At 71.2% G+C, this 90256-nt stretch carries 78 protein-coding genes; 35 read left to right on the forward strand and 43 right to left on the reverse strand.

What is annotated here, in order from left to right; genetic code table 11:
* Window positions 1–378: 378 nt before the first annotated feature.
* Entirely contained in the window at window positions 379–1386 is a 1008-nt protein-coding gene (locus ACFUPX_RS24090; protein ID WP_383326168.1) for a stage II sporulation protein M, read from the reverse strand.
* 89 nt (window positions 1387–1475) lie between these two features.
* On the opposite strand from ACFUPX_RS24090, the gene ACFUPX_RS24095 reads away from it, so the two are divergent.
* On the forward strand, window positions 1476–2441 hold the full coding sequence (locus tag ACFUPX_RS24095; protein WP_383326171.1) for an RDD family protein: 966 nt from the start codon (window positions 1476–1478) through the stop codon (window positions 2439–2441).
* Window positions 2442–2448: 7 nt separating this feature from the next.
* Here the strand turns inward: ACFUPX_RS24095 and ACFUPX_RS24100 are convergent, their stop codons facing one another.
* Window positions 2449–3063, reverse strand: coding sequence for a hypothetical protein (locus tag ACFUPX_RS24100; protein ID WP_383326174.1), 615 nt, complete (start codon window positions 3061–3063; stop codon window positions 2449–2451).
* Between the two features lie 447 nt (window positions 3064–3510).
* Window positions 3511–4968: an adenosylhomocysteinase gene (gene ahcY / locus ACFUPX_RS24105; RefSeq protein ID WP_383326177.1), complete on the reverse strand. Its 1458-nt coding sequence runs from the start codon at window positions 4966–4968 to the stop codon at window positions 3511–3513.
* Between the two features lie 391 nt (window positions 4969–5359).
* Between ahcY and ACFUPX_RS24110 the strand changes: the two genes are divergently transcribed.
* Window positions 5360–7447 (forward strand): fructose-specific PTS transporter subunit EIIC, encoded by a 2088-nt coding sequence (locus ACFUPX_RS24110; RefSeq protein ID WP_383326180.1) that lies wholly within the window; start codon window positions 5360–5362, stop codon window positions 7445–7447.
* A gap of 97 nt (window positions 7448–7544) precedes the next feature.
* On the opposite strand, the gene ACFUPX_RS24115 is transcribed toward ACFUPX_RS24110, so the two are convergent.
* From ACFUPX_RS24115 to ACFUPX_RS24145, 7 genes are all read right to left on the reverse strand, one after another.
* Window positions 7545–8504 carry a cation diffusion facilitator family transporter gene (locus tag ACFUPX_RS24115; protein WP_383326183.1) on the reverse strand — a complete coding sequence of 320 codons (960 nt, stop codon included), beginning with the start codon at window positions 8502–8504 and terminating at the stop codon, window positions 7545–7547.
* 126 nt (window positions 8505–8630) lie between these two features.
* Window positions 8631–9806: a mannose-6-phosphate isomerase, class I gene (gene manA, locus ACFUPX_RS24120; protein ID WP_383326187.1), complete on the reverse strand. Its 1176-nt coding sequence runs from the start codon at window positions 9804–9806 to the stop codon at window positions 8631–8633.
* Window positions 9807–9938: 132 nt separating this feature from the next.
* A complete protein-coding gene (locus ACFUPX_RS24125; RefSeq protein WP_383326190.1) occupies window positions 9939–11144 on the reverse strand; it encodes an SIS domain-containing protein in 1206 nt (401 codons plus the stop codon).
* Between the two features lie 130 nt (window positions 11145–11274).
* Entirely contained in the window at window positions 11275–11451 is a 177-nt protein-coding gene (locus tag ACFUPX_RS24130) for a Trm112 family protein (protein ID WP_361832750.1), read from the reverse strand.
* A 280-nt stretch (window positions 11452–11731) separates the two neighbouring features.
* Window positions 11732–13096: a phosphomannomutase/phosphoglucomutase gene (locus tag ACFUPX_RS24135; protein ID WP_383326194.1), complete on the reverse strand. Its 1365-nt coding sequence runs from the start codon at window positions 13094–13096 to the stop codon at window positions 11732–11734.
* 155 nt (window positions 13097–13251) lie between these two features.
* The gene (locus ACFUPX_RS24140) at window positions 13252–14868 is read right to left on the reverse strand and encodes an L-lactate permease (RefSeq protein WP_383326197.1); all 1617 of its coding nucleotides are present in this window, start codon (window positions 14866–14868) and stop codon (window positions 13252–13254) included.
* A 199-nt stretch (window positions 14869–15067) separates the two neighbouring features.
* Window positions 15068–15445: a DUF3499 domain-containing protein gene (locus ACFUPX_RS24145; RefSeq protein ID WP_383326200.1), complete on the reverse strand. Its 378-nt coding sequence runs from the start codon at window positions 15443–15445 to the stop codon at window positions 15068–15070.
* Between the two features lie 354 nt (window positions 15446–15799).
* Here ACFUPX_RS24145 and ACFUPX_RS24150 point away from each other — a divergent pair, with 354 nt between their 5' ends.
* Window positions 15800–16261, forward strand: coding sequence for a metallopeptidase family protein (locus tag ACFUPX_RS24150; protein WP_383326359.1), 462 nt, complete (start codon window positions 15800–15802; stop codon window positions 16259–16261).
* Window positions 16262–16263: 2 nt separating this feature from the next.
* On the opposite strand, the gene ACFUPX_RS24155 is transcribed toward ACFUPX_RS24150, so the two are convergent.
* From ACFUPX_RS24155 to ACFUPX_RS24165, 3 genes are all read right to left on the reverse strand, one after another.
* On the reverse strand, window positions 16264–17763 hold the full coding sequence (locus ACFUPX_RS24155; protein ID WP_383326202.1) for a DUF5719 family protein: 1500 nt from the start codon (window positions 17761–17763) through the stop codon (window positions 16264–16266).
* The gene (locus ACFUPX_RS24160) at window positions 17760–21425 is read right to left on the reverse strand and encodes a glycosyltransferase family 2 protein (RefSeq protein ID WP_383326205.1); all 3666 of its coding nucleotides are present in this window, start codon (window positions 21423–21425) and stop codon (window positions 17760–17762) included. The genes ACFUPX_RS24155 and ACFUPX_RS24160 overlap by 4 nt, the downstream gene beginning before the upstream one ends.
* Before the next feature lie 215 nt (window positions 21426–21640).
* Entirely contained in the window at window positions 21641–21904 is a 264-nt protein-coding gene (locus ACFUPX_RS24165; RefSeq protein WP_016642094.1) for a WhiB family transcriptional regulator, read from the reverse strand.
* A gap of 638 nt (window positions 21905–22542) precedes the next feature.
* Here ACFUPX_RS24165 and ACFUPX_RS24170 point away from each other — a divergent pair.
* From ACFUPX_RS24170 to ACFUPX_RS24180, 3 genes are read left to right on the forward strand one after another with little or no spacing between them, the layout of a single operon-like run.
* Window positions 22543–23058, forward strand: coding sequence for a cysteine dioxygenase (locus ACFUPX_RS24170; protein ID WP_383326209.1), 516 nt, complete (start codon window positions 22543–22545; stop codon window positions 23056–23058).
* A 34-nt stretch (window positions 23059–23092) separates the two neighbouring features.
* Window positions 23093–24049, forward strand: coding sequence for a 2-phospho-L-lactate transferase (cofD, locus tag ACFUPX_RS24175; protein ID WP_383326212.1), 957 nt, complete (start codon window positions 23093–23095; stop codon window positions 24047–24049).
* Window positions 24050–24057: 8 nt separating this feature from the next.
* Window positions 24058–25407 (forward strand): coenzyme F420-0:L-glutamate ligase, encoded by a 1350-nt coding sequence (locus ACFUPX_RS24180; protein ID WP_383326362.1) that lies wholly within the window; start codon window positions 24058–24060, stop codon window positions 25405–25407.
* Window positions 25408–25650: 243 nt separating this feature from the next.
* Here the strand turns inward: ACFUPX_RS24180 and ACFUPX_RS24185 are convergent, their stop codons facing one another.
* The 3 genes from ACFUPX_RS24185 to ACFUPX_RS24195 form a co-directional block, all read right to left on the reverse strand.
* On the reverse strand, window positions 25651–26661 hold the full coding sequence (locus ACFUPX_RS24185; RefSeq protein ID WP_383326215.1) for a DNA-3-methyladenine glycosylase family protein: 1011 nt from the start codon (window positions 26659–26661) through the stop codon (window positions 25651–25653).
* 102 nt (window positions 26662–26763) lie between these two features.
* Window positions 26764–27846 carry a sugar phosphate nucleotidyltransferase gene (locus ACFUPX_RS24190; protein WP_383326218.1) on the reverse strand — a complete coding sequence of 361 codons (1083 nt, stop codon included), beginning with the start codon at window positions 27844–27846 and terminating at the stop codon, window positions 26764–26766.
* 176 nt (window positions 27847–28022) lie between these two features.
* Window positions 28023–29438, reverse strand: coding sequence for an N-acetylmuramoyl-L-alanine amidase (locus ACFUPX_RS24195; protein ID WP_383326221.1), 1416 nt, complete (start codon window positions 29436–29438; stop codon window positions 28023–28025).
* Window positions 29439–29576: 138 nt separating this feature from the next.
* Between ACFUPX_RS24195 and ACFUPX_RS24200 the strand changes: the two genes are divergently transcribed.
* From ACFUPX_RS24200 to ACFUPX_RS24215, 4 genes are all read left to right on the forward strand, one after another.
* A complete protein-coding gene (locus ACFUPX_RS24200; protein ID WP_383326224.1) occupies window positions 29577–30332 on the forward strand; it encodes a TIGR03089 family protein in 756 nt (251 codons plus the stop codon).
* A 184-nt stretch (window positions 30333–30516) separates the two neighbouring features.
* Complete coding sequence (locus tag ACFUPX_RS24205) at window positions 30517–31812, forward strand: LCP family protein (RefSeq protein ID WP_383326227.1); 1296 nt, start codon at window positions 30517–30519, stop codon at window positions 31810–31812.
* Window positions 31813–32039: 227 nt separating this feature from the next.
* Complete coding sequence (locus ACFUPX_RS24210; RefSeq protein WP_383326230.1) at window positions 32040–33770, forward strand: LCP family protein; 1731 nt, start codon at window positions 32040–32042, stop codon at window positions 33768–33770.
* A gap of 148 nt (window positions 33771–33918) precedes the next feature.
* Complete coding sequence (locus ACFUPX_RS24215) at window positions 33919–35496, forward strand: LCP family protein (protein ID WP_383326365.1); 1578 nt, start codon at window positions 33919–33921, stop codon at window positions 35494–35496.
* Between the two features lie 42 nt (window positions 35497–35538).
* Here ACFUPX_RS24215 and ACFUPX_RS24220 read toward each other — a convergent pair whose 3' ends face one another.
* On the reverse strand, window positions 35539–36579 hold the full coding sequence (locus ACFUPX_RS24220; protein ID WP_383326233.1) for a glycosyltransferase family 2 protein: 1041 nt from the start codon (window positions 36577–36579) through the stop codon (window positions 35539–35541).
* Between the two features lie 297 nt (window positions 36580–36876).
* Between ACFUPX_RS24220 and ACFUPX_RS24225 the strand changes: the two genes are divergently transcribed.
* Window positions 36877–38235: an LCP family protein gene (locus ACFUPX_RS24225; protein ID WP_383326368.1), complete on the forward strand. Its 1359-nt coding sequence runs from the start codon at window positions 36877–36879 to the stop codon at window positions 38233–38235.
* An 18-nt stretch (window positions 38236–38253) separates the two neighbouring features.
* Here ACFUPX_RS24225 and ACFUPX_RS24230 read toward each other — a convergent pair whose 3' ends face one another.
* Window positions 38254–38802, reverse strand: coding sequence for an acyl-CoA thioesterase (locus ACFUPX_RS24230; RefSeq protein ID WP_383326236.1), 549 nt, complete (start codon window positions 38800–38802; stop codon window positions 38254–38256).
* 129 nt (window positions 38803–38931) lie between these two features.
* Between ACFUPX_RS24230 and ACFUPX_RS24235 the strand changes: the two genes are divergently transcribed.
* Window positions 38932–40272, forward strand: coding sequence for an LCP family protein (locus tag ACFUPX_RS24235; RefSeq protein ID WP_383326238.1), 1341 nt, complete (start codon window positions 38932–38934; stop codon window positions 40270–40272).
* Between the two features lie 164 nt (window positions 40273–40436).
* Window positions 40437–41564, forward strand: coding sequence for a dipeptidase (locus ACFUPX_RS24240; protein ID WP_383326241.1), 1128 nt, complete (start codon window positions 40437–40439; stop codon window positions 41562–41564).
* A 4-nt stretch (window positions 41565–41568) separates the two neighbouring features.
* Here ACFUPX_RS24240 and ACFUPX_RS24245 read toward each other — a convergent pair whose 3' ends face one another.
* Both ACFUPX_RS24245 and ACFUPX_RS24250 read right to left on the reverse strand, forming a co-directional pair.
* Window positions 41569–42000, reverse strand: coding sequence for a VOC family protein (locus ACFUPX_RS24245; RefSeq protein ID WP_383326244.1), 432 nt, complete (start codon window positions 41998–42000; stop codon window positions 41569–41571).
* Window positions 42001–42019: 19 nt separating this feature from the next.
* Window positions 42020–42385 (reverse strand): VOC family protein, encoded by a 366-nt coding sequence (locus tag ACFUPX_RS24250; protein ID WP_383326247.1) that lies wholly within the window; start codon window positions 42383–42385, stop codon window positions 42020–42022.
* A gap of 95 nt (window positions 42386–42480) precedes the next feature.
* Here ACFUPX_RS24250 and ACFUPX_RS24255 point away from each other — a divergent pair, with 95 nt between their 5' ends.
* Window positions 42481–43002: a CGNR zinc finger domain-containing protein gene (locus tag ACFUPX_RS24255; RefSeq protein ID WP_383326250.1), complete on the forward strand. Its 522-nt coding sequence runs from the start codon at window positions 42481–42483 to the stop codon at window positions 43000–43002.
* On the opposite strand, the gene ACFUPX_RS24260 is transcribed toward ACFUPX_RS24255, so the two are convergent.
* The gene (locus tag ACFUPX_RS24260; RefSeq protein WP_383326253.1) at window positions 42999–44342 is read right to left on the reverse strand and encodes a UDP-glucose dehydrogenase family protein; all 1344 of its coding nucleotides are present in this window, start codon (window positions 44340–44342) and stop codon (window positions 42999–43001) included. The two genes, ACFUPX_RS24255 and ACFUPX_RS24260, sit on opposite strands and share 4 nt — an antisense overlap.
* A gap of 189 nt (window positions 44343–44531) precedes the next feature.
* On the opposite strand from ACFUPX_RS24260, the gene ACFUPX_RS24265 reads away from it, so the two are divergent.
* Window positions 44532–45689, forward strand: coding sequence for an acyl-CoA dehydrogenase (locus tag ACFUPX_RS24265; protein ID WP_383326256.1), 1158 nt, complete (start codon window positions 44532–44534; stop codon window positions 45687–45689).
* Window positions 45690–45786: 97 nt separating this feature from the next.
* Here ACFUPX_RS24265 and ACFUPX_RS24270 read toward each other — a convergent pair whose 3' ends face one another.
* Complete coding sequence (locus ACFUPX_RS24270) at window positions 45787–46236, reverse strand: MarR family winged helix-turn-helix transcriptional regulator (protein ID WP_383326259.1); 450 nt, start codon at window positions 46234–46236, stop codon at window positions 45787–45789.
* 99 nt (window positions 46237–46335) lie between these two features.
* On the opposite strand from ACFUPX_RS24270, the gene ACFUPX_RS24275 reads away from it, so the two are divergent.
* Window positions 46336–46893, forward strand: a complete 558-nt coding sequence (locus ACFUPX_RS24275; protein WP_383326262.1) for a quercetin 2,3-dioxygenase — start codon at window positions 46336–46338, stop codon at window positions 46891–46893.
* On the forward strand, window positions 46890–47771 hold the full coding sequence (locus ACFUPX_RS24280; RefSeq protein WP_383326265.1) for an alpha/beta hydrolase fold domain-containing protein: 882 nt from the start codon (window positions 46890–46892) through the stop codon (window positions 47769–47771). Before ACFUPX_RS24275 ends, ACFUPX_RS24280 begins: the two co-directional genes overlap by 4 nt.
* 83 nt (window positions 47772–47854) lie before the next feature.
* Here ACFUPX_RS24280 and ACFUPX_RS24285 read toward each other — a convergent pair whose 3' ends face one another.
* The 3 genes from ACFUPX_RS24285 to ACFUPX_RS24295 are packed head-to-tail and all read right to left on the reverse strand — an operon-like array spanning window position 47855 to window position 50749.
* Entirely contained in the window at window positions 47855–49039 is a 1185-nt protein-coding gene (locus tag ACFUPX_RS24285) for a dipeptidase (RefSeq protein ID WP_383326268.1), read from the reverse strand.
* 4 nt (window positions 49040–49043) lie between these two features.
* The gene (gene purE / locus ACFUPX_RS24290) at window positions 49044–49595 is read right to left on the reverse strand and encodes a 5-(carboxyamino)imidazole ribonucleotide mutase (RefSeq protein ID WP_383326271.1); all 552 of its coding nucleotides are present in this window, start codon (window positions 49593–49595) and stop codon (window positions 49044–49046) included.
* The gene (locus ACFUPX_RS24295; protein ID WP_383326274.1) at window positions 49592–50749 is read right to left on the reverse strand and encodes a 5-(carboxyamino)imidazole ribonucleotide synthase; all 1158 of its coding nucleotides are present in this window, start codon (window positions 50747–50749) and stop codon (window positions 49592–49594) included. Before ACFUPX_RS24295 ends, purE begins: the two co-directional genes overlap by 4 nt.
* A 218-nt stretch (window positions 50750–50967) precedes the next feature.
* Here ACFUPX_RS24295 and ACFUPX_RS24300 point away from each other — a divergent pair, with 218 nt between their 5' ends.
* Window positions 50968–51498, forward strand: a complete 531-nt coding sequence (locus tag ACFUPX_RS24300) for a GtrA family protein (RefSeq protein WP_383326277.1) — start codon at window positions 50968–50970, stop codon at window positions 51496–51498.
* Window positions 51499–51510: 12 nt separating this feature from the next.
* On the opposite strand, the gene ACFUPX_RS24305 is transcribed toward ACFUPX_RS24300, so the two are convergent.
* Together ACFUPX_RS24305 and ACFUPX_RS24310 are read right to left on the reverse strand one after the other, a co-directional pair.
* Window positions 51511–52788 carry an ATP-binding protein gene (locus ACFUPX_RS24305; RefSeq protein ID WP_383326280.1) on the reverse strand — a complete coding sequence of 426 codons (1278 nt, stop codon included), beginning with the start codon at window positions 52786–52788 and terminating at the stop codon, window positions 51511–51513.
* A 214-nt stretch (window positions 52789–53002) separates the two neighbouring features.
* The gene (locus tag ACFUPX_RS24310; protein ID WP_190083462.1) at window positions 53003–53680 is read right to left on the reverse strand and encodes a response regulator transcription factor; all 678 of its coding nucleotides are present in this window, start codon (window positions 53678–53680) and stop codon (window positions 53003–53005) included.
* Between the two features lie 474 nt (window positions 53681–54154).
* Between ACFUPX_RS24310 and ACFUPX_RS24315 the strand changes: the two genes are divergently transcribed.
* Both ACFUPX_RS24315 and ACFUPX_RS24320 read left to right on the forward strand, forming a co-directional pair.
* Entirely contained in the window at window positions 54155–55651 is a 1497-nt protein-coding gene (locus ACFUPX_RS24315; RefSeq protein WP_383326284.1) for a peptide MFS transporter, read from the forward strand.
* A gap of 175 nt (window positions 55652–55826) precedes the next feature.
* Window positions 55827–56660: an alpha/beta hydrolase gene (locus ACFUPX_RS24320; RefSeq protein ID WP_383326287.1), complete on the forward strand. Its 834-nt coding sequence runs from the start codon at window positions 55827–55829 to the stop codon at window positions 56658–56660.
* Between the two features lie 176 nt (window positions 56661–56836).
* On the opposite strand, the gene ACFUPX_RS24325 is transcribed toward ACFUPX_RS24320, so the two are convergent.
* From ACFUPX_RS24325 to ACFUPX_RS24350, 6 genes are all read right to left on the reverse strand, one after another.
* The gene (locus ACFUPX_RS24325) at window positions 56837–58168 is read right to left on the reverse strand and encodes a hypothetical protein (RefSeq protein WP_383326371.1); all 1332 of its coding nucleotides are present in this window, start codon (window positions 58166–58168) and stop codon (window positions 56837–56839) included.
* Window positions 58168–59313 carry a hypothetical protein gene (locus ACFUPX_RS24330; RefSeq protein ID WP_383326374.1) on the reverse strand — a complete coding sequence of 382 codons (1146 nt, stop codon included), beginning with the start codon at window positions 59311–59313 and terminating at the stop codon, window positions 58168–58170. The genes ACFUPX_RS24325 and ACFUPX_RS24330 overlap by 1 nt, the downstream gene beginning before the upstream one ends.
* A gap of 65 nt (window positions 59314–59378) precedes the next feature.
* The gene (locus ACFUPX_RS24335) at window positions 59379–60359 is read right to left on the reverse strand and encodes a hypothetical protein (RefSeq protein ID WP_383326290.1); all 981 of its coding nucleotides are present in this window, start codon (window positions 60357–60359) and stop codon (window positions 59379–59381) included.
* Between the two features lie 105 nt (window positions 60360–60464).
* The gene (locus ACFUPX_RS24340) at window positions 60465–61202 is read right to left on the reverse strand and encodes an LPXTG cell wall anchor domain-containing protein (protein ID WP_383326292.1); all 738 of its coding nucleotides are present in this window, start codon (window positions 61200–61202) and stop codon (window positions 60465–60467) included.
* 214 nt (window positions 61203–61416) lie between these two features.
* Window positions 61417–61935, reverse strand: coding sequence for an ATP-binding protein (locus ACFUPX_RS24345; RefSeq protein WP_383326295.1), 519 nt, complete (start codon window positions 61933–61935; stop codon window positions 61417–61419).
* Window positions 61936–62212: 277 nt separating this feature from the next.
* Window positions 62213–62581 (reverse strand): STAS domain-containing protein, encoded by a 369-nt coding sequence (locus ACFUPX_RS24350; protein ID WP_383326298.1) that lies wholly within the window; start codon window positions 62579–62581, stop codon window positions 62213–62215.
* Window positions 62582–62831: 250 nt separating this feature from the next.
* Between ACFUPX_RS24350 and ACFUPX_RS24355 the strand changes: the two genes are divergently transcribed.
* Entirely contained in the window at window positions 62832–63791 is a 960-nt protein-coding gene (locus ACFUPX_RS24355) for an RNA polymerase sigma factor SigF (RefSeq protein ID WP_383326377.1), read from the forward strand.
* A gap of 127 nt (window positions 63792–63918) precedes the next feature.
* On the opposite strand, the gene ACFUPX_RS24360 is transcribed toward ACFUPX_RS24355, so the two are convergent.
* A complete protein-coding gene (locus tag ACFUPX_RS24360; RefSeq protein ID WP_383326380.1) occupies window positions 63919–64611 on the reverse strand; it encodes an aspartate/glutamate racemase family protein in 693 nt (230 codons plus the stop codon).
* A gap of 5 nt (window positions 64612–64616) precedes the next feature.
* A complete protein-coding gene (locus tag ACFUPX_RS24365; protein WP_383326302.1) occupies window positions 64617–65321 on the reverse strand; it encodes a TetR/AcrR family transcriptional regulator in 705 nt (234 codons plus the stop codon).
* Window positions 65322–65402: 81 nt separating this feature from the next.
* On the opposite strand from ACFUPX_RS24365, the gene ACFUPX_RS24370 reads away from it, so the two are divergent.
* Window positions 65403–66353: a zinc-binding dehydrogenase gene (locus tag ACFUPX_RS24370; RefSeq protein WP_383326305.1), complete on the forward strand. Its 951-nt coding sequence runs from the start codon at window positions 65403–65405 to the stop codon at window positions 66351–66353.
* 197 nt (window positions 66354–66550) lie between these two features.
* On the opposite strand, the gene hutI is transcribed toward ACFUPX_RS24370, so the two are convergent.
* The 4 genes from hutI to hutU form a co-directional block, all read right to left on the reverse strand.
* Entirely contained in the window at window positions 66551–67723 is a 1173-nt protein-coding gene (gene hutI, locus ACFUPX_RS24375; protein WP_383326308.1) for an imidazolonepropionase, read from the reverse strand.
* 169 nt (window positions 67724–67892) lie between these two features.
* Window positions 67893–69260 (reverse strand): formimidoylglutamate deiminase, encoded by a 1368-nt coding sequence (locus ACFUPX_RS24380; RefSeq protein ID WP_383326311.1) that lies wholly within the window; start codon window positions 69258–69260, stop codon window positions 67893–67895.
* Window positions 69257–70459: an allantoate amidohydrolase gene (locus ACFUPX_RS24385; RefSeq protein ID WP_383326383.1), complete on the reverse strand. Its 1203-nt coding sequence runs from the start codon at window positions 70457–70459 to the stop codon at window positions 69257–69259. Before ACFUPX_RS24385 ends, ACFUPX_RS24380 begins: the two co-directional genes overlap by 4 nt.
* Before the next feature lie 17 nt (window positions 70460–70476).
* Entirely contained in the window at window positions 70477–72141 is a 1665-nt protein-coding gene (hutU, locus tag ACFUPX_RS24390; protein WP_383326314.1) for a urocanate hydratase, read from the reverse strand.
* A 146-nt stretch (window positions 72142–72287) separates the two neighbouring features.
* Between hutU and ACFUPX_RS24395 the strand changes: the two genes are divergently transcribed.
* Together ACFUPX_RS24395 and ACFUPX_RS24400 are read left to right on the forward strand one after the other, a co-directional pair.
* Window positions 72288–73697 (forward strand): diaminopimelate decarboxylase, encoded by a 1410-nt coding sequence (locus ACFUPX_RS24395; protein ID WP_383326317.1) that lies wholly within the window; start codon window positions 72288–72290, stop codon window positions 73695–73697.
* 79 nt (window positions 73698–73776) lie between these two features.
* Entirely contained in the window at window positions 73777–75147 is a 1371-nt protein-coding gene (locus ACFUPX_RS24400) for an APC family permease (RefSeq protein WP_383326320.1), read from the forward strand.
* A 30-nt stretch (window positions 75148–75177) separates the two neighbouring features.
* On the opposite strand, the gene ACFUPX_RS24405 is transcribed toward ACFUPX_RS24400, so the two are convergent.
* Together ACFUPX_RS24405 and ACFUPX_RS24410 are read right to left on the reverse strand one after the other, a co-directional pair.
* Entirely contained in the window at window positions 75178–76011 is an 834-nt protein-coding gene (locus ACFUPX_RS24405) for a MurR/RpiR family transcriptional regulator (RefSeq protein WP_383326323.1), read from the reverse strand.
* The gene (locus tag ACFUPX_RS24410) at window positions 76008–77579 is read right to left on the reverse strand and encodes an aromatic amino acid ammonia-lyase (RefSeq protein ID WP_383326326.1); all 1572 of its coding nucleotides are present in this window, start codon (window positions 77577–77579) and stop codon (window positions 76008–76010) included. Before ACFUPX_RS24410 ends, ACFUPX_RS24405 begins: the two co-directional genes overlap by 4 nt.
* 152 nt (window positions 77580–77731) lie before the next feature.
* On the opposite strand from ACFUPX_RS24410, the gene ACFUPX_RS24415 reads away from it, so the two are divergent.
* The 7 genes from ACFUPX_RS24415 (at window position 77732) to ACFUPX_RS24445 (ending at window position 83775) form a co-directional block, all read left to right on the forward strand.
* Window positions 77732–78853: an ABC transporter ATP-binding protein gene (locus ACFUPX_RS24415; protein WP_383326328.1), complete on the forward strand. Its 1122-nt coding sequence runs from the start codon at window positions 77732–77734 to the stop codon at window positions 78851–78853.
* Window positions 78850–79497 carry an ABC transporter permease gene (locus ACFUPX_RS24420; protein WP_383326331.1) on the forward strand — a complete coding sequence of 216 codons (648 nt, stop codon included), beginning with the start codon at window positions 78850–78852 and terminating at the stop codon, window positions 79495–79497. Before ACFUPX_RS24415 ends, ACFUPX_RS24420 begins: the two co-directional genes overlap by 4 nt.
* 1 nt (window position 79498) lies before the next feature.
* Window positions 79499–80170 carry an ABC transporter permease gene (locus ACFUPX_RS24425; protein ID WP_383326334.1) on the forward strand — a complete coding sequence of 224 codons (672 nt, stop codon included), beginning with the start codon at window positions 79499–79501 and terminating at the stop codon, window positions 80168–80170.
* Between the two features lie 20 nt (window positions 80171–80190).
* Entirely contained in the window at window positions 80191–81126 is a 936-nt protein-coding gene (locus ACFUPX_RS24430) for an ABC transporter substrate-binding protein (RefSeq protein WP_383326386.1), read from the forward strand.
* 73 nt (window positions 81127–81199) lie between these two features.
* Window positions 81200–82612: a purine-cytosine permease family protein gene (locus ACFUPX_RS24435; protein WP_383326337.1), complete on the forward strand. Its 1413-nt coding sequence runs from the start codon at window positions 81200–81202 to the stop codon at window positions 82610–82612.
* An 11-nt stretch (window positions 82613–82623) separates the two neighbouring features.
* Entirely contained in the window at window positions 82624–83046 is a 423-nt protein-coding gene (locus ACFUPX_RS24440; protein ID WP_383326340.1) for a hypothetical protein, read from the forward strand.
* Between the two features lie 129 nt (window positions 83047–83175).
* On the forward strand, window positions 83176–83775 hold the full coding sequence (locus tag ACFUPX_RS24445; RefSeq protein WP_383326343.1) for a short chain dehydrogenase: 600 nt from the start codon (window positions 83176–83178) through the stop codon (window positions 83773–83775).
* 290 nt (window positions 83776–84065) lie between these two features.
* On the opposite strand, the gene ACFUPX_RS24450 is transcribed toward ACFUPX_RS24445, so the two are convergent.
* Window positions 84066–85457, reverse strand: a complete 1392-nt coding sequence (locus ACFUPX_RS24450; protein WP_383326346.1) for a cystathionine beta-synthase — start codon at window positions 85455–85457, stop codon at window positions 84066–84068.
* A gap of 155 nt (window positions 85458–85612) precedes the next feature.
* Here ACFUPX_RS24450 and ACFUPX_RS24455 point away from each other — a divergent pair, with 155 nt between their 5' ends.
* The 3 genes from ACFUPX_RS24455 to ACFUPX_RS24465 all read left to right on the forward strand — a co-directional run bounded on the left by ACFUPX_RS24455 (window position 85613) and on the right by ACFUPX_RS24465 (window position 89504).
* On the forward strand, window positions 85613–86638 hold the full coding sequence (locus ACFUPX_RS24455) for an SGNH/GDSL hydrolase family protein (RefSeq protein WP_383326349.1): 1026 nt from the start codon (window positions 85613–85615) through the stop codon (window positions 86636–86638).
* A 553-nt stretch (window positions 86639–87191) separates the two neighbouring features.
* Entirely contained in the window at window positions 87192–88412 is a 1221-nt protein-coding gene (locus ACFUPX_RS24460; protein ID WP_383326352.1) for an acetyl-CoA C-acetyltransferase, read from the forward strand.
* Between the two features lie 243 nt (window positions 88413–88655).
* On the forward strand, window positions 88656–89504 hold the full coding sequence (locus tag ACFUPX_RS24465; RefSeq protein WP_383326389.1) for a hypothetical protein: 849 nt from the start codon (window positions 88656–88658) through the stop codon (window positions 89502–89504).
* 34 nt (window positions 89505–89538) lie between these two features.
* On the opposite strand, the gene ACFUPX_RS24470 is transcribed toward ACFUPX_RS24465, so the two are convergent.
* A complete protein-coding gene (locus ACFUPX_RS24470) occupies window positions 89539–89850 on the reverse strand; it encodes a hypothetical protein (protein WP_383326355.1) in 312 nt (103 codons plus the stop codon).
* Window positions 89851–89952: 102 nt separating this feature from the next.
* Between ACFUPX_RS24470 and ACFUPX_RS24475 the strand changes: the two genes are divergently transcribed.
* Window positions 89953–90183 (forward strand): DUF4287 domain-containing protein, encoded by a 231-nt coding sequence (locus ACFUPX_RS24475; RefSeq protein WP_160505450.1) that lies wholly within the window; start codon window positions 89953–89955, stop codon window positions 90181–90183.
* The last annotated feature ends 73 nt before the right edge of the window (window positions 90184–90256 follow it).

Below are 90256 nucleotides of genomic sequence, written 5' to 3' on the forward strand. Positions count from 1 at the left end.
CCGGGCGCTTCCCTTCGGTGTTTCATTTTGTCTTGCTGTGTTTCGTTCTTGCGTTTCCGACTCTATCAGACTCTTTCGTGTCCGATTTTCCTCGGCGCCTTTCAGGTTTCCGCTCCGACCTTTCGGCTTTCGCGTTTCCCTTTCCGGCGAGTCCGACTTTATCAGAAGTTTTCGGCCGGTCTTACCGGCCTGGTGTTTCTGATTTATCGGGAGTGGCTTCTTGGCTTATGAGAATCAAGAAGCAGGCAGATATTAACTGCCGCCACTGGACTTGTCCAGCTCTAGGCAACTGTTCGAATCTACCTCCCCCGTCCTGCCGTGTCAACGGTTTTCTTGGGGCGTCGAGGACACTAGCAGGTCAGCGGGGGCCGACGCACATCACGCTGCTGTGGGGACGGTGGCGCTGCGTTCCGTGGGGTCAACGTCCCCTGTGGCACCGGCTCGTGCCGCTCTGCCGCCCAGGACATAGACGTACACGAGGAAGGCCAGTTCAGCCGCGATCCCGATGCCGATGCGGGCCCAGGTCGGCAGGCCGGAGGGGGTGACGAAGCCTTCGATGGCGCCCGAGATGAACAGGACCAGGGCCAGGCCCACCGCCATGCCGAGGGCTGCTCTGCCCTCCTCGGCGAGGGCCGTTCGGCGTGAGCGCGGGCCCGGGTCGATGACGGTCCAGCCGAGGCGCAGGCCCGTGCCGGCGGCTACGAAGACCGCGGTCAGTTCCAGGAGGCCGTGGGGGAGGACCAGGCCGAGGAAGGTGTCGAGGCGGCCTGCCGAGGACATCAGGCCGATGCCCACGCCCAGGTTCAGCATGTTCTGGAAGAGGATCCAGACGACCGGGAAGCAGAGGAAGGCGCCCAGGACCAGGCACATGGCCGCTGCTTGGGCGTTGTTCGTCCACACCTGGGCGGCGAACGACGCCGCTGGGTGGCTCGAGTAGTACGTCTCGTACTGGCCGCCGGGGCGGGTGAGCTCGCGCAGTTCGCTCGGGGCCGCGATGGAGGACTGGACCTCGGGGTGCGTGGCTATCCACCAGCCGATGATCGCCGCGAGGACCGTCGACAGGAGGGCCGTGGGGACCCACCAGTGGCGGGAGCGGTAGACCGCTGCCGGGAAACCGTGGGTCAGGAAGTGCGTGGCGTCGCGCCAGGAAGCGCGGCGGGTGCCTGTCACGGCACTACGCGCGCGTGCCACGAGGTGGGTGAGGCGGCCGGTGAGCTGCGGGTCCGGGGCGCTGGACTGGATCAGCGAGAGGTGGGTGGCCGTGCGTTGGTAGAGGGCGACGAGTTCGTCGGTCTCGGCTCCGTTGAGGCGGCGCTGGCGGCGCAGCAGGGCGTCGAGTCGGTCCCACTCTGCTCGGTGGGCGGACACGAAGACGTCGAGGTCCATCAGGTGGCTGCTCCTCGTACTACGGCGTGATGCTGCCTCAGCTTGGCAGACTGGCCGTTCCGAGGGCAGCGCAGGGAAGGGCGGCTGGCGTGAGTGAGCTTGTTACGGGCGAGGCGGTGGCGCTCGAACTGCGCCCGGCGAAACTGCCGAGCCGTGGGCTCGCCGTACTGATCGACTTGTTGGTGGCCTGGGCGGTCTACCTGGGGGTGACCGTCGGAATCGTGGCCTCTACGTCCTCTTTGGACGACGCGGCGGCCGCGGCGGTCGCCGTCGCCAGCTTCGTACTGATCCTGATCGGTGTGCCGATCGCGGTGGAGACGCTCAGTCATGGGCGGTCGCTGGGGAAGATGGCGTGCGGGCTGCGGGTGGTGCGGGACGACGGGGGGCCGATCCGTTTTCGGCACGCGTTGGTGCGGGGCGCCGTGGGGGTCGTCGAGATTCTGCTGACGTTCGGGGTCGTCGCGTGCATCGCCTCGCTGGTGTCCGCGCGGGGGCGGCGGCTGGGGGACGTGTTCGCGGGGACGCTCGTCGTCCGGGAGCGGGTGCCCACCGCGCGGGCGGCCTTCATTCCTCCGCCGCCGCCTTGGCTGGCGGGACGGTTCGCCGAGCTCGATCTGTCGGGTGTGCCCGAGGGGCTGTGGCTGGCGATCAGGCAGTACCTGACGCGCATGGGGCAGCTGGACCCGCAGGTGGGCTGGGCGATGGCGGAGCGGCTTGCGGGGGATCTCGCGGAACGTACGGGGGCGCCGGCTCCGCAGGGCGTTCCACCCGCCGCGTACCTGGCCGCGGTCGTGCAGGAACGGCAGGCGCGGGACGCTCGGCGGGCGTTCGGCGGGAACGGCGGCGGCGGGGGCGGTGGCCAGGGGCCGGTCGGTCCCGGGTACTCGGTGCCGCCGGGGTACGCGGCGCCTGCGCCTGGAGCCCCTGTGCCGGGGGCCACTGCGCCTGAGGGGTATCGGGGCGATGTCGTGCCGCCGGGGCCCGAGCCGGTGTACCCGGGGCAGGAGGGTGCCGAGGCCTCGCCTCCCCGCACCGGGTTCGTGCCGCCCGCGTAAGGCTGGGTCAGGCGAACGCCGAGGGCGGGGATTCGAGGTTCTCGAGCTCGATGCCGGGGGCGGAGAGCACGACGTCGCCGGTGATGTGGATGGCGTGCTGCTCGCCGGTGTCCAGGGCTGTGACCTGGTATTCGTCCACGACGAGCGGGCCGTTGTCAGTGGCGTGTGCTTCGCTTTTGAGCAAGGCCCAGGACTGGTCGAGGGTGCGAGGGGCGAGGACCGGGTCGGTGAAGGCGACGAGGCGGACGCGGGTCGCGGGGGAAGCGGGGGCGAGGCGCAGCAGGCGGGTGGTCGCGATGAGGAAAGCGGGGGATGTGCCGGTGAAGGCGTGGGCGGGGGCGTTGTCTTCAGCGGCGTGGGCGCCGGTGGGGTCGGTGCGTACCCAGGTGACGCCGTCGATCGCGGCGGCGCGGATCTGCCAGTCCCGCGAGTGGAGTTCGAGGCGGATGGGGCGGCCGAGTTCGTCGAGGGCGAGGTCGACGGAGCCGGTGGGCTCGCCTGAGGGCGCGGTCCGCTGAGAGACGTAGCGCCAGCCGGAGGGGCCGGGGGCGCAGTGGAAGTGTTCCTCACCGAGGGGGGTGTGGTCGTGCGGGTCGTGAAGCGAATAGTGGCCGCGGGGCATGGGGCTCGGTCCTTGTCGGGGGCGGGTTCTCGTCCGAGGGCTGGGGGGGGCTGGCGTCGGCGGTAGAGCAAGGGCGGGGCAGGGGCGGGCTGTCTGCTCGGCTCGGGTCGGCCCGGCTCGGGTCGGCCCGGCTCGGCCCGGCCCGGCTCGGCCCGGCCCGGCTCGGCTCGGCTCGGGTCGGCCCGGCCCGGCTCGGCCCGGCTCGGGTCGGCCCGGCTCGGGTCGGGTCGGCCCGGGTCGGGTCGGCCCGGGTCGGGTCGGGTCGGGTCGGGTCGGGTCGGGTCGGGTCGGGTCGGAGCCCAAGGTAGGGCAGACGTGGATCTGGACAGGGCCTGGTGGCCGGCGGGCGGGTGCCTCACGGGCGCAGGCCCCCGCCCGGGTGGGCGAGGGCCTGCGGTCGAGCGTGTGCCGGGAGAGGGACGGTGAGTCCCTTGCGGCGGGGCTCGGTCAGTAGCGGTAGTGGTCCGGCTTGTACGGGCCCTCTACCTCGACGCCGATGTAGGAGGCCTGCTCCGGGCGCAGGGTCGTGAGCTTGACGCCCAGCGCGTCCAGGTGGAGGCGGGCGACCTTCTCGTCCAGGTGCTTGGGGAGCACGTAGACGTCGGTCGGGTACTCCTCCTGCTTGGTGAACAGCTCGATCTGGGCCAGCGTCTGGTCCGCGAAGGAGTTGGACATCACGAAGGACGGGTGACCGGTCGCGTTGCCCAGGTTCAGCAGGCGGCCCTCGGACAGCACGATGAGGACCTTGCCGTCGGGGAACGTCCAGGTGTGGACCTGCGGCTTGACCTCGTCCTTGACGATGCCGGGGATCTTGGCGAGGCCGGCCATGTCGATCTCGTTGTCGAAGTGGCCGATGTTGCCGACGATCGCCTGGTGCTTCATCTTGGCCATGTCCGAGGCCATGATGATGTCCTTGTTGCCCGTCGTCGTGACGAAGATGTCGATCTTGTCGACGACCTCGTCGAGCGTCGAGACCTGGAAGCCGTCCATCGCCGCCTGAAGGGCGCAGATGGGGTCGACCTCGGTGATGATCACCCGGGCGCCCTGGCCGCGCAGGGACTCCGCGCAACCCTTGCCGACATCGCCGTAGCCGCAGACCAGGGCGGTCTTGCCGCCGATCAGGACGTCCGTGGCGCGGTTGATGCCGTCGATCAGGGAGTGGCGGCAGCCGTACTTGTTGTCGAACTTCGACTTCGTCACGGCGTCGTTCACGTTGATCGCCGGGAAGAGCAGGGCGCCGTCACGGTGCATCTCGTAGAGGCGGTGGACGCCCGTCGTGGTCTCCTCCGTCACGCCGCGGATCTCCGAGGCGAGCTGGGTCCACTTCTGCGAGCCGTCAGTGATCGTGCGGTTCAGGAGCTGCAGGATCACCCGGTGCTCGTCCGACTCGGCGGTGTCCTCGGACGGAACCTTGCCGTCCTTCTCGTACTCGACGCCCTTGTGCACCAGGAGGGTGGCGTCGCCGCCGTCGTCCAGGATCATGTTCGGGCCGCCGGTGGGGGTGTTCGGCCAGGTCAGCGCCTGCTCCGTGCACCACCAGTACTCCTCGAGGGTCTCGCCCTTCCAGGCGAAGACCGGGATGCCCTGCGGGTCGTCCGGGGTGCCGTTCGGGCCCACGGCGATGGCGGCGGCCGCGTGGTCCTGGGTCGAGAAGATGTTGCAGGAGACCCAGCGGACCTCGGCGCCCAGGGCGACCAGGGTCTCGATGAGGACGGCGGTCTGCACGGTCATGTGCAGCGAGCCCATGATGCGGGCGCCGGCCAGCGGCTGGGTGGCGGCGAACTCCTTGCGGATCGACATCAGGCCGGGCATCTCGTGCTCGGCGAGGGTGATCTCCTTGCGGCCGAACGCGGCCAGGGAGAGATCGGCGACCTTGAAGTCCTGGCCGTTGGTGAGAGTCGTCATGGGCGAGCTGCTCCTCGTGGGGTTGATCGAGGGTGGGTGGGCATGGCTGGCTGACCTGCGACGACGGCACAGAGGTGCACCGGCGCGCAGCAGCGCAGTCCGTCGGAGGCCCTCTCTCCCTCGGCCAGCGCCCGTGCAGGCACCGCCCGACCGCCATCAGCAGCGACGTCTGGCTCGGTCACAAAGCTACACCGATTGGCCCAGCGAGCCCCAGCCCGCCTCCCCGGGCGTCGGATCGGGCGGGGCAGCCGTACGCGGGGCTGTGGGGAGGGCGTCAGACCTGCTCATTCGGGACCTTTGCGCTTTTGAACCTGCGCTCATGTGTTGCAGGATGCCTTGAGATCGGGAACATTTGCGCGATCTTGTGTGACGAAGGCGTTAGGAGATCCACGTGACCCATCCGGCCGATCCCCCCATAGGCGGGAGCGACGGCGAGCAGAAGAAGCTCAAGCTGCTCGCCGTGACCGCCTGTCCGACCGGTATCGCTCACACGTACATGGCTGCGGAGAAGCTCTCGCAGGCCGCGGAGAGCCTCGGCATCGATATGAAGGTGGAGACGCAGGGCTCCATCGGGGCCGAGAATGTCTTGACTGACAACGATGTCAGGGATGCCGACGGCATCATCATCGCCGCCGACAAGGACGTCGACCGCGGCCGTTTCGTGGGCAAGCGCGTGCTGTCCGTCGGCGTGTCCGAGGGCATCAGCCATCCCGAGCGGCTGATCGAGCAGGTGCGGAGCGCGCCCGTGCACGGCGGAGGCGGGGGCGGCGGATCCGCCGAGCCGCTCTCCAGCGGTGGCGGGGGCGGCAAGGAGCGGAGTCTCGCGTACAAGGCGCTGATGAACGGCGTCTCGTACATGATTCCGTTCGTCGTGGTGGGTGGGCTGCTGATCGCGATCTCGCTGTCGCTCGGCGGCCACACGGACCCCAAGGGCGGGCTCGTCATCCCCGACGACTCGTTCTGGATGCACGTCAACCAGATCGGTGTCATCGGCTTCACGCTGATGGTGCCGATCCTCTCCGGCTATATCGCGTATGCCATCGGCGACCGGCCCGCACTCGTGCCCGGCATGATCGGCGGTTGGATCGCCAACACCGGCGAGCTGTACGACTCCAAGGCGGGCGCGGGCTTCATCGGGGCCATCGTGACCGGCTTCCTCGCCGGTTATCTGGTGCTGTGGATCAAGAAGGTCAAGGTCCCGAAGTTCGCCCAGCCGATCATGCCGATCATCGTGATCCCCATCGTCGCGACCACGGCACTCGGACTCTTCTTCATCTACGTCATCGGCAAGCCGATCTCGTGGGTCTTCGAGCATCTGACCGACTGGCTCAGCGGCATGACCGGGACCAGCGCGATCCTGCTCGGCGCGATTCTCGGGCTCATGATCGCGTTCGACATGGGCGGTCCGGTCAACAAGACGGCGTTCCTGTTCGGCGCGGGGCTCATCGCGACCGGCAACCAGACCGTCATGGGCATGTGCGCCGCGGCCATCCCGGTCATGCCGCTCGGCCAGGGACTCGCGACGCTGATCCGCAAGCGGCTCTACAGCGAGCAGGAACGGGAGACCGGTCTCGCCGCCTTGTTCATGGGCTTCTTCGGCATCTCGGAGGGAGCGATCCCCTTCGCGGCCGCGCGGCCCGCGCAGGTCATCCCCGCGAACATGCTCGGTGGCGCGGTGGCCGGTGCGATCGCCGGTCAGGCGGGTGTCGAGGACGCGGTGCCGCACGGCGGGCCGATCGTGGCGGTCCTGGGCGCCATCGGCGGCGTACCGATGTTCTTCATCGCTGTCGCCATCGGCGCCGTCGTCACCGCACTCACCACCGTCACGCTGGTCGACCTCAGTGAGCGCAAGCGGCGCGGGGCGCCGATCGTCGGCGGTCCCGGCGGTCCCGAGCCGGTGCTCGCGGGGGTGGGCGCCGGAGCTGTCGCCTCCGGGGCCTCAGCGGCCCCGCAGAAGGCGCCCGCGGCGGCTGCCGCACCGGCGGCGGCCCCCTCCCCCGCCGTCGAGGACGCGGCCGGGGACGAAGTCCTCTCCGGCTACCTCACCGAGCAGACCGTGAAGGTCCAGCTGGACTCCGCCGACAAGGACACCGCGATCCGCGAGATGGCGAACCTCCTCGCCTCCACCGGCAAGGTGAACGACGTCGAGGAGCTGGTGCAGACCGCTCTGCGCCGCGAGGCCCAGGGCACCACGGGGCTCGGCGAGGAGATCGCCATCCCGCATGCCAAGACCGATGCGGTGACCTCGCCCGTCGTCGGGTTCGCGCGGTCGGCCGAGGGCATCGAGTGGGGTGCGCTCGACGGTACGAAGGCCAAGCTGATCTTCATGATCTCCGTGCCGGAGGCCGCCGCGGGCGACGAGCATCTGCGGATCCTCGCGCTGCTCTCGCGCAAGCTGATGGACACCGGCTTCCGGGAGCGCCTTGAGGCGGCGCCCGACGAGGCCGCGATCCTCGACGTGCTGCGCGAGGTTCGCTAGCCGTCTCGGCAGCCGCCTGTACGCCGATGGGCCCCGCACCTGCACGGTGCGGGGCCCATCGGCGTACGGACTCAGAAGATCGGTCGTATCCAGAAGGTCAGTGGCCGCCCGGGGTCTTCGCCGGGTTCGTGCCCTCGGCGGCGGCCGTCTCGCTGTAGATGTCCGGCTCCAGGTAGATCACGCGGGCGATCGGGACCGCCGCGCGGATGCGCTCCTCGGCGGTGTTGATCGCGGAGGCCACCTCGGCGGCCGTCTCGTCGTGACGCACGGCGATCTTGGCGGCGACGAGAAGCTCCTCGGGGCCGAGGTGCAGCGTGCGCATGTGGATGACGCGGGTGACCGTGTCGCCGTCGACCAGGGCCTTCTCGATCTTCTCGACCTCTTCCGTGCCCGCGGCCTCACCCAGGAGCAGGGACTTGGTCTCCGCGGCGAGGATGATCGCGATCAGGATGAGCAGGATGCCGATGCAGAGGGTGCCGATGCCGTCCCAGACGCCGTCGCCCGTGCCGAGCGCGAGGCCGACGCCGATCAGGGCCAGGATCAGGCCGACGAGCGCGCCCAGGTCCTCCAGGAGCACGACGGGCAGCTCGGGGGCCTTCGCGCGGCGGACGAACTGCGTCCAGGTGAGGTTGCCGCGCGTGTGGTTGGACTCCTTGATGGCCGTACGGAAGGAGAAGCTCTCGGCGATGATCGCGAACACCAGGACGCCGACCGGCCAGTACCAGTGCTCGATCTCGTGCGGGTGCTTGATCTTCTCGTAGCCCTCGTAGATCGCGAACATGCCGCCGACCGAGAAGAGCACGATGGAGACCAGGAAGGCGTAGATGTAGCGCTCGCGCCCGTACCCGAAGGGGTGTTGCGGGGTCGCCTCGCGCTGTGCCTTCTTGCCGCCGACGAGCAGCAGGCCCTGGTTGCCCGAGTCCGCGAGCGAGTGCACGCTCTCGGCGAGCATCGACGACGAGCCACTGAAGATGAACGCGACGAACTTCGCCACCGCGATCGCGAGGTTCGCGGCGAGTGCCGCGACAATCGCCTTTGTTCCGCCTGACGCGCTCATGTGTGCCCGTTGTCCCTTCGCCTGCGTACGTTCATGGCCTGCCGCCGGCATCGCTGCCGAACCGGGCGCCGCTTTGCCCGCCCTTTGCGGTGGGTCATTGTTGCAGCACGGGGCGCCGGTGGTGCGTCAGGCCATCACAGTGGCACGGAAGACCGTGCCGACTCCGGACAGTTCGGTCTTTTCGCCTGCGGGGACGAACACGGACTGTCCGGGCGCGAGTTCCTCGGTGCCGCCCGCGCCGACGGCACCGCCCACGCGGACCGCGCCCGCGACGCAGAGCAGGATCTGCGGGGTGGCGGCCGTGAGGTCGTGCGCCGCGGCGCTGCCCTCGGGCAGGACGAAGCGGGAGAGGCGGAACTCGTCGATCGGGGTGTCGTAGACCTCTTCGCCGTCGGGCGACGCCTCCGGGCGCAGGACTCCGGGGTCGGTCGCCTCGAAGCGGACGATGCGCAGGAGTTCGGGCACGTCGACGTGCTTGGGGGTCAGGCCGCAGCGCAGCACGTTGTCCGAGTTCGCCATGATCTCGACGCCGAGGCCGTCCAGGTAGGCGTGCGGGACTCCCGCGCCGAGGAACAGGGCCTCGCCGGGCTGGAGCCGGACGTGGTTGAGGAGCATCGCCGCGATGACACCGGGGTCGCCGGGGTAGTGGTGCGCGATGCCCGCGTACGGGGCGTAGGCGCCGCCAAGGCGTCCGGCGGCTTCGGTCACCTCGGTGACGGTCGCTGCCATCTCCTCGGGGTCGGCGGTCAGGACGGCCGTCAGGACCTCGCGCAGCGCGGCCTCCTGGGGCTTGGCGTGCAGCAGATCGACGTACGGCTTCAAGGAGTCGACGCCGAGTCCGGCAAGGAGGTCCGCCGCCTCGACCGGGTCGCGGAAGCCGCAGAGGCCGTCGAACTCCGTGAGCGCGCAGATCAGTTCGGGCTTGTGGTTTGCGTCCTTGTAGTTGCGGTTCGGGGCGTCGACTGGGATGCCGCGGCTCTCCTCGTCCTCGTACCCCTCCCTCGCCTGCTCCAGGTCGGGGTGGACCTGGAGGGAGAGCGGGGCGCCCGCGGCGAGGAGCTTGAGGAGGAAGGGCAGGCGCGGGCCGAACTTGGCGACCGCGGCCCTGCCGAGCTCGTGCCCCGGGTCCTCGTCGATCACCTTGTCGAGCGGGCCGCGCGCGGTGCGCGAGGGCGCGCCGGGGTGGGCGCCCATCCACATCTCGGCCTGCGGTTCACCGGTCGGCTCGACGCCGAGGAGCTCCGCGATGGCGGTGGTGGAACCCCAGGCGTAGGGGCGGATGGTGTTGGTGAGGCGGTCCACGGAGGGGTTCTCCCTTACGTACGTACGTGCGTGCGCGGGTGCGCGAGTGCTCGGGGCGCTGGTGCTCGGGTGCGCTGGTGCTCGGGGCGCTGGTGCTCGGGTGCGGGGTCTCAGATCACGACCGGGCCGTGGTCATGATCGGTCCCTCGGGGCGAGCGCCAGGTAAACGGCGGCGAAATCCGTGACGGCGATCAGCTCCGCGAGGGCCTCGAGCTCGTCGCCGTCCTCCGGTTCGAGCTCGCTGATCGCGATGTCGTGGCCGTGGGCGAGTTCGCGGGCCGTGGGCGCCGCGCTGAGCCCTCCGGCGTCCACCGGGCGGTCCCGGAGCAGGACGACGCGGGCGCGCAGCTGCTGGGGCTCCTCGACGCGGTCGCGGAAGAAGTCGTCGCCGCCGTCGCCGCCGCCGCTCGGGGCGAGGTTCCCGGCGAGCAGGGCGCCGTGCGCGGGCAGCGACTCGGGCAGCTCGCCCGCGACCGCCGGGTGCCCGGCGAGCTCGGCGAGCGTGGCGGCGAACCTGCGGCCGACGGGGCCCGCGAGCCTGCCCTCGGTCCAGATCACCGGGAGGGCGTCGGCGAGCTCGGCGGCGAGTGTCTTGGCGGGGTTGCTGTACGTGGCGATGACCGGCCCGCAGCGCTCCGCGACGTGGTCGAGGCGGTCGGCGATCTTCTCCAGGGTCTCGGCCGGTGCGGTGATCAGGCCGGTGCGGTCCAGGAGGATGAGCAGGGGGGTGAGCAGGGCCCAGAGGGTGGCGGGGGCGGAAGCGGCGGCCTCGTCGCTCACGCGCCGCGCCTCGTAGGTGCCCGACGCGCGCTCTCCGTCGTGCGGGGTTTCGTACTCCCCGTACGGAGAGGTGGCCATCGCGACCGTGAGGCCGTGCGAGCCCTCCACGCCCTCGGCCAGCGGGGAACGGGCGGGGGCTACGGCGACGACCGTGCTGCCGCGGCGGTAGGCCTGTTCCGCGAGGAGTTCGAGGCCTGGTTCCGTGCCGTCCGGGGTGGCGATGAGCAGCAGGTCCAGGGGGCCCGCCCAGCCCGGGAGCACCCAGCGCAGGGCGCCCGCCGCGGGGGCCACGCCGGTGGGGGCGAGGCGGATCACGGGGCAGCCCGTTCCGGCGAGGGTGCCGAGCAGGTCGGCCACGCAGGTGGCGGCGGTGCCGGGGCCCGCGATCAGGATGGCGCGGGGGCGGCCGTCCGGCTTGAGCTGCGTGAGCCCTGCCTCCGCGGCGTGCCGTACCGCGGTGCGGACGCGGGCGCCTGCCTCCGCCGCGCCGCGGAGCAGGCCGCGGCGGTCGGCTACGGCGAGGGCCTCGGGGGCGTCGAGGAGCGATTCGTCGAGCATGGGGTCGGGCCTCCGATTCGCCGGACGACGGGGACGCGTGGCGCCGCCGGTCGCACTTCTTGTCGTTACGCCGGGCCTTGCTGGGCGCTGCGCGGGGCCGCGGGTGCCTTGCGCGGAGCCTGCGGGTGCCTTACGCGGGGCGGCGGGCCTCGTCCACGAGGAGTACGGGGATGCCGTCGCGGACGGGGTAGGCGAGGCCGCAGTCCTTGGCGTCCGCCGTGCAGACAAGCTCCGTGTCCGCCTCCTTGAGGGGGGCGTGGCAGGCGGGGCAGGCGAGGATCTCCAGGAGGCCGGCTTCGAGCGGCATGGGGTGGGTCCCTTCGAGGGGGTGGGGTAAGGAATGTCGCCTGGTCAGCCTACCGCTGGCCCCTGGGCCTTGGGTGTGTGTACCGGCGGGGCTTCGCCCCGGGCCCCGTGGGTGGGACGCGGCGTCGCTTTTTGGCTGCGGGCCGGTGGGTGTTTGCGCCCACCCGTTCCGCCGTGCGGAACGCCTGCCCACGAACGGGGCGTCCTGACGGGGCGTCCTGACAGGGCGTCCTGGGGGCGGCGGCTTGGGCGGTTGTCGCCCGTGCCGCCGCCGGGTTTGGTCAGGCCCTGATGATGGCCAGGGCCTCGTCGCGGGCCTTGACCATCGTTGCCTCGTCCCGTGCTTCCACGTTCAGGCGCAGCAAGGGCTCCGTGTTGGAGGCCCGGACGTTGAACCACCAGTCCGCGGCCGTCACCGTGAGCCCGTCCAGGGTGTCGATGGTGACGCCCTCCTGGGATGTGTACGTCGCCTTGATCGCCGCGAGGCGGGACTCCTGGTCGTCGACCGTGGAGTTGATCTCGCCGGAGGCCGCATAGCGGTCGTACTGCGCGACGAGGGCCGAGAGCGGACCGTCCTGGCCGCCGAGCGCCGCCAGGACGTGGAGCGCGGCCAGCATGCCCGTGTCCGCGTTCCAGAAGTCACGGAAGTAGTAGTGCGCCGAGTGCTCACCGCCGAAGATGGCGCCCGTCTTGGCCATCTCCTCCTTGATGAACGAGTGGCCCACGCGGGTGCGGACCGGCGTGCCGCCGTTCTCCCGCACCACCTCGGGCACCGACCACGAGGTGATGAGGTTGTGGATGACCGTGCCCTTGCCGCCGTTGCGCGCGAGCTCGCGCGAGGCGACCAGAGCGGTGATCGCCGACGGGGAGACCGGGGCGCCGTCCTGGTCGACGACGAAGCAGCGGTCCGCGTCCCCGTCGAAGGCGATGCCGAGGTCGGCGCCCTCCTCGCGCACCCGCTCCTGGAGGTCCACGATGTTCTTCGGGTCGAGGGGGTTGGCCTCGTGGTTCGGGAACGTGCCGTCCAGCTCGAAGTACATCGGCACCAGCGTCAGCGGCAGCCCGTCGAAGACCGTGGGGACGGTGTGCCCGCCCATGCCGTTGCCCGCGTCCACGACGACCTTCAGCGGGCGGATGGACGTCAGGTCCACCAGGCCGCGCAGATGCGCCGCGTAGTCCTTGAGGGTGTCCCGCTCGGTGAGCGTGCCGGCAGTGGCGGCCGGCTCCGGGGCGCCGGACCGGGACCAGCCCTCCACCAGGGCGCGGATCTCGGCGAGACCGGTGTCCTGGCCGACCGGGGCGGCGCCCGCACGGCACATCTTGATTCCGTTGTACTGCGCGGGATTGTGCGAAGCCGTGAACATCGCACCCGGCAGGTTCAGCGCACCCGACGCGTAATAGAGCTGGTCCGTCGAGCAGAGGCCGATCTCCGTGACGTCGACACCGAGCGCGGCGGCCCCGCGCGCGAAGGCCCGCGAGAGGCCCGGCGACGACGGCCGCATGTCGTGGCCGGTGACGATCGCGTCCGCCCCCGTCACCCTCGCGAAGGCCGCACCGAACAGCTCGGCGAGCGACTCGTCCCACTGATCCGGGACCACCCCGCGCACGTCGTACGCCTTCACGATCTGGGACAGATCAGCAGTCACGGCCAACCCTCTCTGCAGGTTCTGCGAGTTCAGCGGATTCGAAGAGCACTCGTCACGCCTCGTCACGCACTCGTCGGTCACCCCAAACTACCCGCAACGACTGACAACCAGCTGTGAGCATCGTCAAGTCGTCGCAGGTCGACGTCAGGTTCTCGTCACGGCAGCATCCAGCCGAGCACCACCGTGCTCTGCCCCACCACGATCAGGCACATCACCAGCAACAGGCCGAGGCTCCAGGGCAGCACCTTGCGCAGCAGATCGCCCTCCTTGCCCGCGAGGCCGACCGCCGCGCAGGCGATCGTCAGGTTCTGCGGGGAGATCATCTTGCCGAGCACACCGCCCGAACTGTTGGCAGCCGCGAGCAGTTCGGGCGAGAGCCCGGACTGCTGAGCCGCCGTCACCTGGAGCGCGCCGAACAGCGCGTTGGCCGAGGTGTCCGAGCCGGAGACCGCGACGCCGAACCAGCCGAGCACCGGCGAGAGGAAGGCGAGCCCCGCGCCCGCCGCCGCCACGAAGTGGCCGATGGTGGCGGCCTGCCCGGACAGGTTCATCACGTACGCGAGGGCGAGCACGGACGTCACGGTGAGGATCGCGAACCGCAGTTCGTGCACGGTCGAGAGCCATTCACGCACCGCCACGCGCGCGTGCACCCCGATGATGGCCGCCGTGCCCACACCGGCGAGCAGTACGAGCGTCCCGCCCGTCGCGACGAGCGGCAGCGAGAAGAGGTTGCCGCCGACCGGATCCCCGTCGGGGCCCGCGACGTTCAGGAAGGGCCAGTCGAAGGTCTGCGTCGCCTTGGCCAGCAGGTCCTTCACCGGCGGGATCTGGGCCACCGAGAAGATGGCGACGATGAGCGCGTAGGGGGCGTAGGCGCGCAGGATCTCGGGGCGCGGGTCGTCCTGGTCGAGGTCTTCGCTGCGTACGCCGGTGAGGACCGCCACGCGTACGGGCTCCGCGGCGGGTTTGCGTGCGCTGGGCACCGCCATGAGGGCGGCGGCGCCCGCCAACGCCGCCCCGATGTCGGCCAGCTGGGCGGAGACGTAGTTGGACGCGGCGAACTGCGCGGCGGCGAAGGCGAATCCGCACACCAGGGCGGGCACCCAGGTCTCGCGCAGGCCGCGCCGCCCGTCCACCAGGCCGACCAGGAGCAGGGGCACGACCAGGGCGAGCAGCGGTGTCTGGCGGCCGACGACCGTGGCGACGGTGTCCAGCGGGAGCCCGGTGACCTGCGCGAGCGTCACCACGGGGGTGCCCATGGCGCCGAAGGCGACGGGCGCGGTGTTGGCCACGAGGGCGACGACCGCGGCCTTCACGGGGTCGAAGCCGAGCGCCACCAGCATCACGGCGGAGATCGCGACGGGTGCCCCGAAGCCGGCGAGCGCCTCAAGGAGGGCGCCGAAGCAGAAGGCCACGACGAGTGCCTGGATGCGCGGATCGTCCGAGAGCCGGCCGAAGGAGCGGCGCAGGATGTCGAAGTGCCGGGTGCGCACCGTCATCCGGTACACCCACAGGGCGTTGACGACGATCCACAGGATGGGGAAGAGCCCGAAGAGTGCGCCCTGCGCGGCGCCGGACGCGGTCTGGCCGAGCGGCATCCCGTACGCGAGGAAGGCGACCAGGGCGGCGACACCGAGGCCGATGAGGCCCGCGTGGTGGGCCTTCATGCGGACGGCGCCGAGCAGGACGAGGACGGTGAGGAGGGGCAGGGTCGCGATGAGGGCGGACAGGCCGAGCGAATCGGCCACGGGCTCCAGCTGCTGCACGTACACGGACGGCTCCCCGGTTTCCGTGATGCGGAAGGTGATCTCTCACAAGTGGGGGAATGGTCGTGTCGACGGCATGCGCACGTCAATGGGTCGCGCGCGAGAAGCTGTTCAGCAATCAACGACAGGGGTCTACGGAGACGCCAGAGCTCTACGGAGAGGGGCGTTACGGATGGCCGGACCGAGGTGCCGTACTGAGGGGCGCTCAGGAATCCGGTGAGCGCAGCACCCGCAGATGGCCGCGGCGCGCGACCTCCATCGGATCCGCCCTGCGCGGGCCCGAGCCGCCCGCCTCCGCCGCGCGCTCCTGCGGGCGGGCCGCCTCGCGCACCGCGTTGGCGAGCGCTTCGAGGTCGTCGCCGCTGGGGCGGGCCGGACCGGAGGCGTCGGCGAGGCGGACGACCTCCCAGCCACGGGGCGCGGTGAGGCGCTCGGAGTGCTGGGCACACAGGTCGTAGCAGTGGGGTTCGGCGTAGGTGGCGAGGGGGCCGAGGACCGCGGTCGAGTCGGCGTAGACGTACGTCAGCGTCGCGACGGCGGGACGGCCGCAAGCGGTGCGCGAACAGCGACGTACAGGGCTCACGATGTTGGACGGTACCGCACTCTTGAGCGGGCCGCGACGACTCTCCGGGAGGTCACCCCACCGTGTCGTGCTGTGATCCCCGCCACGGCCCGCTCGTGCGGCGCCTCGCTGACCTGCGGTGACGCAAGGGGCCTGGGTGACCAGTGGTGTTGAATCCGGTCACCACTTGGCGCAAATCCCGTCATTCATCGCGAGATCGGCGGTCCCGGAGAGATACGGAATCGGGCCCGAGCCTGGCCGGAACGGTCATCGGGCGACAGGCCGCGCGCGCTGCGGAAGAGTCGCGGGGGCCGCACCGAAGGCGGCCCGAAGCTGTGCGGAAACGGCGATCTCGAGGACTACTCTTCGTCAGTGATGGACGACCCCGTACAGCCCCGCACCGCAGACCCGAGGCCCCGCCGCCGCGACCGCCACGGCCGGGGCATGCGCGGACCCGTGGCGCCGCCCCAGGTGCCGCTGTCCGCCAGCCGCGCCGAGGTCTTCACCGACCTGGTGCAGGACTCCGTGGAGCGTCTCGAGCGGCGGTGGCCCCAGCTCAGCGAGATCGAGTTCCTGGTGCTCGAGGTCCCCGCGCTCGGCCGGGGCGGCGGCGCGGGCGAGGACGACTGGAGCGACGACGTCGTGCCGCTCGGGGGCATCATCGAGGCCTCCGAGGGGCGGCCGGCCCGGGTGGTCGTCTACCGGCGCCCGGTGGAGATCCGGACCAAGGGGCGCGACGAGCGGGCCGCGCTCGTCCACGAAGTGGTGGTCGAGCAGGTCGCCGAGCTCCTCGGCCTCTCCCCCGAGTCGGTGGACCCGCGCTACGGCGAGGACTGAACCTACTTCTGCAGCACCTTCAGGTCTTGCTCCGCCTTCGGCACCGACACCGTGCCCCTGTCGTCCGGCAGGGTCTGGACGGTGAACATCGGGACGCCGTCCTCCGGGTCCTCCAGCATGCGCGAGGCGTAGACGTCGGCCCCCGACACCGGTTCCACCGTGAGTGCGTACGTGCCCTTGAGGCCGCTCGGGACGGGAGCCTTGACCCCCAGCGTTGTGCCGCCCTTGACCGTGTACGTCTTGCTCGTCGGCGAGCCGCCCTGGGAGCCCGCAGAGGCCGTGACCCGCACCTTCCCGGTGCCGCCGGGGGCGACGAGGGACAGCGTGGAGCCCTTGGCCCGGTTGTCGGCCACCGTCGCGCGCGTGCCGATCGTGTTCGTGGCGGGGATGAACGCCGTCTCCTGGTCGGCGCCCTTGCCCCGGGTGACGCGCAGGGCGGCCACCACCGGTGCCGCGTCCTCGGTCGGCGTCAGGACCAGTGAGCCCGCCTCGCCCTTGGTGACGTCACCGAGGTCGACCGCGGTCGTCATGCCGGACTTCACGTGCAGGTTCGCGTGCCCCGCCGGGCTGATCGAGCCGCTGGGCGCGGCCAGTCGCACCTTCAGGTCGGCGTCGTCCGCGCCGGGCGCGAAGGCGACCAGACGCACCGACGTGGCGTCCTTGGGGATGCCGGGCAGGACCAGGCGGGTCGCGGGGTCGGCGGAGGCGGGCAGCCAGTCGCCGCCGAGCTTGTCGTCCGACGACTGCACGGCGGCCGCGACCCGGCCGCTGCGCGCGGTCACGTGCATCGTCAGGTTGGTCTGCTCCTTGGGCGACAGGGTGGACAGCAGGACCGGGACGCTGGAGTGCGGCTGGACCTGGATCGCCTCCCCCACCTCGGTCTTGAGGGCGCCGTCCTTGCCGTACAGCTCGATGTCGACGACGGCCGCCGAGTCGTCCGGGTTGGTCAGGTGGACGTAGTCGCTGCGGCCCTTGGCGGTGCTCGCGCCCGGGAACCAGAAGTCCGTGTCGGGCGCCGTGCAGTTGGCGCCCTGGAGGCCGCGGCCACTGCCCACCGAGTACTTGGTGGTCTGCTGGACCGTCCAGCCCGGGGCCAGCTTGCCGTCGGCGGTGCCCAGGAGCGCGGGCGACTCCCCGCCGGACTCCTCGCCGGTGACGGGCTTGCCCGGTGCCTTCTGGGTCAGGAAGGGCTTGACGGCCTTCTTCTTGTCCTTGCCGCCGTGCTTGGGAGCGTCCGTCAACTCCTGCGTCGCGGGCAGCAGTTCCGCCTTGCCCGCATCGCCGGAGCCCTTGCCCTCGGGCGTGAACGCCGTGTACGAGGTCTCGGCGAGGTCGGACGAACTGGGCACCGGGCAGAGCAGGCTGGTGCGCTCGACGGGCAGCCGCGCGGCTGCCTTCGCGCCGTCGTCGCCGCTGCCGTCGGGCGCGTTGACCACGGCGAATCCGGTGACGGCGGCGAGGGCGGCCACCGCGGCGATCAGGGACTGGGTGGTGCGGTTCACTGCTGGCTCCCGTCGGGGCGCTCACTGTCGGTGCCGTGCGGCGGCTGCGGGGGCTGGGGCGGCATCGGAGGCTGCTGCTGGCCGTACGTGGCGTCGAACGACTGCCCGTACTGCTCGCCGCCGCCCTGCGTGCCCCCGTAGGCGTACGGGTCGTACTGACCGCCCTGGTAGGGGTCTTGGTACGCGCCCTGGTCGTAGCCGCCCGCGGGGTACTGCGCTTCCTGGTACTGCTGCTCGCCTTGGTACGTGCCGTAGTCGGCGCCCGTGTGGGCGGGGGCCTGCCACTCGTCGTACGACTGCTGCTGGGGCACCGCGGCGAAGGCCTCCTCCTGCGGAGGAGGCGGAGGCGTACCGGCGTCGTCCTGCCCGGCGGCCTCCTGCGCGGCGTCCTGCTCGGCCTGGGCGGCGCGCAGCCTGCGTGCCCTGCGTCCCTCGCCCTCGACGGGCTGCGCCGGGATGACGGGCTCGTCGGGGAGGTCGTCGTCCACGTGCCGGCGCCGTCCGGGAAGGGCCATGACCACCAGGACGACGGCGAGCGCGCCCTGGGCCCACAGCCAGCCCGTGTGGCTCGCGGGCGTGTCGTGGACGACGTCCAGGCGGCCTCCGGTGGCGGGCAGGGCGAAGCCCTGCGCCCAGCCGTCCAGCGTGGTCCCGGTCAGGGGCTTGCCGTCCAGGGTCGCCGTCCAGCCGTCGTCGGCCGCGTCGGCCAGGCGCAGGGTGCGGCCCTCGTCGCCTGCCGGGATGTTCGTGTGCAGCTCGACGGGGCCCGCGGCGACGGGCAGGGGATCGCCGGACTCGGGCACGATCGCGGCGCGCGAGACCTGGCGGTCCACGCGCCACAGGGCACTGCCGTCCTCCTGGCTGAGCCGGGTGAGGCCGGGCGTGGAGTCCAGGGTGCGGCTCATCTGGCGGGGGGCGCCGTCGCGTACGAGTACGTAGCGGACGGCGAAGCCGCCTAGCTGGTCGGCCTGATCGGCGCCGGAGCCCGCGAGGAGCCTGGCGGCGATCTTGTCGAGGTGTTGGTTCGAGCCGCCCGCGTCGGCGAGCTCGGCGTCACCGAGGCGGGCGCCGGAGCCGCGGACGAGCGTGTACGCCACCTGGGCGGGCGAGTCGCTGTCCAGGACGAGCGTGCGGGCCTGGTCCTGCGTGCCGCTCTCCTCGGCGACGAACGCGGGCACCTGCACCGGGTCGCGCCGCTCCAGGGGGCCGTCGGCGCCGCGGATCATCCACCCGGCGGCGACGAGCAGCGGCCCGGCGGCCGCCGCGAAGGCGATGAGGACGGCGACCGGCTGACGCCAGCCGAAGCTCTGCTCGGCGACACGCGTGCGTGCGCCGTCGGCGCCGAGCGCGGCGGCGGCAAGGAGCGCGATGCCGTAGCCGAGGGTGGCGGGACCCGCCCACGCCGAGCCGTTCGAGAGCACCGCGAAGACCAGGGAGACCAGCGCGGCGATCCAGGCGGTGCGGACGGCGAGCTGCCGCTCGGTGCGCAGGAGCGCGGCGAGGGCGGCCAGCACGATGCCGATGAGCAGCAGCCCGTCTACGGTCCCGGGGCCGCCGGGGCTGCCCCCGAGCAGGTCGAACCCGGTCGCGGAGCCCGCGCCGAACTCCAGGCCCGCCTCACCGAAGAAGCCGAAGGGCAGCAGCGCGAGCGACCAGGGGGCGAGGATCAGGAGCGGGGTGCCGAGCGCGGCGATGAAGCGCGGCCCGTACGCCGTGATGTCGCCCCTGCGCACCACGAGGAGCGCGAGGCCGAGCACCAGGGCGATCGGCCACATGATCGGCGTGAAGGCGGTGGTGAGCGTCAGGAGCAGGGCGAACGCCCACGAGGCGCGCCAGCTCCCGCGGTTGCCCTCCGAGGAGGTCAGTCCGCTGGCGGCGATGCCCGCGCGCGCCATGAGCGGCAGCAGGATCGCCAGGACGGCGGTGCCGATGCGTCCGCCCGCGAGCGCGCCCGTGGCGGCCGGCAGGAAGGCGTACGCGACGGAAGCCCAGGCGCGCAGCAGCCGCGACTCGACCAGCGGCCGCGACGCGAAGTAGGCGGCGAACCCCGCCAGCGGAACCGAGCCGACCAGCAAGACCGTGACGGCGAGTCCGGTGGATCCGAACAGCAGGGTGCTGAGCCCCGCGACGAGCGCCAGGTAGGGCGGCGCCGACTGTGTGCCGCCGGTGCCGACCGGGTGCCAGGCGTCGAGATAGCGCGCCCAGAGGGCCGAGGAGTCACCGGGGGCGGGAAGCAGCGCGCCGCCCGCGAGGGCGCCGCCGCCGAGGAGTTCGCGGCAGGCGATGAGCGAGACGAAGAGCAGCACCACGAAGAGCATCGGCCCCGGCTTGCGGGCCAGGCGCTTCAACCGGGCGAACTGCTCGACCTGGAGGAAGTCGGCGTCGTCTCCGCCGGGGCCGGATTCGACGGTTCCGTGCCGTCCCGCGCCGGTGACGGCCTCGGGGTCGGAGCGGCCGACGACATTGCCCGCGACCTGTTCGACGGTGGCGCGCACGGTGGCACCGGGCGGCGGGAAGAGCGGGCGCATCTCGGCGGGTTCGAGCGCCGACTTGCCGCGCTGCTTGCGGGCGGCGGCGATCCGACCCGGCCGCAGCAGCGTCCCGAGGAGACCGGCGACCTCGTCGACGGCCTGGCCCGGCACCTTGCCGACCAGATAGGCGACCGTGCGCAGCAGGGTGCCCACCACGAGCCGGAAGAGCACCCAGGGCAGCACGGCCGTACGCGCGTTGACGAGCAGGGTGTAGGCGGCGCCCGCCTTGTCCACGCGGTGCGGCGACGTCGACGTACGCCCGACGCAGTCGACGGTGCGGCGCTCGCGCGAGGAGGCCTCGGCGTGCCGTACGACGGCTTCGGGGGCGACGAGGACGCGGTGGCCCGCGTTCTGCGCGCGCCAGCACAGGTCGACGTCGTCCCGCATGAGCGGGAGCCGTCGGTCGAACCCGCCGAGTTCGTCGAAGACGTCACGCCGGATCAGCATGCCCGCGGTGGACACGGACAGGACGGGCCGTACGTGGTCGTGCTGGCCCTGGTCCTGTTCGCGGCGGTCGATGCCGGTCCAGCGGCGGCCGCTGTTGGCGATGGAGACGCCGACCTCGAGAAGCTGACGGCGGTCGTACCAGCCGCGGAGCTTGGGGCCGACGATCGCGACGTCCTTGCCGACCTCGCGTTCGTTCTCCACGACGCGCAGCAGCTCGGCGAGGGCGCCGGGTTCGGGCGCGCAGTCGTCGTGCAGCAGCCACAGCCACTGCTCGGGCTCGCCGTGCGGCAGGTCCGGGAGGTCGTAGGCGTCGTCGCGCCAGGACCGGCTGACCGGGTCCCAGCCGCTGGGGCGCTTCAGATAGGGCAGTTCTTCCGGGGTCAGCACGCCGGCGGTGCGGTTCGCCTCGTCGACGGCCGTGCCGAAGCCGGAGCGCCGGGCCAGGTGCAGGACGCGGTCGGGGCCGAGTGCCTCGGTGACCAGGCGTGCGGAGTCGTCCGCGCTGCCGGTGTCCGCGGCCACGGCGTTCTGCACCGGGCGGTCCTGGCCGAGCAGGCCGGCGAGGGCGTCGGGCAGCCAGCGGGCGCCGTCGTGGGAGACGATCACGGCGGTCACGACGTGCCGCGGGAACTCAGGGGCGGCAGCGTCGTGGTGGGAGGCTGCCGAATGGCTGTGCACGGACATCGAGGTACGGGCCCCGGTTCGATGGACTGCGGTGGACGCCTGCGCTTCATGGGGGCGCCGGGGCGTCTCGGACGGGGCCCCACACTAACGGCTGGCATCACAACAGCCCGCCGCCTGTGGATAACCCACGGGCGACGGGCTGTTCCTTACGTAGGGGTGTGTGCCGTTTGGTCGGGCGGTTGTTCGGGCGGACGGTCGGAGGAACCAGCTCGCGTTCAGACGGCGGCCTTCTTCAAACGGCGGCGTTCGCGCTCCGAAAGGCCGCCCCAGATACCGAATCGCTCGTCGTTCGCCAGTGCGTACTCAAGGCATTCCGAACGAACCTCACAGGCGAGGCAGACCTTCTTGGCCTCTCGCGTGGAGCCGCCCTTCTCCGGGAAGAAGGACTCGGGATCGGTCTGGGCGCACAGCGCGCGCTCCTGCCAGCCGAGTTCCTCGTCCGCGTCCTCGACCAGCAGTTCCTGAACCAGCTCGGTCATGTGCGCCCCTCGTCTGTCTGTGCGTCCCCGTGGTGCTTGCCGTTACCGATTTCGGCTGAACGACACGAGTGAAATTACAAGTGTGCCGATCCGGGCCAGTCAAGCCGAGATCTGCTATTGGGTCCCTTATTCACCCTGCGGAACCAAGCTAATGCGGAAAGTGTTCAAATCGGCATAAACCACGTCACCTGCCGGTGGCCCATCCCGAGGCGCTCCGCGACCGCCCTCATCAGGGAAGGACGTCACGGAGATCGATCCCGTTGCGGCCTGTGCACCGAAGCGAAGAGGATCACATTCGGGTCACGGGATCACGCCGGGGTTTACGCGCCGGTTGAAGCGCGATGTGTCCCGTGTGCCCACTGCACAAACCTTTCACCTGAGAGAATAACCGGATGAGGTGAAACATATCCCACATACCGGACATAGAGTTGACAGAGAAGGTGTGAGCCGCTGTTCTAGTGGGCATGCTCGCAAAATTGGCACTCTCGACGACCCGCACCAGCGGGCTCCTCGGTGCTGTCCACGCGCGCTGTCGCTGTTCCTGCTCCAGCTGTTGAGCCATACCGCTTCCAGCCGTTGAGCCCGCTCCACCCCTCCCTCGCGACACCCCAGCACTCACGTTGAGGAACCACCGCACCATGAACAGCGACAGCGACCTCCAGATCGCCGGCGACATCCTCGAAGTCCCCCACCTCCTGCAGCCCGCCCGCGAGCACCCGGCCACCGTGGCCGAGTTCGTCGGCCTGGCCCGCACCATCGCGGCCGACCGCGCGCAGTGGGCCCACCTCGTCGAGTACGACGCGACGAGCCGGTGGTACCACCGGCTGCGCACGGGTCCCGGCTACGAGGTCTGGCTGCTCTCCTGGGTGCCGGGACAGGGCAGCGGATCGCACGACCACGGCCTCTCCTCCGGCGTACTCACGGTCCTGGAGGGTGAACTGACGGAGCGTACGGAGCGCGGGCAGCGCGCGCTCGGCGCCGGCGCCCAGCGCGTGTTCGCGCCCGGGTACGTCCACGAGGTCGTCAACGACTCCCTGGAACCGGCCGTCAGCCTGCACGTCTACTACCCCGGCCTGACCGACATGCCGATGCACGCGGCCCAGTGCGGCGTGCGTGCCACCGCTCCGGCGGCCGGAGATGTCGTAACCGCCTGACGCACTGTCGTACCTGCCTGACATGCTTGGGCCCATGCGCATTGTGGTCCTGGCCGGCGGTATCGGCGGCGCCCGTTTCCTCCGCGGGCTCAAGAAAGCCGCGCCTGACGCGGACATCACGGTCATCGGCAACACCGGTGACGACATCCACCTGTTCGGGCTCAAGGTCTGCCCCGACCTCGACACCGTGATGTACACCCTCGGCGGCGGCATCAACGAAGAGCAGGGCTGGGGGCGTACGGACGAGACGTTCAAGGTCAAGGAAGAACTCGCGGCGTACGGGGTCGGCCCCGAGTGGTTCGGCCTCGGCGACCGGGACTTCGCCACCCACATCGTGCGGACGCAGATGCTGGCCGCCGGATTCCCGCTCAGCGCGGTGACGGAAGCGCTCTGCGAGCGGTGGCAGCCCGGCGTGCGGCTCATCCCGATGTCGGACGACCGCGTGGAGACGCATGTCGCCGTCACGGTCGACGGCGAGCAGAAGGCCGTGCACTTCCAGGAGTACTGGGTGCGGCTGCGGGCGTCCGTGGACGCGCACGCCGTCGTGCCGGTCGGCGCGGACCAGGCCAAGCCCGCGCCCGGCGTCCTGGAGGCGATCGCCGACGCGGACGTCGTGCTCTTCCCGCCGTCCAACCCCGTGGTGAGCGTCGGGACGATCCTCGCCGTGCCGGGGATCCGCGAGGCCATCGCGGACGCGGGCGTGCCCGTCGTCGGCCTCTCCCCCATCGTCGGGGACGCCCCCGTGCGGGGCATGGCCGACAAGGTGCTCGCCGCGGTGGGCGTGGAGACGACGGCCGCCGCGGTCGCCGAGCACTACGGGAGCGGGCTGCTCGACGGCTGGCTCGTCGACACCGTGGACGCGGGGGTCGTGGAGCGGATCGAGTCGGCCGGGATCCAGTGCCGGGCGATTCCGCTGATGATGAGCGACATGGACGCGACCGCCGAGATGGCGCGTGCGGCGCTCGCCCTCGCGGAGGAGGTGCGGGCGTGAGTTCCTCCGTGGGCTCCTCCGGGGCCGGGGCTTCCGAGGCCGGGTTTTCCGGGGGCGGGCCGTCGTTCCGGGTGTGGGCCGTTCCCGGGCTGCCCGAGGTGCGCCGAGGGGACGATCTCGCCAAGCTGATCGCCGCCGCGGAGCCGGGGCTCGCCGACGGTGACGTACTCCTTGTCACCTCGAAGATCGTCAGCAAGGCCGAGGGCCGGATCGTCGAGGCGAGCGACCGCGAGGCGGCGATCGACGCGGAGACCGTGCGGGTCGTGGCGCGGCGCGGGACCCTGCGCATCGTCGAGAACCGGCAGGGCCTCGTCATGGCCGCCGCCGGAGTCGACGCCTCCAACACTCCCGCCGGCACGGTGCTGTTGCTGCCCGAGGACGCCGACGCCTCGGCGCGTGCGGTGCGGGACGGGCTGCGGGACGCGCTGGGCGTGGACGTGGGGATCGTGATCACGGACACCTTCGGGCGGCCCTGGCGCACCGGGCTGACCGATGTCGCCATCGGGGCGGCGGGCGTGCGGGTCCTCGACGACCTGCGGGGCGGCGTCGACGCGTACGGCAATCCGCTGAGCGCGACGGTCGTCGCCACCGCGGACGAGCTGGCCGCCGCCGGTGACCTGGTCAAGGGCAAGGCGGGCGGGCTGCCGGTCGCGGTGGTCCGCGGGCTTTCGCACGTCGTCGGGGAGAGCGACGCGGCCGGTGCGGGGGCCCGGGTCATGGTGCGCGACTCTCGTGACGACATGTTCCGGCTCGGTACGTCCGAGGCCGTGCGCGAGGCGGTGACGCAGCGGCGGACCGTGCGGGAGTTCACGGACGAGGCGGTGGATCCCGGGGCCGTGCGGCGGGCCGTGGCGGCGGCGGTGACCGCGCCCGCGCCGCATCACACGACGCCGTGGCGGTTCGTCCTGCTGGAGTCGCGGGAGTCGCGGGTGCGGCTGCTCGACGCGATGCGGGACGCGTGGGTCGCGGACCTGGAGCGGGACGGGAAGTCCGCGGAGTCCGTCGCGAAGCGGGTGCGGCGGGGGGATGTGCTGCGCAAGGCGCCCTACCTGGTGGTGCCTTGTCTGGTGATGGACGGCTCTCATACGTACGGGGATGCTCGGCGGGACGCGGCCGAGCGGGAGATGTTCGTCGTCGCGGCGGGCGCCGGGGTGCAGAATTTCCTGGTCGCGCTTGCCGGGGAGCGGCTTGGCTCCGCCTGGGTCTCTTCGACGATGTTCTGCCGGGATGTCGTACGGGACGTTCTGGGGCTGCCGGATTCCTGGGACCCGATGGGGGCGGTTGCCGTCGGGCACGCGGCGGGTGAGCCTGCGGCTCGGGCTCCGCGGGATGTGGGGGACTTCGTCGAGGTTCGTTGAGGTTGCTCGCCCCGGGGTGCGGGGCGGGGCGGCCGGCCTGCCTGGGACGGGGTGGCTGTGGGTTCTGGGGTCGGCTGCGGGGCTGTGGGGGCTTGTCGCGCAGTTCCCCGCGCCCCTTATAGGGCCGGTTCTTCGGCTGCGGGTTCGATGTGGTTGCTCGCGCCGTTCCTCGCGCCCCTTATAAGGCCGGTTCGTCAGCTGCGGGTTCGTTGTAGTTCCTCGTGTCCCTCGTAGGGCCGGAGGTCAGAGCTTTGCGATGTCTGTTTTGGGCATTTTTGGGGTTCTGCGGGACGGGGTGCGGCCGCTCAGGAGGATCAGGCGGGCGGCTCGGTGGCGTTGGCCCTCGTAGGGGGCCAGGAGGCGGAGCATCTCCTCGTCGTCGGCCGTGCGGTCGCCCGCAAGCGCGTGGCCGACGATCCCGGGCAGGTGGAGGTCGCCCACCGTGACCGCGTCCGGGGCGCCGTTGCTCCGCTGGATGGTCTCCGCCGACGTCCAGGGGCCGATGCCCGGGATCAGTTCCAGGCGGGCCTGCGCTTCGGGCGGGGCCATCGTCGCCGCCTCCTCCATGCGCGCGGCCACGCGTGCCGTACGCAGGATCGTCGACGCGCGCTTGTCGTCCACGCCCGCCTTGTGCCACTCCCAGGACGGGATCAGCGTCCAGGTCCTCGGGTCCGGCATCACGTGCATACGGAGCTGGGCGGGGACCGGGCCCGGGGCCGGTTCGCCGTACTTGCGGACCAGTAGGCGCCAGGCGCGGTACGCCTCGTCCGTCGTGACCTTCTGTTCCAGGATCGACGGGATCAGGGACTCCAGGACCAGGCCCGTGCGGATCAGGCGCAGGCCGGGGCGGCGGTGCGCCGTTACCGCGAGCAGGCGGTGGCGGGGGGTGAAGTCCTCGGGGGTGTCCGAGGCGCCCAGGAGCTGCGGAAGCTGGTCAAGGAGCCAGTCGGCTCCCTCGCCCCAGGCCTCGGCCTCCACCGTGTCGCCGCGCTGGGCCACTCTGAGCGTGCCGGGGCCCTGGGGGGTGCGGCTCGCCCGCCAGGCCGAGCCGTCGGGGGTCACGCGGAACGTGGGGTCCGCGGGGCCTCTTCGCAGAGGGCCCAGGGTCAGGCCCAGGTTCAGGGGGTGGGGCGGGGTCCAGGTGCGGATCGCTGCCGCTGTGGCCTGGCGGGGCATGCCCTGGGGGATCGCCGTTTCGCCGCCGCGCACTGTGGTGCGGGTGGGGGTGGTGCGGGGGGCGAAACGGGATGACATCTGTACGAGGGTAGGGGCTTTCTCTGTCCCCTACCCCGCCCCTTCCCGAAAACCCGCTCCGGCGCAGGGGCCTTGCCTCGCGTCGAAAACCTGCGAAGCCCTCTACTGGTCCGAGGAGAAACGCACCGACCCCGCCGGCAGCTCCGCCCCGCACCACACCCGTACGCCGTCCCGCAGTTCGTTGTCGGCGCCGACCATCGCTCCGTCGCCGATCACCGCGCCCGCCAGGATCGTGCGGGCGCCCACCCTCGCGTCCGCGCCGATCAGGGAGTCCGTGATCACCGCGTTCGGTTCGACGACCGCGCCCGCGAGGATCGTGCTGCCGTCCACCCGGGCGCCCTCGCCGATCACCGCGTGCTCGCCGACCACCGTGCCGCCGGTGAGCTTCGCGTCCGGGGCGACCGTGGCGGTCGGCAGGATCAGGCGGTCGCCGCAGCGGCCGGGGATCGCGGGGGACGGTGCGCGGCCCAGGACCAGGTCGGCGGAGCCGCGTACGAAGGCCTGGGGCGTGCCCAGGTCGAGCCAGTACGTCGAGTCGACCATGCCCTGGAGGTGGGCTCCGGAGGCCAGCAGATCGGGGAACGTCTCGCGTTCGACCGAGACGGGACGGCCCACGGGGATGGTGTCGATGACCGAGCGGCGGAACACGTACGCGCCCGCGTTGATCTGGTCGGTGACGATCTCCTCGGGGGTCTGCGGCTTCTCCAGGAAGGCCTGCACCCTGCCGGTGCCGTCGGTCGGCACGAGGCCGAAGGCGCGGGGGTCGGTGACCTTCGTGAGGTGCAGGGAGACGTCCGCCCCCGACTCCTCGTGCGTCGTGACCAGGGCCGGGATGTCCAGGCCCGTGAGGATGTCGCCGTTGAAGATCAGGACCGGCTCGTCGGGTCCCGAGCGCAGGCGCGAGGCCACGTTGCGGATCGCGCCGCCCGTGCCCAGGGGCTCGGTCTCCGTGACGTACTCGATGTGGAGGCCGAGGGCCGAGCCGTCCCCGAAGTGCGGCTCGAAGACCTCGGCGAGGTACGAGGTCGCCAGGACGATGTGGTCCACGCCTGCCGCGCGGGCCCGCGCCAGCTGGTGGGTGAGGAACGGGACGCCCGCCGCCGGAACCATCGGTTTGGGGGTGTGCACCGTGAGCGGACGCAGCCGGGTTCCCTTGCCGCCGACCAGGAGGATCGCTTCTGTCACCTGTCGTCTCTGCTTCCTGCTGGGGCCGGCCGAACTTGAGTCGCGGCCGGCCAGTGTATGCAGATGGCTTTGCAGATCGTGCAGTGCGCCGTGCGGGTCGTGCGGTGTGCGCTGTGGTACCGGCCGAGCACCGGTCGCGTACCTGTCGAGTGCCGGTGGTGCGGTGCGGTCCGGCCTCAGCGGCCCTGGAAACGGGCCGAGGACGACCGGGCCTTGCCCAGCTTCTTGTACAGGCGACTCCCGGGGCATTCCGTGGCGAATCCGTCACGGTGCCCGGAGATCACATGGAGCCGGACGTTCTTGCCCTTCTTGTACAGATTGCCACCCCCTGACTTCAGATATGTCTTTCCTCGCGGGTTCGCGCCGTACAGGCCGAGCTTCCAGGCGGTCAGCCGGGCGATGGCGTTCACGGCGGCCGCGGGCGGGTTGGAGTAGCCGAAGCTGCCGAGGACGGCGATGCCCATGCTGTTGGTGTTGAAACCGAGAGTGTGGGCCCCGAGGACGGGCTTGGCCACACCTCCGGCACGCCCTTCGTAGATGTTTCCGCACTTGTCGACCGCGAAGTTGTAGCCGAAGTCCCGCCAGCCGCTGCTCTTGACGTGGAAGCGGTAGATGCCGCGCAGGACCGAGCTCGCCTGTGAGCAGCGGTAGTTGTTGCCGGTCGCGCTGTGGTGCACGAAGGCGGCCTTCACGGTCTTCGTGTACCCGAACTGCTTCTCGCGGAGCTTCTCGTCCGCGCCCCAGCCCTTGCGCGTGACGATGCGCGGCCGGGGTCCCACATAGGGCCTCGCCTTCCCCACGGCGTCCTGTGGACCGCCGCGGGCCGCGATCAGGTCGTCCTGCGTCTCCTTCCTGCTGAGCGCGGGGATGGCGGTGGCGCCCATCGGGGCGAGGTCCGCGTTGACCGCGGAGGACGCGGCGGTCTCTGCGGTCAGGACCGTGGAGGGGGTGCCCTTGGGGCCCTTGGGCTGGGAGCCCTGCGGGGGCGGCTCGGCGCCGGGGTCGACGAGTTCGAGGCGCAGACCCGCCGGAAGGGCCTGCTCCGTGGGAGAGCCGAGGGGAGAACGGACGGAGGAACCGGCGGGAGAGCCCGCGGCCGGGCGGGGCTTCGACGCCTCTGCCCGTACGCGGATCTCGACGCCGTCCGAGCCGCCGACCCACAGCGGCGCCGTGGAGCCGCGGACCCGGCCGGAGGCGCGCTCCAAGGCGTCGAGGTCGGCGGCGTGCTCGTGGTTGTGGGTCTCCACGGGCTGCCATCCGGACCAGGTACCGGTGCCGCTGGCACGCGTACGGACCTGGACGCTGCCGTGCAGTTCGTCGTCCGGGTCGTCCCAGACGACGCCCACGAGGGAGAAGGGCCGGACCTCCCGCTGGAGCAGCCCCTGTTCGCGGGACGCGCCGCCGGAGCGGTCGGAGTCGATGGGGGCGAGCGGGAGTGACTGCGTACTGCCCGGCACCGATTCCGCGGAGCGCCCCGCCGGTGGCTCCGCGGCCGGGGTCGCGGCGCGGGCGCCGGACGACGGCAGGGTGAGGGGAAGGGCCAGGGCGGCCGCGCACGTGACGCCGATCGAGGAAGCTAGAAGTCCACGCATACAACCGATGGTCCGCATAGCCGAAGATATCTGTCCATTGGGGAATTGACGGACCGTCGGCTCATGTCCGCCGAACCGGTGGCCCGCACTCCCCCGCCACGCCCGGGACCCGCGGGGCCCCCGCGTACCCTTGCGCCCGTGAACGCCACCGACCGCACCCCTGCCGACCTGCTGCGATCCGCGCTCGCCGCGGACCCGGGCCGCCCGCTCATCACCTTCTACGACGACGCCACGGGCGAGCGCGTCGAATTGTCCGTGGCCACCTTCGCCAATTGGGTGGCCAAGACCGCCAATCTGCTCCAGGGCGATCTCGCCGCCGAGCCCGGCGACCGGCTCGCGCTGCTGCTTCCCGCGCACTGGCAGACGGCGGTCTGGCTGCTCGCCTGTTCGTCCGTCGGGGTCGTCGCCGACGTGGGCGGCGACCCGGCCCGCGCCGACCTCGTCGTCAGCGGCCCCGACTCCCTCGACGCGGCGCGGGCCTGCTCCGGCGAGCGGGTCGCCCTCGCGCTCCGGCCGCTGGGCGGACGCTTCCCGCAGGCCCCCGAAGGCTTCGCGGACTACGCCGTCGAGGTGCCGGGCCAGGGCGACCGTTTCGCTCCGTACGCCCCCGTGGGCCCGGACGAGGCCGCCCTCGCCGTCGGCGGCGCCGGTGAGCTGACGGGTGCGGAGCTGGTGGAGCGGGCCCGCGCCGACGCCGGTGCGCTGGGGCTCGCGCCGGGCTCCCGGCTGCTCTCCGGTCTGTCGTACGACAGCTGGGAGGGCCTGAGCTCCGGTCTGTACGCCCCGCTGGCGGCCGGCGGCTCCGTGGTGCTCTGCCGCCACCTCGACCGGCTCGGCGACGAGAGCCTGGCGAAGCGGATCGAGGACGAGCGGGTCACCGCCACCGCCAAGTAGCCCGCGCTCCGGCACGCCACCCCTTCCGCCCCTCGCCCGTCCGTCCCCTCCCCCACGGCCCCACGGCCCCGCGTCCCCCGTTCGGCCCACGGGAGGCCCTGGCCCGCAGGCCCCCGGCGTCACGTCGGTCCATGGTCGTAAGACGCACCATGCACCGACGTCGCGATGAGGGGTGGCCGTACACGTGTCCGACACCGCAGGCATGCCCGCCGGACCGGACCGCCCGGATCCTGACGGCGCCCCGCCTGAGCCGCCGGCCACGTACGCACCCGGCGCGGGTTCGAGCCCCACGGGTGAGGGCGTCGCCCGGCGCAGGCGGCGCTGGCTGCGCTGGACGGCCATGGGGGTGGCCGGGCTCGTGCTGGTGGCCGGGGGCGCGGGGTGGGCCGTCTACAACAAGCTCGACGGCAACATCACCAAGGACACCGACGCCGCGACGGAGCTCGCGCGCTACGACAAGGAGCGCCCGACGGCGCTGGTGCACGGCGCGCAGAACATCCTCCTGATCGGCTCCGACACCCGCTCCGGGCGGGGCAACAAGAAGTACGGCCGCGACCCGGGCACCCAGCGCTCGGACACCACGATCCTGCTGCACCTCGCGGCCGACCGGCGCAGCGCCACCGCGGTGTCGATCCCGCGGGACGTGATGGTGGACATCCCCAGCTGCCGCAAGGGCGACGGTTCGCGGACGACCTCCCAGTTCGCCCAGTTCAACTGGGCCTACGAGTTCGGCGGGACGGCCTGCACCATCCGTACGGTCGAGAAGATGACGAAGATCCGCGTCGACCACCACATGATCGTGGACTTCGCCGGGTTCAAGGACATGGTCGACGCGGTGGACGGCGTACAGGTCTGCCTCAAGAAGCCGATCAACGACAAGGCCGCGCGCCTGAAGCTCCCGGCCGGCCGGCACACCCTCAACGGCGAGCAGGCGCTCGGCTACGTGCGCGCCCGCAAGAGCATCGGCAACGGCAGCGACACCGACCGGATGGACCGCCAGCAGCAGTTCCTCGCGGCACTCGTCAACAAGGTGCAGAGCAATGACGTCCTGCTCAATCCGGCGAAGCTCTATCCCGTTCTCGACGCGGCCACTTCTTCTCTCACGACGGACCCCGCACTGGCGAGTTTGCGTGGTTTGTACGAACTGGTGCGCGGTATGCGCAACATCCCCACAGAACAGGTGCAGTTCCTCACCGTGCCCCGGCGGTCCTATGTCTACGACGCCAATCGGGATGAACTCGTCGAGCCCGCAGCGGACGAACTCTTCACGCGACTCCGAACGGACGCACCCCTTCAAGTGACGCGCAAGGAGCCCGAAGCCGCCCCGGTCGAGGAGCAGGCGGAGGGTTACGACGAGTCCGAGGAGTACGAGAACCACGACGATTCCGAGAGCGACGAGAAGCCGGACGACCCTTCTCATACGCCGAGTCCCGCCCCCACATTCCGGGGCAACACGGCTGCCGGAACGACCTGCGAGTAAAGCCATCCCCAAGCGCAAGACCGCCCGCACAAAGAAATAGGGCGTATTGCCCAGTTGTAGGGGAGTGGAATGTGTCACCGGCGTCGTTCGACGCTGAACCGGCCGGATAGTGTGAGCGATCCGGTGCGCAGGGCCCTTCTCGGCCGCGCACCGCTGAACGACTGACCGAGCGCCTTTCTTGAGGGGGGAATGGCGCCGCGTGGCCCCGACGGAGGACGCAGACAACCGTGGACGCGCAAGGCCGTGGGCGGGCGGAGAACATCGACCCCGCAGACCAGTGGGTACTCAACCCGGACACCGGCGATTACGAACTGCGACTGAGCCCTTCCGGAGGGCAGTCGGCAGTGCCTGGACCCCGCAGATCTCCGCGGGCCACGCCACGTCAGGGAACGCGCGGCCAAGGCGGCCGACGCGACGAGCGCCGTGACGAACAGCGCGACGTGCCGCCGCAGCGCAGACGCCGGGCTCCGCAGCCGGAGTCCGCGGGCGGGCGGCGCAAGCAGAAGCCGAAGAAGGCCAAGGGCAAGAAGATCCTGATGTGGACGGGCGGCTCGCTCGCCCTGCTCCTGGTCGCGACGGGTGTCGGCGGGTACCTCTACTACCAACACCTCAACGACAACATCAACTCGATCGCCGACGACGGCGCGAGCACCGGCGGCTTCAGCAAGGACCGCGCCATCAACATCCTGGTGATGGGCACGGACAAGCGCAGCGGCAAGGGCAACGAGAAGTACGGCGACAAGGGGAGCGTCGGCCACGCCGACACGACGATCCTGCTGCACGTCTCCAAGGACCGCACGAACGCCACCGCGTTGAGCATCCCGCGCGACATGATCACGGACATTCCTGACTGCCCCACCACGATGGAGGACGGCAGCAAGAAGACGATCGGCGGCACGCAGAGCGCCCGCTTCAACGAGAGCCTCGGTCAGGGCGACCGCACGCCCAGCTGCACCATGCGTACGGTCACGAAGATCACCGGAATAGTGCCCGACCACTTCATGGTGGCCGACTTCAACGCGGTCAAGACGCTCTCCAGCGCGGTCGGCGGCGTGGACGTCTGCCTGGCCAAAGACATCGACGACCCGGACTCGCACCTGGATCTGCCCGCGGGCAAGCACACCATCGAGGGCGAGGAGGCGCTGGCGTTCGTCCGCACGCGCCACTCCGTGGGCACCGGCGGCGACTTGAGCCGCATCGAGCTGCAACAGCAGTTCCTCAGCTCGCTGATGCGCAAGCTCAAGTCGAACGACACGCTGACCAGCCCGTCGAAGATGATAAAGCTGGCCGAAGCGGGCACGAAGGCGCTCACGGTCGACTCCAAGATCGCGGACATCATGAAACTCCGTGACCTGGGCATGGAGCTCGGCAAGCTCGACATGAAGAACCTCAGCTTCGCGACCGTGCCCGTGATCGACAACCCGGCGGAGAAGGTCCACACGACCGTCGTCGTGAACGAGGCCAAGGCCGACCCGCTGTTCGCCATGATGCGCGCCGACGAGTCGCTGACCGCGGTGAAGAAGAAGGAGAAGGCGGAGAAGAAGGAGGTCGCCGCCCGGCTCAAGGGCAGCAAGTCCGCCGCCTCCGAGGTACGGGTGAACATCTACAACGGCAGCGGGAAGACCGGCGCCGCTCAGGCAACTCTCACGTACTTGCAGAACACTGAGGGCATGTCCAAGGCCAGCCAGCTCGGCAACGCGCCGTCCGACCTCAAGAAGACGACGCTGGAGTACGCACCCGACCAGGCCGACCAGGCCCGGCGGCTCGCCGACGTCATGGGGCTCTCGGGCTCCGCGATGAAGCCCGGCAAGAGCGAGAAGAACTCGCAGGGGCTCCCCGCCATCAAGCTGACGCTCGGCAGCGACTTCAAGGGGGCCGGGGTGCCCATCAGTACCCCGTCGAAGGCGCCGGAGGGCATCCAGAAGGTCGAAGCGGACAAGACTGTGTGTGCCAAGTGACCTGAAGCGGCCATTCTGCGTCTAACAGGCGCAGGATGGCCGTAATTCGGGGTAGCGCGGGGAGCGCGGGGAGGGGCAGGGGATGGGGAAAAGCAGCGTGCGTGGGGAGGGGGCGCGATCACGCGCCCCGCACGCCAGTGGTCTTGGCTTGGAGGAAGGCCCGCCGCGAGAGGGAGGGGAGCCCTCGGCGGACAGCGGGCACCACAGGCGTCGTCGAGGGGGTGGTGGCGGCCGGACTCCGCGTCCAAGACGCCGCCGGATACTGCGCTGGTCGGCGACGATCCTCTCGGTGCTGATACTCGGCACGGCCGGCGCCGGCTATCTCTGGTACCAGCACCTGAACAACAACCTGGAGACCGACGATCTGAACCTCGGCGAGCACCGGGCCCCCGAACCCACGCCGAACGCGGCGGGCCAGACCCCGCTGAACATCCTCCTCATCGGTTCGGACGCGCGGGACTCCAAGGAGAACCAGAAGCTCGGCGGGGCCAAGGAGACCTTCGGGGGCACACCGCTCGCCGACGTCCAGATGCTGCTCCACCTGTCGGCCGACCGCACGAACATGTCGGTCGTCAGCATGCCGCGCGACACGCTCCTCGACATTCCCAAGTGCACCGACCCGGACGACGGCAAGGTCTACGAGGCGTCCGCGCAGCGCACGATGACCAACCAGACGCTCGGCCGTGGCGGCCCCGGCTGCACGGTCGCCACCTGGGAGAAGCTCACCGACATCCACATCGACCACTTCATGGAGGTCGACTTCTCGGGTGTGGTCTCCATAGCCGACGCCATCGGCGGCGTACCCGTCTGTGTGGACGCCAACATCCACTCGCGCGACAGCCAGGGCCACGGCTCGGGGCTGAAGCTTGAGAAGGGCACCACGGCCGTCAAGGGGAAGCAGGCCCTCCAGTGGCTGCGCACCCGCTACGGCTTCGACGGCGGCACCGACATAAGCCGTGCCAAGGCCCAGCACATGTACATGAACGCCCTCGTGCGCGAGCTGCGTGAGAACGCCAATCTGAGCAGCCCCAACAAGCTGCGCAAGCTTGCCGAGACGGCCACGAACGCGCTCAAGGTCGACGACGGCCTGGGCACCGTCAAGAAGCTCTACGACCTGAGCAACGAGCTCAAGAAGGTCTCGCCGGAGCGGACCACGATGACGACCATGCCCTACGAGTACGTGGGCGCGCGGGTGATCCCCAAGCCGGGCGACGCCGAGCAGCTCTTCCGCCTCGTACGCGACGACGTCTCACTGGACGGCAAGGGCAAGAAGAAGCCGGCCAAGGAGAAGGTCTCGGACGACCCGGCGGCCGATGACGGGGAGATCGCGGTGCAGGTGCAGAACGGCACCCGCACGAACACCGAGCCGCCCGTCAGCGGGCGCGCGAGCACGGTCACCCAGCTCCTCGCGGGCAAGGGCTTCACCAAGGCGGCGGCCGACACGACGACGGCTCTCGCGCAGGGCAGGACCGTCATCAGGTTCCCCACCGCCGATCTGGAGGGCGACGCTCAGCGGGTCGCCAAGTCCCTCGGCATGAAGCTGAGTTCGGTGAAGAAGTCGACGGACGTCTCCGGGGTGACCCTGGTCGTCGGTGCCGACTGGCGGGAGGGGAACGCTCCTCCCAAGGCGAAGCAGGGCGACAAGACGCCGGAATCGGCCGAGGCGCTCAACGGCTCGGACAAGAAGGCGTGCATGCACGTGGATCCGCAGTTCACCTGGAAGTGAGCACCGGCCCACCACTGGTGGGCCGGGTCCGTTCGGCTGTGCTCAGGCCTCGCTGAGAACGGCCGGACGCCGGGACGCGATGACCCGCTTGGCGAGCGAGCGCGGGCTGGTCAGAAAGCCCCAGCCCCACGACATGTGCATGGTCGCGAGCGCCACCGGGATCTGGAGACGCGCCTTCAGCGGCAGCCCCTTGCCCGCGGGCAGTGAGCCCGCGGCGATCGCCGCGAGGTAGCCGGCGGGGACGACGAAGCCCCAGGGCGTGACCAGGGCGCCCACGACGACGCCCGCCGCGATCGCGCAGACCGCGGTCGGCGGCGCGAGGTAGCGCAGGTTGATGGAGCCCTCGTGGTAGCGGGCGACGACGTGCCGCCAGCGGCCGTAGTCCTTGTACTGCTTGGCCAGCGCGCGCACCGAGGGCCGCGGGCGGTACTGCACCTTCAGTTCGGGCGAGAACCAGATGAGCCCGCCGGCCTCGCGGATGCGGAAGTTCAGCTCCCAGTCCTGGGCGCGGATGAACTCCACGTTGTATCCGCCCTGCTGCTCCAGGGCCTCGCGGCGGAAGACACCGAGGTAGACGGTCTCCGCCTGCTGGGCCGCGCCACCGGTGTGGAAGGCCGCGTTGCCGACGCCGATCTTCGACGTCATGGCGGCGGCGACCGCGTGCTCCCAGTCGTTCTCGCCCTCGGCGTGCATGATGCCGCCGACGTTCTGCGCGCCGGTCTCCTCAAGGAGGCGTACGGCCGTCGCGATGTACCCCTGCGAGAGGATGCCGTGGCCGTCCACGCGCACCACGATCGGGTGGCTGGAGGCCTTGATGGCGGCGTTCAGGGCCGCGGGGGTGCGCCCCGTGGGGTTCGGGACGGTCTGCACCTTCGCGCGGTTGCCCGCGGTCTCGGCGACCAGCTCGGCGGCGATCTCGTCCGTGCGGTCCGTGGAGGGGCCGAGGGCGACGACGACCTCCATCTCACCCTCGTACTCCTGCTCGAGGATCGCTTGTACGGCAGCACGCAGGTGCCGTTCCTCGTTGAGCACCGGCATGATCACGGATACGGCAGGAAGCTGCACGTCGGGCGTCGCGTTCATCGGCGTCACGTTACCGCGAATGGGGGACACCGGCGCGCGCCGCCCGGCCTGGCGCCCCGGGTCGCAGATCGTATGGGCCTACGGTTCTCGCGTTCCCCGTCCCGTCTCAGGTCCTCCCAGGTCCCCCCACCCGTCCCGGACAGGCCCGTCACCGCGGAGGTGTCCCTTCACGTGCCCACACCGCCCCGCCGCTCCCCCACCCCGCCACCGCGTGGTCCACGTCCGCCACGTGCGAGGCAGCCCGCGCAGCAGTCCGCGGGGCGGCCGGTCAAGCAGCGCAGGCGGCCACGCTGGGTGATGCGGGTGGCGACGGGGTTCTCCGTGACCGTGCTCGCGGCGGCCGGGATCGGGCACGGGGTCGTCACGAGTCTCGACACCGAGATCAGCCGGGTCGACGCCTTCAAGGACATGAAGAACCGGCCCAAGGGCGGCAACGGCATGAACGTGCTGCTCGTCGGCACCGACGGCCGGGACAAGATCACCGAGGCCGAGAAGCAGAAGTACCGCCTCGGCGGAGCGCCCTGCCACTGCACGGACACGATCATGATCGTGCACCTCTCGGAGGACCGGGACCGCGCGAGCGTGGTGAGCCTGCCCCGCGACAGCTACGCCGAGATGCCCGAGCACATCGACCGGAACTCCGGCGACAAGCACCGGCCGCATCCGGTCAAGATGAACGCCGCGTACGCGGAGGGCGGCCCCAACCTGACCGTGCGCACCGTCGAGAACATGACGAAGGTCAAGATCGACCACTACATGGAGGTCGACTTCACCAGCTTCATGAAGACCGTGGACGTGCTCGGCGGCGTCGACATCTGCACCACCCGCCCGCTGAAGGACTCGTACACCGGACTCGATCTGGCCGTCGGCACGCACCGGCTGAACGGCGGGGCCGCGCTGCAGTACGTCCGCACCCGGCACGTCGACGGCTCGTCCGACCTGGGGCGGATGCAGCGCCAGCAGCGGTTCCTCGCGGCGCTGATCTCGAAGGCCACCAGCGGCGGGGTGCTGCTCAACCCGCTCAAGTTCCGCGACGTGTCCAGGACGCTGCTCGGCTCGGTCCGGGCCGACAAGGGCTTCGGCACGAACGAGATGCTCGCCCTGGGGCGGGCGATGCGCGGCTTCTCGCCTCGCTCGTCGGAGTTCACGACGGTGCCGCTGCGCAGCAAGGGCGTCATGGTGCCGGGCATCGGGTCGACGCTGAAGTGGGACCCGAAGCGGTCGGCGCGGCTCTTCCAGGCGCTGCGCGACGACCGTCCGCTGGCCGCGCACGGGGCCAAGCGCAAGGCCATCGTCGACGTGTCGCCGCAGCAGATCCGGGTGCAGGTCGACAACGCGGCGGGCACGCCGGGCCTCGGCAAGCGGGTCGACACCGCGCTGCGGTCCACCGGCTTCCGGACGACGCGGGCGCCGGGCAACCTGGTGGGCAGGCCGCTGGCGCGCACGGTCGTCGCGTACGACCCGCGCTGGGACCGCTCGGCGAAGTCGCTGGCGACGGCGCTGCCCGGCAGCGTGCTGAAGGCCGTGAACGGGCAGGGCGCGACCCTGAAGGTGTTCGCGGGCCAGGACTTCAAGCAGGTCAGGCCGGTGCGGGCGGAGGACGCCTACCAAGGCGAGTTCGGCGCACTGACCGGCGACCAGGTGGGCTGCCAGTAGGGCGATGCGCAAGGGCCCTCAGTCGTCCAGGCCCTCCGCGGCCCGCGCCTGCCGCAGCTCCTTGATGGCGCGGCGCCGCGCGAGGCGGTGCGTGCGCCGGATCTGCGCCTCCTGGTAGCGGCGCCGGTCCCGCTCGGTCTCCGGGATCACCGGCGGCACGCTCCGCGGCTTGCCGTCCGCGTCGACGGCGGCGAAGACGAGGTAGGCGGAGCCCACCTGCTGCGCGGGCGTCGATTCGTTCCAGCGCTCGGCGAGGACCCGCACGCCGACCTCCATGGAGCTGCGCCCGGTCCAGTTCACCTGCGCCTTCACATGGACGAGGTCGCCGACCCGCACGGGCTCCAGGAAGGCCATCTCGTCCATGGACGCGGTGACCGCGGGCCCGCCCGAATGCCGGCCGGCGACGGCCCCCGCGGCGTCGTCCACCAGCTTCATGATCACGCCACCGTGAACGGTGCCGAGGAGGTTGGTGTCGCCGTTGCTCATGATGTGGCTGAGAGTCGTGCGGGATGCCGAGGTCGGCTTGCCCGGAATCTCCGATTCCGCGCCAGGGGCCAGGTCTGTCATGAGCTCTACCCTAAGTCTGACGAATGTCCTGGCCGCGCCCTGCCGCTTTGCATCAGCTCTGCAACAGCCCTGAACCGAAATCCCGCCTGCCCTGTGAGGCACGTAGGCGGAGACGGCACACTGGGCCACATGAGCGATTGGCCTGACGACCAGGGCAACGGCCGAGGATACGGCCGTGGCAGCGGGAGCGCGCAGCCTGAGGGCGCCCGCAGGATGCGGCATGTCCAGCGCGGCGGCCCGTCCGGCCGACCGGGCCAGCAGCCGGGAGGAGGCGTGCCGCAGCAGCCCTCGTACGACGACGGGCAGGGCCAGCGGTACGGCGACGCGCGCGACGACATGTTCGAGCCCCGCGAGCCCCACGGCTCCCGCCAGGACGGCTACGACAGCGGTTACAACACCGGCCAGGTCTACGGCGCCCCGAACGGCCAGGGCCAGGGCGGCGGCCAGGGCGGCGACGACGGCTACGGCACACGTGCCGCGCGCCCCGCCCCGAACTGGCGCCGCCGCATCAAGATCGGCTCGATCACCCTCGTCGTGGCGCTGCTCGCGGTCTCCGTCGGCACGTACTTCTGGGCCGACTCCAAGCTCAAGCGCGAGGTCGACCTCTCCAAGGTCATCGAGCGCCCCGAGGGCGGCGCGGGGACGAACTACCTGATCGTCGGCTCCGACAGCCGCGAGGGCATGTCCGACCAGGACAAGAAGGACCTCCACACGGGCTCCGCCGCGGGCAAGCGCACGGACTCGATGATGATCCTGCACGTCGCGGACGACGGCGGGAACACGATGATCTCGCTGCCCCGCGACTCGAACGTGACGATCCCCTCCTTCAAGGGCGCCGAGTCCGGCAAGCTCTACCCGAACCAGGGCCGCCAGACGAAGCTCAACGCGGCGTACGCGGAGGACGGCCCCGAGCTGCTCGTCCGCACCGTCGAGTACAACACCGGCCTGAAGATCGACCACTACGCCGAGATCGGCTTCGGCGGCTTCGCCAAGATCGTGGACGCGGTCGGCGGCGTCGAGATGGACATCCCCAAGGGCTTCAAGGACGAGAAGTCCGGCGCCGACTTCGAGGCGGGCAAGCAGACCCTCGACGGCAAGCAGGCCCTGGCCTTCGTCCGTACCCGCTACGCCCTGCCGGGCAGCGACCTGGACCGCACGAAGAACCAGCAGAAGTTCCTCGCGGCCCTGGCCAGCCAGGCGGCGACGCCGAGCACGGTCATCAACCCCTTCAAGCTCTACCCCACGATGGGCGCGGGCCTGGACACCCTGATCGTCGACAAGGACATGGGCCTGTTCGACGTGGCGTCCATGTTCTGGGCGATGAAGGGCGTCACCGGCGGCGACGGCAAGTCCATGAACATGCCGCTCGCGGGCTCGACCGGCGGCAACCTCCTGTGGGACAAGGCCAAGGTCAAGCAGATGGTGAACGAGCTGAACAACGACGAGAAGGTGACCGTCTCCAGCAACTGAGGCGTTCAGCCGTACGTCGACGAGGGCCCCGCCGGTGGATCGGCGGGGCCCTCTCGCGCGGCCGGGTCACGGCCTCGTACCCCGAACGGATCGCCCGCCGTGAAGCCGCGGCCTTCGCGTGTCACGGTTGTCCGGACTGCCACCCTGAAGTCCGGAGCACTGCCATGGCAGATTTGCAGGTCGAACTCAACGCCACCGCCGAAGCCGGAGAGCTGGACAGGCCCGCCGCACGGCCCCCCGAGCCCCCACCCATATCCGAGCCCGCACCGGCGCACCCGCCGGGCCCCGAAGCCGCGCCCGCGCCCGACCCGCTCAGGCACGCCCGCGCGCTGCTCGCCGCGCATCCCGTCGCCGACGGCTACAGCGGACTGCCCTGGACGCTGCGCGGACTGCCCTGGTACGACCTGGAGATCGGCGACAGCGCCGTGGACGCCGACGTGCCGCGGCTGCGCGCGGGAGGCGTGGGCGGGCAGTTCTGGTCCGTGCACGTCCCGGAGAACGTCACCGGTGACCGCGTGCTCGGCGCGACCCTCGAACAGCTCGACCTCGTCAAGCACGTCGTCGGCGGCCACTCCGACGGCCTGCGGCTGGCCCGCACGGCGTCCGAAGTCGCCGACGCCCGCCACTGCGGCCGTATCGCCGTCCTGATCGGCCCCGCGCGCGCCGAGGCGATCGGCGACTCGCTCGCCACCCTGCGCGCGCTGCACGCCCTCGGGCTCTGCTCGCTCACGCTCTCCGGTACGTCATGGGCGGGCCCCCAGGGGCTGACCCCGTTCGGCGAGGAAGTGGTGCGCGAGCTGAACCGGCTCGGGGTGCTCGCCGAGCTGTCCGGCGCCGCCGAGGCCACGGCCCACCGGGTGCTCGCCGTCTCCAGGGCGCCGGTCCTGTTCACCCGCTCCGGGGCCCGCGCGCTGCGGGACGCCCCGGGGAACCTCCCGGACGACCTGCTCGACGCGCTCGGCGCCGCCAAGGGCCTGTGCCTGGTGCCCCTGGCGGCCGAGCAGACGGGCGCCTCGATACGTGAGGTGGCGGACCACCTCGATCACGTACGCCGCCTCGCGGGCCCGGAGTGCGTGGGCCTCTCGGGGACGTACGACACCTCGGCCGCGCACCCCGAAGGTCTTGCCGACGCCTCGCGCTATCCGCACCTCATCGCCGAGCTCCTCGAACGCGACTGGCCGGAGGAGGACCTGGCGCGCCTGACGTGGGGCAATGTCCAACGGGTGCTGCGCGGCGCCGACTTCGCGGCGCGGGCGGCGCGGGAGCGGCGGCGGCAGCAGGCGGCCGGCTGAGGGCTCAGCCCTCGTCGATCCGGCAGAGGCAGAAGGGGTGCCCTGCCGGATCGGCGTACACGCGGAAGTCACGGCTTCCGTTGTCGTCGTCGACGTCGAGCGGTTTGGCACCCAGCGCGAGGGCGCGTTCGTGGGCGCGCTCGATGTCCTGGACGGCAGGGCCCACGTCGAGGTCGAGGTGGATCTGCTGCGAACCGGCGTCCGCCCGCGGCCAGTTCGGCGGCTGGTGGTCCGGTGCTCCCTGGAAGCAGAGGCGCAGGCCGCCGGGGGTGCGGAGGGTGACCCAGTCCTCGTCCTCGTCCTCGTCCTCGTCCTCGCCCCGCTCGATGGTGCCGCCCAGCAAGTGGGCGTAGAACTGGGCCAGTTGACCGGTGTCGGGGCAGTCGAGGACGACATTGCGCATCCGTGCGACGGGTTCCGTCTCCTTGGGGGCCATGTCTGTTCCCTTCTCGCGATCAGCAGGCGCAGAGACAGAACGGGTGCCCTGCCGGGTCGGCGTACACGCGGAAGTCGCGGTCGCGGCCCGCCTCCAGCACCGTGGCGCCGAGCGCGAGCACCTCCTTCTCGGCGGCGTCCATCTCCGCCTGCGGCAGGTGCAGGTCCAGATGGAACTGCTGTGAGTGCTCCGCCGCGGGCCACTGCGGCGGCACGTGGCCGGGGGCGGCCTGGAACGCGAGCGGTGTGCCTCCGTGGCCTTCGAGGGTCGCCCAGCCGCCGCCCTCGTCCTTGGCGGTGCCGCCGATGACGGCCGCGTAGAAGGTGGCGAGCGCGAGGGGGTCGGGGCAGTCGAGTACGACGTAACCGAGTTTGGCGAGGGGCATGACTACTTCTCCTCGTTCGCGAAGGGGTTACCGAAAGAACAGCTCTGTCGGTAACGGTTACTGCATACTCCCGCACTGGAGGTAACGTCGCAAGCATGAATGACAGAGCACCTGCTCCAGGGGGCCTGGCGCTGGTCCAGGCGCTGGTCAACACCCTGGACCTGGAGTCGGGCGCGGACGCGCTCGACACGTCGGAGGGGCGCACCCCGTTCGGCATCGCGCCGGGCGCGGAGGCGGCGGACGCACGCGTGCTGCGGGAGTCGCTGCGGGTGGCGTGTCTCGCCCACGCGGGCCACGGGCCGCACGCGGCGGCGCCGCCGCTGGGTCAACTCCTCGCGGGGGCCCCGCTGTTGGTGAGCGTCGACGCGGCGGACGGCTCGGCGTCCCTCGCTCCCGCCGACCCCGCGCCGCTGGTGTCACGAGTGGCGGCGGCCATCGCGGAGGCGGCCACCTCCGGTGCGTGGGGCCGCCTCAAGGCGTGCGAGGCCCCGGACTGCCACTGGGCGTACTACGACCGCAGCCCGGCCGGGCGGAGCCGGTGGTGCGACATGGGCGTGTGCGGGGCCCGCGCGAAGATGCGGGCCTATCGCGCCCGCAAGGGAGCGGCCGGGGCCTAGGCCGAGGGCCTGCCCATCGCGCGGTACGTCCAGCCCGCCGCGCGCCAGACCTGCGGGTCGAGCGCGTTGCGGCCGTCCAGGATGAGCCGGTCGGACGCCACCTCGCCGAGGGCCGCCGGGTCGAGCTCGCGGAACTCGCGCCACTCGGTGAGGTGCAGGACCACGTCCGCTCCCCTGACCGCGTCCACGGCGCTGTCCGCGTACGCGAGCGTCGGGAAGAGCCTGCCCGCGTTCGCCATCCCCTTGGGGTCGTACACGGTGACCTGGCCGCCCTGGAGGTGGATCTGCCCGGCGACGTTGAGCGCGGGCGAGTCCCTGACATCGTCCGAGTCCGGCTTGAACGTGGCGCCGAGCACCGCGACCCGCTTGCCCAGGAAGGACCCGCCCCCGAGCGCCTCGCGCGCCATCTCCACCATCTGCCCGCGCCGGCGCATGTTGATGGAGTCGATCTCCCGCAGGAAGGTCAGCGCCTGGTCGGCGCCGAGCTCCCCGGCGCGCGCCATGAACGCCCGGATGTCCTTGGGCAGACAGCCGCCGCCGAAGCCGATGCCGGCCCGCAGGAACTTCTTTCCGATCCGGTCGTCGTAGCCGAGCGCCTCCGCCAGCTTCACCACGTCGCCGCCCGCGGCCTCGCACACCTCGGCCATCGCGTTGATGAACGAGATCTTCGTGGCGAGGAAGGAGTTGGCGGCGGTCTTGACCAGCTCGGCGGTCGGGAAGTCCGTCACGACGAAGGGCGAACCCTCGCCCACCGGACCCGCGTACACCTCGCGAAGCAGCTTCTCGGCGTGCGCGCTGCGTACGCCGACGACGATGCGGTCCGGGTGCAGCGTGTCCTGCACGGCGAGGCCCTCGCGCAGGAACTCCGGGTTCCAGGCGAGCTCGGCCTCGGCGCCCACCGGCGCGTTCGCGGCCAGCTCGCGCGCGAGGCGGTCCGCCGAGCCGACCGGCACGGTCGACTTGCCGACGACGAGCGCGGGCTTGGTCAGGTGCGGGGCGAGCTGCGCGAAGGCGCTGTCGACGTAGCTCATGTCGCAGGCGTACTCGCCGTGCTTCTGCGGGGTGTTCACGCAGACGAAGTGCACGTCGCCGAAGGCCGCGGCCTCCGCGAAGTCCATGGTGAAGCGCAGCCGCCCGCTCGATCCCCCGATCCCGGCGACGTGCTTGCGCAGCAGCTCTTCGAGGCCCGGCTCGTACATCGGGACCTCGCCCCGCTGCAGCATCTCGATCTTCTCGGGCACGACGTCGAGGCCGAGCACCTCGAAACCGAGCTCGGCCATGGCCGCGGCGTGGGTCGCACCGAGGTAGCCGGTGCCGATCACGGTGATCTTGAGGGCCATGCGGTGCTCCAGGGGTCTACGGCCGTCAGTGCGGTGCCCGAGCATAGTCGGGCCCTCCAGCGGGCACGTTTCCGCCATCGCCGCTCGCCTCGTGCCCGCTGTCGGCAAGCTCACGTATCCCTCACGTGTGCCGCCCTCTAAAATTTGGGTTACTTAACGGTAATTAGCATCCTTGGAGCGTGAGAGACCTTGGCCGGATCGGCTGATTTCGACCTGTACCGCCCGTCCGAGGAGCACGACATGCTCCGCGACGCGATCCGTTCGCTCTCCGAGGCGAAGATCGCGCCGTTCGCCGCCGCGGTGGACGAGGAGGCCCGCTTCCCGCAGGAGGCGCTCGACGCCCTCGTCTCCTCCGACCTGCACGCGGTGCACGTACCGGAGAGCTATGGCGGCACGGGCGCCGACGCGCTCGCCACGGTCATCGTGATCGAGGAGGTGGCGCGCGTCTGCGCCTCGTCCTCGCTGATCCCGGCCGTGAACAAGCTGGGCTCGCTCCCCGTGATCCTCTCCGGGTCCGAGGAGCTGAAGAAGAAGTACATGACGCCGCTCGCCAGGGGCGAGGGCATGTTCTCGTACGCACTCTCCGAGCCGGACGCCGGTTCGGACGCGGCGGGCATGAAGACGAAGGCCGTCCGTGACGGGGACTCCTGGGTCCTCAACGGCGTGAAGCGCTGGATCACGAACGCGGGCGTCTCCGACTACTACACGGTGATGGCCGTGACCGACCCCACCAAGCGCTCGAAGGGCATCTCCGCCTTCGTCGTGGAGAAGTCGGACGAGGGCGTCTCCTTCGGCGCCCCCGAGCGCAAGCTCGGCATCAAGGGCTCGCCGACGCGCGAGGTCTACTTCGACAACGTCCGCATCCCCGCCGACCGCATGATCGGCGAGGAGGGCACGGGCTTCGCCACGGCGATGAAGACCCTGGACCACACCCGCATCACGATCGCGGCCCAGGCGCTCGGCATCGCACAGGGCGCCCTGGACTACGCCAAGGGGTACGTCCAGGAGCGCAAGCAGTTCGGGAAGCCGATCGGCGACTTCCAGGGCGTGCAGTTCATGCTCGCGGACATGGCGATGAAGATCGAGGCCGCGCGTCAGCTGACGTACGCGGCGGCGGCCAAGTCCGAGCGCGGCGACAAGGACCTCACCTTCCAGGGCGCGGCGGCCAAGTGCTTCGCCTCGGACGTCGCGATGGAGGTCACCACGGACGCCGTCCAGCTGCTCGGCGGCTACGGCTACACCCGTGACTACCCCGTCGAGCGCATGATGCGTGACGCGAAGATCACGCAGATCTACGAGGGCACGAACCAGGTCCAGCGGATCGTGATGGCCCGCAACCTGCCGTAACCCGCAGCGGTATCCGTCGCCCTCTCCCTGCCACAGGGGGAGGGCGCTCGTGTTCTCCGGGGCTCGTGATTTCCGGACGCTCGTGTTTTCCGGGGGCTCACCCCTCGGGCGGAGCGAGCACCGGAGGGCTGCCCCACGGGAGTTCGAGCGCCGCCCGTAGCGCGAGCACCGTCTCCTCGCCGATCCGGGCGGCGAGTTCCCGCTCGACGCGGCCCAGGACCAGTTCCGCCCTGCGGTGCGTGCGCGCGCCCTCCTCGGTCCTGCGGATCAGCCGCCGCCGCGCGGAGGAGGGGTCGGGGACCTGTTCGAGCAGACCCGCGGCGACCAGGCCGTGCACCGCCTGGTGGGCGGTCTGCCGGGTGACGCCCATCCGGCGTGCCAGCTCGGAGACGGTGGTGCCCTCGGCGTCCAGGACGGCGAAGAGGCCCGCCTGCGTCGGGGAGACCGGAGCCTCCCCCGCCTCCTCCAAGGTCGCGAGGAGCGCGTCCTCGAACCAGCGACGGGCGTCGCCGAGCAGTTGCGGGAGGTTGCGGCCGGTGGCGTGCATGGCGCGAGCCTATGCGTGCGCCGACGGCTTGCCCGACCCCTCACCTCTATGTCAGGCTGCCTGACATTAATCTCGTCGCTCCGCACCCCCGGGAGAGCCATGACCATCGAGTACGCCACCCGCCACCGGCGCTCCTCACGCATCCCCGCCGAGCCGGGCAAGCCCTACGTCATCGAGAAGGGCGAGGGCGACCGCGCCCATCTGTTCGGTGACCTGATCACCATCTACGCGGGCGGCGAGCAGACCGAGAACGGCTTCAACTTCTTCACCGTCGAGGGCCCCAAGGGCGACATCATCCCGGCGCATCTGCACCCGGACACCTACGAGGTCTTCTACGTCACCCAGGGCGCGGTCCGCCTCTTCGTCGAGGACCTGGAGGGCGAGCAGCAGGAGAAGCTCCTCACGCCCGGCGACTTCGGCTTCGTGCCCAAGAACTGCCCGCACGCCTACCGCATCGAGCGCCACCACAGCCAGGTCGTCGGCGTCGCCGCGGGCCCCGGCGGCACCTTCGAGCGGTTCTTCGAGACCATGGGGGCGCCCGCCGAAGGACTCGGTCTGCCGCGCGAGCCCGTCGTGCCGACGCCCGGCAAGTTCGCCACCGTCCCCGAGCAGTACGACGTGCGCTTCATGCCCGAGCACCAGTGGCGCACCCGGTGAGCTCCACGGGCCCGGTCCCGCGCGCGCTGATCGCCGCGCCGCACCCCGACGTCGCGCCCCTGCCGCCCGCCGCGTGCCCCGCATCGGGCCTGCGGCTCCTTCGAGGTGTCCCCTACGGCGAGGTCGACGGCGGGCGTCCGCTGGAACTCGACCTGTGGCTGCCGGAGGCCGGGCGCGGGCCGCTCCCCCTGGTCCTCTTCGTGCACGGCGGTGCCTGGCGGCGGGGGCGCCGGGACGACATGGGGCTGCGGACCCGGGACTGGGCCCCGGGCCCGCTGGAGCGCATCGGGGCGGCGGGCTTCGCGGTGGCCTGCGCCGACTACCGGCTCAGCGGCGAGGCCCGCTTCCCCGCACCGCTCGACGATCTGCGCACCGCGCTGCGCTGGCTCCGGCTGCGCGCGCCGGAGCTCGGCATCGACACCGCCAGGACCGTGGTCTGGGGCGAGTCCGCGGGCGGGCACCTGGCCTCGCTGCTCGCGCTGGACCCCGCGGTCGAGGCCACCGGCGCCGTGATCTGGTACGCCCCGAGCGACCTGACCGTCCCCCGCGGCCCGTTCGACCCCGCGAGCGCCACCACCCCGGAGGCCCTGCTGCTCGGCGCCGCCCCCGCCACCGTGCCCGAGCTGGCCCGCGCGGCGAGCCCCGTCACGCGGGTCCACCGCGCCGCCCCGCCGTTCCTCCTGATCCACGGCGAGCAGGACACGATGGTCCCGGGCACGCACAGCGAGGCGCTCGCCGCGGGGCTGCGGGATGCGGGCGCCGGCGTAGAGCTGCGTACGGTGCCGGGCGCCGACCACGGCTGGTACGGCCTGCCCGACGCCCAGGTGGAGGACCTGTTCGTCCACTCGCTGCGGTTCGCGCAGGAGCGGACGGCCTGAGAACGCGAGGAGCGGGGGCGGCCGACCGGCCACCCCCGCTCCCTCGTCCGGCCCGACCGGCCCGACCGGCTCGCCCGAGCTCGTCAGCCGTCCAGCTGCTGGAGCGTCGCGTTCGAAGGACCGCGCCGGAACTGCACGTCGCGTGCCACGTCCTCCGCCGCCCCCAGGACGCGGACCGCGTTGCGCCACGTCAGCTTGGCCAGGTCCTCCTTCGCCCAGCCGCGGGTCAGGAGCTCCGCGATCAGGTTCGGGTAGCCCGCCACGTCGTCCAGGCCGTCCGGCGTGAACGCCGTGCCGTCGTAGTCGCCGCCGATGCCGATGTGGTCGATGCCGGCGACCTCGCGCATGTGGTCGAGGTGGTCGGCGACCGTCGCCGCCGTGGCGACGGGCCGCGGGGTCGACTCCTCGAAGGCCGCGTGGACCTTCATCGCCTCCGGCTTCGTGTCCAGGTGGTGGAAGCCGTGCGCCCGCATGTTCTCGTCGGCCGCCGCCGTCCAGTCGACCGCCGCCTGGAGCACGAACTTCGGCACGAAGGTGACCATCGCGACGCCGCCGTTCGCGGGCAGCCGCTCCAGGACGTCGTCCGGGATGTTGCGCGGGTGGTCGCACACCGCGCGCGCCGAGGAGTGCGAGAAGATCACCGGCGCCACGGAGGTGTCCAGGGCCGCCCGCATCGTCGTCGCCGCCACGTGCGAGAGGTCCACGAGCATGCCGCTGCGGTTCATCTCGCGTACGACCTCGTGGCCGAAGGCGGAGAGGCCGCCGACCCCGGGATCGTCCGTCGCCGAGTCCGCCCACGCGATGTTGTCGTTGTGCGTCAGCGTCATGTAGCGGACGCCCAGCGCGTGCAACGCCCGCAGGGTGGCGAGGGAGTTGTTGATGGAGTGCCCGCCCTCGGCGCCCATCAGGGACGCGATGCGGCCCTGCGCCCGCGCCTCCTCCATGTCCGCGGCCGTCAGCGCGCGGCTCAGGTCCGCCGGGTAGCGCTTGAGCAACTGGTCGACGCAGTCGATCTGTTCGAGCGTCGCGCTCACCGCCGCGTCGCCCGTCAGGTCCGTGCGGACGTACACCGACCAGAACTGGGCACCGACCCCGCCCGCCCGCAGGCGCGCGATGTCCGTGTGGAGGTGGCCGCTCTGGTCGGCCGCGATGTCGAGGCGGTCGATGTCGTAACCCGCCTTCTCGCGCAGCGCCCAGGGCAGGTCGTTGTGGCCGTCGACCACCGGGAAATCGGCGAGGAGGGCGCGGGCTTCGTCCAGAGAGGTCATGCGCTCACTTTCCCGAGCCGAAGCCGAAACCGGAACCCGCGCCTTCGACCTTGGCCCGGAGCCGCTTCCCCTTCTCCGTGGCCTGCTCGTTCAGCTCCTGCTGGAACTCCCGCATGCGGGTGAGGAGTTCGGGGTCGTGCGCGGCAAGGATGCGGGCCGCGAGCAGACCGGCGTTGCGCGCGCCGCCCACCGAGACCGTCGCCACCGGCACGCCCGCGGGCATCTGCACGATGGACAGGAGCGAGTCCATGCCGTCCAGGTACTTCAGCGGTACGGGCACGCCGATCACCGGCAGCGGGGTCACCGACGCCAGCATGCCCGGCAGGTGCGCGGCGCCGCCGGCCCCGGCGATGATCGCCTTGAGGCCGCGGTCCGCCGCTTCCTCGCCGTACGCGACCATCTCGCGCGGCATGCGGTGCGCCGACACGACGTCGACCTCGTAGGGGATCTCGAACTCGTCGAGGGCCTTGGCGGCGGCTTCCATGACGGGCCAGTCCGAGTCGGAGCCCATGACGATGCCGACCACCGGGGAGGTGCCAACTACAGGTGCGGTCATTCGGTGATCGTTCCTCTGAGATAGCCGGCCGCGTGACGCGCGCGCTCGAGCACGTCGTCCAGGTCGTCGCCGTAGGTGTTGACGTGGCCGACCTTGCGTCCCGGCTTCACGTCCTTGCCGTACATGTGGATCTTCAACTGCGGGTCGCGCGCCATGCAGTGCAGGTACGCCTGGTACATGTCCGGGAAGTCGCCGCCCAGGACATTGGCCATGACCGTCCACTTCGCCCGCGGGCGCGGGTCGCCCAGGGGCAGGTCGAGCACCGCGCGGACATGGTTCGCGAACTGGGACGTGATCGCCCCGTCCTGCGTCCAGTGGCCCGAGTTGTGCGGGCGCATCGCCAGTTCGTTCACCAGGATGCGGCCGTCGTGCGTCTCGAAGAGCTCGACCGCCAGGTGGCCGACGACGCCGAGCTCCTTGGCGATGCGCAGCGCCAGCTCCTGCGCCCGGCCCGCGAGGTCCTCCGAGAGGCCGGGGGCGGGCGCGATCACCGTGTCGCAGACGCCGTCGACCTGCTGCGACTCGACGACGGGGTAGGCCACGGCCTGGCCGTGCGGCGAGCGCACGACGTTCGCCGCGAGCTCGCGTACGAAGTCGACCTTCTCCTCGGCCAGGACCGGGACACCGGCCCGGAAGGGATCTTCGGCGTCCTCGACGGAACGGACGAACCACACCCCCTTTCCGTCATAGCCGCCACGCACCGTCTTGAGGATCACGGGGAAGCCGTCGTCGCCGGGCTCCGAGGAGCCCTCGGCCGCGAAGGCCGCCACGTCGGCCGGATCGCGCACGATCCGGTGGCGTGGACACGGCACGCCGATCTCCGTGAGCTTCTCGCGCATCACGCCCTTGTCCTGGGCGTGCACCAGCGCGTCGGGCCCCGGGCGCACGGGGATGCCGTCCGCCTCCAGGGCCCGTAGATGCTCGGTGGGTACGTGTTCGTGATCAAAAGTGATCACGTCGCAGCCCCTCGCGAACTCGCGCAGCGTGTCGAGGTCGGAGAAGTCGCCGATGACGACATCGCCTACGACCTGCGCCGCGGAATCCTGAGGGGTGTCACTGAGGAGCTTGAACTTGAGGCCGAGGGGGATGCCCGCCTCGTGGGTCATGCGGGCGAGCTGACCGCCGCCGACCATGCCGACTACCGGGAACGTCACACCCCCAGGGTATCGGCCTGTATCAGCCACGCGGGAACGGCCGGTTTCCGTGCACCGCACGGGCTCTCCCGTCACAGAGCCGCCACAGTGTGGAGGCGTCCCCGCGCGACGAACGTGGCTCGCTGGTTAGCATGGCTGGGTTGACGCGACCGAATCACCAATGACGTCGACGAGGACGAGACCTGAACGAATCGACGACGGGGGTTGGGGCGACCACCATGACGGAACGTGGCGCACTACGGGTGCGACTGGATCAGCTCGCGCGCGAAGTGGCCAAGTTCGGGGCCGTGGGGGCGCTGGGCACGCTGGTCAATTTCGGCGTGTCCAACCTGCTGTGGCACACGACGGACCTCCAGGCCGTGCGCGCGAACGTGATCGCCACGGTCGTGGCGATCGCCTTCAATTACGTCGGTTTCCGCTACTTCACGTACAAGGACCGCGACAAGAGCTCCCGCACCAAGGAGCTCACGCTGTTCCTGATGTTCAGCGCGGTCGGCCTGGTGATCGAGAACGGCGTCCTGTACGCGGCGATCTACGGCTTCGACTGGGACAGCCCGCTCCAGCGCAACATCTTCAAGTTCGTGGGCATCGGCATCGCCACCTGCTTCCGCTTCTGGTCCTACCGCACCTGGGTCTTCAAGACGCTGCCGGCGCGGGAGGCCGTCGCCCGTGCGGAATCGTTCCTGGAGGACGGGACCACCGCCGTGGACGCCGACGAGAAGCGGCCCGCCGCGCGGGGCACCCGCTAGGCCCCGAAGGCCTCAGCGGACCGTTTCCTCGGCCTCCTCGCTGCGCTTCTGCGGCGGCGTACGCGACAGGAAGAGGCCGAACACCGGCGGCTTGGTCTGGAGCATCTCCAGGCGGCCTCCGTCGGCCTCGGCCAGATCCCGGGCGACCGCGAGGCCGATACCCGTCGAGTTGCGGCCGCTGATCGTCCGCTCGAAGATCCGCGCGCCGAGGTCGGCGGGGACGCCGGGGCCGTCGTCCGTGACCTCGATGACCGTCTGGTTTCCCGTGACGCGGGTCCGCAGGGCCACCGTGCCGCCGCCGTGCATGAGCGAGTTCTCGATGAGCGCCGCGAGGACCTGGGCGACCGCGCCGGGCGTGCCCACGGCCCGCAGATGCCGCTTGCCCGAGCTGACGACGGCGCGGCCCGCGCTGCGGTAGGCGGGGCGCCACTCCTCCAGCTGCTGCTTGATGACCTCGTCGAGGTCGAAGGAGACCGCGGAGCCCGTGCGCGGGTCGCGTGAGTTCGTGAGCAGCCGCTGCACGACGTCGGTGAGGCGCTCGACCTGCGCGAGCGCGATCGTGGCCTCCTCCTTCACCGTGTCCAGGTCATCGGTGACGGTGATCTCCTCCAGGCGCATGGAGAGGGCCGTCAGCGGCGTACGCAGCTGGTGCGAGGCATCGGCGGCGAGGCGGCGCTCGGCGGTCAGCATCCGGGCGATGCGCTCGGCGCTGCCGTCCAGGACGTCCGCGACGCGGTCCAGCTCCGGCACGCCGTACCGCTTGTGGCGGGGCCTCGGGTCGCCCGAGCCGAGGCGCTCGGCGGTCTCCGCGAGGTCGGTGAGCGGCGAGGCGAGGCGGTTGGCCTGGCGGACGGCGAGGAGTACGGCGGCGATGATCGCGAGCAGGGCCACGGCGCCGATGATCAGCAGGGTGCGGCCGACCTCCTGGGTGACCGCGGTGCGCGGCTCCTCGACGGTCACCTTCTCGCCCTCCTCGCCCTTGGCCGTGTCGTGGATGACGTCGCCGGTGGGGCGGGTGCCGATCTCGATGGAGGGGCGGCCGGGGATCTCGATGAGGGCGTAGCGGTCGGTGTCGACCGCGGCCACGTCACGCAGGATCTCGGCGTTGATCTGCTCGTCGCTGATGAGCCTGCTGTCGACGATGCTGGCCAGGCGGAGCGCCTCGCTCGTCACTCGCTCCTGGGCGCTGGTGCTGATCGTTCTCGTCTCGACGATCACCAGACTCACACCGAACACCGCGATGACCACGAGGACGACGGCGAGGGTGCTGTTGATCAGTCGGCGGCGCATGCCACCAGTGTGGCGGATCGGACACTGGCGAGGGCCCCGTCAGGGGCGCGGGGAACTGCGCGAGCAACCACGGCGTGCCCGCACTCGCCAAGTGACCGTCGCAGGCAGACGCGTCTGCGGAGCGGGCGCCGTCGGGCCGCCGCGGGCCGTCGACGGCTGAGCGCGCAGTTCCCCGCGCCCCTACGGGGCACCTGCCCGGCGCCCAGGGGCCAGGTCAGCTCTTCTCGAAGCGGAAGCCGACGCCCCGCACCGTGGCGATGTACCGCGGGTTCGCCGCGTCGTCGCCCAGCTTCTTGCGCAGCCAGGAGATGTGCATGTCCAGGGTCTTGGTGGACGACCACCACGTCGTGTCCCAGACCTCCCGCATCAGCTGGTCGCGGGTGACGACCCGCCCCGCGTCGCGGACCAGGACCCGGAGCAGGTCGAACTCCTTGGCCGTGAGCTGGAGCTCCTCCTCACCCATCCAGGCGCGGTGCGACTCGACGTCGATCCGCACGCCGTGCGTGGCCGGCGCCTGCTGCGGCTCGGCGGCCCCGCGCCGGAGCAGGGCCCGGACCCGGGCGAGCAGTTCGGCCAGGCGGAAGGGCTTGGTCACGTAGTCGTCCGCGCCCGCGTCCAGGCCGACGACGGTGTCCACCTCGTCGGCGCGTGCGGTCAGGATGAGGATCGGCGCCGTGTGCCCCTCGGCACGCAGCCGCCGGGCCACCTCGAGGCCGTCCATGCCGGGCAGCCCCAGGTCGAGTACGACGAGGTCGACGCTGCCCTGCAGCCCGGCGTCGAGGGCGGTCGGGCCGTCCTCACGCACTTCGACCTCGTAACCCTCCCTGCGCAGGGCACGGGCCAGCGGCTCCGAGATGGACGCGTCGTCCTCGGCGAGCAGTACACGGGTCATGGGGTGATGGTAGTCCGCGCTGGACGAGCCTCGTGGGGTGATCGCCCGCTGATGGTCGACCCCTGCGGCTATGGGGTGCGATCCTGAGGATCACCTTTGAATGTGGGTCGATGGTTCCACCGCAACCTGTGATCCATCTCTCAAGTCCTTCCATATGCCGCACTGTCGTGGCGTATGGTGACCCAACGCCTGATGCACTATGCAAGGACCTATGGCCCACTGTGCGGTCTTAGGTCTCTTTTATGTGCGGGCCGGCTCTGCCAGCCTTGAAAGGAATGACCTGTGGTCGGGCCCTGCGCGTGAGGATGCGCCAGGGCGTGGATCTCGGAGTCGCCGTCCAGCGCCCTCCTCGACATGGAGCGCGAACTCCCCCCGGGCGTGGGGGTGTGCGGGCGGTACGACGCCGGTGCCGACCGCCCCCCACCGGGCGCGCACACGCTCTTGCCGCGCGTCCCGAACCACGAGGATCGACCCATGGCGTCCAGCCTGACGAAGGACTCCGCCGGTACCCCTGGCTCTGAGAAGACCTTCTTCGGCCACCCCCGCGGACTGGCCACACTCTTCATGACCGAGATGTGGGAGCGCTACAGCTTCTACGGCATGAAAGCACTGCTCCCGCTGTATCTGATCGCCCCCGGCGGGATGAACATGTCGGCCACGACGGCGACAGCGATCTACTCCGTCTACATGTCGATGGTCTACCTGCTCGCCATGCCCGGCGGCTGGATCGCGGACCGCTTCTGGGGCCCGCGCAAGACGGTCGCCATCGGCGCCATCGTCGTCATCCTCGGCCACATCACGCTCGCCCTGCCCAGCTCGGTGACGTTCTTCGCCGGCCTCGGTCTCGTGGCGCTCGGTTCCGGCCTGCTGAAGGCGAACATCTCCGCGATGGTCGGCCACCTCTACAACGGCCCGGAGGACCCGCGCCGTGACGGTGGCTTCACGCTGTTCTACATCGGCATCAACGTGGGCGCCTTCCTCGCCCCGCTGACCATCGGCACCGTGGGCGAGAACGTCAACTGGCACTTCGGCTTCGCGCTCGCCGCGATCGGCATGGCGCTCGGCCTCGGCCAGTTCATGCTCGGCTCGCGCCACCTCAGCGCGGAGAGCAGCGTCGTCTCGCAGCCCGCGACGCCGCAGCAGCGCGCTTCCGCCCTGCGCAACGGCCTGATCTGGCTGATCGTCGCGGTCGCGCTCTACACGTTCCTCGGTGTGACCGGCAACTTCGCCGACTGGGCCCTGATGCCCCTCACCATCGCCGGTCTGGTCATCCCGGTCACCGTCCTGGTCCGCATGAAGCGCGACAAGGAGCTGACCAACCTGGAGCAGTCCAAGCTCTCCGGCTACGTCTGGTTCTTCATCGTCGCCGCCGTCTTCTGGATGATCTACGACCAGAACGGCTCGACGCTCTCGATCTTCGGCGAGCACTCGACGACGAACAGCCTGCTCGGGTTCGACTTCCCGACCTCCTGGTACCAGTCGCTGAACCCGATCTTCATCATGGCGCTCGCCCCCGTGGTCGCCTCGGCGTGGCTGTGGCTGAACAAGCGGGGCAAGGAGCCGAGCACGGCGGTCAAGTTCGCCTCCAGCCTCACGCTGATCGGCATCTCCTTCCTCGTCTTCCTCATCCCGCTGATCGACACCGCCAGCAACGGCGGCAAGGTCAGCCCGATGTGGCTGGTGGCGATCTACTTCATCCAGACCGTCGGCGAGCTCTGCCTCTCCCCGGTCGGCCTCTCGGTCACCACCAAGATGGCCCCGGCGAAGTACACCGCCCAGATGATGGGTGTCTGGTTCCTCGCGGTCACCGCGGGCGACTCCGTCACCGGCCTGCTGACCTCGCCGCAGCTCGGCATCGACCTGAACAACTCGGGTGCGGTCGCCGTCGAGGCGGTCATCGCGGTCATCGCGGGCTTCGGCATCTGGCTGAACCGCAAGAAGGTCAAGGAACTGATGGGTTCCGTCAACTGACGTGAGCCTGCCCCCAGCGGGCGATTGGACGAAGGAAAGGGCCGCCGCACCTCACGGGTGCGGCGGCCCTTTTCGTTCGTCCACTCGCACGAACAGAGGAGCGTTCGCTAACCCGTGGTGGTGACGCGGAACGTTTCTGTGCCGGTGGCGGGGCCGGGCGGTGGAGCATCTGGCCATGCGTCGTACGTTGCTGACCCTCGCCGTGTGCGGGGCGCTCCTGTCGTCCAGTACGGCCGCCGATGCGGCCCCCGAGCCGCCGTCCGGCCAACGTTTCTCGTACGGGGGCCATGCCCGCCAGAAGATCACGGTGTACGGGCCGAGGAGCGGCCAGCGCCCGTCCCTGGTGATCCTGCACGGCGGCTCCTGGGTGCGGGACACCGACTGGAGCGGGTGGGCCCGGTGGTTCGCCGCCCGCGGGTTCACCGTGTACGACACCGACTACCGGCTCGCGTCGGACGCCGCCTGGCCCGCGCAGCGCGACGACGTGCTCGCGGCCCTGCGGTGGGTGAAGCGGCGCGGCGGCCCCACGCCCGTGGTGCTCGGGTCCTCGGCGGGCGGCCACCTCGCGGTCAGCGCCGGGGCCTACGGAGCCGGGCGCAAGCGGGTACGCGGTGTGGTGGCCCTCTCCCCCGTGGCCTCGCCCTACCGGGCCTGGCAGGACGGCGGGACGCGCGCCGCGTCACCGGCCCAGCGCAAGCTGCGGGGGACGGCGCGGCTGCTCGCGGGGTGCGCGCCGGACCGGGGCGAGCGGAAGTGCTGGCGGCGCTGGGAGGACCTCACCGCCACGTCGCACGCCTCTGGCGCGGACGACCCGCCCATGTACCTCACCCACTCGGCAGCGGACTTCGTGCCGGTGGCCCACTCCACCGACCTCGCCCACGCCCAGACGGTGGCGGGCCTGAAGGACGTCACCGTCCGCATCGAGCCCGGCAGGGCGCACGGGGGCGAGCTCATGAGGGACCCGGCCGTCGCTCAAACCGTCCTGCGCTGGCTGCGGCAGCACGCCTGAAGCGGCGTCCAGGGGAGGCCCCTTCAGGGACGCGGGGAACTGCGCGGGCAACCACAGCGAATCCGCACCCGCTGTCGGACCGCCGTAGGCAGACGCGTCTGCGAATCTGGTCCATTGGCCGCCACAGGCCGACCTCGGCCGGTCGCGCAGTTCCCCGCGCCCCTTCAGGGCAGTCGTCAGCGCAGTCCGTTCCTTCGCCTCGGGAGGAACGTGAAGACCGCGCCGCCCAGCAGGATCACCGTTCCGGCGACAAGGCCAAGGGCCCGCAACGCCCCGTCGCTCTCGGCGCCGGTCTCCGCGAGGTCACCCCCACCGCCCGCAGCGGAGCCACCGCCGGTCGCGGAGCCCCCAGCGGAACCGTCGCCGGAACCACCGGCGGCGCCACCAGGCTGCGCCGCCGTGTCGATCTCCAGGGACACCTCGGCCTTGGTCGGCGTGCAGGTCGTCGTCGTACCGAGTGCCTTGACCGTGAGGACGCCCGGCGAGAGCGTCGACTTGCCGTCGGCGCCCGGCTTGTAGGTGCCGGTCAGGTCAGGGATGGTCATCGGGTCGCCGGACTTGATGGGCGCCTTGTTGGTGGGCCCTTCGACGTGCACCGTGCCCTTGTCCGCACCGCCCAGCTTGACCTCCATCGACGGCTTCACCGAGTCCGCGGGGATGTCGGCGGGGCTGTCCATGACGGACTTCTTGAACTCGACGGTGAGGCCGTAATTCCCGCCGCCCTTCTTGGCGTTGACCTGCACGGGGGACGTGGCGTCCTTGTCGCCGATGGGCGTCTTGCACTTGTAGGGCGTCTGGACCTCCTTGCCGGGGAAGTCGCTCTTGCCGCCGTCGCCGCCACCGGTGGAACCACCGCCGGTGGAACCACCCCCGGTGTCACCGCCCGTGGAGCTGCCCGAGGTGCTGCCACCCGAGGCGCCCGACGTGCTGCCGCCCGACGAACTGCCGCCCGAACTGCCGCCCCCCTCCGTCACCTTGATGGTCGCGCCCGCCTTGACCTCTTCCTTCGGCGTGCACTTGGTGTCGGTCGAGATCGGCTTGCTGACGTTGATGTTGTACGCGCCCGGGGTGAGCGAGACGTCGCCCGCCTTGGTCAGCTTCAGCTTGCCCTTCATCTCGGACAGGATCATCGGGCTGTTCTTCTTGATCGGCGGATTGACCCGCTCCCCCGCCATCGCCAGGTCACCGGTCTGGCCGCCGCCCAGCTTGATGGTGCCGCTCGGCTTCACCGTGTCCTTGTCCAGGTCGAGCACGTCCGGGTTCTTGGACGCGGCCTCCGTCGTCTTCCATACGACATCGACCTCGTCGCCCACCTTCGCGGTGGCCGGCGCGGTGATCTCCACCTTCGTGGTGCCCTGCACGGGCGGAAGACCCGAGATCGACGGCGGTATGCACTCCGTCTTGTACGCCACCTCGGCCGCCTGCGCGGGGCCCGCGCCCAGCAGGATGCCCGCCCCGCCCAGCAGGAGCGAGACCGAGGCCGCGCCCGCTCTCCGTCGTGTGCTGATCACGTGTTCCCTTTCGTCGTCGGGCTGTTCTCTGACGGTGCGGAGAGCTGTCCGGCGGATGGGGTGCCCGCGCCGGGGTCGGTGTCAGGGGTGAACCACGGGAGGGTGCCCGTGTTCGTCGCGGAGTCCTTGCCGGACTGGCCGGACTGGCCGGACGCGCCCGACGTGCCGGGCCCGCCCGACCCGCGAGGCGGTTTCGTACGTGGCGTGCGCGCCGCGTCGTCCGCCGCGACCGCCCCCTGGGGCAGCCGCAACTTCGGTAGCCGGTCGGTGAGTTCGGAGATCCTGCCGGTGCGGTGGCGGCCCGCCGGGCGGCTGCCGCGGCGGCGGCGATGGGGACGGAGCTTGTCCACCACCGCCATGCCGATGCGGAAGACGGCGGCGGGCACGACGACGCAGAGCAGGATCCAGAAGACGGTGACGCCCCACGGGCGGCCGACGCCCCAGGGCTGCTCGGCGAGCACCTTGCCGCCGAACTTCAGGGAGACGAGGTAGTCGCCGTGCGCTCCGGCCGAGAGCTCGACCGGCAGCTTGATCTGGGCCTTCTTGCCGGGAGCGATGGTGCCGCGCCACTGCTGTTCCTCCCACTGCGGCGCGAACACGCCGTGGGAGGTGCCGACTTGGAAGACCGGGTTCTTGACCGGGGCCGAGCCGACGTTGCCCACGGTGAAGACGAACTTGCGGGACGGCGGGGCGCCGAACCAGGTCAGGACGCCGCTCGAACCCTCCAGGCGGGTGTCGGTGAGGACGGAGAGCTTTCCGCCGCCCTGCTGCTTGGGCAGCGGCTCCACGGGGTGGCCCGCGACCTCGAAGGCGGCGTCCGCCTGCGCCTTCTCGCCCGTGACCGTCGCCACGTGGACCACGCAGGGGCAGGGCTTGGGGGGCTCGGCCACGGGGAGCTTCTTGCTGAAGGCACCCTTGCCGTCCGTGGTGACGGCGCGGCCGGTGTCGTTGGCGCAGGAGTTCGTGCCGCCGGGTACGCCCTTGCCCGGGGTGGACTGCCCGCAGACGAGCATCATCAGGAGGGCGTTCGGCCGCCAGCCCTTGCCCGTGACGGTGATGTCGCCGCCCTTGCCCGCCTGGGACTTGGAGAGGGTGACGGTGGGTTTCTCGGCGGCGGTGGCCCAGGCCGCCGGGAGGACCATGAAGGCGATCGCGGCCAGGGCGGCGGCCACGGCCGTGTACGTCGCGCCGCCTCGTCGGTAGCCGTTCACAGTTGTTCGCCCCTTCCCGTGCCCGTGCCCGCTCCGGCCAACTCCAGCTCCGTACCGCCCTGTTCGGGTTCGTCCGGCGGCGGATCCCCGGACCCCCCGCGCCTGCGCACGAACCACACGCCCGCCGCCGCGAGGCCCAGCACCCCGGCCCCGATCCCCGCCACCGCGCCCCACGGCACGAAGCGGGCCGACGCGCTCGCCTTGCCGTGGGCTCCGCCCGCCGCCGTCACCGTGAGGGTGACCTCGACGGAGTCCAGGGCGGGGGCGTCGGTCCACGGCTCCGTCAGGCTGACCCTGCGGCCGGGCAGGAGCTCCATCGCGAGCCTGCGGGGCCCCCGGTCGAGCAGCGGGCCGAAGAGACCCTCCGCGTGGACCGTGAGCCGGGGGGTCAGGACCGTGTTGCCGCGATTGACGACGTCGTACGAGATGCGCCCGTCCCGGACTTTCACGCGCTCCACCGTCAGCGCGGACAGCGTCGGACCGCTCACCCGCAGATGCACGCGGACCCCGGCGTCCCTGCCGCCCTCCCGCGCGACGATCGCCCCGGGGTGGTCGCCCGGCACGGCGCCCTCGGGGACGCTCACGCTGAACGGCACCTCGGCGCGGGTGCGCGGCGGCACCTTCACCTTGCGCTCGGCGAAAGTGATCCAGGAGCCGGTGTCCTTGGGCCTGCCCCGCTCCAGGGCGAACGCGCCGCCCCGGGTGTTGTCCGCGTCCGCGCCGCTCAGCTCCACCGTGCGCGGCTTGGACCCCGGATTGGTGAGGGTGACCGTGTCCTCCAGGACGGAGCCGGGCGTGCCCTCCACGTAGAAGTAGGGCCGCCCGTCCTTCGCGGGCCGTGTCCCTCCTCCCGCAAAGGGCGCGACGGACCACGCTCCGGAGTCGTCGGCGAGCGCCGAGGTCGCCGGCGCCGCGCCCGTCATCAGTAAGGCCACGGCCACGGTGAGGGCACGTGCAACGGACAGCAGCGACGGCATCGGCGGCTCCTGGATCTTCGTACGCCCTGTGCGCGTACGCGTCGTACGCGGCGGTCGGGGACGGAGCGCGCGGTCACCGCGTCCCCGCGACGCCGCGCACCGCGTCTAGCGCGACCGGGCCGCCTGGTTCCTGCGGGTCAGCCAGAGCGCGCCCGCCGCGCCCGCGAGCAGCACCGTGCCGCCGAGGGTGCCGAGCGCGATCGCGGAGTCCGCGGGGCCGGTCTGCGGGAGCTCGTCGCCGCCGGAGGGGGCGCTCGCCGAGCCACCGGAGCCGCTGTCGTCACTGGATCCGCCGGATCCGCCGGAGCCGCCCGTGGTGCCGCCGCCTCCGCCCGATCCCTTCACGTCGAGCGAGAGCGAGGGCTTGGGACTGTTCGACGGCGTGCACGTCGTCGTCGTACCGAGCGCCTTGATGGTCAGGACACCCGCGGTGAAGGTGACCTTGCCGCTCTTCTTGGGCGTGTACGTCCCCGACAGGTCACTGATCTTGATGGGGGTGTTGGCCGGGATCGCCTTGTCGTTGGCCGCCCCGGAGACCGGCACGGTGCCGCTCTCCGCGCCGCCCAGTTTGATGAGCGCGCTCGGCTTCATCGCGCCCTTGCCCAGCTCCACCGGGCTCGACGAGACGCCCTTCTGGAAGGACATGGTGAGTTTGTAGCCGCTGCCGCTCTTGACGCTCTTGACATCGATCGGCGATACCGCGCCCTTGTTGCCGATGGGCGTCTTGCACTGGTAGTTGACGTCCTGGACCTCGGCCTGCGCGGCGGGGGCGGCCATCAGCACCGCCGAGCCGGCCAAGGCCGTGGCGAGCGCGAGCACAGCCGTTCGTTTCTGGTACGACACCTCGAGATCCCCTCATGCCGGTCGTGGCGTGCCGCGGTGCGGATTTACTGACGGCACATCAGATTGGGCGCTCAAGGTACGCCCGGGGCCTTGTCGAGGGAAGACAAAGAACGCGCCGGATCTCAGTGATCCGGCGCGCGTACGAACCGTGGGTAACCCAAGGGGGAACTGAGCGGGCACTGCGCGAGCGCGGCCCGAGTCGTGCACGGCGGCCCTACACGGGCGCGCTCAGCTCCGCCCACACCGTCTTGCCCGAGACTCCCGGGGTGCGGACGACACCCCAGTCCAGGCAGAGCCGCTGGACTATGAACATCCCGTGCCCGCCGGGCCTGCCCGCTCGGTGCGGGGTGCGGGGCGCGGGCTGGCCGGCACCGCGGTCGGACACCTCTATCCGCAGCACCTTGCTGTCGGAGGAGATCCAGAGCTCGTCGGGTCCCTCGGCGTGCAGGCACGCGTTGGTCACCAGCTCCGACACGACGAGGAGGACATCCTCCGCGGCGGCCCGCTGATCGGCGCCGGCCGCGGGCAGCCAGCCCCACGCCTGCAGCGCCTGGCGGGCGAAATCCCGGGCGAGGGGCACTATGCCGCTCGCTCCGTTCAGGCTCAGCCTGCGGACCTGGCGCCCCTGGCGGACCGTGGCCGCAGGAGCGACCTGGTCCACGGGAGCGTCCGCGACGGCGGTCTCGAACTCCGGACCGCGGTCGCCCGGCGAGCAAGGCCGGGTGGTGCTCATCAGCGCTTCACCTCACCGACAAGAGGACTCTGGACAAGGAACGGAACAAGTAGCGGGACGCGCGAAGAGATCATCGGCTGCTCGACCGTTCCTGCTGTTGATTTAACAACGATTCATGTGCGGACCGCTGTCGACGGTTCCAGAGTGTCTCCTGCCCGGCCGAACCGTGAGAACACCCACTTATTCGACGCGACCTGTGTGACGCTGGTAACGCAGTGATCACATAGGGACAACTGACGCGTAACTCTTGAGTACGCTCCGTCAACAGGCCGCCCGGTCAGCCGGCCAACGCCGCTTCCAGCGTCTCGTGGACGGTGAAGACGGCCTCGGCTCCGGTGATCTCGAAGACCCGGGCGACCACCGGCTGCATCGCGGCCAGATGGACTCCGCCGCCCGCGGCCTCGGCCTTCAGCCGGGCCCCCAGCAGGACGTTGAGTCCGGTGGAATCCATGAACTCCAGGCGCGAACAGTCGACGACAAGGCGCGAAAAGCCGTCGTCGAGGCAGGCCTCGAGTGGCTCACGCAACACATCGGCGGTGTGGTGATCCAACTCACCTGCCGGCGTCACGACGACGCTCGGGCCCTCGGCCCGGACTTCGACCAGAAGCCGGCCACCCTGCGCGCTACCGACTGTCCCGCGGTCCATTCCGTCACTCACTTCCGACCTTCGTGGCTGATGACGACGTCCCTGAACATTACGCCTTCCTCACGCCCTCGGGTACCCGAACATCCCCCCGAATTCGGACATTTAGCCGCACAACGCACTTGCGACCGGGCTGTGGAAACGGGTAGGGGTAGAAGAGACAGTAATCAACACGGACGGCTTTGGAGGCGCCGCACACCGCAGTGCACGTATTGGCATCGGCAGCCATATGCCGAGAACGATGGAGGACACCATGTCACCCCGGCTCGACGAATCGCGCACTGACCGAGCGACGTCGACACTCTCACCGAACCGTATCGAGACCGAGATCCCGGGTCCCCGCACGGAAGCTTCGCCGGACGATTTTCCGGCCCTGACGGCCGTACCGGAGACGGAAGCCCTCGAAGGGCTCGCCGACCTGCCTGAGATCCCGCCGTTCGACGAGGTGGGACCGCTGGATGCGAGGGCTCTGTCCAAGACCCTCTTCGAACGCCTCGAGTCGCTCGAGGAAGGCACGCACGAGTACGCGTACGTGCGCAACACCCTCGTCGAACTCAACCTCGCCCTGGTCAAGTTCGCCGCCTCCCGGTTCCGCTCCCGCAGCGAGCCGATGGAGGACATCATCCAGGTCGGCACCATCGGCCTGATCAAGGCGATCGACCGCTTCGAGCTCAGCCGCGGCGTCGAGTTCCCCACCTTCGCGATGCCGACCATCGTCGGCGAGATCAAGCGCTTCTTCCGCGACACGAGCTGGTCGGTGCGCGTGCCGCGCCGCCTTCAGGAACTCCGACTGGACCTCGCCAAGGCGGGCGACGAACTCGCCCAGCAATTCGATCGCGCCCCTACGGTGGGCGAGCTCGCCGAGCGCCTGGGCATCTCCAACGACGAGGTCGTCGAGGGCATGGCCGCGTCCAACGCCTACACGGCGAGCTCGCTGGACGCCCAGCCCGAGGAGGACGACTCCGAGGGCGCGCTCGCGGACCGGATCGGCTACGAGGACCACGGGCTCGAAGGCATCGAGTACGTCGAGTCGCTGAAGCCGCTGATCGCCGAGCTGCCCGCGCGTGACCGCAAGATCCTCTCGCTCCGCTTCGTCGCCAACATGACGCAGTCGGAGATAGGCGACGAGCTGGGCATCTCGCAGATGCACGTCTCGCGGCTGCTGTCGCGCACTCTCGTCAAGCTCCGCAAGGGATTGACCGTCGACGAGTGAGGTGTCTCGCCGCTCGGCGTTTTCGCGGGCCACCTGGACCGCCGCTTCGCGACGGATCGTTCCCACCCACCCACCCGTTTGCCCCGTGGTTCAGGGGCTGACGGGTGGGTTGTCGTTTTGCCGGGCTCTACGGCTCCAGCGCCGCCGCCACCGCCGCCTCCGCGTGCAGCCTCGTCGTCGGGAAGACCGGGACCGGGCTGTGTTCCTGACCGATCAGCAGATCGATCTCCGTGCAGCCGAGAATCACGCCCTCAGCTCCTTCCCGTACGAGATCGTCGATGACCCTCTGGTACCCAGCGCGCGACTCCTCACGCACCACCCCCAGGCACAACTCCTCGTAGATCACCCGGTGCACCAGCGCGCGCCCTTGCGCGTCCGGCACCAGCACGTCGAGGCCGCGCGCGGCCAGCCGGTCCCGGTAGAAGTCCTGCTCCATGGTGAAGGCCGTGCCGAGCAGCCCCACGCGCCGTACGCCGCTTCCCAGCACCGCGTCGGCGGTCGCGTCCGCGAGGTGCAGGAGCGGCACGGAGAGAGCCGCCTGGACCTGTTCGGCGACCTTGTGCATGGTGTTGGTGCAGATCAGCACGAGATCGGCGCCGGCCGCCTCGACCCCCTCGGCGGCCCGCGCGAGCACCTCCCCGGCCTGCTCCCACTCCCCCGCCGCCTGGAGCCGCTCGATCTCGGCGAAGTCGACGGAGTACAGCACGCAGCGGGCGGAGTGCAGGCCGCCGAGGCGCTCACGCACGAGTTCATTGAGCAGCCGGTAGTACTCGGCGCTGGACTCCCAGCTCATGCCGCCCAGCAGCCCGATCGTCTTCATCGGCTTCACAGCTGCTCCCTCGGTGGGTTCGGGGTCTGAGCGGCCAGCTCCAGGACCGCGGGGATCTCGGTGAACGCGGCGTCCATGTGGGCGACCAGGGCCGCGCGGTCCTGGCGTCCGCCCGCGGACCACTCCTTGAGCGCGCCTCGCCAGGCCGAGAGCATCAGTTCCAGGAGGAGCCTGACCCGCAGCGGGTTCAGGTTCGCGCGCGACGTCGCGCCCAGCCCGTCACCGACGATCCCGACGACCTCGTCGGTGACGTCCGCGCAGTGCCGCAGGCTGTGCGCGTTGAGCGCGGGCGTGGCATCGGCCAGGGCGCGGCTCGCCAGGAAGCGGCGCTCCCAGCCCTCCTCCATGCCCGCCACGGCCGCGTACAGCGACCGTTCGAAGAGGGCGAGCAGGGGCTGTCCGTCGACGGGCCGCCGCTCGGCGATGTCGTCGGCGTAGGCCCGCCAGAGCTCCCGCTCCGGCGCCAGTGCGACGTCCTCCTTCGAGGCGAACGTACGGAAGAAGGTGCGCTTGGAGACCTCGACGGCCTCGACGAGCTCGTCGAGCGTGGCTGCCGCGAACCCCTTGGCGGAGAACAGTTCGAGGGCCGCCTCGACCAGGGCCCGTCGCGTACGCAGCTTCTTCCGCTCCCGCAGCGGCAGTTCGCCCGGACCGCCGTCCTTCTCGCGGACCTTCTCCTTCTCGTTCTCGCCATCCGTCATGGCCGTCACCCTAACCCTCTCCGCCCCCCGTGGGCATTCGCCTCTTGATGCCTTATGCCACTCAGTGGCACTATCGGTCGCATGAGAGCACTCACGATCGACCACTCCGCCCCCGGCCACCTCGCCCTGAGCGAGGTCCCCGACCCGGAACCCGCCTCCCACCAGGCACTCGTCCGCATCCACTCCTTCTCCGTCAACCACGGGGAGGCCGCGTTCGTCGTCCCGAACGGCGAGGAGGGCGCCGTCCCCGGCTGGGACGCCGCGGGAGTCGTCGTGCGCGCAGCCGCCGACGGCTCCGGGCCCGCGCCCGGCACCCGGGTCCTCACACTCGGACTCGGCGGGGCCTGGGCCGAACTGCGGGCCGTGGACACGGAGTTGATGGGTACGGTGCCCGAGGGCGCGGACCTGGGAGCGGCAGGCGCGCTGCCGGTGGCCGCCGGGTCGGCGCTGCGGGCGCTGCGGCGGCTCGGGCCGATCCTGGGGCGCCGGGTGCTCGTGACGGGGGCGGGCGGCGGTGTGGGGAGGTTCGCGGTGCAGCTCGCGGCGCGCGGTGGCGCGCATGTCGTGGCGGCGACGAGCGACCCCGCCAAGGGCGAGGCACTGACCCGCCTCGGCGCCCACGAGGTCGTGGCGGGCGACGCCCTGAAGCTCGTCGAGCCGGTCCATGGGGTGATCGACGTGGTGGGTGGCCCGCAACTGGTGGACGCCTACGCCGCGTTGGCGCCGCACGGCACGCTGGTGGCCGTCGGCCACAGCTCGGGCGTCGGCGAGGACTTCCCGTTCGGCGCCCTCTTCGGGGACGCCGGCCGCCACGACCGCTCGCTCACCACGTTCTTCCTGATGGACGACGCCAACGGCCTCGGCGCCGACCTCGACTGGCTCGCCTCACTGGTCGCCCGCGGCGAACTGGACCCCCAGATCGGCCACCGCGACGACTGGAGCCGCACCGGCGAGGCACTGGCCGCGCTGCTCGCCCGGGAGGTCGCGGGCAAGGCGGTCCTGGACATCCCGGTGACAGCGGCGGCCGTCTAGACGGCCCAGACCCGCGTTCGGCGGCGCGACGGTAGGGGCCGCACCAGGGGAGCGGCGCTGACGCCGACGGGGCGGTCCCTCGGCGGCCTGGCCGGGCCGCGCCCCGTCTCGTCGCCGCGGCCCGCCCGACGGCGGCGCGTGCGTCGAGGTAGCCGCGCGCATACCGCCCGCCCCGCGGGACTGTCCTGCGACCGGCATCAAGCCACCCGCGCGCCCCTGCGCCACACCTCGCTCACCAGCGGGACGCCCGGCCGGTAGGCCAGGTGGACGTGGCTCGGGGCGGCGAGGAACGCCAGGTCCGCGCGGGCGCCCTCGCGGACGACGCCGATGTCCGTGCGGCGCAGGGCCGCCGCGCCGCCCGCCGTCGCCGACCAGATCGCCTCGTCCGGGGTCATGCCCATGTCCCGTACGGCGAGGGCGATGCAGAAGGGGACGGAGGACGTGAAGGAGGAGCCCGGGTTGCAGTCCGTGGAGAGGGCCACCGTCGCGCCCGCGTCGATGATGCGGCGGGCGTCGGGCCACTGGGCGCGGGTGGAGAACTCCGCGCCGGGCAGGAGCGTCGCCACCGTGTCGCTGTTCGCCAGCGCGTCCACGTCCGCGTCCGTGAGGTGCGTGCAGTGGTCGGCGCTCGCCGCGTCCAGCTCCACCGCGAGCTGCACGCCGGGGCCGTACGAGAGCTGGTTGGCGTGGATGCGGGGGTGCAGGCCCTTGGCCTTGCCGGCCGTCAGGATCGCGCGGGCCTGGTCGCCGTCGAAGGCGCCCTTCTCGCAGAAGACGTCGATCCAGCGGGCGTGGGGGGCGCAGGCGTCCAGCATCTCGCCGGTGACCAGCTCCACGTACGCCGCCGGGTCCTCGGCGTAGTCCGGGGAGACGATGTGGGCGCCGAGGAACGTCACCTCGTCGGTGTGGGCCGCCGCGATGCGCAGCGCTCGGGCCTCGTCCTCCGTGTTCAGGCCGTAGCCCGACTTCGTCTCGAAGGTGGTCGTGCCCTGGCGGAGGGCTTCGCGGAGGTAGTGGGTGAGGTTCGCTTCGAGGGCCTCGTCGGTGGCGGCGCGGGTCGCCGCGACCGTGGTGCGGATGCCTCCGGCGGAGTAGGCGCGGCCCGACATGCGGGCGTTGAACTCCTGGGTGCGGTCGCCCGCGAAGACGAGGTGGGAGTGGGAGTCGACGAAGCCGGGGATGGCCGCCCGGCCCTGGGCGTCGTGGGTCGTGTCCGCTGCGGGCGCCTTGGCGGCGGGGCCTACCCAGGCGATCTTTTCGCCGTCCAGGACTACGGCTGCGTCCGTGAGGAGGCCCAGGGGGGTGCCGTCCCCTTGCGCGGGGTCGTTGGTGACGAGGCTGGCGATGTTGGTGATGAGGGTGGTGGGCATGCGGGGGCCTCCTAGGGGGCTTGGGGGACAGCCTTCTCTTCCCCGACCCCGCCCCTTCCCGAAAACCCGCCGGCGCGGGGGCCTTGGTTGCCGTCATCACCGGCTCCGCCGAGTTCGTCCTCAATCGCCGGACGGGCTGAATTTCCTGGGGGCGGGGTTGGGGGCAACTTCACTCTCTGAGCGCCGCGATCGCCTCCGTCAGAGCCAGGGCCACATCCCCCACCAGCACATGCTCCCCGTCCCGTACGACATGGCGACCCCCCACCACCGTGTGGCGGACGTCCGCCGCCGTCGCCGCGAAAACCGCCGTCTCGGCGGCGAGGCGCGGCAGTGGGCCCGCCGTGCGGACGGAGTCAAGGGCGAGGGTCGCGAAGTCGGCGAGCGCGCCCGTCTCGATGGCGCCCGCGTCCGCCCAGCCCAGCGCCGCATGCCCGTCGGCGGTGGCCGCCCGCAGCAGCGCCGCCGCCGTCCAGTGGCCCCGCGTGTGCGAGCGCAGGCGCTCGTTCAGTTCCATGGCGCGGGCCTCTTCGAGAATGTCGATGACCGCGTGGCTGTCGCTGCCCAGGGAGAGCGGGCTGCCCGCCCGTTGCAGCAGGACCGCCGGGCCGATGCCGTCCGCCAGGTCCCGCTCCGTCGTCGGGCACATGCACGTGCCCGTCGTCGTGCGGCCGAGCAGCGCGATGTCCTCGTCCGTGAGGTGGGTGTTGTGGACCCCTGTGGTGCGCGGGCCGAGCACCCCGTGGTCCGACAGGAGCCGCGTCGGCGTACGGCCGTGCACCGCCAGGCACGCCTCGTTCTCCGCCTTCTGTTCGGAGAGGTGCACGTGCAGGGGCGCCTGCCGGGCCGACGCCCATTGCGTCACCGCGCCCAACTGCCGTGCGGGGACCGCCCGTACGGAGTGGATCGCCGCGCCGATGCGGGCGTGGTCGCGGTCCTTGAGCGCCGATGCCCGCTCCGCCCACTCCTGCGTCGTCCCGTCGGAGAAGCGCAGCTGGTGGCGGTCCGGGGCCTTGCCCCGGGCCTCCGACAGCAGCCCGGAGGCCACGTACGCCGTGTCCAGGAGCGTGATGCGGATGCCCGCGTCGGCCGCCGCCTGGATCAGCGCCTCGCCCATCGCGTTGGGATCCGCGTACGCGACACCGCCGGGCGCGTGGTGCAGGTAGTGGAACTCGCCCACCGCCGTGATGCCCGCCAGCGCCATCTCCGCGTACACCGCGCGGGCAAGCGCGTGGTACGTCTCCGGCGTGAGGCGGTCCGCCACCGAGTACATGACCTCGCGCCACGTCCAGAACGTGCCCGAGCCCACCTGGACCGTGCCGCGCAGCGCCCGGTGGAAGGCGTGCGAGTGGGTGTTGGCCAGACCCGGGAGCGTCAGGCCCCGCAGGACCGTCGCGCCGGGCGGGGGCGCCTCGACGCCCCTGCGGACGGTTGTGATGCGGTCGCCCGTCACCTCCACCGCCACGCCCGGCTCGACATTCGTGTCGAGCCAGGCGTGCTCCAGCCAGTACGTGGCCGCCTTCGCCGTATCCGTCGTCACCTGCACGCCAGCCCTTCCAGTACGTCGGCCAGTGCGGTCACCCCTGCGACGCAGTCGTCCTCGGCGGCGAACTCGGCCGGGGAGTGCGAGATGCCCGTGGGGTTCCGTACGAACAGCATGGCGGTGGGGATCGATCCGGACAAAATGCCTGCGTCGTGTCCGGCGCCCGTTCCGAGGACCGGGAGCGCCTTTCCGGCCCTTGTGCCGAGGATCGTGCCCAGCTCGTCCCGCAGGGCGTGCTCGAACTCGACCACCGACGTGAAGGACTCGCGGACGACGTCCAGGTCGATGCCGTGCCGGTCCGCGTACTCACGGGCCGCCTTCTCGATGCCCGTCACGACCGTGTCCAGCGTCGACTGGTCCGCCGCGCGGGAGTCCAGCCAGCCCCTGACCAGGGACGGGATCGCGTTGACGCCGTTCGGCTCGACCGCGATCTTGCCGAAGGTGGCCACCGCTCCCGCCAGTTCGGCCTCCCTGCGGGCCGCCAGGACCGTCTCCGCGTACGACAGCATCGGATCGCGGCGGTCCACCAGGCGGGTGGTGCCCGCGTGGTTGGCCTCGCCCCTGAAGTCGAAACGCCAGCGGCCGTGCGGCCAGATGGCGGAGGCGATACCCACGGGGTCGCCCGTGAGGTCCAGGGCGCGGCCCTGTTCCACGTGCAGCTCCACGAACGCGCCGATGCGGGCCAGGCGTTCGGGGTCGGGGCCGATCGCCGTCGGGTCGTATCCGGCCGCCTCCATCGCCTGCGGCAGCGTGACGCCGGACGCGTCCGTCAACTCGTACGCCTTCTCGCGCGTCAGCTGCCCGGCGGTCAGGCGCGAGCCCACGCAGGCCAGGCCGAAGCGGGCGCCCTCCTCGTCGCCGAAGTTGGTGATGGCGAGGGGGCGGTTGAACGACACCTTGCGTGCGCGGAGTTCGTCGAGCGCCGCGAAGGACGTGACGACACCCAGCGGGCCGTCGAAGGCGCCGCCGTCCGGGACGGAGTCCAGGTGGGAGCCGGTGACGACCGCGTCGCCCCGGGCGGGGTCGCCGAGCCAGGCCCACTGGTTGCCGTTGCGGTCGACCTCGTGGTCCAGGCCGCGCGCCTCCGCCTGCGCCTGGAACCACAGGCGGCACTCGGCGTCGGCGCCGGTCCAGGCGTAGCGGCGGTAGCCGCCGGAGGCGTCGCTGCGGCCGATGGGCCGCAGCGAGCGCCACATGGCGTGGAAGGTGTCGCTCACGCGGTGCCGTCCTCGCGCATCGGGATCCGTACGCCCTTCTCGTCCGCCACCGACTCCGCGATGTCGTAGCCCGCGTCCACGTGCCGGATGACGCCCATGCCGGGGTCGTTCGTGAGGACGCGGCGGATCTTCTCACCGGCCAGCTTCGTGCCGTCGGCCACCGAGACCTGGCCCGCGTGGATGGAGCGGCCCATGCCGACGCCGCCGCCGTGGTGGATGGAGACCCAGGAGGCGCCGGACGCGACGTTCACCATGGCGTTCAGGAGCGGCCAGTCGGCGATCGCGTCGGAGCCGTCGAGCATGGCCTCGGTCTCGCGGTACGGGGATGCCACCGAGCCGCAGTCCAGGTGGTCGCGGCCGATGGCGAGGGGGGCGGCGAGGGTGCCGTTGCCGACCATGTCGTTGAACATGTCGCCGGCCTTGTCGCGCTCGCCCTGGCCCAGCCAGCAGATGCGCGCGGGCAGGCCCTGGAAGTGGACCCGCTCCCCCGCCATCTTGATCCAGCGGTGCAGGGATTCGTTCTCCGGGAAGAGGTCCAGGAGCGCCTTGTCCGTCTTGTGGATGTCCGATGCCTCACCGGAGAGCGCGGCCCAGCGGAACGGGCCCTTGCCCTCGCAGAAGAGCGGGCGGATGTAGGCGGGGACGAAGCCGGGGAAGGCGAACGCGCGGTCGTAGCCCGCGAGTTGGGCCTCGCCGCGGATCGAGTTGCCGTAGTCGAAGACCTCGGCGCCCGCGTCCATGAAGCCGACCATCGCCTCGACGTGCGTGGCCATCGACTCACGCGCGCGGGTGGTGAAGCCCGCCGGGTCCTTGGCCGCGTAGGCCGCCATGTCGTCGAAGTCGACGCCGGTGGGGAGGTAGGCGAGGGGGTCGTGGGCCGAGGTCTGGTCCGTGACGATGTCGATCGGGGCGCCCTCGGCGAGCATGCGCGGGAGGAGGTCCGCCGCGTTGCCGAGCAGGCCGATGGAGAGGGGCTTGCGCGCGTCCCTGGCTTCCACGGCGAGCTGGAGCGCGTGCTGAAGGGAGTCGGCCTTCACGTCCAGGTACTTGTGCTCGATGCGGCGCTCGATGGCGCGCGGGTCGACGTCGATACAGATCGCGACGCCGTCGTTCATCGTCACGGCGAGGGGCTGGGCGCCGCCCATGCCGCCGAGACCGGCGGTGAGGGTGATCGTGCCCGCGAGCGTGCCGTTGAACTTCTTCGCGGCGACGGCGGCGAACGTCTCGTACGTGCCCTGGAGGATGCCCTGCGTGCCGATGTAGATCCACGAACCGGCGGTCATCTGCCCGTACATCGTGAGGCCGAGGGCCTCAAGGCGCCGGAACTCCTCCCAGTTCGCCCAGTCGCCCACGAGGTTGGAGTTGGCGATCAGGACGCGCGGAGCCCACTCGTGGGTCTGCATGACGCCGACCGGGCGGCCGGACTGGACGAGCATCGTCTCGTCCTGCTTGAGGGTCTTGAGCGTGCGCACCATCGCGTCGAAGGAGCGCCAGTCGCGGGCGGCCTTGCCCGTGCCGCCGTAGACGACGAGCTTGTCGGGGTGCTCGGCGACCTCGGGGTCGAGGTTGTTCTGGAGCATGCGCAGGGCGGCTTCCTGCTGCCATCCCAGGGCGCTCAGTTCCGTACCGCGCGGTGCCCGTACGGGGCGGGGTCCTGACATGGCGATGCCTCCTCGCGTGAAGCTCTGCTGACGAGCTCGTGATGCGCTGCTGTGACCTTGTTATTCACATCCTGCGATGTTGAATAGAGCTAGTCAATACGTTGACGGGGCAGCGGGGGCGCGTCACGGATGATTGGCTGGAACACATGAGCGATCAGGGCGCGGAGACCACACACGTACTCGCACGCGCATCCGAGGCGGGCCAGGACTCCGGAACTGGGCGGGAGGCGGACCCCGCCGTCCGGCGTGACCAGGCGATCCGCGCCGCCGTCGAGCAGGGCCTCGTCGACCCCGCGGCCCCCATCGTCGGCCTCCTGGACGTCACCGGCATCCGCTCGGCCGCCTCCTCCCTGCGCGCCGCCTTCGAGGCGGTCACCCCGCCCGGCACCCCCGTCCTGCACGCCTTCGCGGTCAAGGCATCGCCCCTGGTCCCCGTCCTGCGCCTGCTGCGCGACGCGGGCATCGGCGCCGAGGTGGCCAGCCCCGGCGAGCTGGCCCTGGCGCGGGCCGCCGGGGTGCCGCCCACGCACACCGTCCTCGACTCGCCCGCGAAGACCCCGGCCGAGCTGCGCGAGGCCCTGGCGCTCGGCATCGCGGTGAACGCGGACAACCCGCAGGAGCTCGCCCGCATCGACGCGATGACCCGCTCGGCGCCCACCCGCTCCCCCGTCGGCCTGCGCGTGAACCCGCAGATCGGCGGCGGCTCCATCGGCGCCCTGTCCACCGCGACGGCGACCTCCAAGTTCGGCGTCGCGCTGCGCGACGAGGGCGCCCGCGAGTGGATCGTCCAGGCGTATCTGGACCGTCCCTGGCTGACCCGGCTGCACGCCCACTCCGGGTCGCAGGGCATGCCCCTCGAACTGATGGTGCGGGGCGTCTCGGCGACGTACGAGCTGGCCGAGGAGATCAACGAACGGGCGGGGCGGCAGCAGATCGACACGATCGACATCGGTGGCGGCCTGCCCGTCAACTTCGGCTCGGACGAGGAGAGCCCGACGCACGCGCAGTACGCGCGCCGCCTGAAGTCCCGCGTGCCGGGGCTGCTCGACGGGCGGTACGGCCTGGTCACCGAGTTCGGCCGCTCGCTGCTCGCCAAGCACGGCACGATCCTGGCCCGCGTCGAGTACGCCAAGACGGCGGGCACCCGGCCCATCGCGGTGACGCACGCGGGCGTCCAGGTCGCGGCGCGCACGGTGTACGCGCCCGCGTCCTGGCCGCTGCGCATCGCCGCGTTCGACGCGAAGGGCCTGCCCAAGAGCGGCCCGCCCGTCGGCCAGGACATCGCGGGCCCGGCCTGCTTCGCGGGCGACCTGCTCGCCGAGAACCGTCCGCTCCCGCTGCTCGAACAGGGCGACTACGCGGCGGTCCTGGACACGGGCGCCTACTACTTCGCGCACCACTACTCGTACAACAGCCTTGCCAGGCCCGGGATCTACGGCTTCGTGGCGAGGCAGGGCGAACAGGTCGCCTTCGCCACCGTCCGGGAGCCGCAGAGCCTGGAGGAGATCGTCGCCGAGTCCGGGGGCGCGCACCGGGACGCGCTGCGCCAGCTCTGAACTTCCTCAACTCCCGGATTTCCGCAGCACATCCGGGGCATGTGGTCCCCCCAGGCCCACCCTCGGGGGAGATGATCCTGTGACGACGTCCGACACACCCGCCACGACGCCACCACCCGCCCAAGAACCCGCGCTGAACCGCGCGATCGGCCCCAAGCTCCTGATCCTGTTCGTGATCGGCGACATCCTCGGCACCGGTATCTACGCCACCACCGGCAAGGTCGCGGGGAAAGTCGGCGGCGCGCTCTGGCTGCCGTTCGCGATCGGGTTCGTCGTGGCGATCCTGACGGCCGCGTCGTACGTCGAGCTGGTCGGCAAGTATCCGAAGGCGGCGGGAGCGGCCCTCTACACGCAGAAGGCCTTCAAGATCCCGTTCCTCACCTTCATCATCGCCTTCATGGTGATGTGCTCGGGCCTGTCGTCGGCGAGCGCAGCGGCCCGCGCCTTCAGCGGCGACTACCTGGGCGAGCTGACCAGCGACGCGCTGCCGCCGACGCTGGTCGCGATCCTCTTCATCGTCGCGCTCGCGGCGCTGAACCTGCGGGGCGTCGCCGAGTCGGTGAAGACGAACGTGGTCCTCACGCTCGTCGAGCTGACGGGCCTGGCCATCATCCTCGCCATCGGCGCGTACGCGGTCCTGAGCGGGGACGGCGAACCCTCCCGCCTCACCGACTTCGAGGCCGGGGGCGGCGGCACGGCCTACGCCCTGATGACGGGTGTCCTGGGGGCGACCGCGCTCGGCTTCTTCGCGTTCGTCGGGTTCGAGGACTCGGTGAACATGGCCGAGGAGACGAAGGATCCGGCGCGGACGTTCCCGCGGGCGATCTTCATCGGTGTCGCGGTGACCGGCACGATCTACGTCCTGGTGGCGCTGGTGTCGTCGCTGCTCGTGGACTACAAGGTGCTTGAGGGCTCCAGCGGCCCGCTCCTGGAGGTCGTGAAGGCGGGCGGCATCGACTTCCCGCACAAACTCTTCGCCCTGATCGCCCTGTTCGCGGTCACCAACTCGGCGCTGATCAACATCATGATGGCCTCGCGGCTCTGTTACGGCATGGCCAACGAGCGCATCCTGCCGCGCGCGATGGGCCGCGTCCTGTCCCGCCGCCGCACACCGGTGGTCGGCATCGTCTTCGTCTCGCTGCTCGCGATCGGCCTGGTGTCGACGGGCGAGATCGAGGGCCTGGGCGACACGACGGCGTTCCTGCTCCTGTGCGTGTTCGCCGTGGTCAACATCGCGGTGCTGGTGCTGCGCAGGGAGCGCGTCGACCACGAGCACTTCCGTACGCCGACGGCGCTGCCCGTGCTCGGCGCCATCACCGCCCTGATCCTGGCGAGCCCGCTGGCGGACCGGCCCGCCGAGGTCTACATCCGGGCGGGGGTCCTGCTCACCATCGGGATCGCCCTCTGGGCGGTCAACCGGGTGGTGATGAGGACACGGGGCGAGGACTGACCGGCTCACTCCACGAGAGGACCGGCCGGCTCACTCCACGAAGAGACCTCGCGCCGCCGCCCCCGCGTCGAACTCCTCAAGGCGTGCCTGCGCGTCCGGGAGGCCGTCGCACATCGCCTCCAGGAGCACCCGGCCCAGCAGCATCGGCGCGCACGCCGTGTCGAAGGCGAGGCCCGTGCCGACCGCCGCCGGGAGCAGCAGGTCGGAGTGGGCCGCCACGGGGGCGAACGCGGAGTCGGCCACCGTCACCACCGAAAGGCCCGCCCCCTGCGCGTAGGCCAGCGCGTCCACCACCTCGCGCGGGTGGCGGGGCAGCGCGAAGCAGAGGAGGGCGGAGGCTCCGGCCCGCACCGCCGCGTCGATCCGGTCGGCCAGCATCGTGCCGCCCGCGTCGAGCAGGCGCACGTCGGGGTGGACCTTCGCCGCGAAGTACGAGAAGCCGTACGCCTGGGACGCGGCGGCCCGCAGGCCGAGCACCGGGAGCGGGCGCGAGGAGGCGAGGAGCTGCCCCGCGCGCTCCACCGGCGCCGGGTCCGCGAGGACCTCCGCCAGGTGCCGGAGGTTCGCGATCTCCGCCTCGACCGCCTGCTGGTACTCGTTGAGGGAGGCCTCGCCCGCCGCCTCCGCGGGTGCGAGCTCCCGCAGGTGCCTGCGCAGCGCGGGGTAGCCGTCGAAGCCGAGCGCCACGGCGAAGCGGGTCACCGAGGGCTGGCTCACCCCGGCGAGGTCGGCCAGTTCGACGCTGGAGAGGAAGGGGACGTCCGCCGCCCTGCGCACCATGCAGTGCGCGATGCGCCGCTGCGTGGGCGTCAGGCGGTGCCCCTCGAAGAGCACCTGCAGCCGCGCCGCGGGACTGTCACTCATACCGCTCCCCTCACAACACCCTGACTCTCAAAGGCCGTTCCGCCCCCGGACCCGAGGTCCAGCCACAGCTCGGTGAACCGGTCGAGCAGACCGGCCGCCGCCGTCACATCATCCGTCAACGGACGGTCGGCAAGCTCCGCGTTCAGCACCGAGTCCGCGAGCTCGAAGGCACGGCCGACGGGCAGGTCCGGGTCCAGACGCATGTCACGGAGTCTCAACGCCCTGACGGCCGCGACCAGTTCGCAGCCGACCACCAGGCGGTACGCCTCGCACGCCCGCAGCGTCTGCCGCGCCGCGAGCGAGGCGAAGCTGGCCTGCTCCTCGACGCCGCGGGAGAGCACCGCGTGGCCGAGGGAGGCGGGGGCGGAGAAGGCCCGCAGGTCTCCCAGGGCCGCGCCCGCCGCGTATTCGAGGATCATCACGCCCGACGACGCCGGTTCGCCGTCCGCGAGGAAGGGGCGAAGGCGCGTGAAGCCCGGCTCGTTCAGGGTCGAGAGGCGCGAGGTCGACAGCCGCGCCGCCTGTGTCACCGCGAGCCTGAAGTGGTCAAGGGACAGCGCGAGTTGGGCGAGGTAGAAGCCGCCGTGGTGGTAGGCGGCCATGTCCTCCGCCGAGATCAGCGGGTTCTCGGCCGCCGCGTTGATCTCGACGGTGAGGACGTCCTCCAGGGCGTCCGCCGCGTCGTGCGCGGGCCCGTGGATCTGCGGCACGCAGCGCAGGCCGTAGGGGTCCTGGATGCGGCCGAGCGGCGGCGTGGGGCGGTCGGGGGCGCCCAGGATCTGCCGCATCCGTTCGGCGACCGCGTACGAACCCGCGTGCCGCCGCGCCTCATGTACGGGCAGCGCGTACGCCTCGTACGAACCGTCGACGGCCATCAGGGTCAGCGCCGCCACCACCTGTGTGGCCGCGACGAGGCCGCGCAGCTCGTGCAGGGCGAGCGCGGACTGGCCAAGGGTGAGCGCGTTGCTGCTGATCAGGGCGAGGGCGTCGTTGTTGTCCAGGGGCTGCGGGGCGGGGGCCGCGCCCGTCCCCTGCCAGGGGTGCTCGCCCGCGAGGGCCAGGCCCATCTGTGCGAGCGCGGCGATGTCGCCCGTGCCGACCGAGCCGAATTCGTTGACCTTCGGGTACGCGCCCGTCCCCAGGGCCTCGCAGAGCGCCGTGACGACGGTCGGGCGCAGGCCGGCGCCGCCCGCGAGCAGCTGGTTGGCGCGGACCGCGAGCATCGCGCGCACCTGGCGCGCGGGCAGCTCCTCGCCGATCGATCCGGCGTGGCTGCGCAGCAGGCGCAGGCCGTGGTCGGAGGCCGCCTCGGTCGGCACGGACTCGTTCCGGTTGGCGCCGACGCCGGTGGAGCGGCCGTAGACGCGGCCCCAGGAGGCGATCTCCCGCGCCGCGTCCCAGGAAGCCTCCACGCGCTTCATGCCGTCCGTTCCCGGAACGGGCTTTGCGGTTGATTCGGCCATACGTACGACATCTGCGACCATCAGTCCGCGGCCGTCCAGGACGACGACCGAGCCGCTGTCGTCAGGTGTCCTGCCGGTCGCCCTGTCCGCGATACGAGACGACATCACTCGTAATTCCTCCTCAACCCGGACGCTCCGTCTTGCCCTGCGACCACTCGTTACCAGTGATTTACGCCGGGGCGTGGACAAGCTATTGACAATCTATTCAGTCAACGAGAACTCTGCATGACGATATACAGCCGGGCAAGGGACTCCTCATGATCCAATTCGATACGGTCCACAAGCGCTTCCCGAACGGCACGACCGCGGTCCACGACCTCAGCCTTGAGATGCCGGAAGGGGGCGTGACCGTCCTCGTCGGATCTTCCGGTTGCGGCAAGACGACGACGCTCCGCATGATCAACCGGATGGTCGACCCGACCTCAGGGACGATCAGAGTGGGCGGCAAGGACGTCCTGGAGCAGGACGCCGCCGAGCTGCGCCGCTCCATCGGGTACGTGATCCAGCAGTCCGGGCTGTTCCCGCACCGCACGGTCCTGGACAACATCGCGACCGTGCCGCTCCTGCTCGGCTGGGGCCGCAAGAAGGCGCGGGCGCGGGCGGCGGAGCTCCTGGAGACGGTCGGCCTCGCCGCCGACGCCGGGAAGCGCTACCCGCACCAGCTCTCCGGCGGCCAGCAGCAGCGCGTGGGCGTGGCCCGCGCGCTGGCCGCCGACCCGCCGGTGCTCCTGATGGACGAGCCGTTCGGTGCGGTGGACCCCGTGGTCCGCACCCAGCTCCAGGACGAACTCCTGCGTCTTCAGCGGGAGTTGAACAAGACCATCGTCTTCGTCACGCACGACATCGACGAGGCGGTACGGCTCGGCGACCGCATAGCCGTCTTCCGCACCGGCGGCCACCTCGTCCAGTGCGCGAGCCCCGCGGAGCTCCTGGCCCGCCCCGCCGACGACTTCGTCGCCGACTTCCTGGGCGCCGAGCGCGGCCTGAAGCTGCTCTCCCTGACGACACTGGCGCAGGTCCCCAAGGCCCCGGCCCCGGAGGGCGGCGCCTGGACGCTGCGACTGGACCCGGCGGGGGCGCCGGTGGCGTGGCGGCACAAGGACGGCGACGCGACGGACGTCCCCGTACGCCCCCTGCGGGACACGGACTCCCTCCTGTCGGCCCTGAACGAGTCCATAGCCGCCCCCAGCGGCCTGGTCGCCCGCGTCGACGCGGAAGGCGTCCTGACCGGCGTCACGTCCCGCGACGCCATCCACGAGCACGCGGGGCAGGTGCACACCGGCGCGAGCGCGGTGGACACAGGCGACGCGGACGCCGTGAAAGCCGCGGAAGCTGCGGACGCCGCGGACGCCGCGGACGTCAGCAAGGCCGACGTATGACCATCGACTGGTCGTGGATAGCCGACCACACAGACGACCTCACCACCCTCACCCTCTCCCACCTCCAGGCCGCCCTCACCTCCGTACTCCTGGGCCTGCTCATCTCGCTCCCCCTGGCCGTCGTCGCCCACCGCGTGCGCCCCCTGCGCGGACTGCTCCTCGGCCTGTCGAACATCCTGTTCACCATCCCGTCCATCGCGATCTTCGTGCTGCTCCTGCCGGTCAGCGGGCTCACCCGCACCACCACCGTCATCGGCCTGACGATCTACACGCTCGTCGTGCTCCTGCGGAACACCGTCGAGGGTCTGGACTCCGTCCCGGCCAGGACCAAGGAAGCCGCGAAGGCCATGGGCACCCGCCCCCTGCGCACCCTCCTGACCGTCGAACTCCCCCTCGCCCTGCCGGTGATCATGGCGGGCGTACGGATCGCGACGGTCATGGCGATCTCCCTCGTCTCCGTGGCCACGTACATCGGCGACGGCGGCCTGGGACAGCTCTTCACGGACGGGTTCCAGCGCAACTTCCCCACCCCCGTCATCGTCGGCGTCGTCCTGACCCTGCTCCTCGCGCTCGTCGCGGACGCGCTGCTGGTCACCCTCCAGTACGTCCTGACGCCCTGGACCCGCCGCAAGAGGAGCGCGTGACATGTACGAACTCTTCAAGGACCTCGGCGCCTGGCTGGTCAGCGGCGAGCAGTGGGCCGGTTCCGACGGCATCGGCACCCGCCTCGCCGAGCACCTCCAGTACTCGCTGCTCGCGACCCTGATCGCCGCCGCCATCGCCCTGCCGGTCGGCCTGCTCATCGGGCACACCGGACGCGGCGCCTTCGTCGCGATCAACCTCTCCAGCTTCGGGCGCGCACTGCCCACGGTCGGCCTCGTCGTCCTGGTCTTCCTGGCCAGCGGGCTCTCGATGTGGCCCGTCTACATCGCGCTCGTCGCCCTCGCCGTGCCGTCCATCGTGACGAACACGTACGCGGGCATGACCGCCGTCGACCCGGAGGTGCGCGACGCCGCGCGCGGCCAGGGCATGCGCTGGCACCAGGTCCTCTTCCAGGTGGAGCTGCCCCTCGCGCTCCCCCTGATCATGACCGGCCTGCGGCTCGCGCTCATCCAGGTCGTCGCGACCGCCACCATCGCCGCGTACGTCTCCTTCGGCGGACTCGGCCGGTACGTCTTCGACGGGCTCGCCCAGCGCGACCTCGTGCAGGTGCTCGGCGGCGCCGTACTCGTGGCCGTCGTCGCCGTCGTCCTCGATCTCGCGCTCTCCGGACTGCAGCGCGCCCTCTTCCGCCACCGCCCCGCCAAATCGGCCTAGGAGCACGCCAGATGGCCCCCATGAACCGCAGAAACGTCCTCGGCGGGCTCTTCGCCGCCGCGTCCGTCCCCGCGCTCGCCTCCTGCAGCGGCGGCATCACCTCGCTCAACGGCGACGGCTCCGGCGGCTCGGGCGGTGGCTCCAGCAAGGACGGCGTCACCATCGGCACCGCCAACTTCACCGAGAACCAGGTGCTCGGCTACCTCTACGCCGCGGCCCTCCAGGCGGAGGGCGTGAAGACGACCGTGCGCCCCAACCTGGGCACCCGCGAGATCCTCATCCCCGCCCTCAAGGGCGGCGACATCGACCTCCTGCCCGAGTACCAAGGCGCGCTCCTGCACTACCTCGACGCCAAGGCGAAGGCCACCGAGGAGGGCGAGATGCAGAACGCCCTCGCCATGGTCCTGCCGCGCGGCCTGCAGATCCTGCCCTACGGCAAGGCCGAGGACTCCGACGCCTTCGTCGTCACCCGGGAGACCGCCGACGAGTACGGCCTCAAGTCCCTGGCGGACCTCGCCGAGCACAACGGCAAGCTCGTCATCGGAGCCGCGCCCGAGGTCAAGAAGCGCACGGTCGGCTCGGTGGGCCTCAAGGACGTCTACGGAGTCGAGTTCAAGGAGTTCAAGTCCCTCGACTCCTCCGGTCCGCTGGTCAAGGGCGCCCTGAAGAAGGGCGACGTCGACGTGGCGAACCTCTTCACCACCGACACGGACATCGTCGCCGAGAAGTGGGTCGTGCTCACCGACCCCAAGAACCTGATCCCCGGCCAGCACGTCGTCCCGCTCGTCGCCGACCGCAAGGCCGACTCGACGGTCCGCAAGGCGCTCGGCCGCCTGGGCAACGCGCTGACGACCAAGGACCTCACCGAGCTCAACCGCCTGGTGGACAAGGACAAGAAGGACCCCGAGGACGTCGCGAACGACTGGGCGGCGCAGCACGGGATCACCAAGAAGTAGCGCCACCAAGAGGCCCCGGCAAGAGGCCCCGGCAAGAGGCAGCCTCGTACAGCAGCAGGGAGTTCACCGGCTCATGGCAGACACTCTCGTGGAGCGTCGCTCCATCGACGTCGTCCCCGACGACGAACGGCACGGCACGGCGTTCAGCCAGTTCACGCTCTGGCTCGGCGCCAACCTCCAGATCACCGCGGTCGTCACCGGCGCGCTCGCCGTCGTCTTCGGCGGCGACGTGGTGTGGTCGGTGATCGGCCTGCTGCTGGGCAATCTGCTCGGCGGCGCGGTGATGGCCCTGCACTCGGCGCAGGGCCCGAAGCTCGGTCTGCCCCAGATGATCCAGTCCCGCGCCCAGTTCGGGGTGCGCGGCGCCGTCGTACCGCTCCTGCTCGTCATCCTCATGTACGTCGGCTTCTTCGCGTCCGGCAGCGTCCTGGCGGGACAGGCCACGGCCCAGCTGACGCACACGAACGACACCACCGGCATCATCGTCTTCGCGGTGATCACCGCGGTGGTGGCGGCGATCGGCTACCGCGTCATCCATGTCCTTGGCCGGGTGGCGAGCGTGATCTGCGCGCTGGCCTTCATCTACCTGGGCATCCGGCTCCTGGACCGCGTGGACCTGTCGGCGCTGCTCGGCGACGCGCACTTCGACCTGCCGATGTTCCTGCTCGCGATGTCCCTCTCCGCGTCCTGGCAGCTCGCCTTCGGGCCGTACGTCGCGGACTACTCGCGCTATCTGCCGCGTACGACGTCGGGGCGGGCCACGTTCTGGTGGACCCTGTCGGGTTCGGCGATCGGCTCGCAGTGGTCGATGACGTTCGGTGTGCTCGTGGCCGCGAGCGCGGGCGACGCGTTCCTCGACAACCAGGTCGGTTACGTGGTCGGCCTGGGCGGCACGGGCCTGATCGCGTCGTTCCTGTACTTCGTGATCGCGCTCGGCAAGCTCACGATCAACGTGCTCAACACCTACGGCGGCTTCATGTCGATGGTGACCAGCATCAGCGGATTCCGCGGCCAGAAGACGCTGTCGCCGCGCGGCAGGACGGCGTACATCGCGCTGATCATGGTGGCGGGCACGGTGGTGGCGCTGCTCGGCAAGGACAGCTTCCTGACGTCCTTCAAGGACTTCCTGCTCTTCCTCCTGACGTTCTTCACGCCGTGGTCGGCGATCAACCTGGTCGACTACTACCTGATCTCCAAGGAGCGCTACGACATCCCGGCGCTCTCGGACCCCCATGGGCGCTACGGAGCCTGGCGCTGGGACGCGCTCACGGTCTACGGAGTGGGCGTCCTGGCCCAGCTGCCCTTCCTGGCGACGCACTTCTACACGGGCCCGCTGGTGGAGCCGCTGGGCGGCGCGGACATCTCGTGGATCGTGGGACTGGTGGTACCGGCTGTCCTGTACTGGCTGCTCGCCCGCCGCGACACCTCGCACATCCCCGCGGAAAGGGGGGATAGCCCCACTGTCACGCCCGCTTCGGCTGCGTAACGTAACGGCCCATGGAAGCCCGTGACGCCGAACTCAAAAAGGAACTCGACGCCACTCTGCACGCGCGCAGAGAGCTAGGCGAAGAGTATGAGTCCGCGCTGGTCGACTCGTTCCTCGGGAAGGTCGAGCAGCGCCTGGACGGCACCATCGACCGGCGGATGCGCCGGCACATGGCCGAGCAGCAGATGGTGGTCGCCCGCGGCTCGCGCGCGCCGAACGGCGCCGTGGACTCCTGGGGCGAGCGCTTCGGCTTCGGCATCGTCTCCCTGATCCTCGCGATCCCCCTCTCCGCGATCGGCGTGGTCAACGCCGACCTGCCCGGCCTCTTCGTCACCTGGGGCGGCATCGTGGGCGTGAACGCGGTGCATTCGATGCGGGGCATGAACTTCGGCCGCGGCAGGGACCGCGGGCGGAAATCGGAGTGGGACGACTGATTCCCCGGCCGTCATCCCCTGCGGTTATGGCAGCAGGTATTGGACGGCCTCTCCCGCTCCCCCGAGCCTGGACGAGCGCGCCGACACGAGTTCGGCGCTCTTCGTTCGTCGTTCAGGAAGCGGGGCCTCATGAAGATCGTCGTCATCGGTGCGGGCGGCACCATCGGATCCGCGCTCGTCGACGCCCTTGAGTCGAGCGGGAGCCACGAAGTCGTCCGGGCGTCGCGACGCGGGCCCGTCGTGGTGGACCTGGCGAAGCCCTCGTCCATCGACGAGATGTTCGACGCGGTCGGAACCGTCGACGCGGTCGTCGCGGTCGCGGGAAGCGGGCGGATCGCACGGATCGACGCCTCGTCCGACGACGAGTACTTCCAGGGGCTCGAAGGCAAGATGCTGGGCCAGGTGCAGCTGACCCGCCGTGCCGCACACCGGCTGCGCGACGGCGGCTCGCTCACCCTCACCGACGGCATCTCGGCGTTCTCCGAACCCGGGCTCTCCTTCGCCGCCCTCGTCAACGGAGGGCTCGCCCACTTCGTGCCGACCGCGGCGGCGGAGATGCCGCGCGGTATCCGGCTGAACTCCGTCAGTCCGGGCTGGGTCTCGCAGACCCTGGAGAAGATGGGGCGTGACGGGGCGCAGGGCACTCCGGTCGCCGAGGTGGTCCGCGCGTACGTCGAGCTGATCGAGGGATCGGCGCGGGGCCTGGTGGTGCGACCGGGAGGGAAGTGACGTCCCCTCACTCCGGCCGCGGGCACGCGACGTTCATGCGCGAGGACCGCCGCACCCCCGGTTTCCCAGGGGGCGGGACGACGGCGGTCCTCGCGAGGGGCGCCGGCCGGGTCAGGACCAGGCGGCGCCCAGGCGTTCAGAGGTCCGGGAGCCGCTCCGGAGTTCCTGTACGCCGACAACGACCAATGTGCCGGAGCCGTGTTAAGCGGGTGCTGCGCGGACGTGTCGCGCTCGTACCACTTCCGCGAAGTTCGGCCCACGCGGCTCACGGCACACCGCGGCCACCGCGCCTACTGCCCCTGCTGCGCCGCGAGGAAGGCCAGCAGGTCCTGACGGCTGACCACACCGGTCGGCTTGCCCTCGACCAGGACGATCGCCGCGTCGGCCCCGCCGAGCACCGACATCAGGTCGGCGACCGGCTCACCGGAGCCGACCTGCGGCAGCGGGTCCGACATGTGCTTCTCCAGCGGGTCCAAGAGCGAGGCGCGCTGCGTGAACAGGGCGTCCAGGAGCTCGCGTTCGACGACGGAGCCGATGACCTCGGCGGCCATCACGTCCGGGTGGCCCGCGCCCGGCTTGACGATGGGCATCTGCGAGACGCCGTACTCACGCAGTACGTCGATGGCCTCGCCGACCGTCTCCTCCGGGTGCATGTGGACGAGTGAGGGCAGCTCCCCACCCTCCTTGCGGCTCAGTACGTCACCGACGCGAGGCGCGTCGCCGGCCTGCTCCAGGAACCCGTAGTCGTTCATCCACTCGTCGCTGAAGATCTTGCTCATGTAGCCACGGCCCGAGTCGGGCAGCAGCACGACCACGACGTCGTCGGGCCCGAGCCGCTCGGCGACCCGCAGCGCCGCCACGACGGCCATCCCGCAGGAGCCGCCGACGAGCAGCCCCTCCTCCTTGGCCAGCCGCCGCGTCATCTGGAAGGAGTCCTTGTCGGACACCGCGATGATCTCGTCGGTCACCGTGCGGTCGTACGCCGTCGGCCAGAAGTCCTCACCGACTCCCTCGACGAGGTAGGGCCGCCCGGAGCCGCCGGAGTACACGGACCCCTCGGGGTCGGCCCCGACGACGGTCACGCCGCCCTTCGAGACCTCCTTCAGATAGCCGCCCGTCCCGGAGATCGTGCCGCCGGTCCCGATGCCGGTGACGAAGTGGGTGATCTTCCCCTCCGTCTGCTCCCACAGCTCAGGGCCGGTGGAGTGGTAGTGGGAGAGGGGGTTGTTCGGGTTGCTGTACTGGTCGGGCTTCCAGGCACCGGGGGTCTCGCGCACGAGGCGGTCGGAGACGTTGTAGTACGAGTCCGGGTGCTCGGGATCAACGGCCGTGGGGCAGACCACCACATCGGCGCCGTAGGCGCGCAGCACATTGATCTTGTCGAGGGAAACCTTGTCCGGGCAGACGAAGATGCACTTGTAGCCCTTCTGCTGGGCCACGATGGCGAGCCCGACCCCGGTGTTGCCGGACGTCGGCTCGACGATCGTGCCGCCGGGCTGGAGCTCCCCGCTCTGCTCGGCCGCCTCGATCATGCGCAGCGCGATGCGGTCCTTCACGGAACCGCCGGGGTTGAAGTACTCGACCTTGGCCAGGACGGTCGCCTGAATGCCCGTGGTCACGTTGTTGAGCCTCACCAGCGGGGTGTTGCCGACGAGACTGATCATCGAGTCGTGGAATTGCACCGTTGTCTCCGGGCTGCGATGTAGTGCGACGAATGGGTGTCGTCAGCCTAAGGGTCCCGTTCAGTCGTTCACCTCCGCTTGCGATTGGCCGACCGTCCTTACGGGGCAATGAGTTGATGTAGGGCGAATTGGCTACGAGGAGGTGGCTGCAGGGCATGTCGAGGGCGAGGGTGGCGCGGCGGATCGCCGCGGGCGCGGCTTACGGCGGCGGAGGTATCGGGCTGCTCGGGGCCGCGGCCGTCGGTGTGGTGCTTGCCGAGGTGCAGTTGGCGAAGCGGACGGTCGGGAACAGCGGGGAGCATCCGGCTCCACCGCGGGCCGACGGGCGGTACGGCTGGGGGTTCGCGGACCGGCCGGACGGCGCGGAACCCTTGCGGTTCGCGATGCTCGGCGATTCGACCGCCGCGGGGCAGGGGGTGCACCGGGCCCGGCAGACTCCCGCGTCGCTCCTCGCGGCGGGGCTCTCCGCGGTGGCCGAGCGGCCGGTGGAGCTGCGGAACGTGGCGCTGCCGGGCGCGATGTCGGACGACCTGGACCGGCAGGTGACGGTGCTCCTGTCCGACACCTCGTCCTGGGTTCCCGACGTCTGCGTCGTGATGATCGGCGCGAACGACGTGACGCACCGGATGCCCGCGACGCGTTCCGTGCGCCATCTGGCGGCGGCGGTGCGCAGGCTGCGGACGGCGGGGGCCGAGGTGGTGGTCGGGACCTGTCCCGACCTGGGAACGGTGGAGAACGTCTACCAGCCCCTGCGCTGGATGGCGCGGCGCGTGTCGCGGCAGCTGGCCGCCGCGCAGACGATCGGCGTGGTCGAGCAGGGTGGGCGGACGGTGTCGCTCGGGGATCTGCTCGGCCCCGAGTTCCTCGCGAACCCCCGGGAGCTGTTCGGTCCCGACAACTACCACCCCTCCGCCGAGGGGTACGCGACCGCGGCGATGGCGGTGCTGCCGACGCTGTGCGCGGCGCTGGGGCTCTGGCCGGAGGAGGAGCGCCCCGACGTGTCGCGGCGCGAGGGGTTCCTGCCGGTGGCCCGCGCCGCCGCGCAGGCCGCTTCGGAGGGCGGCACGGAGGTCGCCGCCGCGATGCCTACGGGCCCCCGCGGCCCCTGGGCCCTGCTCAAGCGCCGCCGCCGCCGGCGCATCCACCACCACACCCCGGACCCGTCACCGCTGCCGCAGTAGCCCTGCGGTGGCCTGAACGGGGACGGCCCACCAGGCCGGGGGGGCGCTGCGCTGGCTGCCTCGTCCACCACGCCGGCGGGGCGCGGGGCGCGGGGCGCTGCGCTGGCTGCCTCGTCCACCACGCCGGCGGGGCGCTGCGGGTCGTCGCCCACCGGCCCGACGCTTCGCGCCGGATCTCTCCCGCCCACCCACCCGTTTACCCCGCGGTGTGACGGGTTCGGGCAGGAGCGGATGCCGGGTATCGGGTGGGTGGGAGGGAGAAGATCCGCCGCGAAGCGGTGGGACAGGAGCACCCCGAGCTCACGCCGGGTGAACGGGTGGGTGGGCGGGAGAAGATCCGCCGCGAAGCGGTGGGACAGGGCCCCCTCAGCGCACCCCCTCAAGGCGCCCACGCCAGGGCTGAGCAAGCGCTTAGATAAATGCGGCCCGCATCACAGTCCCCGCCCGGTGACTGGCCGCGGTACGTACAGGTAACTTCCCAAGGAGTCCCGAGTCCCGCCAGCCAGACCCGCCCCGCCCAGCCCGGGGCGCCCCCGCCAGTAGGAGTGCCGTGATGCCCGAAGCCGTGATCGTCTCTGCCGCCCGCACCCCGATCGGCCGCGCCTTCAAGGGCTCCCTGAAGGATCTGCGGCCGGACGACCTGACCGCCACGATCATCGAGGCCGCCCTCGCCAAGGTCCCCGAGCTCGACCCGAAGCTCATCGACGACCTGATGCTCGGCTGTGGCCTGCCGGGTGGCGAGCAGGGGCACAACCTCGGCCGCATCGTCGCCGTACAGATGGGCATGGACCACCTGCCGGGCTGCACCATCACCCGGTACTGCTCCTCCTCCCTGCAGACCTCCCGCATGGCCCTGCACGCCATCAAGGCCGGTGAGGGCGACGTCTTCATCTCCGCCGGTGTCGAGATGGTCTCCCGCAGCGTCAAGGGGTCCAGCGACGGCCTCCCCGACACCCACAACCCCTTCTTCGCCGACGCCGAGGCCCGCACCGAGGCGGTGAGCAAGACCGAGGGCTCGAACTGGCACGACCCCCGCGAGGACGGCCTGATCCCGGACGCGTACATCTCGATGGGGCAGACCGCCGAGAACCTGGCCCGCGCCAAGGGCGTCACCCGTCAGGACATGGACGAGTTCGGCGTCCGCTCCCAGAACCTCGCCGAGGAAGCCATCAAGAACGGCTTCTGGGAGCGCGAGATCACCCCGGTGACCACCCCCGACGGGACCGTCGTCAGCAAGGACGACGGCCCCCGCGCCGGCGTCACCCTCGAAGGCGTCCAGGGCCTCAAGCCCGTCTTCCGCCCCGACGGCCTGGTCACCGCGGGCAACTGCTGCCCGCTGAACGACGGCGCCGCCGCCCTGGTGATCATGAGCGACACCAAGGCCCGCGAGCTCGGCCTGACCCCGCTGGCCCGCATCGTCTCCACCGGCGTCACCGGCCTCTCCCCCGAGATCATGGGCCTCGGCCCGGTCGAGGCGTCGAAGCAGGCCCTCTCCCGCGCCGGCCTCACCGTCGACGACATCGACCTGTTCGAGATCAACGAGGCCTTCGCCGCCCAGGTGATCCCCTCCTACCGCGACCTGAACATCCCGATCGACAAGCTGAACGTCAACGGCGGCGCCATCGCCGTCGGCCACCCCTTCGGCATGACGGGCGCCCGCATCACCGGCACGCTCATCAACTCCCTCCAGTTCCACGACAAGCAGTTCGGTCTGGAGACCATGTGCGTCGGCGGCGGACAGGGCATGGCGATGGTCGTCGAGCGCCTCAGCTGACCCTCTGGACCCCTGCGGATCCCTCGCGTCTCCATTGATTCGTGACTCAATCTCCCCCAGGATGTGACCTATCTCCTGGGGGAGAGGCATATGTGCAGGTCAGAGCGCATCTGTGGATAAACACCGGGCCGAAAGACCTGTCCAATTCGTGACGTAATGCACTGACAGGTGGATCGTGCAGGCTTCAAGCTGATGTAGGAAGTCGGGGGTCGACTTGAAACCGGGAGTACGTCAGTGAGCGCTTTGCCTCTTGCCTTGCTGCTCTCCACGGCCGCTGCCACGGCCGTGAGTGCCGCCGCCCTGCACGCCGTGCACGGGCTTCGGAAGCAGCTCGCAGAAATTACCGCCCTGCGCACCGAGCTGGCCCAGAGCCACTCGGTCCCCGCGCACGCCACGGTGCCCGCCGCCCGCACCACCGCGGACACCGACGAGATACGCACGGCCGTCGCCGAGGCACTCGCCGAGGAACGGGAGCGCGAGCTGGCCGAGGCGCGGGCCTTCTGGGCCGCCCAGGAAGCCCGTGACGCCTCGGACGCGCCCTCGCTGCTCAGTGGCCTGCCCGGCCTCTCCGACATGGCCGACGAGCTGTTCCTGCCCCGCCAGGCGGACTTCTCGGGCCTGGAGGCGGACAGCCTGGAGCCGGTCATCGAGCCGTACGCCGATCCGGCCGACGAGTTCGCCGGGGGCACCTCCCTGGACGGGGTCCTCGGGGGAGAGTCGCCCGAGCTGGCCGCGGCCCGCCGCCGCCACCCCTCGCACCCGGACTTCGTGCCGGTCCAGTCCCCCGTCAACGGCGACCACGAGCGCACCGTCGCCTGTCTTGAGGAACTGGCCGACGCCCGCACGGCGCTCGCCGACGTCCGCCCCGGACCGCTCGGCACGCTGGACGTCTACGTCTTCGCGGACGGCACGACGCTCTGCATGACCCCGGGCCACCGCGAGACCGCGGAGCTCCTGTCCGACGCGCTGCGCGAGGGCCACACCCCGGTCCTGCTCGGCGGCTCCGGAGTCTCCGGCGCCTACGCGCTCACCTTCGAGTGCGGCACCGAGAACGTGTACATCCTGGCCGACCGCGTCATCGCCTCGGTCTGACCGGAGCGACCCCGGCGCCCGCCGGGGTCCCGCGTCACACCCCGGCGCGCTTCTGCGCCTTCTCCACGAGCGTCAGCGCCTCGGCCAGCTGACCGGAGTCCTCCAGCACAAGGGCCAAATCCCGCCCCGCGACCGTGATTTGATCGGCCGCCGCGAACATCCCGGCGTCCGGCACCTCCCGCGGCTCCTCCTGCGGCACCTCTATCCGCTGCGCCCACGCCGCCAGTTCCCTGGCCAGAGCGAGCGCCTCGGTCGCCGCCCCCCGCTGCAGGCGGCTCTGCGGGGCGGCCCGCAACCGGTCGGCGAATTGGTCCACTGCGGCCGTCAAAGGCGTCGTATCAAGCACCCGGCGACCTTATGCGCCTGGGCGGGACTGTTGCCAACGCCCGAACGCTCAGGCACGGTGTCGTGAAGGACGGAACACATCGCGACGCGTCCGGAGGCGCCGATGTCACAAGTCTTCTCCGAGGAGACCCACCGCAATCTGATCGCCCGCATCCCCCACTGCACCGGTCGTGAGATCTCCGACTGGCTTCGCGCCGTGGACGAAGGCCCCTCGCTCTTCCGTTTCGAGGAGAAGGTCAGCTGGCTCCGTGCGGAGCACAACCTGGCTTACGGGCACGCCAAGGCAATCATTCACGAGTACGACTTGCGGCGGGCCGCCCGCAAGCTGCTCTGACTCCCCTGACCCCTCACTCACCCAACTCACCCACACTCACACACGGCGAAGGGCCCCACGGAACGTATGTTCC

The sequence above is a fragment of the Streptomyces sp. NPDC057302 genome (assembly GCF_042667685.1).
Classification (GTDB): domain Bacteria; phylum Actinomycetota; class Actinomycetes; order Streptomycetales; family Streptomycetaceae; genus Streptomyces.

Excerpts from the sequence above, each read along its gene's own strand:
- hutI (WP_383326308.1), bottom strand. The coding sequence starts at position 67,723 with ATGCCCACCACCCTCATCACCAACATCGCCAGCCTCGTCACCAACGAC.
- ACFUPX_RS24260 (WP_383326253.1), bottom strand. The coding sequence starts at position 44,342 with ATGGCCCTCAAGATCACCGTGATCGGCACCGGCTACCTCGGTGCGACC.
- ACFUPX_RS24455 (WP_383326349.1), top strand. The coding sequence starts at position 85,613 with ATGTCGAGGGCGAGGGTGGCGCGGCGGATCGCCGCGGGCGCGGCTTAC.
- hutU (WP_383326314.1), bottom strand. The coding sequence starts at position 72,141 with ATGTCAGGACCCCGCCCCGTACGGGCACCGCGCGGTACGGAACTGAGC.
- ACFUPX_RS24410 (WP_383326326.1), bottom strand. The coding sequence starts at position 77,579 with ATGTCGTCTCGTATCGCGGACAGGGCGACCGGCAGGACACCTGACGAC.
- ACFUPX_RS24430 (WP_383326386.1), top strand. The coding sequence starts at position 80,191 with ATGAACCGCAGAAACGTCCTCGGCGGGCTCTTCGCCGCCGCGTCCGTC.
- ACFUPX_RS24115 (WP_383326183.1), bottom strand. The coding sequence starts at position 8,504 with ATGAGCGCGTCAGGCGGAACAAAGGCGATTGTCGCGGCACTCGCCGCG.
- ACFUPX_RS24310 (WP_190083462.1), bottom strand. The coding sequence starts at position 53,680 with ATGACCCGTGTACTGCTCGCCGAGGACGACGCGTCCATCTCGGAGCCG.
- ACFUPX_RS24315 (WP_383326284.1), top strand. The coding sequence starts at position 54,155 with ATGGCGTCCAGCCTGACGAAGGACTCCGCCGGTACCCCTGGCTCTGAG.
- ACFUPX_RS24355 (WP_383326377.1), top strand. The coding sequence starts at position 62,832 with ATGTCACCCCGGCTCGACGAATCGCGCACTGACCGAGCGACGTCGACA.
- ACFUPX_RS24415 (WP_383326328.1), top strand. The coding sequence starts at position 77,732 with ATGATCCAATTCGATACGGTCCACAAGCGCTTCCCGAACGGCACGACC.
- ACFUPX_RS24475 (WP_160505450.1), top strand. The coding sequence starts at position 89,953 with ATGTCACAAGTCTTCTCCGAGGAGACCCACCGCAATCTGATCGCCCGC.
- ACFUPX_RS24420 (WP_383326331.1), top strand. The coding sequence starts at position 78,850 with ATGACCATCGACTGGTCGTGGATAGCCGACCACACAGACGACCTCACC.
- ACFUPX_RS24160 (WP_383326205.1), bottom strand. The coding sequence starts at position 21,425 with ATGTCCGTGCACAGCCATTCGGCAGCCTCCCACCACGACGCTGCCGCC.
- ACFUPX_RS24240 (WP_383326241.1), top strand. The coding sequence starts at position 40,437 with ATGGCAGATTTGCAGGTCGAACTCAACGCCACCGCCGAAGCCGGAGAG.
- cofD (WP_383326212.1), top strand. The coding sequence starts at position 23,093 with ATGCGCATTGTGGTCCTGGCCGGCGGTATCGGCGGCGCCCGTTTCCTC.
- ACFUPX_RS24090 (WP_383326168.1), bottom strand. The coding sequence starts at position 1,386 with ATGGACCTCGACGTCTTCGTGTCCGCCCACCGAGCAGAGTGGGACCGA.
- ACFUPX_RS24230 (WP_383326236.1), bottom strand. The coding sequence starts at position 38,802 with ATGACAGACCTGGCCCCTGGCGCGGAATCGGAGATTCCGGGCAAGCCG.
- ACFUPX_RS24395 (WP_383326317.1), top strand. The coding sequence starts at position 72,288 with ATGAGCGATCAGGGCGCGGAGACCACACACGTACTCGCACGCGCATCC.
- ACFUPX_RS24225 (WP_383326368.1), top strand. The coding sequence starts at position 36,877 with ATGCGGGTGGCGACGGGGTTCTCCGTGACCGTGCTCGCGGCGGCCGGG.
- ACFUPX_RS24125 (WP_383326190.1), bottom strand. The coding sequence starts at position 11,144 with ATGCTCGACGAATCGCTCCTCGACGCCCCCGAGGCCCTCGCCGTAGCC.
- ACFUPX_RS24445 (WP_383326343.1), top strand. The coding sequence starts at position 83,176 with ATGAAGATCGTCGTCATCGGTGCGGGCGGCACCATCGGATCCGCGCTC.
- ACFUPX_RS24365 (WP_383326302.1), bottom strand. The coding sequence starts at position 65,321 with ATGACGGATGGCGAGAACGAGAAGGAGAAGGTCCGCGAGAAGGACGGC.
- ACFUPX_RS24185 (WP_383326215.1), bottom strand. The coding sequence starts at position 26,661 with ATGTCATCCCGTTTCGCCCCCCGCACCACCCCCACCCGCACCACAGTG.
- ACFUPX_RS24330 (WP_383326374.1), bottom strand. The coding sequence starts at position 59,313 with ATGGTCCTCCCGGCGGCCTGGGCCACCGCCGCCGAGAAACCCACCGTC.
- ACFUPX_RS24245 (WP_383326244.1), bottom strand. The coding sequence starts at position 42,000 with ATGGCCCCCAAGGAGACGGAACCCGTCGCACGGATGCGCAATGTCGTC.
- ACFUPX_RS24440 (WP_383326340.1), top strand. The coding sequence starts at position 82,624 with ATGGAAGCCCGTGACGCCGAACTCAAAAAGGAACTCGACGCCACTCTG.
- ACFUPX_RS24335 (WP_383326290.1), bottom strand. The coding sequence starts at position 60,359 with ATGCCGTCGCTGCTGTCCGTTGCACGTGCCCTCACCGTGGCCGTGGCC.
- ACFUPX_RS24360 (WP_383326380.1), bottom strand. The coding sequence starts at position 64,611 with ATGAAGACGATCGGGCTGCTGGGCGGCATGAGCTGGGAGTCCAGCGCC.
- ACFUPX_RS24235 (WP_383326238.1), top strand. The coding sequence starts at position 38,932 with ATGAGCGATTGGCCTGACGACCAGGGCAACGGCCGAGGATACGGCCGT.
- ACFUPX_RS24460 (WP_383326352.1), top strand. The coding sequence starts at position 87,192 with ATGCCCGAAGCCGTGATCGTCTCTGCCGCCCGCACCCCGATCGGCCGC.
- ACFUPX_RS24320 (WP_383326287.1), top strand. The coding sequence starts at position 55,827 with ATGCGTCGTACGTTGCTGACCCTCGCCGTGTGCGGGGCGCTCCTGTCG.
- ACFUPX_RS24100 (WP_383326174.1), bottom strand. The coding sequence starts at position 3,063 with ATGCCCCGCGGCCACTATTCGCTTCACGACCCGCACGACCACACCCCC.
- ACFUPX_RS24300 (WP_383326277.1), top strand. The coding sequence starts at position 50,968 with ATGACGGAACGTGGCGCACTACGGGTGCGACTGGATCAGCTCGCGCGC.
- ACFUPX_RS24350 (WP_383326298.1), bottom strand. The coding sequence starts at position 62,581 with ATGGACCGCGGGACAGTCGGTAGCGCGCAGGGTGGCCGGCTTCTGGTC.
- ACFUPX_RS24305 (WP_383326280.1), bottom strand. The coding sequence starts at position 52,788 with ATGCGCCGCCGACTGATCAACAGCACCCTCGCCGTCGTCCTCGTGGTC.
- ACFUPX_RS24250 (WP_383326247.1), bottom strand. The coding sequence starts at position 42,385 with ATGCCCCTCGCCAAACTCGGTTACGTCGTACTCGACTGCCCCGACCCC.
- ACFUPX_RS24130 (WP_361832750.1), bottom strand. The coding sequence starts at position 11,451 with ATGCCGCTCGAAGCCGGCCTCCTGGAGATCCTCGCCTGCCCCGCCTGC.
- ACFUPX_RS24255 (WP_383326250.1), top strand. The coding sequence starts at position 42,481 with ATGAATGACAGAGCACCTGCTCCAGGGGGCCTGGCGCTGGTCCAGGCG.
- ACFUPX_RS24170 (WP_383326209.1), top strand. The coding sequence starts at position 22,543 with ATGAACAGCGACAGCGACCTCCAGATCGCCGGCGACATCCTCGAAGTC.
- ACFUPX_RS24370 (WP_383326305.1), top strand. The coding sequence starts at position 65,403 with ATGAGAGCACTCACGATCGACCACTCCGCCCCCGGCCACCTCGCCCTG.
- ACFUPX_RS24275 (WP_383326262.1), top strand. The coding sequence starts at position 46,336 with ATGACCATCGAGTACGCCACCCGCCACCGGCGCTCCTCACGCATCCCC.
- ACFUPX_RS24405 (WP_383326323.1), bottom strand. The coding sequence starts at position 76,011 with ATGAGTGACAGTCCCGCGGCGCGGCTGCAGGTGCTCTTCGAGGGGCAC.
- ACFUPX_RS24425 (WP_383326334.1), top strand. The coding sequence starts at position 79,499 with ATGTACGAACTCTTCAAGGACCTCGGCGCCTGGCTGGTCAGCGGCGAG.
- ACFUPX_RS24220 (WP_383326233.1), bottom strand. The coding sequence starts at position 36,579 with ATGAACGCGACGCCCGACGTGCAGCTTCCTGCCGTATCCGTGATCATG.
- ACFUPX_RS24270 (WP_383326259.1), bottom strand. The coding sequence starts at position 46,236 with ATGCACGCCACCGGCCGCAACCTCCCGCAACTGCTCGGCGACGCCCGT.
- ahcY (WP_383326177.1), bottom strand. The coding sequence starts at position 4,968 with ATGACGACTCTCACCAACGGCCAGGACTTCAAGGTCGCCGATCTCTCC.
- ACFUPX_RS24165 (WP_016642094.1), bottom strand. The coding sequence starts at position 21,904 with ATGACCGAGCTGGTTCAGGAACTGCTGGTCGAGGACGCGGACGAGGAA.
- ACFUPX_RS24345 (WP_383326295.1), bottom strand. The coding sequence starts at position 61,935 with ATGAGCACCACCCGGCCTTGCTCGCCGGGCGACCGCGGTCCGGAGTTC.
- ACFUPX_RS24385 (WP_383326383.1), bottom strand. The coding sequence starts at position 70,459 with ATGTGGCGCTCGCTGCGGCCCATCGGCCGCAGCGACGCCTCCGGCGGC.
- ACFUPX_RS24150 (WP_383326359.1), top strand. The coding sequence starts at position 15,800 with ATGGACGACCCCGTACAGCCCCGCACCGCAGACCCGAGGCCCCGCCGC.
- purE (WP_383326271.1), bottom strand. The coding sequence starts at position 49,595 with ATGACCGCACCTGTAGTTGGCACCTCCCCGGTGGTCGGCATCGTCATG.
- ACFUPX_RS24285 (WP_383326268.1), bottom strand. The coding sequence starts at position 49,039 with ATGACCTCTCTGGACGAAGCCCGCGCCCTCCTCGCCGATTTCCCGGTG.
- ACFUPX_RS24435 (WP_383326337.1), top strand. The coding sequence starts at position 81,200 with ATGGCAGACACTCTCGTGGAGCGTCGCTCCATCGACGTCGTCCCCGAC.
- ACFUPX_RS24195 (WP_383326221.1), bottom strand. The coding sequence starts at position 29,438 with ATGCGTGGACTTCTAGCTTCCTCGATCGGCGTCACGTGCGCGGCCGCC.